We start from the raw sequence: 89709 nt of genomic DNA, 5'->3' as shown, positions 1-89709 counted from the left end.
CGTGCGGCCTCGTTGACGAGTGCCTCACGCAACGCGGCGGGCGAGGACTGGATCACCGTGGGGTCGACTCCGGCGGCCGGGTCGTGCAGGCTCGCGACCCAATCCCCGAGACTCCCGTCGCTGCGTACGCCGCGCCAGATCCGGTGACCGGTGAAGTCCCTCCGCAGGTTTGCGAGTTCCTCGTCGGCCGAATCCGAGTCCGCGTTGGTGGCGGTGTGCGTGGGGGCGGCCGGGTAGGGCCGATCGGTGCGCATGATGGCTCCCTGACGTGCGTGAGGTCGTCCTAGGCGAACGTGGTGTTCGCGGTGTGCCTATGAGCCTCGCGTCCGGTTCGGGACCTCTCTATCGGCATCTAGGGACGTCTTGGGACGTCTTCTGTTAGCGTCGTTGAGTGCGTCGTCCTCGCTTGCGTCCCCGGGAGGTCTGGTGAACGACTTGTTGCGGCGTGCCCTTGCTGACGCTCACCTCGCGGAATCCGACGTTGCGGCACGGGTGGGCGTGGATCCCAAGACCGTTCATCGGTGGCTCGCCGGCCGGGTGCCCTATGCGCGGCACCGTGACCGCATCGCCGCACTGGTCGGACGAGACGAGGCGGACCTATGGCCTCAACTCGCTACCTCCGCCGTCCGCACGATCCACCGGTGATCGAGGTCCTGGCGACGTACCCGCATCGATGGGCGGTCCCTCGTCCGGTGTGGCAACAGCTCTTCCAGAACGCGCGGGACGAAATCGGGATCCTCGCGTATGCGGGGCTCTTCATCGCCGAGGACATGGACATCTTGCGCACGCTCGCGGAGAGGGCGCGAAGCGGCGCCCGCGTGCAGATCTTGCTCGGTGATCCGGACGGGAGATGTGTTGCCGCGCGTGGGAGTGACGAGGGCGTTGGCGAGTCGATGGCTGCGAAGATCCGCAACGCCCTCGTCCACTACCGGGCTCTGCGAGATGCGGACGGCGTTGAGATCCGGCTCCATGACACCGTGCTCTACAACTCGATCTACCGCGCCGATGACGATCTTCTGATCAACCCGCACGCCTACGGCATCGCCGCATCCCACGCTCCCGTTCTGCATGTGCGGAGGGCAGAAGACGGCGACCTAGCGAGTACGTATCTGGAGAGCTTCGAACGGGTCTGGTCTGGAGCCTCTCCAATGAGCTAGAACGTATTTCGTATTCTAGCGCGAGGCGGCCTATACAAGTGTCCGTACATCATTAAGGCGGTTCGAGAATCGGGTGGCACGCGCCGCCGACTCGGCGCCTGACCCTGACGCCTCTGCTTAGGCGCTGGCGACAGCTTCAGGTCGATGCCGGTCGGCAGGAGCGAAGCATCAACACTGGAGGGCCGGTCGAGGCGGGGCAGTCATACGAGAGATTGCACACTCTGGCCGGTACCTGACATTCCGGAACCGTCCAGCTTATAGTTCTACTTTGGATTTCCCCTAACGGTGTCGAGAAGTAATCTCAGGATTTCAACCTGTCCACCACTTGAAGTTTGCTTATTGTTTGACTCTTCGAGTGGGTCGCCTACAGGTGGCACACTTCTATTGTGGAAAGAAGCGGATCCGTAAAAAATGCACTTTCCAAATTCGCCCCTTATCTCATCCCGCAACTCTTTCTCCAAAGAATCAGTGTATGCGAAGATCGTCCTCAATTGTACGGCGATGGCCTCCGCCCAATTTGCCCGATCCCTGTGATCTTTGGACTCTCTAGCAAAATAAGCGGCAAGTGCAACTCCTGGCGCGGCTAGCGCAAGATGGCGCGCCAGCTCCACCCAGGTCAATTTATCGCTCACGGAAGACAGTGACCTAGATGCCAAGACCGTTACTCCGATAGAAAGGAAGGTGACAGTATACCTTAGGAAATTCGCTTGCCTTTGTTCGCGCTTCGCATATTGAGAATAATTATGCGCCAAGCCAAGACTTCCCGTTTCACCTGCCACTTCCTGCACATGTCTCGCACCTTTCTCGGCGGCCTGAACTGCCATTTCCGCACGTTGGAAGACGTTGCGCAACTCAATTCTGTCCGAAATATCCTCCATAACTTTGTAGGCTTCTATGGTGGCGTCGTCATCGTCGCCAAAGGGGACTTCTGGGACATTGTCAATCCCCTGCTTTATTAATGAATAAATTTCATCAATCGACTCTATAACTTGAAGGACACCCTTGTCGAAATCGTCCTCAGATAGCAGATCGAGCATGTTGTGCAAGACTTCCAGCGGAAAAAGGCTGAGCACTCTTACTCCGCCAAGACTCTCCAGCATGGACTTTATCTCGCGCAGGCTGGCAATCTTGGAAGCAAATTCTTCTGCTTGATTGAAGTCATATGCCGACTCTGCGCGCTTCAATGCTCTATTAACAAAGCCGATAAGGCGAATCGTTAAATCATTGGCTTCTGTAATGTGTTTCTCCCAGTCGTATTCTTCTGGACTGGTTGAATTATTGGCCATACTTCCTCCTCGGTTCGCGTTCACATGCTAACCGATTTCTTTCTAGCTGCGGGGTGCCATCGAAGAAGAGTCCGGACTGTGGACCTCGAGATCGGGGACCGTGCGGGGGCAGTACGCGACGCCGCACGGTGAACAAGACTCCTCTTAGTGAAGTTCGAACACATCCTCGAAAGTTGCTTTGAGCTGCAAAGACCTGGCCCCGCCGTCCTGGGGTCAAATGGTGCTGGCGGCACGTAGGAGCCCCGGTCACAGCCCGAGTTGGGGTGCGACCGGGGCTCCTATGGTTCACGCTGAGGCGGGTTGCTCCGCGTTGGTGATGATCTGCTTTACCTTGCGGCGGTCGATGCCGTACTTCTCGGCAAGGTAGCGCTGGGAGACCGGACGGCCAGGGCCCTGCAAGCTCGCCCTGTACTCGTCCAACACCGCCTGTTCCGTCGTCTGCTCCACTTCGGTGCGCGGATGTTCCGGCGCGGTGCGTTCCTCGTCCCGGACGAGGTCACCGCGTGCAGCGCTACGAGTGAGGGTCATCAGGAGTTCGAAGCTCCCCACGAGGGCGAGCGCCGGCCATGCGCTGACTACCGCGCCTATGGCGCCGTGGGACGTGCCGTGCGCCACGTTGGCGCCTACCGTCGCCACAATGCCCACGGCGAGGCTCCACTTCGCCAATGGTGGTGCGGGTTGCCGCCGGCGGCTTGCGTCCAGGATCACCATGGACGCGGCCCAGATGAGGCCATCCACGGTGAAGGGGACGAGGCGGGCCGTGGGACCGGACTCGCCGTGGGAGTGGACGAGTTCGTAAGCGTGCCGGTACGAGATCACGGCTGCCACGGCGGCTACCGCCACCACGGCGAGCGCGGTCGTGATGCGGATGAGGCGGTCAGCCACGGCCAAGCTCCCTCCGCCACTCGATCACGCATGGGTCCTCCTCGCCGTGGGTGATGAGGCGTTCGGCGAGCATCAGGGCCGTGATCGCCGCGTTCCGGTCGAGTGGGCGCGGCCATGTGGTGACGTGCCATCCGCAATCGGTGCGGGTGCCGGTGGCGATCGTCTTGCCGTCCAGGGCGACGGTCATTGTGGCTTCGATGATCTGGAGGGACGCGAGATCGCCTCCTGTCTGCCCGGGGAGCCAGGGGAGCCAGAGCGGGGAGCCAATGTGGCTCGACGTGCTCTGACTCGCCGCGACTCCTCCGGACGTTTCTGCTGGTGAGAGGCTCGTCCGGCGACGTCCCCCGACTTGGTCCGATCCCGTCAGAGCGAGTGCGGCTAATGCACGTTTAACGCGGGGGTGGGTTCGGTGGGGGCGCTGGGCCGTGGGGTTCGGCGGGAAGGGAGACATGGGGAATCGGGTTCGGGCGGTCGTGGTGGCCGGGGTCGTGCTGGCCGGGGCGGCGGCGTGCGGGGGCGGTGACGGCGGGGACGGGGTCGCGAGCGTCGGCGGGACGGCGGCGAAGGCGTCGGCGTCGCCGAGCCGGTCGCTGAGTCCGGAGGACGCGCAGTTGAAGTTCGCGCAGTGCATGCGGCAGAACGGCGTGGACGTTCCGGACCCGGGCAGCGGGCACGCCGAGACGATGCGGATCGGGAAAGGGGTCGGGAAGGAGAAACTGCAGGCCGCGCTGAAGAAATGCCAGTCGTGGCTGCAGGCCGGCGGGAAGCTGCCCGATCTGAAGGACCCGAAGGTGCGGGACCAGTACGTGAAGTTCGCGCAGTGCATGCGGGAGCACGGGATCGACATGAAGGACCCGGACCCCGACGGGACGATCCAGATCCCGGCGGGGAAGACGGATCCGGAGACCGTGAACAAGGCGCGGGAGGCGTGCAAGGCCCTCGCGCCCGGAGCCGGGAAGTGAGGCGCGCCGTGGCGGCGGGCGGAGTCGCCGCCGTGGTGGTGGCGGCGGGTGGGGGAGTGCTCGCCTGGACGTCGGGCGACGGGAAGGGCGCGGAGCCGCCCGCGACGCGGCTCGGCACGGCGACCGTGACCAGGGGCGACCTGGTGGACACCGAGAAGGTGGACGGGAAGCTCACCTACGGCGACGAGCGCGAGGTGTGGGCGGGGGCGTCCGGGGTCGTGACGTGGGCGCCGGCGCAGGGCGCGACGGTCAGGAGGGGCGGGACGCTGCTGAAGATCGCGGGTGATCCGGTCACGCTGATGTACGGGGGCGTGCCGATGTACCGGGTCCTCAAGGACGGCGACTCGGGCAAGGACGTCCGGGAGTTGGAGGAGAACCTGCGGGCCCTCGGCTACGGCGGGATGACCGTGGACGACGCGTTCACCGGCGCGACCGAGGCCGCGGTGGAGGAGTGGCAGGACGACCGCGGACTCGAGCGGACGGGGACGGTCTCGCCGGGGCAGGTGGTGTTCCTGGCGGGCGCGGTGAAGGTGAAGGAGGTGAAGGCGCCGGAGGGGAAGCGGGCCGTGCAGGGGCAGCCGGTGCTGACGGTGGCGGGGACGCGGCGGGTCGTCCACATCGACCTGGACGCCGACAAGCAGGACATGGCACGCGAAGGGGAGAAGGTGCGGGTCGAGCTGCCCGGCGGGACGACCGTGGACGGAACGGTCAGCGAGGTCGGCAGCGTCGCCGAGACGACCGGGGCGGGGCAGGACCAGAAGACCACGGTGGGCGTCGACGTGTCGCTGAGCGGCAAGGGGACGGGCCGGCTGGACGAGGCGCCGGTCAGCGTCGAGCTGGAGAGCGAGCGGCGGAAGGACGTGCTGTCGGTGCCGGTGGAGGCGCTGCTGGCGCTCAAGGAGGGCGGCTTCGGGCTGGAGGTCGTGGACGGGGCGCGGCGGCGGCTCGTCCCGGTGCGGACGGGGTCGTTCGGCGGCGGCCGGGTCGAGGTGGAGGGCGCCGGGATCCGGGAGGGCGTCGCGGTGGGGGTGCCGGCGGAATGAGGCTCGGAGACGGCGCGGCCGGCGACGCCATCGTGGAGCTGGCCGGGGTGACGAAGGAGTACGGGAGCGTCGCGGCGCTGCGCGGCGTGGACCTGGTGATCGGGACGGGGGAGCTGGTGGCGATCGTCGGGCCGTCCGGGTCGGGGAAGTCGACGCTGCTGCACATGGTCGGGACGCTGGACCGGCCGACGGCGGGCCGGGTCCGCGTCGCGGGCCACGACGTGGCGGGGCTGAGCGACCGGGAGCTGTCGGCGCTGCGGGCGCGGCACATCGGTTTCGTCTTCCAGCAGTTCCATCTCGCGCCGGGCGTCAGCGCCCTCGACAACGTGGCCGACGGGCTGCTGTACAGCGGCGCGGGCCTGAAGGAGCGGCGCAAGCGCGCGCGGGAGGCGCTGGACCGGGTGGGGCTCGGCGGCCGGGCCGGGCACCGTCCGCACCAGCTGTCGGGCGGCGAGCAGCAGCGGGTCGCGGTGGCGCGCGCCGTCGCGGGCGATCCGGACCTGCTGCTGGCCGACGAGCCGACCGGCAACCTCGACACGGCGGCCGGGTCCGGGGTGCTGGCGCTGCTGGACGAGCTGAACCGGGCCGGCACCACCGTCGCGATCATCACGCACGACCTGGATGTCGCGGCCCGCGCGCCGCGCCGGGTCCGGGTCCGGGACGGGCTGGTCGTCGCGGACGAGCGGGCGGGGGCGAGGAGCCGGTGAGCGGGCTCGTCCCGGCGCGGCTCGGGCCGCGGGACGTCGTCCGGACCGGGCTCGCGGGGCTGCGGACGCGTCCGGCGCGCGCGGTGCTGTCGGCGCTCGGCATCGCGATCGGGATCGCGACGATGGTCGCGGTCATCGGGATCTCGTCGTCGAGCAAGGAGGACCTGCTGCGGCGGCTGGACCGGCTCGGCACGAACCTGCTGACGGCGAAGCCGGGCAGCACCCTGTTCGGCGACCAGGCGGAGCTGCCGGAGACGGCGCCGGAGATGGTGCGCCGGATCGGCCCGGTGACCGGCGTCGGCGCGACCGGGTCGGTGGACGCGACGGTCCGCCGCACCGACCGGATCCCGGTGGAGGTCACGCAGGGCATCGCGGTGCAGGCGGCCTCGCCGGACCTCCTCGCGACGCTCGGGACCGGCACGGCGAGCGGCCGGTGGCTGAACGCGGCGACCGGACGGTATCCCGGCATGGTGCTCGGGTCGGAGGCGGCGCGGCGGCTCGGCGTGGACCGGGCGGGCGGCCGGGTGTTCGCCGGCGGCCGCTGGTTCACGGTGCTGGGCGTGCTGCGGCCGGCGGAGCTCGCGCCGGAGATCGACCGGTCCGCGCTCGTCGGCTGGGACGCGGCGGAGCGCTACCTCGGCTTCGACGGGCACCCGACGACGATCTACGAGCGGTCGGCGGACGCGGCGGTGAACGACGTCCGGGACGTCCTCGCCCGCACGGTGAACCCCGAGCACCCCGAGGAGGTCGACGTCGCCCGGCCGTCGGACGCGCTGCGGGCGAAGGCGGAGGCGGCGGGCGCGTTCACCGGGCTGCTGCTCGGGCTCGGCGCGGTGGCGCTGCTGGTCGGCGGCGTCGGGGTGGCGAACACGATGGTGGTGTCGGTGCTGGAGCGGCGCCGCGAGATCGGGCTGCGCCGCTCGCTCGGCGCGACCCGCGGCCAGGTGCGGACGCAGTTCCTCGCCGAGTCGCTGCTGCTGTCGGCGTCCGGCGGGGCGGCGGGCGTGCTGCTCGGCGCCGCGGTGACCGCCGGGTTCGCGGCGGCGAGGGGCTGGCCGCCGGTGCTTCCGGCGTGGGCGCCGGCCGGCGCGCTCGGCGCGACGCTGCTGATCGGGACCGTCGCGGGCCTGTACCCGGCGGTCCGGGCGGCGCGGCTGTCGCCGACGGTCGCGCTGGCCGCGGTCTGACGCTCCGCCGCCCTCGCCGCGCGCCGATCCCGCTCCGCCGCCGTCCTTGATCCGGCTCTGGTCTTGGTCCGGCGAACCGGTGCATGATGGGGGCACCGACGACGTCCTCCCCGGGAGGTGCCCGCACAGCCATGCCCGTGCCACGTCCGCTGCGCGAGCGTTGCCGCGAGTTCCTCGGTACCGACGGCGAGATCCGCTACATCTTCCCCGCGACGGCCTACGGCGGCGGGGCGGGCTTCATCTTCGTCGTCACCGACGACCAGGTCGCCGTGATCTCCACCGGCGCGCTCGGCCGCAGCACGCCGAAGAGCATCTGGGGCGCCTACCCGCGCGGGACGAGGATCGGCCCGGTGGAGACCGGCGGCGGCGCGTCGTTCGAGTTCGCCGGCGCCGCGTTCGAGGTGGACGACGAGTACGTCCCGGTCGTCAACGCCGCCGACAGCGAGATCTTCGCCCGCGACAGCCTGCCCCGCGACCCGCTCCCGGACCTGTAGCGGGGACCGGGCCGGGCGTCAGGAGCTCGGCGCGGGCTCGACGGTCTTCTTCGCGGCGGGCGCGGGCCGGGACGGGCCGGTCTTGCGCAGGAACAGCGCCATCACCGGCACCAGGTACACCGCCCACATGATCAGCTGCAGCCAGGTGATCTGCGGGGTGACGTTCAGGACGCCCTGCAGGACGGTCTGCAGCCAGTCGCCGGGGGTGCCGAGCTTGTCGAAGAACAGGTGCGGCTCGATCGCGACCGCGTTCAGGCCGGGCAGCACGTCGGCCTCCTGCAGGTCGTGGAAGCCGTAGCCGAACACGCCCGCCGCGACGACGATCAGCGCGCCGCCCGTCCAGGTGAAGAACCGGCCCAGGTTGATCTTGAGGCCGCCGCGGTAGAGCAGGTAGCCGAGCACGATCGCGACGACCAGGCCGAGGGCCGCGCCGATGATCGGCTGGGTGGAGCCGCCGGACGAGCTCTGGATGTTCGTCCACAGGAACAGCACGGTCTCGATGCCCTCGCGGCCGACCGACAGCAGCGCGACGGCGGCGAGCGCGAGCGGCCCGACGTTCAGCGCGCCCTCGAGCTTGCCCTCCAGCTCCGACTTCATGAACCGGGCGGTCTTGCGCATCCAGAAGACCATCCAGGTGACGAGGCCGACCGCGACGATCGACAGCACGCCGCCGAACAGCTCCTGCGTCTTGAACTGCATCTCCGAGGACGCCGCGGTGAGCGCGATGCCGAACCCGACGGCGAGCGCGACCGCGATCGCGATGCCCGTCCAGACGGGGACGAGGGCCCGGCGGTTGCCGGTCTTCACCAGATAGGCGATGAGGATGCTGACGACCAGGGCGGCCTCCAGCCCCTCACGCATTCCGATGAGGAAGTTGCCCAGGAGCATCGCTGCCCTCCTCGAGACGCACGAATGGTTTAGGCAAAGCTAACCTAAGCCAGTGTGTGCCTCGGCGGCGCCCCCCGCAAGACCCGATCGCCTCACCTCGCCCGACGAGACGCGCCTCACATGCGGCGGCGCACCACGGCGGCGGCGGTCACTGCGGGAAGTCGAGCCGCAGGAACGCGCGCGCGATCGGCTGCGCCGTCAGCTCGACCTGCCAGCGGCGCGCGCCCAGCGCGCGCAGCGCCGCGCCGATCGCCGACGCCGACGGCTCCTCCGGCGGCGTCCACGCGAGCCGCCGGACGAAGTCGGGCTGGATCAGGTTCTCCGACGGCATCGAGTGCTCGTCGGCGAGCGCGGCGACGACGGCGCGGGCGGCGGTCAGCCGCTTGGCGGCCTCGGGGTCGCGGTCGGCCCAGCGGTGCGCGGGCGGCGGCCCGTCGCCGGGCAGGTTCGCCTCGGGCAGCTGCCGGTCGGGCACCGCGCGGGCCCGCGACACCGCGCGCAGCCACGCCGACTGGTGCCGGCGGGCGCCGCGCCCCCGCATGGTCGGCAGCGCCTGCAGCTCGGCGGGGGTCTTCGGCGGGTTCAGCGCCAGCTCGACGATCGCCGCGTCCTGCAGCACCCGGCCGGGGGACAGGTCCCGCTCGCGGGCGATCTTGTCGCGGGCCTCCCACACCTCGCGGACGGTCGCGAGGGCGCGCCGGTTGCGCACCCGGTGGATCCCGGACGTGCGGCGCCACGGGTCGGGGCGCGGCGGCTTCGGCGGCGTCGTCAGGATCGCCTCGAACTCCTCCAGCGCCCACTCCAGCTTCCCGGCCTCGCGCAGCTCGGCCTCCAGCGCGTCGCGCAGCTCCACCAGCAGCTCGACGTCCAGCGCCGCGTAGCGCAGCCAGTCCTCGGGGAGGGGGCGGGTGGACCAGTCGGCGGCGGAGTGGCCCTTCTCCAGCAGGAAGCCCAGCACGTTCTCGACCATGGAGCCGAGGCCGACCCGCGGGTAGCCGAGCAGCCGCCCGGCCAGCTCGGTGTCGAACAGCCGCTTCGGGACGAGCCCGACCTCCGCCAGGCACGGCAGGTCCTGGTTGGCGGCGTGCAGCACCATCTCGGTGCCGGCGAGCGCCGCGTCCAGCGCGGACAGGTCGGGGCAGGCGATCGGGTCGATCAGCGCGGTGCCGGCACCCGCGCGGCGCAGCTGGATCAGGTAGGCGCGCTGCCCGTACCGGTAGCCGGACGCCCGCTCGGCGTCGACGGCGACCGGGCCGGTGCCCGCGGCGAACGCGGCGATGACGCGTTCCAGCTCGGCGGCGTCGACCACGACCGGGGGGACGCCCTCGCGCGGTTCCAGCAGCAGCACGGGCGGGGGCCGCTCGTCGCCGGCCGCCTTCTCGCCGGCGGCCTCGTCTCCGGCGCCGTTACCGCCCGCGGCACCGGCGGCGTTCACGGCACCGGCGGCGTTCACGGCGTTCGCGCCGGGCGCCGTCGTGGCGCCGGACGCGGGGCCCGGCATCACCGCGCCGGCCCTGCCGCCCGCGCCGGACTGCTCCTCGGCCGCACCGGACTCGGCGGGCACCGCCTTGCCCGGCCCGGCCGCCTTCTTCGCGCCCGCCGGCCGTGCGGCGGCCTCCTCGCCACCGGAGTCCCGGTCGGGACCGGTGGCACGCGTTTCGGACACTCCCACTTTTCCCGTGTTCTCCCCCGCCGCCTCGGTTCCGGACGCTGTGCTCACGTCCCCTACCGTACGTCGCTCTCGGTACCTCCCGAGGAGGGACGACCCCCCGCGCCCCCCGCCGGCTCCAACGCGGCCGGAGTCTCCCCTGAAGGGACGCCCTCCGGCCGGCCCCGGGGACTCAGGATCCCGTGCCGCGGGGCCTGTCCGGGAACGCGGCGACGCCCGCCGGGGGCAGGCCCGCGGTGGTGCACATCACCTCGCACCACGCCGCGACGTGCCCGGCCAGATCGTCGCCGGTCGGGGACCAGGAGGCGCGCAGCTCCAGCTCGGTCGTGGACGGCTCGTCCCGCTTGTCGCCGAAGCTCTCCGACACCGCGCGGGTGATCGTCCCGGACACGCCCGCGTAGCCGGCCGGCTCCAGCGCCTCGAGCAGCCAGTCCCAGGCGACGGAGCCGATCAGCTCGTCGGCGGCGATGTCGGGTTCGAGGTCGGCGCGGATGTAGGCGACGACGCGGAACCCGTTCGTCCAGCCCTTGGCGCCGTCCGGGTCGTAGAGCACGATCAGCCGGCCCATCGCGACCTCGGTGTCGTCGTCGCGGTAGACCGACCCGGACAGGGCCGCGGCGTACGGGGCCAGGCTCTGCGGGGCGGGCATGTCCTCCAGGTCGAGCTCGGGCCGGGGGCCCGGGCCGTCCAGGATCTCGCGCAGCGTGTCGAGGGCCCGCTGGAAGGCGGGAGGGTTCATGGGCGGACCGGCCTGGGTGCGGGGGCGGGACTCGTGTCGGTGGTGCCGGGACGGGGTGCCGCCGCGCGCGACGGGAGGGAACGGAGGGGATGCAGGCACAGCACAGTGGGTTTCGTCTCGGGGGCCGCGGCGTTCAGGCCACGGCCCGCGCGGATGCGGCCGGCGAGGAGCCGGCGCGTCTGGGGCCCGTCCCGCCGGGGGACGCCGGAGCCGGGTCCCGCGGGGACGCGGCGGCGGGCCGGCCGGGGGGCGCGCCGTGCGCGGGGCCGGGGGACGTCAGCGGCGGGTCGACCAGGACGGCCGCTCCGCACTCGACGCAGACCCGCTCGGGGCACTCCGCGCCGTGCCCGTCGGAGCACGGCGGCTGCTCGAACACACGTTCATCACCGCAGGTGGAGCAGTGCAAGGGGGAACCTCCCTCGGCTATGACACGCATCACGTTCGCACGCGCCGGTGACAGAATGCGGGACTTCGCTCGGCGTGTCCGGAACTTCGTGGGTCACCGCCGTCACTTCGGTGTCACCCCGGTGCGCCCGGTACGCGTTCTCGTGGGACCATCACAACGTGACCGCTGACGCCGCCCGCCCCAACGACACCGCTGCGAACCCGGCTGACAACTCCGGTCCGCTCGCGGAGAGCCCGTTCCTGCTCGCGTGCCGCCGCCGGCCCGTGCCGCGCACCCCCGTGTGGTTCATGCGCCAGGCGGGCCGCGCGCTGCCAGAGTATCTGCGGCTCCGCGAGGGCGTGCCGATGCTGGAGGCGTGCGCCCGCGCCGACATGATCGTGGAGATCACGATGCAGCCGATGCGCCGGTACGCCGTGGACGCGGCGATCTTCTTCAGCGACATCGTGGTGCCGCTGAAGGCGATCGGGATCGACCTCGACATCAAGCCCGGCGTCGGCCCGGTCATCGCCGACCCGATCCGGGACGCCGCGGGCCTGGAGGCGCTGCGCCCGCTGGAGCCCGGCGACGTGCCCTACGTCACCGAGGCCGTCCAGGGGCTGGTCGGCGAGCTCGGGGCCACGCCGCTGATCGGCTTCGCGGGCGCCCCGTTCACGCTCGCGTCCTACCTCATCGAGGGCGGGCCGTCGAAGAACCAGGAGCGCACCAAGGCCATGATGTACGGCGAGCCCGAGCTGTGGGACCGGCTCATGGGCCGGCTCGCCGACATCACGATCGCGTTCCTGAAGGTGCAGATCGCGGCGGGCGCGAGCGCGATCCAGGTGTTCGACTCCTGGGTCGGCTCGGTCGCGCCGGAGGACTACCGCGCCTCGGTGCTGCCGCACACCCGCCGGATCTTCGCCGAGATCGAGGCGCTCGGCGTCCCGCGCATCCACTTCGGCGTCGGCACCGGCGAGCTGCTCGGGCTGATGGGCGAGGCGGGCGCGGACGTGGTCGGGGTCGACTGGCGCGTCCCGCTGGACGAGGCGGTCCGCCGCGTCGAGCCGGGCAAGGCGCTGCAGGGCAACCTCGACCCGGCGGTGCTGTTCGCGCCGTGGGAGACGGTCGAGCGGCGGGCGCTGGACGTGCTGGCCCGGGGACGGACGGCCGAGGGGCACGTCTTCAACCTCGGCCACGGGGTGCTGCCGTCGACGGACCCGGACGTGCTGGCCCGCCTCGTCGACCTCGTCCACGAGGCGAGCTCCGAGCACTGACGGGCTACTGGGGCGGCGGCGGGTCCTGGCGGACCGGCTCGCCGCCGGGATCGCCCGCGCCCACCGCGACGGGCTGCTCCTCGCCGGTTTCGGTGCCGGGGTCCGGTTCTGCGGTCCCGCGGCCGCGGCGGCGGTTCCGGTAGGCCACGACCGGCGCGACGATGATCGCGGCCGTGACCAGGAACGGCAGCAGCCAGCCGAACACGACGGCGACGCCGCCGAGGAACCCGGTGAAGGCGTGCCAGCCGTCGCCGAGCGCGCCGACGAACCCGCCGCGGTCCTCGTGCCGCCGCGCGGGCTTGGCCGTCGCCTCCAGCGTGACCGTCACGGTCGCGTACTGGGTGCTCTGCGCGAGCGCCTTCTGGCGGGCCTGCAGCGACTCCAGGTCCGCCTCCCGCGAGGAGATCTCCTGCTCGACGTCGATGATCTCGCCGACCGTCGTCGCCTTGTCCAACAGCTTGCGGAACGACGCGAGCGCGGCCTTCGCGGACCGGACCCGGCTGTCGACGTCGGCGACCTCGCCGGTCACGTCGTCGGCCTGCTGGCTCAGCGACAGCTTGGTGCCGAGTTGCCGGGACAACTGGTCCAGCACGCCGGCGTACCGGTCGGACGGGATCTTCAGCGTGATCGTCGAGCCGGGCGGGTCGCTCGACCCGGACTCGTGCTCGACGTACCCGCCCGCCGCGCTCGCCATCTGCTTGGCCCTGGTCGCGGACGCGTCCACGTCCTCGGCGCGGATCCGGAGGTCCGCGGTGTAGACGACGGCCCGGCCGCTCGGCAGCGGCGGCTGCGCCGTCGCGCCCCCGTCCCTTCCGGAGCCGGACCCGCCGGCCGCCTGCTTCCGCTGGGCCTGGTCCCCGCCCGGCGTGGCCGCGGGGGCGGCGGCGCCGCCCGCCGTGCTCCGCTCTCCCGAATCCGAGGATCCTCCGCCGCCGCACGCCGCGAGCGTCGCGCCCAGCACCCCGGCCAGGACAAGGACGATCAGTGCGTACGGGACCTGCCTGACGCTTCTGACGTTCAGCATGACGCTTGGACGGAGTGGTACAGATCACCGTTCCGGCGCGGGCATCGCGATCCGGCCACGGCCCGGGCACACCGGGGTCACGGCCGCCCCCGCGCGGCCGTGCCCGCGCGGCCGTGACCCGGCGCCCGCCGTTGCGGGCGTGTCAGCCGTCGGTGAGGACGACGGGGCCGCCGATGTTGACGGTGCCGAGCGTCCAGAGCGCGCCGGTGCCGGGCACGACCGCCAGCGCCGTCGCGTAGATGTTGGTCCGGTTCGGGACGGCGGTGGTCGGCACCCGCGACCATGTCCCGCCGCTGTAGTGGAGCAGGCCCGGCTTGGCGGGCTCGTCCAGGTTGTGGCCGAGGGCCCACAGGTCCCCGTCGACGCCCTTGATGATCCTGGTCAGCGCGTTGAGCCCGGCGGGGACCGCGGCCTTCGTCCAGGCCGTCCCGTCCCAGTGCATCAGGACGGCCGAGGCCGGTGACGTCCCGTAGTCCGTACCGACGGCCCAGGCGTCCGTGGGGGACAGGGCGACCATGTCGGTGAAGCCGAAGCCGACGCCGAGACCGTCCGCGTGGATGGGGGCGTTCTTCCAGGACTGCCCGTCCCAGTGCTGCGCCACGAACGTCGTGCTCCACTCGGAGGTCGTGCCGAGGCGCCAGATGTCATCGTCGGCCCGGATGTAGCCCGTGTCGAGGCTGATCTCCGGGAAGGCGGTGACGTGCGTCCACTTGTCCGTCCATATGTCGCCGGTCCAGCGGTACACGTCGGTGAGCGTGCTGAGCCAGACGCCGGACGCGTCCGCCTGCAGCGTCGCGGCGGTGATGCCCGGGGGCAGCGCCACCTGGTTGAACGCCGAACCGCTGAAGTGCGCCACGTAGGGCTTCTTCGCGTCGTAGTCGGTGCCGTTGATCCACACGTCCTCGGGGCCGACCGCGTCGACGTCGTTGATCCCGCCGTGGCCCGGCAGGCCCAGGAGGTCGTACTCCACCCAGTCGCCGTTCTGCCAGCGGCGCACGACCGGGTTGCCGGGGATCGAGGTGCCCGTTCCCGGGATCGGTCCGGGGAGGGTGATCTCGCCCTGGGATCCGGTGATCCAGACGCTGTCGGGCGAGGCGGCGTCGACGTCGCGCAGGGAGTTGCTGGGCCAGAAGAACGGCAGGGACACCCGCTTGAAGTCGCCGCGGGTCGCGGCGGAGGCGGGGGCGGGGACGGTCGGGCCGGCGGCCATGACGACCGCCGCGGCGGCGGCGAGCGGAACTCTCCAGAGGTTCATGTTCGCCAGTATTTACTGGCATGGTCTTGGAGATCTTGTCACTCCGGGATAGAAACCGCGCCGCGCCGCGGCCGCCCCGCTGCGGCCGCCCCGGTGCGCGACCTCGCGAAGCGTCTGGAAGGCTGGACGCATGACCCCGTCCCGTCCCGCCTCTCACGCCGTCGTCGTCGGCGGCGGCATCGCGGGCCTCACCGCCGCGCGCGCGCTCGCCCACGCCGGCGTCCGCGTGACCGTGCTGGAGGGCTCTCCGCAGATCGGCGGCAAGCTCCGGGTCAGCGAGATCGCCGGGATCCCGGTCGACGAGGGCGCCGAGTCGATGCTCGCCCGCCGCCCCGAGGGCCTCGCCCTCGTCCGCGACCTCGGCCGCGGCGACGACCTGGTGAACCCGGGCACGACCTCCTCGGCCATCCTCAGCCGCGGCGCGCTCCGCCCCATCCCGTCCGGCCAGGTGATGGGCGTCCCGTCGGACCTGAAGGCGCTCGCCGCCTCGCAGGTGCTGTCCCCGGCCGGGCTGGCCCGCGTCCCCCTCGACCTGGTGATGCCCGAGACGCGGCGCGGCGACGACGTCTCGGTGGCCGACTACATCGGCGCCCGGATGGGCCGCGAGGTCGTCGACCGGCTCGTCGAGCCGCTCCTCGGCGGCGTCTACGCCGGGCGCGCCGAGCGGCTGTCGTTCGACGCCACGCTGCCCGCCGTCGCCGCCGCCGCGCGCGCCCACCGCTCGCTGATCAACGCCGTCCAGGGCATCCGGGACACCGCGCCGAAGAACCCCGGCCCCGTGTTCGCCACCCTGCCCGGCGGGCTCGGCGGGCTGCCGCCGCTGATCGCCGCCGACATCGAGGCGGCCGGCGGGACGGTGCGCGTGAACGCGACCGTCCGCGAGCTGCGGCGCCGCCCGGACGGCTGGCGGCTCACCATCGGGTCCGCCCGCGACCCCGAGCGGCTGGACGCCGACGCCGTCGTGATCGCGGTGCCCGCGGCGCCCGCGTCCCGCCTGCTGAGCTTCGAGGTGCCCGCCGCCGGCCGCGAGCTGGCCGGCATCGAGTACGCCAGCATGGCGATCGTCACCCTCGCCTACCAGGCCTCCGCGTTCCCCAAGACCCCGGACGGCAGCGGATACCTCGTCCCCGGCGTGGAGAGCGACACCGAGACCGGCGGCCGCGGCGTCAAGGCCGTCACCTTCAGCTCGGTAAAATGGCCGCACCTGCGCGACCGCGACCCGGGCGTCATCGCCGTCCGGTGCTCCATCGGGCGGTACGGCGAGGAGCACCTGCTCCAGAGGCCCGACGAGGAGCTGAAGGCCGCCGCGATGGCGGAGCTGGCCGCCACCACCGGCGTCACCGAGCTGCCCGTCGACAGCCGGGTGACCCGCTGGGGCGGCGGCCTGCCGCAGTACAACGTGGGCCACGCCGACCGCGTGGCCGGGGTCCGCGCCGCGGTCGCCCGCGAGCCGGGGCTCGCCGTCGCGGGCGCCGCCTACGACGGCCTGGGGATCCCCGCGTGCATCGCCTCGGCGCACGCGGCGGCCGACCGGGTGCTGGACCATCTGCGCAGTCGAGGAGGAACGAACGATGTCAGGGACGGAGCCGGCGGCAAGGCCGAAGGCGCGCGAACTCAATAACGTCATCCGCTACACCATGTGGTCGGTGTTCCGGGTGCGCGACACCGGCGCGCTCGGCGAGCAGAACGCCGCCGAGGTGCGGGACCTGCTCGACCAGATGGCCGAGAAGGACGTCACCACCCGCGGCTCCTACGACGTGGCGGGCCTGCGCGCGGACGCCGACTACATGTTCTGGTGGCACGCGCCCAGCTCCGACGACCTCCAGGAGGTCTACACGCGGTTCCGCCGCACCGCCGTCGGCCGCGCCAGCGAGCCGGTGTGGTCGCAGATGGCGCTGCACCGCCCCGCGGAGTTCAACAAGAGCCACATCCCGGCGTTCCTGGCCGACGAGGAGCCCCGCGCCTACGTGTGCGTGTACCCGTTCGTCCGGTCGTACGAGTGGTATCTGCTGCCCGACGAGGAGCGCCGCGCCATGCTCGCCGAGCACGGCAAGATGGCGCGCGACTACCCCGACGTCCGCGCGAACACGGTGTCGGCGTTCGCGCTCGGCGACTACGAGTGGATGCTCGCCTTCGAGGCCGACGAACTGCACCGCATCGTCGACCTGATGCGGCACCTGCGCGGCGCGCGCGCCCGGCTGCACACGCGGGAGGAGATCCCGTTCTACACCGGCCGCCGCAAGCCCCTCACCGAGCTCATCGCCAACCTCCCGTAACGGAGGAACGGGGATCTTGCCCGGCGAGAACGTATAGATCCCTAGTATCCGCCCAGAATCCGGACGCAACGGCAGTAAAGTGCCGCCCGTGAACGAGACTCCCGCCGGTGCCTCCCGCGGGCGGCACGCCAAGCCGCCGTCCGAGCTGTCCGCCCGCTGGAACCGGATGCTCGCGGCGGCGTCCGGGCGGCGCCGGCTCGCCGCGGCGGGCGCCGGCACCGCGTCGGCGGCGGTCGTCGCCTCGCTCGCCGTGCTGGCCTTCACCGGCGGCGGCTCCGGGACCGCGCCGAGGGCGGCCGCCGCCGCGCACACCGCCCGGTCCGCGCCGTCCTCCGCGGGGGCGACCCTCGCCGCGGCCGGCGACTCCGACGACCCCGACGAGTTGTCCTCCGAGGCCCTGCCGTACCTGCGGTCCAAGGACCCGGGCGGCGAGATCGTCAAGCACGTCACCGACATCCGGCGCAGCGGGACGTTCGTCCGCGTCTACACCGACCTCGGCGAGGACGACGAGAACTCCAAGCCCGCGATCTCGCTCTGCGAGTGGACGGTCGGCTACCTCCAGGACGGCGGCGAGGACGAGCCGCGCGTCTTCGTCCACGGCAAGAGCAGCGACAACGGCAGCGTCGTCCTCGCCAACAAGCAGAGCGACTCCGACGACTGCAAGGTCCCCGACACGCCCTGAGTGCCGTTCTGTCAGGGGCCGTACTGGGTGTCCGAGAGGTTGCTGGACTCGAGGTTCTGGTGGCCGTGGCGCCGGCCCTGGTCCAGCTTCAGCGGCTTCGGGTCCTTGGTCAGCAGGATCTCGCGGAGTTTCGCGTCCTCAAGGCCGTCCGGGCCCAGGGCGGCGCACCGGCCTGGGCCGTCCGCCGGGACGTCCTCGACGGCGCGGCGCCGTGCGGCCCGTCCGGCGCGGGTCGGACGGAGCGCGCCGCGCAGGCCGGCCCGGACGAGTCCCGCCTCCTTGAGCGCGTCCGCGATCGCGTGCACTTCGTCCGATGCGGCGGTGGCCCGGAGGAGATCCCCGAGCAGGATGCCGGTGTCGGGGACGCGGGCCAGGAGCGCGGCCTGGACCGGGTCGTCCGCGTCCCGGTTCACGGCCTGCACCCGGTGCGTGCCCCGGGACACGCGGACGCCGCCGCCCTCGTGCAGGGCGACCAGGGCGGTCTGGGCGACGCGCACGGCGCCGCCGGTGAGGAATGCGGTCTCGTAGGGGCCGTGCTCGCCCATGATGGCCTCCCGCGGGCGCGTCGTCGTCCATTGGGACGCGCGGCACGTGCCCGCGGTTGCGGTCATTCGGCGGGTTCGAGGGTGAGCGACACCGAGTTGATGCAGTACCGGTCGTCGGTCGGGGTGGCGTAGCCCTCCCCGTGGAACACGTGGCCCAGGTGGGAGTCGCAGACGGCGCAGCGCACCTCCGTCCGGACCATGCCGAGGGAGCGGTCCTCGATCAGGGTGACCGCGTCGGAGTCGGACGGCGCGTAGAACGACGGCCAGCCGCAGTGGCTCTCGAACTTGGTCTCGGACCGGAACAGCTCCGTCCCGCAGGCGCGGCACCGGTACACGCCGACCGTCTTGGTGTCGGTGTACTCGCCGGTGAAGGGCTTCTCGGTGCCCGCCTCGCGGAGCACGCGGAACTCCTCGGGGCTGAGCTGGGCCCGCCACTCTTCCTCGCTCTTGCGGATCTTCTCCATGCTTCGACCGTACCCGGCCGAGGCGCGCCCGGAGACTGTCGTGCCCGTGGGTTAACGTGCCGTTATGGCCTCGCCCTTCATCGAGATCCCGGTAGGGGATCGGCTCGTCAAGGTGACCAATCCCGACAAGGTGTACTTCCCCGAGCACGGCTACACCAAGCGGCAGCTCGTGGAGTACTACATCGCCGTGGGGGAGGGCATCCTGCGGGCCACCCGCGACCGGCCCACCACGCTGGAGCGCTGGCCGGCGGGCGTCTTCGAGGGCGCGAAGATGGCCACCCGGGAGGACTACGCGCGCGGCCAGGCGGGTTTCGGCGCCGGCAAGTCCGACGCGTTCTACCAGAAGCGCATCCCCAAGGGCGCGCCCGACTGGGTGCAGACGTCGCGGATCGCGTTCCCCAGCGGCCGGTTCGCCGACGAGGTGCGGCCCACCGAGGTCGCGGTGATCGCCTGGGCGGCGAACCTCGGCACGCTGACGTTCCACCCGTGGCCCGTCCGCGACGGCGACGTCGACCACCCCGACGAGCTGCGCATCGACCTCGACCCGCAGCCCGGGACCGACTTCTCCGACGCCGTCCGGGTCGCGCTCGGCCCGGCCCGCGACCTGCTGTCCGAGCTCGGCATGACGGGGTTCGTGAAGACCTCCGGCAAGGGCGGCGTGCACATCTACGTGCGGATCGAGCCGCGCTGGACGTTCACCGAGGTCCGCCGGGCCGCGCTGGCGTTCGGCCGCGAGGTGGAGCGCCGCGTCCCCGACGAGGTCACGACGCGGTGGTGGAAGGAGGAGCGGGGCGAGCAGGTCTTCATCGACTTCAACCAGAACGCGCGCGACCGGACGATCGCGTCGGCCTACAGCGTCCGGCCCGCCCCGCACGCGCCCGTCTCGGCGCCGGTGACCTGGGACGAGCTGGCCGACGTCGACCCGCGCGACTTCACGATCGCCACCATGCCGGAGCGGTTCGCCAAGGTCGGCGACCTGCACGCGGCGATCGACGACGCGGCGTTCACCCTGGACGGGCTGCTGGAGCTGGCCGACCGGGACGAGCGCGACCACGGTCTCGGTGACATGCCGTATCCGCCCAACTACCCTAAGATGCCGGGCGAGCCCAAGCGGGTGCAGCCCAGCAAGGACACCGGCAAGCCGTCCTGACCCGGGAATTTCCGGCGCCGCCGGGGACTTGCGTGATCGACACGAGCGCGACGACCGGAAGGCGGCCCCCATGCCCGAGCACTCCCCAGCGGAATCCGCGCTGACCGTCCGCTACCTCGGCGGGCCGACGGCGCTCCTGGAGATCGGGGGCGTGCGGCTGCTGGTCGACCCGACGTTCGACGCGCCCGGCGAGCACCCGGTCGGCGACCGGGCGCTGACCAAGACGATGGACGCGGTCGCCGGCCCGGACGACCTCGGCCCGGTCGACGCGGTGCTGCTCTCGCACGACCAGCATCCCGACAACCTCGACGACGGCGGCCGCGCCTACGTGGAGCGGGCGCCGCTGACCCTGTCCACGGAGGCCGCGGCCGAGCGGCTCGGCGGGACCGTCCGGGCGCTGCCGAACTGGGAGCAGGTCGAGCTGCCCCGTCCCGGCGGCGGCGCGCTGCGGATCACCGGCGTGCCCGCGCAGCACGGCCCGGACGGCACCGAGCACCTGACCGGCCCGGTCACGGGCTTCGTGCTGGCCGGCGACGGGCTGCCCACCACCTACGTGAGCGGCGACAACGCGTCCCTGGACGTGGTGCGGGAGATCGCCGGCCGGTTCGCGCCCGTCGACGTGGCGCTGCTGTTCGCCGGGGCCGCGCGCACCCCGCTGCTGGACGCGGACCTGACGCTCGGCAGCGCCGCGGCGGCCGAGGCGGCGGAGATCCTCGGCGCCCGGCAGGTCGTCCCGCTGCACTTCGAGGGCTGGGCGCACTTCTCGCAGGGCCGCGACACCCTGGCGGAGCCGTTCGCCGGGTTCTCCGGCGGCTTCCATCTCCTCGATCCGGGCCGGCGGATCACCCTGTAGCCGCTTATCTGGACATTGCCCCAGGTGACGGTAGATTTCCGCCATGCAGCGTGTGGCGGCGGTCGTCCCGCGGGTGGCGCAGGCCGTCATCGCGATCGTGACGATCGGGTTCTTCTTCGGCGGGTTCGTCGGGATCATGACGTCGGACCTGCCGCCGTCCCGGCGCGCCGTGCCGCTGCTGCTGCTCGCCGCGCTGCTCGCGCTGCACCTGCGCAACTGCGTGCGGCGGCTGGACGGCGGGCGTCCCGCCGCATGGCCGTGGACGCTGGCCGCGCAGGCCGTCCTGACGTTCGTCCCGATGATCTGGTACTCGTCGACCTGGTACGGCAACGTCGGGTTCCTGTGCGGCGCGGTGCTGCTGCTCGTCCGGCCCGGGTGGCTCGCCTGGACCGGGTTCGGCGCGGTGCTCGCCGCGGACCTGCCGCTGTCGCTGGCCGAACGTCCCACGGTCGCCGAGGCGCTGTACTTCCTCATCGGGCAGGCCGCGTTCGTCGGCGTCGCCGTCTACGGCATGGCGCGGCTGGCGGACCTGGTGGCCGCGCTGGAGGCGACCCTCCAGGCGCTGCCCGCGGCGCGGATCACCCGCGAGCGGCTGGCGTTCACCCGGCGGCTGCAGGAGAACATCGGCGTCGCGCTGGCCGGGACGATCGAGCGCGGCGAGCACGCCCTGACGCTGATCGGGCGGCGCCCGGACGAGGCGCGCGACCTGCTGGACGACGGGGTGCGCGGGGCGCGGGCGGCTCTCGCCACGACCCGCCGCGTCGCCCACGAGTACCTCGCCCGGCTGGACGACCCCGCCGAGCCGGCGCGGGCGCGGACCGTCGCCGGCGACCTCACCACCCGCACGGTCGCGGTGCTCGGAGCCGCGGCGCTCGGGCTGATGATCGTCCCGTATCCGCTGCGGTTCCTCGCGCGCGGAGACCGTGCCGCATGGCCGTCGGCGCTGTTCGTGCTGCTCCTCGCCGCGTACGCCGTGCTGTACGTGTACGGGTGCCTGCGGGCGTACGGGCGTCCGCTGGGCGCGGCGCGGCGGTACGGGGTCCTCGGCGGGCTGGTCGTCCTGACGTTCGCGCCGATGCCGTTCTACGGGCCGACGACCTGGGCGGTCCTGCCGTTCCTGCCGGGTGCGGCGGCGGTGCTGCTGGGGCGGCGGCTGCGGTGGCCGGCGGCCGCCGTGCTGGTCTGCCAGGACATCCCGTTCGGCATCTGGGGCACCGCGCACTGGGGCACCGTCTACTTCGTGGTGTGGACGGCCGAACGCGCGGCCCTGGTCTACGGCATCGCGCGGATGGCCGGGTTCACCGCGGCCTTGCAGGACGCGCGCGAGGAGATGGCCGCCGCGGCGGTCGCGCAGGAGCGGCTGCGGTTCTCCCGGGACCTGCATGACCTGCTCGGTTACAGCCTCTCCACGGTCGTCGTGAAGAACGAGGTGGCCGCTCGGCTCGCGGCCGCCCGGCCGGACGAGGCGCGCCGGCAGCTCGCGGAGGCGCTCGGCATGTCCCGCCAGGCGCTCGCCGACATGACCGGCGTGACCAGCGGCTACCGGGACATGTCGGTCGCGGCGGAGGCCGGGGCGGCGCGCGCGACGCTCGCCGCGGTGGGCATCGAGGTCGCGCACGCGGTGGACGTCCCGGACCTGCCCGCGGACCTGGACACCGTCCTCGCCACCGTGCTGCGCGAGGGCGTCACGAACATCCTGCGGCACAGCCGGGCGACCCGCTGCTCGATCGAGGCGGCCGTCGTCGGCGGCGTCGCCCGGCTGCGGCTCACCAACGACGGGGTGGACGGGCCGCCCGCCGACCCCGCCCTGGAACGGTCGAAACCGGGCGGCATCGGCCTGCCCAGCCTCGCCGACCGGGTCGCGGCCCGGGGCGGCACGCTCACCGCGGAGCGCACGCACGGCGGCTTCGTCCTCAGCGTGGAGGCGCCGGTTCGCCTGGAGCGCCCCGCCGAAGCCGCGACGCGCTGACGCCGTTCCGCGCGGGCGGCGCTGAGGCCGTCGAGCGCGGGCGACGCGGTGAGGCCGCCGTCCCCGGTGGGCGGGGACGGCGGCCTCAGCGGTTCCGGTGCCGGATCAGTACAGCGTGCGCTCCTGCCGCGGCAGGGTCACGTGCGACGGCCCGGTCCAGGCGGCCTTCGGCTCGGGGACGTCCAGCGCGGTCATCCCGTCCTGCCCGGCGACGACCGGGAAGCGGATCGAGCTCGCCGACAGGTCCACCGTGACCGTGGCGCCGGTGGGCGTCTCGGTGTTGTTGTCGGCGTCGGTCCCGGCGAGGACCAGCGCGAGGCGGTGCCCCTTCTTGAGCATGTACTCCTGGCTGAGCGTCTGCCAGCGGACGCTGTAGTACTTCCCGGGCGTGACCGGCTTCGGGTCGCTCAGCGACGCGGCGTTCTGCACGTCCAGCCACCCGCGGCCGACCACGTTCACGTCCGAGGTGATCGTGGAGACCTTCGTCCGCTTGTAGCAGGCGTCGTCGGCCGGGGTGCTCTCGCCGTGGCAGTCCTCGGTGGTCAGCGTCGTGATGCCCGAGCCGTCACCGAGGTAGTCGACGCGGGTGTCGGTGCCGTAGTCGACCAGCAGCGCGGTCACGTTCGAGGTCGGCTTGTCCAGCTTGACCGACAGCCGCACGTCCGGGGTCCCGGACAGCCGCCCCGTCTGCTGCAGCGGGCCCGACGTGAACGCGAGCCGGAACGGCTTCGCGGTGGTCGGGTCCGACACCATGTCGCCCTCGGTGTAGCCGGCGTTCTGCGGGCCCGCCGCGTCGGTGAACGACGCGGTCGCCCCCGCCGGGGCGCGCTGGTCGCCGAGCGAGCCGTCCGCGCGGGGACGCAGGACCGTCGTCCGCGCGCCCTTCGCCGGCCAGTCCGGCTGGGTGATCCACTGGTCCGGGCCGACCTCGATGTCGGCGCGCGGCTGCTTCAGCACGTCGTTCGGGACCTTCATCAGCTCGTGGTCGAACCACTTGTGCAGCGTGTTCACCCAGTCGTCGCGGCGGATGTCGAACGGGTCGACGTGGCCGCGCTGGTGCAGCCACACCTTCCGGGTGATCCCGCGCTGCGCGAGCGCCTGCCACCACTGCGCGAACTGGTTGTCCTTGACGTTCAGGTCGTTGACGCCGTGGATCGCGAAGATGCTCGCGTGCACCGCGCCGACGTGCGTGACCGACCCGCGCAGATAGTTCGTCGTCTTCCAGTACGCGTTGTAGTCACCGGTCGCGTCGTCCTCGCCCTCGTCGAGGCCGGCGTTGACGGCGGCGCACTTCGCGGGCGGGTCGGTGTCGACGACGTCGGCGAGGCCCGGCTGCTCGTCCGTCCAGTACTTCACGCCGTTCATGCGGCTGTAGTCGTACCAGCTGCTGATCGCGGAGATCGGGACGATCGTGTCGAGGCCCTGCACGCCGGTCGCGGCGACGCCGTTGGCGAGCGTCCCGTCGTACGACTTGCCGATCATGCCGGTGTGGCCGGTCGTCCAGGTCGCCTTGACCGGCGTGCCGTCCGCCCTGAACGCCTTGGCGCGGCCGTTCAGCCAGTCGACGACGGCCTTGCCGCCGAGCACGTCGGTCGGGCCGCCGCTGACCGGGCAGCCGTCGGAACGGGTCGTCCCGTCCATGTCCACCGCGAGGAACGCGTAGCCGCGCGGCACGAAGTAGTTGTCGTAGAACAGCGGGAACTTCACCGGGTTCCCGTTGGCGTCGTAGGTCTTCTTCTCGCTCTCGTTGCCGCGCCCGAGGTTGTCGTAGTACGGGCTCTCGTCCATGATGACCGGCACCTTGAGACCCTGCTCGGTCTCCTTGGGCCGAATGATGTCGACATTGATGCGGTCCGGCTTGCCGTCCCGGTCGCTGTCGACGCTGGACTGCACGTACACGTGCTCGCGGATCGCGTCCTTGTAGGAGAAGACCGGCTGCGTGACGCCGTCCTTCACCACGATCTTGGGGACGGTCCGGGCCATGGCCGCCGTGCCGCCGCCCGCGGCGCCGCCGGCGACGGCGACCGCCGCGCCGGTGAGCACGGCGAGCGCCGCCGTCCGCCGGGTCCGTCTCAGGGATCGCCTGGCCAACCCGCACCTCCGGGAGATGAGCAAATGATCTCTACGGGGGCACAGGCTCCTCGCCGAGCGGCGCCGCGTAAACGGCGCCACTCGACGAACTCCGCCCGGATTTGGGCACGAATTGCCCTTGTGCTCCGCGAACGGGCCGACCGGAACGGGAGTCGCGGGATGTCCGGTCGGCGGGCGCGGGTTTCCGCCCCACCGGCCGGGCATCCTGCCGCGCATGGGTTGGAGTTACAGGAAATCGCTGCGAATGGGCCCTTTCCGCCTCAACTTCTCCAAGAAGGGCGTCGGGCACAGCGTCGGTGTCCGCGGCGCCCGCTACAGCAGCTCCGCCGACGGGCGCCGCGAGATGACCTTCCGCATTCCGGGGACGGGCCTGTCCTGGCGGCGCCCGCTCCGGCGCCGCCGCTAGCCGGCCTTCGCGCGGTTCACCGCCGCCAGCACGGCCTGCACGGACGCGGTGAGCACGGACGTGTCGCGCCCCGCGCCCCAGCTCGTCACGCCGTCGACGCGGCACTCGGCATACGCGACGGCGGGGGAGTCATGGCCTGATTCGGTCGAGTGCTCGACGTACTGCAGCACGTCCACCTTCACGCCGGCGGCCGCCAGCGCGTCGGCGAGCGCCGCCAGGGGCCCGTTGCCGGAGCCGGTGTACTCCCGCTCCCGGCCGTCCACGCGCAGCACGCCGGTGAAGTCGTGCCGCCCGGGACCGGTGTGGGACGTCCGCCACCCGGTGAGCGCGACCGGGCCCGCCCGGTCGACGTACTCGGCGCGGAACAGCTCCCACAGCTCGGCGGCGGTGATCTCCTCGCCGCTGCCGTCCGTCGCCTGCTGGACGACCCGCGAGAACTCGATCTGCAGGCGGCGCGGCAGCTCCAGGCCGTACCCGGTGCGCAGCAGGTAGGCGATGCCGCCCTTGCCCGACTGGCTGTTCACGCGGATGACCGCCTCGTAGCCGCGTCCCACGTCGGCCGGGTCGATCGGCAGGTACGGGACCTCCCACGGCGCCTCCTCCGGCGGGGCGCCCAGCTCGGCGGCCCGCGCGGCGTGGTGCGCCATCCCCTTGGAGATCGCGTCCTGGTGGGTGCCGGAGAACGCGGTGTACACCAGGTCGCCGCCGTACGGGTGCCGCTCGTGGACGGGCAGCCGGTTGCAGTGCTCGACCGTGCGGCGGATCTCGTCGATGTCGGCGAAGTCGACGCACGGGTCGACGCCCTGCGCGTGCAGGTTCAGCGCGAGCGTGACCAGGTCGACGTTCCCGGTCCGCTCGCCGTTGCCGAACAGGCAGCCCTCGACCCGCTGCGCGCCGGCGAGCACCGCCAGCTCCGCGCACGCCACGCCCGTGCCGCGGTCGTTGTGCGGATGCACCGACAGGATCACCGCGTCCCGCCGGGCCACGTTGCGGTGCATGAACTCGATCTGGTCGGCGTAGACGTTCGGCGTCGCGATCTCGACCGTCGCCGGCAGGTTCAGGACGACCGGGCGGTCGGCGCAGGCGTCCCACAGCTCGGTGACCGCGTCGCACACGTCCAGCGCGTAGTCCGGCTCGGTGAAGTTGAACGTCTCGGGCGAGAACTCGAACCGCACGCCCGGCCGGTCGCCGGCCAGGCGCGCCACGTCCGCGGCGCCGTCCAGGATGAGGGCGCGGACGCCGTCGCGGTCCTGCCGCAGCACCACGTCCCGCCACGCCGGTCCGGTCGCGGTGTAGAGGTGGACGACCGCGCGCGGCATGCCCTCGATGGACGCGAACGTCCGCTCGATCAGGTCGCGGCGGGCGGGGGTGAACACGACCGGCGTCACGTCGTCCGGGACGGCGCCCGACGTCGCCAGGTGCCGGACGAAGTCGAAGTCGGTCTGGCTCGCCGACGGGTAGCCGACCTCGATCTCCTTGAACCCCATGGTCACGAAGAGGTCGAACATGCGGCGCTTGCGCGCCGGGTCCATCGGCTCGGCCAGCGCCTGGTTGCCGTCGCGCAGGTCGACCGGCACCCACAGCGGCGCCTGCTCGATCCGCCGCGACGGCCAGGTCCGCTCGATCTCGGGCACGGGCGACGGCACCCGGTCGTGCACGGACCGGTAGCGGTGCGACGGCATGGCGCTGCCGCGCTGCGGGTTCCAGAAGGGCGCGCCATCGGCCACGGGGCCGGACGGGGTGCGCAGCGTGGGGAAGGCGGTGGTTTCGATCATGGCAGTGGTCCTCGCTGGTGGCCGGACGACCGGCAGCACCGGACCCCGCGGCGGGGTGCCGGTCGGATCAGGCCCCGCCGCGGCGGCCGAGAAGGAGGGCCTGCCACGCCATGCCGGTCACTCTAACCACACCTCAGCTCCTCAGACAAGCTGAGTTCCTGTGGAGACGCTAGCGTAGGGACCGCCGACCAGAAGGGAAGACCACCGCATGCCGCTCGGCCCGCTCCGCCGCAGCCCGCTCGTCGAGCAGGCCGCCCAGCGGCTCCGCGACCAGATCACCGACGGCTCCTGGCCGGTCGGCACCCGGCTCCCCGGCGAGACCACGCTCGCCAGGGAGCTCGGCGTCGGCCGCTCCACCGTCCGCGAGGCGCTGCGCGCCCTCGCCGGCGCCGGCCTCGTCCAGGCCCGGCAGGGCGCCGGCGTCTTCGTCACCGCCACCGAACCCGACGAGGACTTCACCACCCGGCTGCGCCGCGCCTCCGTCACCGACGTCTACGAGATCCGGATGATGATCGAGGTCCGCGCCACCGAGCTGGCCGCCGAGCGCCGCACCGACGCGGACCTCGCCGCGCTCGACGCCGCCCTCGCCGCCCGCGACGAGGCGTTCGCCGGCCCGTCCCTGGAGGCCTTCCTCGACGCCGACATCGCCCTGCACGCCGCCGTGATCGCCGCCGCGCACAACCCCGTCCTGGTCGACCTGCACGCCGAGTTCGTCCCGGTGCTGCGCGCCGGCCTGCTCGACCTGGTCGCCCTCGTGGACGTCCGCGCGTCCGACGCGTCCCACGGCCGCGCCGCGCACGCCGCCCTCGTCGAGGCGATCCGCGCCCGCGACCCCGCGACCGCCGGCCGCGTCATCACCGCCGAACTGACCCAGACCCTCACCCGCCTGCGAGGCTCCCGCTGAGCAGTGGCGGGAGGTCGTTGTCGTGGACGATCGTCAGGCGGCGGGTCGGGCGGGTGAGGGCCACATACAGGTCCTGGCCGCCCTTCGCGGACTCGGCGAGGATGCCCGCCGGGTCGACGACGATCACCGAGTCGAACTCCAGGCCCTTGGCCTCCTCCGCGGTCAGCACGACCGCGGGGGAGTCGAGGGCCTCGGGCGTGGCGCCGACGGCGGCGTCCGGCAGGACGGCCAGGACGGGCGCGTGCCGGGCCGCCGACGTGATCACCGCGAGGCGGCCCTCGCCGGCGTCGGCGAACTCCGCCAGCTCGGCGGCGACGAGGGCGGGGAGGCCCTCCACGGGCAGCGCGACCGCGCGGGGCGGCGGGCCGTCGTCGCGGACGGGCTCGGGCGGCGTCTGGCCGGGCGCGACGGAGGCGAGGACGCGGGACGCGACCCGCATGATCGCGGCGGGCGTCCGGTAGTTGACCATCAGGCGCTGCTCGCGCCAGCGGCCCGGGACGTACCGGTCGAGCATCTGCCCCCAGGACGCGGCGCCCGCCGCGCTGCCGGTCTGCGCGATGTCGCCGACGACGGTGAGGGACCGGGTCGGGACGCGGCGCATCACCGTCCGCCACGCCATCTCCGACAGCTCCTGCGCCTCGTCCACGATGACGTGGCCGTAGGCCCACTGGCGGTCGGCCATGGCGCGCTGCGCGGTGGTGAGCGGCGGGCCCGCGTCGCCGTGCCGCTCCGCCAGCTCGCTCGCGGAGATCAGGTCTTCGATGGGGATCATGCTGGTGCCGCCCGCCGACGCCATGACCTCGGCGGCGTAGCGCGCCTCCTCGGCGCGGGCCGCGTCGGCCGCGCGCCGGCGGGCCCGCTCGGCGGAGTCGTCCACGCCCAGGAGCTCGGCGGCCTCGTCCAGGAGGGGGACGTCCGCCACCGTCCACGGGGAGCCGGCCGGACGGTGCAGGAGGGCGCAGCCGGGCAGGCCGACCTCGGCGCCGAGGCGGTCGAGGACGTCCGGGGAGGCGAAGAGGTCGGTCAGGAGCCGCTCCGGCGTCAGCTCGGGCCACAGCTCGTCGAGCGCCTTGCGGACGACCGGGTCCTGCCAGAGGGCCTCCTTGGCCAGGCGGAGGTCCGTCTCGTCCAGGAGCGGCCCGTCCTCGGCCTCGTCCATGAGCTCCTGCAGCCAGGCCGGGAATCCGTCAGGACCGGCGAGCTCCTCCAGAGGCTCGTCCATGATGCGCTCGTACTGCTCCGCCCGGTTCACGGCGAGGGCCTCCAGCATGTCGTGGACGAACCGGCGACGCTGGACGTTGTGGGGGAGGTGCAGGGCACGGGCACGGTCGCGGATCCGCTCGCACGCCTCCGCCTCGACGACGAGGGTGAGGCCGTCGGTGTCGACCCGGAGGCCGCCGGAGGGCGCGCGCTGCCGGTCGCGGACCGCCGCCCGCACGAGGTCCGCCATGCGGATGTCGCCCTTGAGGACGGCGACCTCGGGGGCGTCCTTCGCGGCCGCCTTGAGCCCGGGGTGCAGCTCGCCGACCGTGGCGAGGACGACGTCGGTCTCGCCGAGCCCGGGCAGCACCTGCTCGATGTAGCGCAGGAACGTCGCGTTCGGGCCGACGATCAGGACGCCGCGGCGTTCCAGCACGTCGCGGTGGGTGTAGAGGAGGTAGGCGGCGCGGTGCAGCGCGGCGACGGTCTTGCCGGTGCCGGGCCCGCCCTGCACGACGAGCACGCCCTGCAGGCCCGACCGGATGACCTGGTCCTGCTCCTCCTGGATGGTCGCGACGACGTCGCTCATCCGGCCCGTCCGGCCGCGGCGGAGGGTGGCGAGCAGCGCCGCCTCCCCGACGATGCCGCGGCGCTCGGCCTCGTCCAGCCCCTCGAGGTCGAACACCTCGTCGTCCAGCCGGGCGACCTCCCGGTGCCGCAGGTGCAGGTGGCGGCGGCGGGCGAGGGTGCCGGGCGCGCCCGGGGTCGCGGTGTAGAACGGGCGGGCCGCCGCGGCGCGCCAGTCGATCAGCATCGGCTCGTGGTCGGCGTCGCGCAGCCCGATCCGGCCGATGTAGAAGGTGTCGCCGGGGCCGTCGGCGTCGGCGCGGTGGTCGATGCGGCCGAAGCACAGGCCGTGCTCGACGCCGCCGAGCCGGGCCAGCCGGCGCGCGGCCTCCTCGGTCGCGACGGCGCTCTCCACCCTGGCCTGCAGGACGCTGCCGCCGCCCGCGGCCGGGCCCTGCCGCAGCGCCGCCTCGGCCTTGGCCCGCTCCTCGTCGAGCCGCTGGTAGAGGCGGGTGACGTACTCCTGCTCGGTGCGCACGGCGGCCCGGTGGGCGGCCTCCGCGTCGGCGGGCTTGACAGGTACCGCTTGACGATGTCCCATGCTTCGGCTACACTCCTATTCATAGGATGCGGTTTTTTGTGCGCAGTTCGTAAGCCGCCAGCTTAGCATCGCTTCCCCGCGCCCGCGTGCGCGACCGCAAAAGATCATCTTTGTTGCGGCGGACGTCACCCGCGCGGTGCCTCGCGGCCACCGGCCTTGATGAGGCTTTCCGGCGATCACCCCGGAAACCTCCGAAAGGTCACCGCCCCCATGGCCGCACTCGCACGCCCCCTGAGCAGGAGATCCTTCCTCGTCGCCGGCGGCCTGACGGCCGGCGCCCTCGCCGTCCCCGGCATCGCCGAAGCCGCCCCCCGGCTGCGCACCGTCGCGCCCGGCGACCCCTTCACCCTCGGCGTCGCGTCCGGCGACCCCGCCCCCGACGGCTTCGTCCTCTGGACGCGGCTCGCCCTCGACCCGCACGCCGAGGACGGCCTCGGCGGCATGCCGTCCAAGGCCGTCCAGGTGAAATGGGAGGTGGCCACCGACGAGCGGTTCAAGCGGATCGAGCGGCGCGGCACCGCCACCGCCCGCCCCGAGGCCGCCCACTCCGTCCACGTCGAGCTGAAGGGGCTGCGGCATGGACGCGACTACTGGTACCGCTTCCGCACCGGCGACCACATCTCACCCGTCGGCCGCGCGCTCACCGCACCGCGCACCGACTCGTTCGGTCCCGCCCTGACGATGGCCTTCGTCTCGTGCGCCCAGTACGAGCACGGCTACTTCACCTCGTACCGGCGCCTCGCCGAGGACCACCCCGACCTCGTCCTGCACCTCGGCGACTACCAGTACGAGTACAAGAAGGGCGTCTACAACAGCCCCGGCGGCAACATCCGTGACCACGACGGCCCCGAGACCGTCACGCTGGCGAACTACCGGCAGCGGCACGCCCAGTACAAGTCCGACACCGACCTGCAGGCCGCGCACGCCGCCGCGCCCTGGCTCGTCGTCTTCGACGACCACGAGGTCGAGAACAACTGGGCCGGCTACATCCCCGAGGAAGGCTCCGACACCCCGACCTACGAGGCGTTCCGCGCCCGCCGCGCCGCCGCGTTCCAGGCCTACTACGAGAACATGCCGCTGCGCCGCTCCTCGATCCCGCACGGCCCGGACATCCAGATCTACCGGCGCGTCCGGTGGGGGAAGCTGGCCAACTTCCACATGCTCGACACCCGCCAGTTCCGCGACGACCAGGGCTGCGGCGACGGCTACAAGGACTGCCCCGAGGCCACCGACCCCAAGCGCAGCATCACCGGCGACGCGCAGGAGAAGTGGCTGATCGACGGGTTCCGCAAGTCGGACGCCCGCTGGGACGTCATCGGCCAGCAGGTCTTCTTCGCCCAGCGCGACAACACCGCCGGGCCCGTCAAGAAGACCTCGATGGACGCCTGGGACGGCTACGTGGCCTCCCGCGACCGCATCACCAAGGGCTGGGTGGACGCCGGCGTCCGCAACCCCGTCGTGCTCACCGGCGACGTCCACGCGCACTGGGCGAGCGACCTCAAGGCGAACTATGACGACCCGGACTCGAAGACGGTCGGCTCCGAGCTGGTGTGCTCGTCCATCAGCACGACCGGCGACGGCGCCGACTCCGACCCCGCGAGCCAGCCCTTCCTGGCCATCAACCCGCACCTGAAGTTCTACAACAACCAGCGCGGATACGTCCTGACGACGATCGGCAAGGAGGAGATGAAGGCCGACTTCAGGACGGTCGCGTCCGTCCGGACGCCGGGCTCCCCGGTGTCGACGAAGGCGACCTTCGTCATCGAGGACCGCGTCCCCGGCGTAAAGCAGACCTACCTGCGCCCCTACGCCGCCCCGAAGATGTCCGCGAAGTCGGACCAGAACATCATCGACCAGACCATCCGCAACGAGACCCAGCCCTGACCCTGGACCCGCACCGCCCCCGCGTCACCGATCGGCGCGGGGGCTGGTCGCGGGGCCGTTGAAGATGTCGTCCAAGTCGTAAGCCACCGGCACCTCCAGCTGCTCGTAGGTGCAGGAGCGGGGCGTGCGGTCGGGGCGCCAGTTGCGGAACCGGGCGGTGTGCCGGAACCGGTTGCCCTCCATCGCCTCGTACGCCACCTCGACGACCAGCTCCGGGCGCAGCGCCACCCAGCTCAGGTCCTTCTTGCCGGTCCAGCGGGACACGGCGCCGGGCATCCGGTCGGCGGTCGCCTCGGACTGCCGCGCCCACTCCGCCCATGGATGCCCGGACAGGTCCTCCATCCGGTAGGGCTGGAGCTCCTCGACCAGCTCGGCGCGGCGCTTCATGGTGAACGAGGCCGCCACGCCGACGTGCTGCAGGTTGCCCTCGGAGTTGTAGAGGCCGAGCAGCAGCGACCCGACGATCGGCCCGGACTTGTGCCAGCGGAAGCCCGCCACCACGCAGTCGCAGGTGCGTTCGTGCTTGACCTTGAACAGCACCCGCTTGTCGGGCTGGTACTCGGTGTCGCGCGGCTTGGCGACCACCCCGTCCAGCCCGGCGCCCTCGAACTCCTCGAACCAGCGCAGCGCCAGCTCGTAGGAGTCGGACGCGGGCGTCACGTGGATCGGCGCCTTCGCGCCGGCCAGGGTCTCGACCAGCCGCCGGCGCCGCTCGCCGAGCGGCGTCTCCATCAGCGACTCGTCGCCGAGGGCCAGCAGGTCGAACGCGACGAACGAGGCGGGCGTCTCCTCCGACAGCAGCTTGATCCGCGACGCGGCCGGATGGATGCGCTGCTGCAGCGTGTCGAAGTCGAGGCGGGTGCCGCGCGGCAGGACGATCTCGCCGTCCACCACGCACCGCTCGGGCAGCTCCCGCTTCACCGCCTCGACCACCTCGGGGAAGTAGCGGGTGAGCGGCTTCTCGCCGCGGCTGGACAGCTCCACCTCGTCGCCGTCGCGGAACACGATGCAGCGGAAGCCGTCCCATTTCGGCTCGTAGAGCAGGTCGCCCTGGGGCATGGTCTTGACGGCCTTGGCCAGCATCGGCGGCAGCGGCGGGCTGATCGGCAGGTCCATGCCCCCCATCTTGCGCCCCGGCACCGACAAAACGGAGCACCGGGGGCTCGATAACCTGCAGGTCATGCGCCGTCTGTTTCCCGGGCCCACCGTCGAGGACGTCGACCCGTACGAGGCGTACGGCGACGCGCCGGGGCTTCGGCTCGGCATGGTGATGAGCGCCGACGGGTCGGTCACCGACGCCGAGGGCTGGACCGACGGGCTCGGCGGCGCCGCCGACTTCCGGGTGTTCCGGACGCTCCGGGCGCTCGCCGGCGCGATCCTCGTCGGCGCCGCGACGGCCCGCACCGGGCGGCTCGGCCCCGCCCGCCTACGGCCGGACCTGCGCGCGCGCCGGGGCGGCCCGCCCGCGCCCATCGCCATCGTGAGCCGTTCCCTCGACCTCGACTGGACGCTCCCGCTGTTCACCGAAGCGGAGACGCCGACGATCGTGGTGACGACGGAGCGCGCGCGGGACGAGGTCCCGCCGGGGATCCCGGTGGTCGCGGCCGGAGACGACGACGTCGACCTCCCCGAAGCTCTGCGCGTCCTGCGCGAGGACCTCGGCCACGAGCACCTGCTCTGCGAAGGCGGCCCGGCACTGGCCACCGCGCTCATCCGGGCGTCGCTGGTGGACGAGCTGTGCCTCAACATCGCGCCCGCGCTCCTCGGGAGCCCGCGCCACACGCGCCTGCTCGGCGTCCTGGACGCCGAGGTCCCCGTCGAGCCCGCCGCCCTCTACCTGGACGAGGGCGTCCTGTTCGTCCGCTACCGGCTGCGCGCGTAGCGCAGGAACAGGAAGCCGTCCTCCTCCAGCGCGTGCTCCAGGCGGAACTCCGAGGGAACGGGGAGCGGCGGGCCGTTCAGGATCCGCGCCGGGTGCCCGGCGAGCAGCATCGGGCTCAGCGTCAGGCACAGCTCGTCCAGCAGCCCGGCGGCCGTGATCTGCGCCAGCACCCCGGGGCCGCCCTCGCACAGCAGCCGCCGGAACCCGCGCGACGCCAGCTCCCGGACGGCGACCGCGAAGTCGAGCGAGTCCTCGCCCGCGACGATGACGTCCGCGCGCTCCTTCGCCAGGCGCAGCCGCTCCGGGTCGGCGGTCGCGGTGGCCAGCACGATCGTCGGGACGGCCGCCTCGGTGAACAGGGGCGCGTCGAAGTCCAGGTCGAGGGTGCGGGAGACGACCGCGAGCGGCGGCACCGGTGGCCGCCCGTCGCGCACCGCTCCCCAGCTCTCGCGCGGCCTGACCGGCCCGTACCCTTCGGCGCGGACGGTCTGGGCACCGACGATCACCACGTCGGCGAGGCCGCGCAGCAGCAGGAACAGCTCCTGGTCGGCGGCGTTGCCGAGCCCGCCGCTGCGCTCGTCGCGCTGCGCCGCCCCGTCGAGGCTGGCGACCATGTTCGCGCGCAGCCACGTCCCGCCGCCCGCCGGGTAGGCGTAGCGCTCGGCGAGGTCGACCGGCTCGGAGGAGGGCGTGAGGGTGCGCATAGACGTCACAAGTTACTGCACCGGAGGCAAGGGCGACCTGACCGTTCCGCTTACTCAGCGTACGGCAATATGCACGAATCCGTCATGGCGCGGCGATCGGCACGCGACACTTGGTGCGGGGACGGACCGTAGAACTGCACCGAAAGGAGCGGGGGGTGGAGTTCGCCGCACTTGCCGCGTGGGTCCTCGCCGCCACGGCCGGCGGCTACCTGTTGATCAAATGGCTGACGTCCGGGGGACGGGGCACGAAGGTGACCCGGTTCCCGGTCCTGGTGGTGATCGGGCATCCGCTGGCCGCCGTGATCGGCCTCTGCGTCTGGATCGGCTACCTGGCGACCGGGCGCGGCGCGTTCGCGTGGGTCGCGTTCGCCGCGCTGCTGGTCGTGATCCTGCAGGGGTTCATGCTGCTGACGCGCTGGCTCGTCGGGGGCGGCGGCCGGCACGCCCGCGGCCGCGACCAGACGTTCCCGGCCGCCGCCGTCGCCTTCCACGGCGTGATCGCCGTCACGACGTTCGTCCTGGTCTTCCTCACCGCGATGGAGGTGAGCCGCACCTGAGACGGCGGAACCGCACCTGACCTCGGGCTAGCCCCTGCGCAGGACCGTGAGGGAGCGGGCGGGGACGGAGACCTCGTCGCGGGCCTTGACGCGGGGGCGCTCGCCCGCGGCGGCGGGGTCGGCGGTGTCGAGGACGAACTCCCAGCGCTCGCCGTACTCCGCGCCGGGCAGGGTGAACTCGACGGCGTCGGACCCGGCGTTGACCAGCAGCAGGAACGAGTCGTCGCGGACGCGGCGGCCCCGCGGGTCGGGCTCGGTGATGGCGTCGCCGTTGAGGAACACGCCGAGGGACTTGGCGAAGCCGACGTTCCAGTCCTGGTCCGTCATGCTCTCGCCGGCGGGCGTCAGCCACGCGATGTCGGCGGCGGCGCCCGTCCCGGTGCCGGTGAAGAAGCGGCGGCGCCGGAACACCGGGTGGTCGTGCCGCAGCCGCGACAGGATCCGGATGAACTCCATGTCGCCGGGCTCGTCCCAGTGCACCCAGGCCAGCTCGTTGTCCTGGCAGTAGGCGTTGTTGTTGCCGCGCTGGGTGCGGCCCAGCTCGTCGCCGTGCAGCAGCATCGGGACGCCCTGCGACAGGAACAGCGTCGCGAGGAAGTTGCGGCGCTGGCGGGCCCGCAGCTCCAGCACCTCGGGGTCGCGCGACGGGCCCTCCTCGCCGCAGTTCCAGGACCGGTTGTCGTCGGTGCCGTCGCGGTTGGACTCGCCGTTGGCCTCGTTGTGCTTGTGGTCGTAGGAGACGAGGTCGGCCAGCGTGAACCCGTCGTGGCACGTCACGAAGTTGATGGACGCGAACGGCCGCCGCGCGCTGTGCTCGTACAGGTCGGACGAGCCGGTCAGCCGGGACGCGAACTCCGGCATCGTCGCGTACGAGCCGCGCCAGAAGTCGCGGACGGTGTCGCGGTACTTGCCGTTCCACTCCGTCCACAGCGGCGGGAAGTTCCCGACCTGGTAGCCGCCCTCGCCGACGTCCCACGGCTCGGCGATCAGCTTGACCTGCGAGACCACCGGGTCCTGCTGGACGAGGTCGAAGAACGCGGCGAGCCGGTCGACGTCGTGCAGCTCCCGGGCGAGCGCCGAGGCGAGGTCGAACCGGAACCCGTCGACGTGCATCTCCAGGATCCAGTACCGCAGCGAGTCCATGATGAGCTGCAGCGCGTGCGGGTTGCGGACGTTGAGGGAGTTGCCGCAGCCGGTGTAGTCGAGGTGGTAGCGCTTGTCGTCGTCGCGGAGCCGGTAGTAGGACGCGTTGTCGATGCCGCGGAACGACAGCGTCGGCCCGAGGTGGTCGCCTTCGGCGGTGTGGTTGTAGACGACGTCCAGGATGACCTCGATGCCCGCCTCGTGCAGGGCGCGGACCATCGCCTTGAACTCCAGCACCTGCTCGCCGGCCTGCCCGGACGCGCTGTAGGCGTTGTGCGGGGCGAAGAACCCGATCGTGTTGTAGCCCCAGTAGTTGTCCAGGCCGCGCGCCACGAGCGCGTGCTCGGGGATCGACTGGTGCACCGGCATCAGCTCGACGGCCGTCACGCCGAGGTCGGCGAGGTGGTCGACCATCACCGGGTGCCCGAGGCCCGCGTAGGTGCCGCGCTGCTCCTCCGGGATGCCCGGGTGCAGCTTCGTCAGCCCCTTGACGTGCGCCTCGTAGATCACGCTCTCGTGGTACGGGACGCGCGGCGGCCGGTCGTCGCCCCAGTCGAAGAACGGGTTGATCACGACGTTCTTCGGCATGTAGGGGGCGCTGTCGTCCTCGTTCAGGGCGTCGGGGTCGTCGAACCGGTAGGAGAACAGCGACTCGTGCCAGCGGACGCCGCCCTCGACGGCCTTGCCGTACGGGTCGAGCAGCAGCTTCGCGGGGTTGCAGCGGTCCCCGTCGCGGGGGCTGAACGGCCCGTGCACCCGGTAGCCGTAGCGCTGCCCGGGCCCGACGCCGGGCAGGTACCCGTGCCAGACGAACCCGTCCACCTCGGGCAGCTCGCGCCGCGTCTCGGTGCCGTCGGCGTCGAACAGGCACAGCTCGACCCGCCGGGCCACCTCCGAGAACAGCGCGAAGTTCGTGCCGGTGCCGTCCCAGGTGGCGCCCAGCGGGTACGGATCCCCGGGCCAGACCTCAGGCATGTGCTCCCTCTCGTCGACCGACCGATGCCGCCTGCCCCGCAGCGCGTTCCCCGTCGATTCTGGACTACTCCCGGCCTGCCCGCCCGCCACGGCCCGATATCAGAGTGTCACGGGGGAGGCTCCGGGCGGGGCGGCCGCCAGATCGTCTCGCCGTCGGCGGTCTCGGCGGTGGGGCGCAGCCCGAGGCGGGACGCGACGGACGCCGACGCCCGGTTGTCCGGGTGGATCGCGGCGGTGAGCGCGGCGATCCCGTGCCCGGTGAGCCAGCCGGCCAGCGCGCGGGCGGCCTCGGTGGCGAAGCCGAACCCCTGGTAGGGCATGCCGATCACCCAGGCGAGCGCGGCCTGCGGCCCGCCGGGCGCGGGGGTGACGGTCGCCTGGACGTAGCCGACGGCCTGCCCGTCGCGGGCGCGGCGGACGATCCAGTTGAGCCAGTACTCCTGGTGGAAGGGGGCGGGCCCGGCGACGAGGTGCTCGTAGCGGGCGCGGAGCTCGTCGAGGGTGAGGGGCTCGCCGCCGATGTAGGCGTGCAGGCGCGGGTCGTCCAGGACGGGGGCCATCTCGTCGGCGTGGTGGACGGCCAGCGGCTCCAGGACGAGGCGCTGGGTCCGGATGGTCTCGGCGATCGGCCCGTACACCCGCCGATCGTATGCCCTGCCCGGCGCGCCGCGCCCGATCCGCCGTGCGCGATCACCGGCGGCTGATCGACCGCCGCCGGACGGGCGGGGCGGGTCAGCCGTGGCCGGCGGTGTGGCGGCGCGTCCAGGCTCCGGCGGGGTGCTGGGTCGGGGCGAGCCACAGCCAGGGCTGGGAGTGCCGGAACGGCAGGTCGGTGCCGGGCTGCCAGGGGAACAGGCCCTCGCCGTTCGGCCAGACGACCTGCAGGAACGGCAGCGGCGGCCGCCGGTAGAAGGCGACGGCGCCGCGGAACAGGCCCTCGTACCAGCGGGGGTCGACGGCGCGGAACGCGGCGGTCTGGCCGCGGACGGCGCCCTCGCGGCGCTCGCCGTCGGCGGGCGGCCGGCCCTCCGCCGCCTCCCGGCCGAGGGCGTTGAGCACCTCCTCGGTCTCGTACACGTCGCCGCCGAACATCGCCAGCTCGGGCGCGCGGTGGCTGTGCCAGAGGCCGATGGTGTACGCCCAGCCCGGGCCGTCGGCGTCGGGGTGGACGAGGACGACGCTCCAGCCGTACTGGGTGATGTGCACGATGGTGCGGAGCTGGAAGTTGTCCAGCCGGTCGCGGTCGCCGTAGTCGCGGCAGATCACGCAGGTGCATGAGGGGCGACCGTCGGACATGGCGCAAGCTTACGATCATTTCGCCCGCCGGTCCGCCCGTGCGGGGGCGAACCGGCGGCGGTCCCCGCTACGCGCTCACCGCAGGGTCGGCAGGGTGAGCACGCCGGGGTCGGCGGGCCCGGTGCGGACGGTGACCGGCAGGACGCTCCGGTTGCCCAGGTAGGACAGGTCGCTGGAGGCGATCGCGACGCGCAGCCGGTGGCCCTTCGCGAACCGGTGGACGATCGACGGCAGCTGGACCGTCAGCGGCTTGCGGACGTCGTTGACCCGCACCGGGGAGACGAGCCGGTGGACGAGCGAGACGGAGCCGTCCGGCGCGACGTCGTACAGCTTGGCGAACAGGATGAGGCGCCCGTTGACGCCGGACTTCTGCGACTGGACGGCCGCGGGCGAGTCGAGCCGGACCTTGAGGGTGGGGGAGCCGACGACGTCGGTGTCGGCGGCGAGCGGGCCGCCGGTCCAGGCGACGGCGGTGCCGGGGGCGTCGGCGGGCGGGACGTCGTCCAGGCCGAGCGCGCCCTGCACGGCGGAGACCTCGGAGAACGACGTCGGGATCCACGGCAGGTTGCCGTAGCTCGCGGCGCCCGCGGCGACGGCCTTGCGGTCGGCGACGAGCCCGTCCTTGCCGGACAGGTAGAGGGTGCGGGCGCGGGTGGGCGCGGTGCCGTAGGCGGGCGCGGCGTTGCCCTGGTACTGCACCCAGGGGCGGAAGTAGGCGAACGCCGGGCCGGTGCCGGTGGAGCGGCCCATGAGGTAGTGGTCGAACCAGGCGGCGACGCGCTGCCCGACGTAGCTGCCGGACGGGTCGGCGAGGTCGCCGTCGCCGGGGACCTGCCCGCCGCTGTGCCCCGGCGACTGCCAGATCATCTTCACGGGGGTGCGCTGCGCGGCGAGCTGCTTGTAGGTGGCCGTGGCCTCCTGGAGGTCGAAGAGGCTGTCGGTCTCGCCCTGGATGATCAGCGTCGGCGCCTTGATCTTCGGCATGTAGGACGCGACCGACGCGGCCTTCATGTACGCCATGCTCGCCTGCTGCGGCACGCCGAAGACGAGGCTCTCGCCGACGGCCTGGCAGAGGATCGTCGGGAAGTTCGGGCAGCCGAGCAGGCGGCCGGGATCGGCCTGGCTGTTGGTCAGCCCGGCGGACACGCCCTCGCCGAAGAACCCGAGCGCCCAGACCAGCTTGGTGACGCCGGGGTCGGTGCTGAGCCTCCCGTCGACGACCTGGTTGTTCGGGGCGAGCGAGTAGCGCAGGTCCCGCCAGGTGATCATCGGGACGATGGTGTCGATACGGGGATCGACGCCGGCGGCGGCGAACTGGATCTGCCCGCCGTAGGACCCGCCGACCATGCCGACGCGCGGGTCGCCGGCCCGGTCGAGCCTGACGGCGGTGAGCCGCGTCCCGTCCTTGGCCGCCTTCTTTCCGGCCAGGTAGTCGACGAGCTGGCTCGCCGCGGCGCCGTCCCAGTCGGGGTGGTCGAGGGTGATGCGGCATCCGCTGCCGCCGAACCCGAGGCCGGAGTAGGACAGTACGGCGTATCCGCGCTGCGCGTAGGTCTTGCCGAGCCCCGCCTGGTCGTCCTTGGACCCGCCGAAGCCGTTGGTGGTGAGGATGGCGGGCACCCGGTGCGCGGCGGACGCGCCGGACGGCAGGTACAGGTCGCCGACGACGTCGCAGTGCTGGTCGTGCTTCGGACCGACCACGGTGTCGAAATGCAGCGTCCGGACCGTGTAGGCGTCGGCCGCGTGGGCCGGGAGGGCGCTCGCGCCGCCCGCCGCGACGAGCGCGGCGGCGGCGGTGGACAGGACGGCGCGACGGCGCGGCATGGGGCGGCTCCGGGACCGGGGGGAACAGGGGGCTGATCTTTACTACCGTCTGGTAAGGCGACTGTCCAGATGCGAACGTGAACTTTCTTCGGACGCGTCCCGGCGGGTCGCGCCCGGCTGCGCCGCGGCCCTCCGCGGCCCTCCGCGCGGGTCCCGCGGGTCAGGTCCGCTTGGTGTCCCGCTGACCCGCGCGACGGATTCGCCGCCCCGGCCATGCCCGCGCATGACGAAATCCTCACCCGTTGGGGAAATACATTAATCGGGGTTCCGCCAATACCGCGGCCGCCGAGCATCTACTATTCTTCGAACTGACCAATAAACGGAACGGAGACGGCTCATGGCGCAGAAGGTCCAGGTCTCACTGGTGGATGACCTCGATGGCGGAGCGGCGGTGGAAACGGTGTCGTTCGCCCTTGACGGCAGGGCGTACGAGATCGACCTGAACAAGAAGAACGCGGCGAGGTTGCGCAAGGTCATCGCGCCGTTCCGGGACAGTGCCCGCAAGGTCCGCCCGGCCGGCCGCAGGCCCGCGACGCGCACCGCGAGCAACCGCGAGCGCAGCGCGGAGATCCGCGACTGGGCCCGGTCGGCGGGAATCCCGGTCAACGACCGCGGCCGCATCCCGGCGAACGTCGTCCAGCAGTACGAGGCCGCTCACTGAGCACCGTTACCGGCCGCCGCGCACCCGCCCGAAGCCGATGCGCGCGCCTTTCCGGCGACCGCGTCCGGAACGGTTTCCCGCGGCGGGCGCCCGTCTAAGGAACTGCGGCCGGGCACTCCCTCGGCCCGGGAAGTGACGGCCGCCGCATTGCCCGCCGAAGGGCGGCCCCGCGGTGCTCTGGGCAATCAATACGGCGGTGGCGCGCGCGGGTGATCCGCCGCCGCGCGCGGCGCCCGCGCCGCGCGGGCGGGCACGCCCGCGCCCGAGTGCGGTGTCCCGCCATCGGTTGCGCGGTTGCGCGAATGGGTGAGAGTACGCTGGACGCGCACCGGACAAGGGAGGCGCTCATGTTGGGGGAGTTCTCACCCTCGCACTGGCTGATCGTCGGCATCGTGGTGGTGCTGCTCTTCGGCTCCAAGAGGCTTCCGGACGCGGCCAGGGCGCTCGGCCGGTCGATGCGCATCCTCAAGTCCGAGACGCAGGGCCTGCGCGACGACGCCGCTCCCGGCGCGGACGCGGCCCCGGCCCCGGCACCGGACGCGATCCAGCACGCGATCCAGGACGGCGCGTTCGGCACCGCCCAGGACAAGCGCGACCGCGCCGCCCGCCTGCGCGAGGAGGCCGCCCGCATCGAGAGCACCGCCCCGGGCGCCACGAACACCTGACCGCCGCCGGGCTCCGCCGCGGGTGCCCGCCGGCATCTCGGTGGGGCCCTGGCAAGGGCGCCTGAAGGGCGCCCTCCGCTGCGTTCCCGGCGCCCGTCAGGCGGGCGGGAGGATCCGGGTGAGCAGGTCGGCGACCGTGATCGCGCCGATCATCGGGGCGTCGGTCCGGCGCGGGTCGCCGGAGACCGCGACGACCGGGCTGCGCGCGCCCGCCATCACGCTGGCGATCTCCATGACGGTCGCGTCGGCGTCCACCACGGGCGGCGGCGTCCGGTTCGCGGGCAGCAGGTCGGCGACGCGCTTGCCGGCGAGCCGCTCGCACAGCCGGTCGGCGTGCCCCTCGTCGTAGGCGCGGGCGAGCGCCGGGTCGTCGCGCACGTACTGCGGGATGAGCGCGCCGAGGAGCTGGGAGCCGGGCAGCACGGCCTTCGGGCGGTGCCGCTCGTCCACCACGATCAGCCCGAGCAGCCGGTGCTCGGCCAGCAGGCGGGCGGCGTCCAGCGCGCTGGTGTCCGCGGTGACGGTGGGGTGGTCCACGGCGAGTTCTCCGGCGCGCACACCCCGACCGTAGCAGGGGCGCGGCCCGCCGACACCGATGCCGTCACCGCCGGTCGGAGCGGCGGTCACGGCGTTCCTGCGTGGAAAACGCATCGGAATCCCGTTAGGGTCGGTGAACGGTGAGCCGGGAAGTCTGGTCGGCGTCGTACCGCCTACCCCGAAAAGACTTCCAGGAGCCGCCTTGGCCGCCGCAGCCGCAGTCACGATCTTCGTCGTCGCGTACGTGCTAATCGCGTCGGAGCGGATCCCCCGGACGGCGGTGGCGCTCGGCGGCGCGGCGCTGATGATGCTGCTGCACGTCACCGACGACGGCGCGGCGTTCTTCTCCGAGCGCACCGGGATCGACTGGAACGTCATCTTCCTGCTGCTCGGCATGATGGTGATCGTCTCGGTGCTGCGGCAGACCGGGGTGTTCGAGTACGTGGCGATCTGGGCGGCGAAACGGGCGCGCGGGCGGCCGTACCGGCTGATGGTGATGCTGGTACTGATCACCGCGGGCGCGTCGGCGCTGCTGGACAACGTCACCACCGTGCTGCTGGTCGCGCCGGTCACCTTCCTGGTGTGCGAGCGGCTCGGCCTGGACGTCGTCCCGTACCTGATCGCCGAGGTGATGGCGTCCAACATCGGCGGCACCGCGACGCTCGTCGGGGACCCGCCGAACATCATCATCGCCAGCCGCGGCGGCCTGACGTTCAACGAGTTCCTCGTGCACCTCGCGCCGCTGGTGGTCGGGCTCGTCGCGGTGTTCTGCCTGCTGTGCCGGTGGCTGTTCCGGTCGGCCTTCGTCTACGACGCCGGCCGCGCGGCGGAGGTCATGGCGCTGCGGGAGAGGGAGGCCATCACCGACCGGCGGCTGCTGTGGCAGGGGCTGGTGGTGCTCGCCGCGGTGATCGCGGCGTTCGTGCTGCATCCCGTCCTGGACTACCAGCCGTCGGTGGTCGCGCTGCTCGGGGCGGGGCTGCTGGTCGCCGCGACGAAGGTCACCACCGAGCAGGCGCTCGCGGAGGTGGAGTGGCCGACGCTGGTGTTCTTCGCGGGGCTGTTCGTGATGGTCGGCGGGCTGGTGGAGACGGGCGTCATCGCGGACGTGTCGCGGGCCGCGGCCGACGTGACCGGCGGGGACCTCGGCGCCGCGTCGATGCTGCTGCTGTGGGCGTCGGGCGTGCTGTCGGCGATCGTGGACAACATCCCCTACGTCGCGACGATGAGCCCGATCGTCTCCGACCTCGTCCAGGCGCATCCGGGCGCCGAGGGGCACGTGCTGTGGTGGTCGCTCGCGCTCGGGTCCGACCTCGGCGGCAACGCGACCGCGATCGGCGCGAGCGCCAACGTCGTCGTGCTGGGCATCGCCGCCCGCAACGGCACCCCGATCAGCTTCTGGAAGTTCACCCGGTACGGCCTGATCGTCACGGCCGTCACGGTGACCCTGTGCGTCCCCTACCTGTGGCTGCGCTATCTGTGACCGGCGGCGCGGCGGGCGGAGCGGCGGGACGGGCGGCCAGCAGCGGTGCCAGGGGGCCGCGGCGCAGCCGGCCGACGAGCGGCGCCGCGACGCGGCGCAGCGGCAGCGCGACGAGGCAGGCGACCGGCACCGCCAGGACGATCGAGCCGATGACGTCGTGCGGGTAGTGGCCGCCGACGTAGACGCGCGTGAACGCCTCGAAGGCCGCGAAGACGGCGGCGATGACGCCCAGCCGCCGGTCGAGCAGGTACAGGGCGGCGGCGGCCGCGGCGGCGGCCGTGGAGTGCCCGCTGGGGAAGGCGTAGTCGGACGGCGCCGGGCACGCCTCGACGATGAACGCGTGCGGCATCGCCCGGCACGGGCGCGGCTCCTCGACGACCTTCTTGACGACCTCGGCGGCGGCGAACGCGACGGCGACCGCGACGGGGCCGGCCAGCGCGAGGGCCATCGCCGCCGCGTCCCGGTGCCGTGCCCGCCACCAGGCGGCGAGCATCAGCACGGCGAAGACGGCGAGCCCGGCGTTGGTCCACCACTCCAGGGGGCCGTTGAGCCAGCGGGTGTCGCGGGCGAGGTGCGTGACGGCGGTGAAGAGCGGGCCGTCGACGCGGGAGCCGTCGAGGGCCAGGGGTGCCGGGGCGGCGGTCATCCGGGGTCTTCCTGTTCGGTCGCACTTGAACGTCTACAGCACTGTAGACGGTCGGTTGCCTGGAACGCGCCATCGCTCCCGGGGACCCAGGGGTCCGCGGCCGGGCAACAAAGGATGATCAGACCTCGACCCGAGAGGCCCGCCCATGCCCCCGACTAGCCGGTCGTCACCGGTCCGTCCCGCCCCGGCACCGGCCGCGGAGCCCGCCGCGGAGCCCGCCGCGGACGCCGCCGCAGAGCCCGCCGGAGACCCGTCCCGGGAACCGACGGACGCGGCGCTCATCGCCGCGTCCCGCACCGATCCCGAGCGGTTCGCCGCGCTGTTCCGCCGGCACGCCCCGGCGATCATGCGGTACACGGTGCGGCGCCTCGGCCAGGACCCGGCCGACGACATCGTCGCCGAGACCTTCCTGGTCGCCTTCCGCCGCCGCGGCGCCTACGACGCGGCGCGCCCGGACGCGCGCCCGTGGCTCTACGGCATCGCCACCAACCTGATCCGGCGGCACCGCCGCGCCGAGGTGCGGGCGCTGCGCGCGCTCGCCCGCGGCGGCGCCGACCCGGTCACCGAGCCGTTCACCGACGCCGTCGAGGACCGGGTGCACGCGGGCGCCCGCTCCCAGGCCCTCGCCGGCGCGATCGCCGCGCTGCCCGCCGCGCAGCGGGAGGTCCTGCTGCTGGTGACCTGGGCCGAGCTGACCTACGACGAGGTCGCCGAGGCCCTCGGCGTCCCGTCCGGGACCGTCCGGTCCCGGATGAACCGGATCCGCCGCAAGCTCCGCGACGCGCTCGGCGACGCCGCCGACCCCCACCGGGAGGCCCACGATGGATGAACTGACGCTGGTGGAGCGCCTGCGCTCCGAGGTCCCCGGCGACCTGGACGTGGCCGCCGCCGAGCGCCGGTGGCGCGACCGGGCCCTGGCCGCCCCCGCCGCCCCGGCCGCCCGGGCGCGGCGGCGCCGCGCCCGCAGGCCGCTGCTGCTGTCCGGGGTCGCCGCCGCGGCGTGCGCGGGCGTGGCCGCGACCGTGGTGGCGACGTACCGGCCGGCGGATCCGCCCCCGCCGCCCGCCGCGGTGGCCGCCCTGCTCGACCAGGCCGCCGACCGCGCCGGCGCCGACCCGGTCCCGAGGCCGGACCAGTTCGTCTACCAGGACCTGATCGAACTGCGCCGGACGGCGGGCAAGGGGCGCTGGTACCAGGACCGCAACCAGTCCTGGGTCTCGGTCGACGGGTCCAGGACCGGGCTCGTCCGGCTGAAGAACTCGATCGAGGCCGGTCCGGACGAGGGCGTCCCGCCGGACGGCGACAGCGTCCTCAAGCCGTGCGGGCAGGTGCCGCCGATCGAGCGGCCCTATCTCGGCGACGTCCCCGCCGACCCGGACGCCCTGCTCCGCCTGCTGGTGACCGAGGGCGACGGCCCGCGGGCCGCGCGGCAGTGGGAGGCCGCCACCGACCTGATCGACCGGCCCGCGCCGCCCGCCGTGCGCGCGGCGCTGTTCCGCGCCATCGGCCGGATCCCCGGCGTCCGGCTGGCGAGCGACTCCGTGGACGCGGCGGGACGGCACGGCGTCGCGGTCACCCGGACCCGGGACGGGGTGCGGGAGGAGCTGATCTTCGACACCGCGACGCACCGGTTCCTGGGGACCCGGGACATCGTCACCCGCTCCAGCGACCAGCTCGGACGGCGCGGGTCGACCCTGTTCTCCAGCGCCCTGCTGCGGACGGCGATCGTGGACGGGGTGCCGAAGCCCGCTCCGGGCGCGGAGGTCTCCGACTGCTGACCGGATCCGGCCCGTCCCGCCGCCCCGCCCGCTGCGGGCGGCGGGACGGGCCGGTTCGTCCGGAAAGGCGCGGAGAATGCGAGATGGCGGCGCTATCGTGTCGCCTGACCATCGCGCTGACACGCCTCGTACAGGAGCCTCCATGGGCTACCCCCCGCCTCCTTCCCAGCCCGGCCCAGGCGGCCCGTACCGGCCCGGTTACGGGCCGGGAGGCTACGGCGCCCCGGCGCCCGCCGGGCCTCCCGCTCCGCCGTACGCGCCGCAGCAGCCCGCCTACCCGCCGAACGGCTACGCGCCCGCCGGCTACCCGCCCCAGCAGCCCGCGTATCCGGCGCCCCAGCAGGGCGGCTACCCGCCGCAGCAGCAGGGCGGATATCCGCCGCAGCAGGGCGGCTACCCGCAGCAGCCTCCCGCGCAGTACGGCACGGCTCCCGCCGACCTGTACGGCTCGCCCATCCTGGTCTACGACCAGCCGGCGCAGTTCTTCTCGACGGAGGCGAACTACACGATCTGGAGCCCGCAGGGGCAGCCCGCCGCGCACGTCCGGGAGCAGGGCGTCAGCGGGGCGAAGAAGGCCCTGCGCGTGGTGAACCAGGGGAGCCAGACGAAGGCGGAGCGGAAGCTGACGATCTTCCGCCCGGACGGCATGCCGTACTTCCACTTCTACAAGCCCTACGGGTTCATGGGGACGCCCAAGATGCAGGTGCTCACCGCGCAGGGCGGCCTCATCGGGCACCTGCGCAAGCGGGCGATGCGCGGCTGGGAGATCCTCAGCGCGCAGGAGCAGCAGCTCGGCTACTACGAGCTGCTCAGCGGCCGGGTCACCGACTGGCAACAGCAGGAGATCGCCCGCATCCAGCGCGGTTTCGAGGGCATGGGCGAGCTGCTGTCGCAGATGTTCACCGGCGCGGACCGCTACGTCCTGCGGATGCACGCGCCCTTGCAGGAGCCGATGCGGACGCTCGTCCTCGCGTGCCCGCTCGCGTTCGACACCGCCGTCTCGCAGAACCGCAGCATCGGCGGGTGGCTCTAGCCGCACCGCCCCTCGGCGGCGTCCACGGCCGGTTCCGGGACGGTGCCGGCGGTGCCCGCGGTGCCCGCGCGCTGCCGCAGGATCCCGGCCGCCGCAGCGGCGGCGACGCAGCACGCCACCGGCAGGAAGAACGTGACGTTGAGCGGCATGACGCCGGTGAGCGCGCCGATCGCGGCGGGCCCGGCGAGCATGCCGAGGTAGCCGATGCCCGCGACACGGGAGACGTTGACGCCGGCGGCGTCGCGGTCGGCGTGCCCGGCGGCGCTGAAGAGCTGCGGGATGCAGCCGGACAGCCCGGCCCCGAACACCGCCCAGCCGGCCAGCGCCAGCGGGATCCACGGGGACAGGGCGGCGGCGGCCATCCCGAGCGCGGCGGCGGACGCCCCGTAGCGCAGGACGGCGACCGGGCCGAGCCGCGCCGCCACCCGGTCGGCGAGCAGCCGGCCGATCGTCATGGTGGTGGCGAACGCGCCGTAGGCGAGGGCGGCGGTGGCGGCGGGCGCGTCCAGGACGCGGCGCAGGTGCAGCGCGCTCCAGTCGTTCGCGACGCCCTCGCACAGCATGATCATCAGAGCGAGCGCCGCCAGCGCCCAGATCCGCAAGGGCATCCGCCGCCGCGCCCCCGCGGCGCTCGCCTCGCGGGCGCGCTCCGGCCGCAGCAGCGCGGGCGCCGCCGCCGCGGCGACGGCCGCGCCGAGGACCGCCACGGCGGCGAGCGTGATGGCCGGGCGCACGCCCGCGCCGAGCGTGGCGGCGCCCACGAGTGACGCGAGGACGCCGCCGATGGAGTACGTCGCGTGGAACGCCGACATGACGGGCCGCCCGTACCCCCGCTCCACCTGGACGGCGTGGGCGTTCATGCCGACGTTCAGGCCGCCGCCGTTGCAGGCGCCGAGCACCGCCAGCGCGGCCCCGAGCGTCCAGGCGTTCGGGGCCAGGCCGGGCCCGACGACGGCGACGCTGCTCAGCGCCGCGCTGACCGGGACGACCCGGCGGGCGCCGAAGCGGTCGGTGAGCGGCCCGATGACCTGCATGCCCGCGAAGGAGCCCGCGCCGAGCAGCAGCAGGAGCCGGCCCAGCACGGCGTGGTCGATCCCGGTCCGGTGCTCGATGCTGGGGATGTGCACGACCCACATCCCCAGCAGGAATCCGGACAGGCCGAAGTAGGCGAAGGTGGCCATCCGGCCCGCCCGTAGCGTTCGCTCCATAACGCGAACATAACGAACATCTCGCCGCATCGAAACCTTGTATTCCGAACATCGATGGTGTTCGATCGCGGGTATGGCGGACACGGAACGGCTGCGGCGGATCACCGAGGCGGTGCGCGACGCCGGCAGCATCGGCGTCGCGGAACTCGCCGGCCTCACCGGCGCGTCCGAGATGACCATCCGGCGCGACCTCGACCACCTCGCCGCCCAGGGCGTCCTCGAACGCTACCGGGGCGGCGCGCGGACCCTGCTGCTGCGCGGCGAGGAGCCGCCGTTCGCGGTCCGCGTCCACGAGGAGGCCGAGGCCAAGCGCCGCATCGCCGCCGAGACCGCCGCGCTCATCGCCGACGGCGAGTCCGTCGTGCTGGACAGCGGCACCACCTGCCTGGAGGTGGCCCGCGCGCTGGAGCACCGGCGGCTGACCGTCATGCCGCTGTCCCTGCACGCGATCAACGCGCTCGCGGGCGCGCCGCGGCTGACGCTGCTGGTGCCCGGCGGCCGCCCGCGCCCCGGCGAGCTCGCGCTCACCGGCCCGCTCGCCGAGGCGTCGCTGGCCGCGCTGCGCTTCGACACCGCGGTCATCGGCTGCTGCGGGCTGACCGCGGCGGACGGCCTGACCGCCCACGACCTGGAGGACGCCGCCGTCAAGCGCGCCGCGATCGCCTCCGCCCGCCGCGTCATCGCCGTCACCGAGGCCGCCAAGCTGTCGCGCACCGCGCTCGCGTTCGTCGGCCCCGCGTCCGACCTGGACGCCGTCGTCACCGACGGCTCCGCGCCCGGCGACCGGGTCGCGGAGCTGGCCGCCGCGGGCGTGGCCGTCCGCACCGTCTGACCGCCGCGCGCGGCGTCCCCGCCCGGCCGGCCGGGCGGGGACGTGCGGCGGATAGGGGTTGGCGGATAGGGGTTAAGGCGTCACCGCCTTGCCGCCGAAGGTCACGACCAGGCGGCCGTCCGAGGCGAACGACCAGCCGAGCGCCCCGGCGTACGCCGAGCAGCGGGACCCGTTCGTCCCGGACCAGAACTGGTTCGACGCGTCGGCGTCGCCCGCGACCTTGTCGTTCGACCCGTCGACGCCGAACCGGCACGAGGTGTCGTTCCGGAACACCGACGTGCCGGTGTCGAAGGAGAAGTTCCGCTCGGCGTTGTCGATGCTGACGTCGTCCGACACCGTGATCGTGCCGGGATTGCTGTTGTAGGTGAATCCGTGGTGGCCGTTCCCGTACGCGATGCTGCGCCGCACGACGTGGTTCACGGCGATCTTGTCGCCGCCGAGCTTGTAGCCGTTGCGGTCGCCGTTCTCGTTCTGCGTTCCGTCGGTGAGCGTGCCGTTCCCGTAGGAAAGGGAGTCCTCGATGGTGACCGGTCCGATGGCGCCGGTGTCGGTCTTGGTGTACAGATCCCAGCCGTCGTCGATGTTGTTGTGGGAAACGTCGTAGCGGAACACGTTCCCGGTGCCGACGGTGAGCTTTGCGGCGAATCCGTCGGCGTCCTCGCCGTCGGAATCGGAATTGTCGTGGGATTCGGAGCTGACGACGAGGTTCCCGGACGGCCACTGGTCGCGCGGGGTGCTGGAGGCGATCCGGGATATCTGCAGCCCAGTGTCGCGGTTGAAGCGCGTCACCGTCCGCTCGATGACGTTTCCGCTGCCGCCGACGAAGACGCCGTTGTCGCCCGCGTGCTCGACGATGAGGCCGGAGAGGTGCCAGTAGGAGCCGTTCACCTGGAGGCCGCGGTTGACCGGGTCCTCGCTCTGCGCCGAGAAGTCCAGGACGGGGGTCTCGCCGGGGTAGGCCGACAGCACGGTGCGGGCGCTCGACGTCCCGTCATCGCCCTGCGGGATCGTGACCGTCTGCGCGTAGTGGTAGGTGCCGCCGCGCATGTAGATCGTCCCGCCGGGGGAGACGCGGCCGATCGCGGAGGCGAGCGTCGTCGGGTCCGACTGCGTCCCGGACGCGCCGTCGCTGCCCCCCGGCGCGACGTACAAGGCGTCTCCGCTGGTCGGCGGCGGGGTGTCGCCGCCCAGCTCGACGTCGACGCAGTCGATGTTGGCCAGGCCGCCGGCGCCGGTGGGGGTGAGCCGGACGGTGTTGGCGCCCGCGGTGACCGGCACGGTGACCGTCTTCGTGGCCCAGGTGTCCCAGGAGCCGGTGCCCTCGAACGACACCGACGGGCCGGCCGAGCCGTTGACGGTGACGTCCGCGGGGCGCGCGGAGGAGGTGCCGTTGGCGAAGCGGATCCGCAGCGTGGCCGTGCCCGCGGCCGCCGCGTTCACGGTGAACTGCGCGTACGCCCCGGCCTTGTTCTCGCCGTTGCAGAATCCGGTGCCGGAGTAGCCGCCGTGGTCGGAGTCGATGGTCCCGCTGCACACCGCGGGGGAGCTTTCGGCCTCGTAGCGGGTGGTGGCGGCCTGCGCCGGGTTCGCGGACAGTGCGACGAGCGCGCCGGCGAGCAGTCCGCCGCACGCGATGACGGGTCTCAGTTGCATTGTCTGTCTCCAGATCGCCCGGTTCTCTTCTCCGGGCGTGCCCGACCGTTCTCCCGGCGAAAGGGGAACGGTTCTCGGATGTGGGGTGGTCAGGGTTGATCAGACCCTTGAAAGCGCTTTCTCTCAAAGTAGGCGCGCCTCGCGAACCCGTCAATGGCTGCAATTGTTGTATAGGGGTCCGCTATCGGCCGCGCGAAATATCGGCGAGCCATGCGAAAGCCGCTTCCTGCATCGGAATGCCGAAGGCGTGGGGAGCGTCGAAGAAGGCGCCGGTATAGCGGCCGGGCGCCGCCCGGTAGGCATCGGTGATCTCGCGGTGCGCGCGGCGCATCCCCTCGGCGGGGAAGAGCGGGTCGGCGGCGGCGTAGAGGACCATAAGCGGTCGCGGGACCCGGCAGGCGACCACGCCGGGCCAGTCGGCCAGGCGGGTCAGCCCGGGAGGGAACAGCATCCAGGAATGGGCGGCCACGTGCTCGTCGCGGAAGTCCTGGAAGGAGGAGACCGCCGCGACCGCGATCACGGCGTCGACCTCCGCGTCGAGTGCGCCCAGCAGGGCGGCGCGCACCCCGCCGCCCGACAGGCCGATCGCGCTGACGGACGTGATGCCGGGCCGGGAGCGCAGGTACGCCGCCGCCGCGAGGTCCTCGGAGGCGAGCACCCCGGCGAACGACGTGCCGAGGAGCGTGCAGGCCTTCGCCAGCACGTGCTCGTGGTCGCGTGCGGCGCGGTCATAGCGGTCGGGCTCGGTCGCGTCCGGACCTGGAGCGAGGGGGAGCGGGAAGCGCCGGGAACCCCAGGCGAGGACGTCATGGCAGAGCACGGCGAAGCCCCGGCGGGCCAGCTCGTTCGCGTAGGCGCGGCCGCCGTAGATCTCGCGGCGCAGCCGGACGACCTCGGGCGCCGGCGGCCCCGGACCATCGGCGATCTTGTCCTTGCCCGCCCACTTCATGCCCGCGTGGCAGTGCAGCGCGACGACGCCCGGCAGCGGGCCCGCCGCGTCGCGCGGGCGGAGCAGGAAGGCGCGGGTGCGGGGGCCGAAACCGACCGTCCAGGACAGCTCCTCGCCGGCCACGTCCCCGGCGGTCCACCGGCCCTCGACCCGGACGTCCCGGGCGCGCAGCTCCAGGACGCCGAGCGCGTCGCGCAGACGGGCGGGCAGGTCCGGGCCCAGTGCCGGGAACAGCCCGCGGTCCCGCGCGGCGATCCCCGCCAGGCCCGCGAACTCCCCGAGCATCAGCCCGCCCGCCGCGTCCCGCCGGCCGTGAGGGCGACGGGCGCGCCCGTCGCCGCGGACAGCCCGGCCGACACGCCGATCATCACGCTCGCCACGCCCGCCCGGTACCCCGCCTGCCGCGCGAGCGGGTCGTCCGACGGGCCGCGGAACACGTCGTCGAGCAGCAGCGCGTCCCCGCCGCCGTGCGCGCCCGCGCCCTGCTCGATCGCGATCTCCTCGGGCTCGTGCCAGTGCCGGTGCAGGACGAGCCGCTCCGACGCGCCCGCGGCGTGCTCCTTCCCGGACGCGGTCGGGTCGATCGCGGCGTGCGGCGGCGTCCACGCGCGCTCGACCACGTGCAGTTCGAGCCGTCCGGCGGTGCCGTTGAAGACGGCCCGGTACCCCTCCGCCGGGGCGTGGGCGTTGAGGCAGTAGGTGAGCAGCGCGCCCTTCTCGTAGCGGACGAGGACGGCCATGTTGTCGTCGATGGTGATGCCCTCGCCGAACACGTCCTGGTCGCGGAGGTAGCCGTCCTCGTGCTCGGCGTCCAGGTAGAGCGCTTTGAGCCGGGGGTCGGCGGACAGGTCGAGCAGGAACGGGTCCGTGCCGAGCCCCGGCGCGTGCCGTGCCCTGGCGGGACGGTCGGTGAGCCCGCGCGCGCGGGCGTTGTCGGCGCCGTAGAAGCGCAGGGACGTCTGGGCGTAGACGGACGCGGCGGCGTCGTCGAGCCACCAGTTCACCAGGTCGAAATGGTGGGTGGCCTTGTGCACCAGCAGCCCGCCGGAGCTCGCCTTGTCGCGGTGCCAGCGGCGGAAGTAGTCGGCGCCGTGGATGGTGTCCAGCGCCCATTCGAAGTGCACCGACGTGACCTCGCCGATCGCGCCGTCCGCGAGGACCCGCCGGACGGCGCTGTTGCGCGGCGAGTAGCGGTAGTTGAAGGTGACGACGAGCCGGCCGGTGCTGCGCTCGGCGGCGTCCGCGATCGCCGCGCAGTCCTCGGCGGTCGTGCACAGCGGCTTCTCGACGACGACGTCCTTGCCCGCGTCGAGCGCCGCGACGACGTACCGGGCGTGGGCCGCGTCGACCGTGGTGACGACGACGGCGTCCGCGAGCTCGAGCATCTTGCCGAACTCCGCGGGCGCGAAGCACGGCACGTCGCGTCCGATGCGGTCGAGGTAGTAGGCCAGCCGCGTGCGGTTGGGGTCGCAGAGCGCGGCGATCTCGCCGGTGCCGCTCCAGTCGCCGAGCAGTGCGTCGACGTACATCTGAGCCCGGTGGCCGAGCCCGACGAAGGCGTATCGCATGGTGCGGGAACTCCAGGATCAGGGGTGGCGCCGTGCGGCCCGGGGGTGGCCGCGGGCCGCACGGCTCGTCCGTGCGCCTTGCCGCGACGCGGCGCTACCGAGGCGGGGCCTTACTTGGACAGCGCGTTGTTGGCCTCGGACAGGAAGCTCTTGGCCGCGGCGTCCGGCTTCGCCTTGCCGAACAGCACCGAGTCGGTGGCGCGCTTGAGGATGTCCTCCATCTCCGTCGCGCCCTTCGGCGGGATCACGATCGGGCTCAGCTCGCCCTTGATCGAGTCCATGAAGGCCGCCACCTTCTGGTCGGCGGGGGAGAGCCTGCCCTTGATCGCGGCGAGGACCTTGGCGTTGGTGGGCAGGCCGCGGTCGCTGAGCACGATCGCGCCGGCCTCGGGGTCGTTGACCATGAAGTCGATGAACTTCGCGGCGGCGGCGGAGTGCTTGGTCCGGGACGAGATCGTGTAGTACATCGCCGGCTGCAGGAACATCCCGGACGCGCTCGCGCCCGGCGCCTTCGGCATCCGCAGCAGCTCCAGGTCCTGGCCGGAGCCCTTGGACAGCGCGTCGAGCTGGTTGCTCCACCAGCTGCCGTACACGCTCTTGTTGGTGGCGAGCAGCGCCTGGTCGGGCTTGGTGCCGGTCTCCAGCATCTTCGCGGCGCCGGGCCCGGCCTTCGTGGCGATGATCTTCTGCAGCAGTGCCCACCAGTCCTGGACGGTCTGCGCGGACAGCCCGATCTTGCCGTCGTTGTAGAACGGCTCACCGCGCTGGCCGGCGAAGACCTGCAGGAACGCGGGGTTCTCGTTGTACTCGGTGCCCCAGACCTGCCCGCCGCTCTGCTGCGTCATCTTCTGGGACGCCGCGATGTAGTCGTCCCAGGTCCACGTCTTGTCGTCGGGCATCTTCTGGCCCTCCTTGCCCAGGAGGTCCTTGTTGACGATCATCGGCCACGTGTTGACGCCGGTCGGGATCGCGTACTGCTTGCCGTCCAGTTGCCCCGCCTTGAGCACGCTCTGGTCGAGGTCGGCGGTGTTGACCTTGCCCTTGGTGTCGGCGAGGGCGCCGCGTCCCGCGTACTCGGCCAGCCCGCGGATCTCGATCGACATCACGTCCGGGGCGTCCCCGGCCGCGGTCTTGGTGGCGAGCTTCTCGTAGTAGCTGTCGAAGTCGGAGAAGTCGCCCTCGACGTCGATCGTCGGGTTCTTCTTCTCGAAGGCGGCGATCGCCGTCTCGGTCAGCTTCTGCCGGGAGTCGCTGCCCCAGTAGGAGAAGACGAGCTTGGTCTTGCCGCCGGATCCGCCGTCGTCGCCGCCTCCGCAGGCGGTGGCCGAGACCGCCACCACGGCGAGGGCGGTGGCCGCCAGGATGCGTTTCATTGTTCGTACCTCCGGACAGGGGGGTGGGGAGGAAGCGGGGGGCTATTTGAAACCGGTGGTCGCCATTCCGCGGACGAGGTATTTCTGGCCGGCCAGGAAGAAGCCGAAGATCGGGCCGAGAGAGATGATCGACATCGCGAACATCGGCCCCCACGACGAATCGCTGCTGGCGTCCAGGAACTGGCGCAGCGCGACGGGCGCGGTGAGGTTGTCGGAACTGGTGAGGTAGAGGTTCTGGGTGAAGAAGTCGTTCCACGTCCAGATGAACGTGAAGATCGCGGTGGTGGCCAGCGCGGGCACGCACAGCGGCAGGATGACCTGCACGAACGTCCGCCAGTGGCCGGCGCCGTCGATCGCGGCGGCCTCGTCCAGCTCCCGGGGCAGGGTGCGGATGAACTGCACCATCAGGAAGATGAAGAACGCGTCGGTGGCGAGGAACTTCGGCACCACGATCGGCCAGATCGTGTTGATCCAGCCGAGCTTGCTGAACATGATGTACTGCGGCACGACGGTGACGTGGTGCGGCAGCATGATCGACAGCAGCATGACGGTGAACCACAGCTTCTTCAGCGGGAACTCCAGCCGCGCGAACGCGTAGGCGGCCAGGGAGCAGGCCACCAGGTTGCCGACGACCGCGAGCACGGTGATGACCGCCGAGTTCCACAGGTAGTAGCCGAAGGAGTGCTTGAGCGCGTGCCAGCCGCCGGAGTAGTTCGCGCCGGTGACGTCGTGCGGCACCAGGCCCGGCTCCCGGAAGATCAGGCTCTCCGGCTTGATCGAGCTGGAGATCATCCAGAGCAGCGGGTAGAGCATGAACAGCCCGAACACGATGAGCAGCACGTGCTTGGTCAGCCGCGACGCGGGCCGGAACAGCACCGGCACGCGGTTACTTCTCGTCGCCATAGAAGACCCAGAATCGAGACATGAGGAAGTTGACGGCGGTCAGGGCCCCGATGATGAGCAGCAGCACCCAGGCCATGGCGGCCGCGTAGCCCATCTCGTAGTTCTTGAAGCCCTTGATGTAGAGGTAGAGCGTGTAGAAGAGGGTCGAGTCGACCGGTCCGCCGTTGCCGCCGCTGACGACGAACGCCTGCGTGAAGGACTGGAACGACTTGATCAGCTCCAGCACGGCGTTGAAGAAGATGATCGGGGTGAGCAGCGGCAGCGTGATGGAGCGGAACTGGCGCCACCGGCCGGCGCCGTCCACCCGGGCCGCCTCGTACAGCTCCCGCGGGATCTGCCGGAGCCCGGCCAGGAAGATGACCATCGGGGCGCCGAACGTCCACACGTGCAGGATGATCAGCGTCCACAGCGCGGTGTCGGGGCTGGTGACCCAGCCCTCGCCGTGGTAGCCGAACCAGCCGAGGAACGTGTTGACGATCCCGTCGGTCCCGAAGATCTTCCGCCACAGGATCGAGATCGCGACGCTGCCGCCGAGCAGTGAGGGCAGGTAGAAGACCGACCGGTAGATCGGCAGCCCGCGCAGCCCCTTGTCCAGCGCCATCGCCAGCCCGAGCGCGAACGCGAGCTGGAGGGGCACGGAGACGGCGACGTAGACGGTCGTGACCCGGAGCGAGTGGATGAACCGGTCGTCGGCCGTGAACATCTTGTGGTAGTTGTCCAGGCCGATCCAGTGCGGCGGCGTCAGCATGCTGTAGTCGTTGAACGACAGGTACAGCGTGGCGATCATCGGGCCGAGCGTGATGGCGAACAGCCCGATGAACCAGGGGGCCAGGAACAGGTAGCCGGCCCATGCCTGTGAGCGTGCGCGGGAGCTCTTGCGGCGGCGGGGGCGGCGCGCTCGCCGCCGCGCGGGGGGCGCGGCCGGGGGTTCGGCCGTCCCCGCCGCCGGGCCGGCCTCGGCGGGCCTCAGCGTCATCACTGGCCCTTCGGTTGAGCGGGTGGATGAGATAGCGCTTTCTTATAGCCATCTCGCAGATGACGTCAACCCTTTGCAGTGAGATTCCTCACGACCGACGTCGAACCGCAATCGAATAAGCCGAGGTCAGCGGCCTTTTGGGCACAAAGCGTCGGCACCATAACGTTCGGGCCTGCCTGCTTGTTACTACAAACGGTTGCAGTCGCGGGCATGGCTGAAGCGGTACGTGGTGACCGAGCGGTGCTCCTGTCCGGGCCGCAGCACCGCGGACGGGAACGCCGGCCGGTTCGGCGCGTCGGGGAACCGCTGGGTCTCCAGGCACAGGCCCGCGAACGGCCCGAACGGGGTGGCGACGCCGTCCAGCATGTGCCCGGTGTAGAACTGCACGCCCGGCTCGGTCGTGGTGACCTCCATCGACCGGCCGCTCGCCGGATCGGTCACCGTCGCCCGCCCCCGGAGCACGAAGCAGTGGTCGTAGCGGCCGTCGCGGCGCGCGTCCACCCGGGTGGGGGCGGTGAAGTCGAACGGCGTCCCGGCGACCGGCGCCAGCTCGCCCGTGGGGATCTTCCCCTCGTCGACCGGCAGGTAGCGGTCCGCCTCCAGCATCACCACGTGGCGGCGCACGTCGCCGGAGCCCGCCAGGTTGAAGTAGGAGTGGTTGGTCAGGTTGACCACCGTCGGGGCGTCGGTCGTGGCGCGGTACTCCAGCCGCAGCGCGTCGCCGTCCAGGACGTACCGGACGCTCGCCCGCAGCTCGCCCGGATAGCCCTCCTCACCGTCCGGGCTCACCAGGCTCAGCTCCACCTCCTCGGGGCCGGCCGACTCGGCCCGCCACACCCGCTTGTCGAACCCGCGGACGCCGCCGTGCAGGGCGTGCTCGCCGTCGTTGGCCGCGAGCCGGTACTCCGTGCCGTCGAGCGTGAACCTGCCGCGGGCGATGCGGTTGCCGTACCGGCCGACGACCGCGCCGAAGTACCGGCTGCGGCGCAGGTAGTCCTGGAGCGTGCCGAGACCGAGCATGACGTCGGTGCCGTCGGCGACCTGGAGCCGCTGGAGCGTCGCGCCGTAGGTCAGGACGGCGGCCCGCAACCGCCCGTTGTCCAGCACGTGCCGGTGGACCTTCTCGCCCTCGGGGGTGACGCCGAAGGCCGTGTCGGGAAGCGTCATGGCAATCCTTTCGGGGGTGCGGTGGACTCGCGGACCACCAGGTGGGTCTCCAGGACGGTGGCGGCGCTCATCGACTTGACGAGCAGGTCGACGGCCATGCGCCCGGCGTCGGCCGTGGGCATGGCGACCGTGGTGAGCTTGGGCCGGTGCAGCCGCCCGGTGATGCTGTCGTCGACGCCGATCACGCTGACGTCGGCCGGCACCCGGACGCCGCGCTCCTCCAGGCCCTCGATCAGCCCGATCGCGACGAGGTCGTTGTAGGCCAGCACGCCGGTCACGCCCGCCGCGGCCACCTGCTCGGCGACCGCGACGCCGCCCTGCTCGGTGGGCGCGTTCGGGCCGAACACGACCGTGTCGACGCCGGGCATGCCGGTGACGGCCCGGCGCATCTCGCCGCTCGTCCAGGAGCCGGCCGGGCCCGACACGAGGGCGACGCGCCGGTGGCCGAGCCCGGTCAGGTGCTCCATCGCGGTGCGGGCGCCGTGCGCGACGTCCATGACGACCGTCGGCACGCCGCGCATCCGCCGGTTGACCAGGACGAACGGGATCGTCTCGGCGAGCCTGCCGAGCGCCTTGTTCGACAGCCGGGGGCTGCACAGCACGACGCCGTCGACCTGCTTGGAGAACGCCAGCACGAGGTCCTGCTCCTCGACCGGGTCCTCGTCGGTGTCGGCGACGAACAGGTGGTAGTCCTGGGCGCGGGCGGCGGCCTGCGCCGCCTTGATCAGCGGGGGGAAGAACGGGTTCGCCAGGTCGGCGACGATCAGCCCGAGGTTGCCGGTCCGGCCGGTGGTGAGCGAGCGGGCCGCCCGGTTCGGCCGGTAGCCGAGCTCCTCGGCCGCCGCGAGCACCCGGTTCCGGGTCTCGGCGTTCACCATGTGCGGCGCGGAGAACGTCCGCGACACCGTCGACACGTGCACGCCGCAGGCATGGGCGACGTCCCGGATAGTCACAGCCATGCCGCCCAGCTTAACGCAACCGTTTGCACAATGGAGGTGATCACTCAAGCCGTTTTCCCTGGTGGAACGCCGCTCTCTTGACGGGCGCCCGGAACTGGCGGGATTGTTACTGCAACTGTTTGCAGCACCCCTCAGGAGGTTCACGCGGTGAGCAGAGTGCTCGTCACCGGAAGCGCGGGCCGGCTCGGCCGCAGCGTCGTCGGCGCGCTGGCGGCCGCCGGACACGAGGTGATCGGCGTCGACACCGCCCCGGGCACGCCCCGGGACGCCGCCGAAACCCTACCGGCCGACCTCACCGATCTGGGCGAGGCCCACTCGGCCCTCGCCCGGTTCCGGCCGGAGGCGGTCGTGCACCTCGCCGCCATCGCCGTCCCGTTCGGCCGGACGGACGCCACGATCTTCCGGGTCAACACCCAGCTCGCCTTCAACGTCTGCGCCGCGTCGGTGGCGCTCGGGGTGGAGCGGCTCGTCGTCGCGAGCAGCCCGACGGTGATGGGCTACGGCGCGCCCGGCGGCTGGGTCCCCGACCGCCTGCCGCTGGACGAGGAGCACCCGCCGCGGCCCTGGAACGTCTACAGCCTGTCGAAACTGGTCGCCGAGCAGACCATGCAGGCGTTCGCGCGGGCCGGGTCCGGCACCCGGATGGCCGCGGTCCGGCCCTGCTTCGTCGTCGCGCCCGAGGAGTGGGACGGCGCGCCGACCCAGTCGGGCCACACCCTGCGGGAACGGCTGGACCGGCCCGAGATCGGCAGCGTCTCGCTGTTCAACTACCTCGACGCCCGCGACGCCGGCGAGTTCGTCGACGCGCTCCTCGCCCGGCTGCCGGATCTGGAGCGCAACGGTGAGGTGTTCTTCGCCGGTGCGGGCGACGCGCTGGCCCGCGAACCGCTCGCCGAGCTGCTGCCCCGGTTCTTCCCGGAGACGAAGGAGGCCGCCGCCGCGCTGACCGGCACGGCCCCGGCGTTCTCCTCCGCCAAGGCCGAGCGGCTGCTCGGCTGGTCCGCCAAGCGCAGCTGGCGCACCGAGCTCGCCTGAGGGGGACGGCATGATCAAGGACCTGTCCGTCGCCGCCCGGTCGGTGCCGCTGGCCCGGCCGTGGGGCGCCGACGTGCCCGCCAACCACGTCCTGCTCGTCACCCTCACGCTGGACGACGGGCGGACGGGCACCGGGATCTCCTGGACCCCGCAGATCGGGGCCGCCGCGATCCGGGCGCTGCTGGAGCACGACGTCCGCGACGCGGTGATCGGGCTCACCGCGCATCCCGGCGTGGTGTGGGACCGGCTGTCGGCCCGCCTCGGCGAGGCCGGGCGGTCCGGGATCGTCCCGATCGCGATGGCCGGCGTCGACCTCGCGCTGTGGGACCTGGAGTGCGGCGGGCGCTCGCTGGCCGACGTCCTCGGCGCGCGGCGCGACTCCGTTCCCGTCTACGGCAGCGGCGTCAACCTGCACTACTCGCTGGACGAGCTGACCGCGCAGGCCGCGCGGTGGGCCGCCGCCGGGCATCCCGCCGTCAAGATCAAGGTGGGCCGGCCGTCGCTCGCCGAGGACGTCGCGCGGGTCGCCGCCGTCCGCGAGGTCGTCGGCCCGGACACCGCCCTGATGATCGACGCGAACCAGCGGTGGGACCTGCACCGGGCGCGGACGGCGCTGCGCGCGCTGGAGCGGTTCGACCCGTTCTGGATCGAGGAGCCGCTGCCCGCCGACGACGTCGCCGCCCACGCGGAGCTGCGCCGGAGCATCGGCACGCCGATCGCGGTCGGGGAGAACGTCGCGACCGCGCACGGCTTCCGCGACCTGCTGACCGCCGGGGCCTGCGACGTCGTCCAGCCGAACGTCGTGCGGGTCGGCGGCATCACCCCGTTCCTGCGCATCGCCGACCTCGCCCGGGTCTTCGACGTGCCGGTCTACCCGCACCTGCTCACCGAGCTGTCGGGTCAGCTCGCGTTGGCCCTGCACCATCCCGCGATGGTGGAGCTGGTGGAGGACGCGTCGCTCGCCGACCTCGGGCTGCTGGCCGATCCGTCCCCGGTGGAGATCATCGGCGCGGAGCTGCGGGCGACGGGCGCGCCGACCCGGTGGACGGCGCAGCGGACGGCGGGGTGGTCGGCGTGAGGCATGTGCGGGTCGTCGTCGCGGGCGTCAACGGCTACGGGCGCCACCATCTGCAGAACGTCGGGCGCCTGGCCGCGCTGGGCCGGGCGGAGCTGGCGGGGGTCTGCGACGTCCGGCCGCCGTCCGGGCTCGGCGTGCCGGTCTCGGCCGACCTCCCGGCGCTGATCCGGGAGACCGGCGCGGAGGTCGCGGTGATCGCCACCCCGATCCACACGCATGCGCCGCTCGCGGTCGCCGCGCTCCGGGCCGGCGCGCACGTGCTGCTGGAGAAGCCGCCCGCGCCGTCGCTGGAGGAGTTCGCCGCCGTCTCCGCCGCGGTGGACGAGACGGGCCTGGCCTGCCAGGTCGGCTTCCAGTCGCTCGGGTCGGCGGCGATCCCGGCGGCCCGTGACCTGCTCGGCGAGCCGGTCCGCGGCATCGGGGTCGCCGGAGCGTGGACCCGCCCGTTCGACTACTACACGCGCTCGGCGTGGGCCGGGCACCGCCGGCTGGACGGCGTCGACGTCATGGACGGCGCCCTCACCAACCCCTTCGCCCACGCGGTCGCGTCCGCCCTCGCCGTCGCCGGGGCGGACACCGCCGACTCGATCGCGGGCATCGACCTGGAGCTGTACCGCGCCAACGGCATCGAGTCCGACGACACCTCCAGCGCGCGGCTCCGGCTGGCCGACGGCACCGTCATCGCGATCACGGTGTCGCTGTGCTCGGACCGCCGCCGCACCGAGCCCTACCTGCACCTGCACGGCACGACCCGGTCTGCGCGGCTCTTCTACACCCTCGACGAGATCGAGGCCGGCGGGGTCAGGACCGGCTACGACCGGACCGACCTGCTCGGCAACCTCATCGCCCACGTCCGGGACGGGGCGGACCTGCTGGTGCCGCTCGCCCGCACCGGCGGCTTCACCAGGCTGCTCGACGCGATCCGGCGCGCCCCCGAACCGCGGCCGGTCGAGGGACGGTTCGTCCGCGCCGAACCGTCCCGCCTGGTGCTGCCGGGGATCGAGGACCTGGCCGTGCGGGCCGCGGCCGAGCTCAAGACGCTCTCCGAACTGGGCTTCCCCGAGAGCCTCGGGTCGGTCCGGGCGCCATGGCCGGAGACGGTGCTGCGGGCGGACGGGCGGGACGTCGCCGCCTACACCGAGCGCGGGGACCTGCAGCCGTCCGACGCCCCGCGGCCCCACCTGCACCCCGTCCGGACGCTCGGCGGGACGGTCGTCACCGAGGTCCAGCCGGACGACCACGTCCACCATTTCGGGGCGAGCGTCGCGATATCCGACGTCGACGGCGCCAACTTCTGGGGCGGCTCCACCTACGTCCGGGACGAAGGGCCGAAGATGCTGGCCGACCACGGACGGCAGCGGCGGCGCACGCTCCGGCCCATCGACGGCGGCTACGCGGAGAGCCTCGACTGGGTCGGCCCGGACGGCACCGTCGTCGCCGCCGAGGAACGCACCCTGACCGCGCGAGCCGTGCCGGACGCCTGGGCGCTGGACTTCGCGTTCACCCTCACCGGACGGACGAGGCGCCCGCTCGTCCTGCAGAGTTCGGCCTGCAAGGGGCGGGTCGGCGCGGGCTACGGCGGGTTCTTCTGGCGCGCGCCCAAGGACTCCTCCGGCCTGCACGTCTTCACCGGCGAGGCGTCGGGGGAGGAGGCCGTGCATGGCAGCGTCACCCCGTGGCTGGCCCTGGCCTCGGACGCGTGGACGCTGGTGTTCGTCCAGACCGCCGGGCTCGACCCGTGGTTCGTCCGCGTCGCCGAGTACCCGGGCGTCGGGCCGGCGCTGGCCTGGGACGAGCCGCTGACCGTCCCCGAGAGCCTGCACCGGGCGGTCACCGTCGTGGTCGCCGACGGGCGGCTCACTCACGACCGGGCCAGCGACCTCGCCGAAGGGACCGCCGGATGAGGATCTTCATCGCGGGCGACTCGACCGCCGCGGACTACCCGTCGGGCCAGGCGCCCCAGGCCGGGTGGGGGCAGGCGCTCGCCCGGTTCCTGGACGTTCCGGTCGTCAACGCGGCCTACCCCGGCGCGAGCGCGCGCAGCTCGATCGAGCGGCTCGGCATGCACGACCGGATCATGTCCGAGATCGGCGCGGGCGATGTCCTGCTCATCTGCTTCGGCCACAACGACCCCAGGCACGACCAGCAGAGGTTCGGTGCCCCCTACGGCGCCTACACCTCCTGCCTGCGCCGCTACTTGGACGGCGCCCGGTCGCGTGATGCCCGTCCGGTGCTGGTGACGCCGGTCGAGCGCCGCACACCGGACGGGTCGTCCACGCACGGCGAGTACCCGGCGGCGATGAGGGCGCTCGCCGAGGCCGAACGGGTCCCGCTCGTCGATCTGCAGGGCGCGAGCGCGCGCCGCTGGCGCGAACTCGGCCCGGACGCCACCAAGGAGCTGTTCCTGTGGCTCGGCCCGCACCCCAACTACCCGCGCGGCAGCGCCGACGACACCCACTTCACCGCGGCGGGCGCGATCGAGGTCGCCCGGCTGCTGCTGGCGGAGGCGGGGCCGCTGCTGCCGCCCGCCGCTCGCATCCCCGACGACCTGACCTGGAGGACGCCCGTGCCCGTCCCGAGCATCGACGCCCGCACCGGCGACCGCCGCGCCGAGTACGCCACCGCAACCCCGCAAGAGGTCGGCGCGGTCTGCCGCCGCGCCGCCGACCTGCTGCCCGTCCTCGACGAGGCGGGACCGCGGGGCCGCGCCGCGCTCCTCGACGCGATGGCCGCCGCCCTCGACGACCGCACGGACGAGCTGGTCGCGGCGGCCGACGCCGAGACGGCCCTCGGCGAGGCGCGGCTCACCGGCGAGGCCGCCCGCACCAGCGGGCAGCTCCGGCTGTTCGCCGAGGTGCTGCGCGAGGGGGCGTTCCTGGACGTCCGCATCGACTCCGCCGATCCGGCGGCCGTCCCGCCCAAGCCGGACCTGCGCCGGATGAACGTGCCGCTCGGCGTCGTCGGCGTGTTCTCCGCGTCGAACTTCCCGTTCGCGTTCAGCGTCGCCGGCGGTGACACCGCGAGCGCGCTCGCCGCGGGCTGCGCGGTCGTCGTCAAGGCCCACGAGCTGCACCCGGAGGCCTCGGTCCGGACGCTCGGCGCGCTTCGCGCGGGCGCCGCCGCGGCCGGCTTCCCCGAGGACGTGGTGCAGCTCGTCCACGGACGCGACGCGGGCACCGCGCTCGTCCAGGACGGGCGGGTGAAGGCGATCGGCTTCACCGGCTCGGTGCGGGGCGGCCGGTACCTGCACGACCTGGCGATGGCGCGTCCCGAGCCGATCCCGTTCTACGGCGAGCTGGGCAGCCTGAACCCGCTCGTCGTGACGCCGGGCGCGGCGAAGGCCCGGCTCGCGGAGATCGCCGAGGGCCTCGCGGCGTCGGTCGCGCTCGGAGCGGGCCAGTTCTGCGTCAAGCCCGGGCTCGTCCTGGCCCCCGCCGGGTCCGGCCTCGCCGACGCGATGGCCGCGCACTTCACCGGGCTAGCCCCGCAGACGCTCCTCGGTGATTCCATCCGGTCCGCGTTCACGGAAGGCGCCGCCGAACGCGCGTCCATCCCGGGCCTGCGCACCGTCGCGACCGGACGAACGGGCGACGGCCGCCAGGTCGCCGCCCGCCTCATGGCGGGCCCCGTCTCCCTCCTCGGCTCCTCCGAGCTGCTGCTGGAGGAGTGCTTCGGCCCGATGACCGTCGTCCTGGAGTACACCGGCGAGGCGGACCTGGCCGAGGCCCTCGCCGCCGCCCCGGGCAGCCTCACGGTCACCCTGCACAGCGAGCCCCACGAGACCGGCCTCGCCGCGCGGCTGGCCGCGATCGCCCGCGACCGCGCGGGGCGTCTCGTCTTCGACGGTTACCCGACGGGCGTTGCCGTCGGCTGGGCACAGCAGCACGGCGGCCCCTATCCCGCCACCACCGCGCCCACCACGACGTCGGCCGGGACGGCTGCCATCGCCCGGTTCCTCCGGCCGGTCGCCTACCAGAACTGCCCGCCGCCGCTCCTCCCGCCCGCCCTCCGCGACGACGACCCGTGGCGCGTGCCCCGGCGCCTCGACGGCACCCTGGTCCTTCCCGAAGCCCCGCCCGGCCGCGCCGCCCGCTGAACGGGGCCATCAGTCGGCCATCCGGGCTCATTCCCGGCTTCCGGCGAGCGACTTCGCCCGCAGGACCATCTCCATCCCGAACTTCCAGTCCGCGTCGTCCAGGTCGTCGCCGAACAGCTCGTGGAGGCGCCGCAGCCGGTACCGCACGGTCTGCACGTGGACGTGCAGCAACTCGGCGATCCTGGGGACCCGCCCGCCGGTGACGATCCACGCCTGCAGCGTCTCGGTCAGGCGGGCGCGCTGCGGCGGCTTCAGCGCGGCGAGCCGTTCGTCGAGCCGCTCGGCCATGAGGGCGATCACGTCCTCGTCGCGGAAGAGGACGAGGGTCGGGAGCTCGTCGGAGCACAGGACGTACCGGTCGAAGGCGATGATGCCCCTGCGCATCAGCGACAGCGTCTGGACCGCCAGGCGATGGGACGCCGCGGCGCGCGCGAGCGGCACGCTCGGGCCGACGGCGAAGGGGGAGTCCCGCAGAGCGCGCGCGAGCATCTCGTGCCGGCCCGGTGCGTCCGGGTCCGGCACGACGAGGCAGGCGTCCTGGCGGCCGAGGTCGGCCAGGACGTCCTCGGCGACCGCCGGCGGCAGGTGCGGCTCGGCCCGCTCGGCGGGGGCGACCGCGACGCAGGCGACGGTGGCGGGGATCCGCCACCGCGCCTCGCGGGCCAGGACGGCGAGCGTGTCCGCCTGCTCCGCGTTGGGCCCGGCGAGCACGAGCTCCAGGAGCTTGGCGCGGAGCGCCGTCAGCCGGTCTGCGGTGTTCCCGCCGGCCTGGGCATGGCCTTGCACCGAGTGCTCGGCGAGTTCCTCGACGTAGGCGAAGACCGCTTCGGCGAGGCCGGACATCGTCTCCGCGGACCAGCCCGCGCGGCGCCCGGCGTCCGCGATGCGCTGCCACGCGACCCGGGCGCCGACGCGGTAGGCGGACTGGAGCGCGTCCAGGCCCGTTCCGGTCTCATAGGCCTCCCGCCCGATCCGCCGGTACACGCTGATGCAGTGGTCGTTCGGGCCCGCGGGGTTCGCGAGCTGGTCGATGAACTGGTGAAGCGTGCGCTCCACGGTCGCGACGACGCGGCTGCGCGGCGCCCGTTCGGGCAGGTCGCCGAAGTCGTCGACGGACTCGCGGATCTCCCTGACGATCTCGATCGCCAGCGACGGCACTTCCGGGCCGAGCGCCGACACCAGGTCGGGAGGCGGGTCGCCGGCGTCGCGGAGCGCCGTCCGGAACGTGGAGACGGTGACTGTGCTGGCTGAGGCCATGTAACGGACTCCCTCGCAAAGCGCGGAGGCCGGGAGCGGACCTCCGGCGGGTGATCCGGTCATGTGAAGGGACGTGGGCGGCCCCAGCGGCGATGGTGGGGGCTGCGTTGCGGGGGCCGGGGTGGGGCCCTCGACCCGCGGACCGGCCCGAGCGGGGGTGGGGCAGTCCGCGGGGCGACGCCGACGACTCCGAGAAGCCGCCTCAATCATACGAGAATAAGCTTCTCGTATGAGAAGCATATCATTTGCACATCAAGATCATTCGCGGTACCGGGCGTTCCCCGTCAGAGGGCGCCGAGCCGGTGCGCGCCGATGACGGAGAGCAGCCGCAGCTTCTCGTGGCTTTCGCTGCCCGGGGTCGCGGTGTAGACGAGCAGGTGGTGCGACTGGAGCGGATCCAGGAGCGTCTGGCAGGCCAGTTCCAGAGCGCCGACCTCCGGGTGGACGAAGCGCTTGACCTCCTGGGGGCGGATGCCGACCTCATGCTCGTTCCAGACGTCGCGGAACTCCTCGCTCTGCGCAAGGAGAAGGTCCGCGTAGTGCGCCGCGCGAGAGTCCGGGCCGCGCAGCGTCGCGATCTCGCGCAGGCCGGACACGAACATCCGGGAGAGGAAGCGGTGGTCCTCGGGCGCGTACAGCCGCCGGCTGCCGGGGTCGGTGAACCAGCGGTAGCCGATGCTGCGCGCGGGACCGGTGTACCGCGTCGTGTCGCCCGTCAGCGCGACGCCGAGCTCGGTCTGCCGCAGGGTCTCGCCGAGCTCGGTGACGATCTCGGCGGGGGTGTCGTGCAGCCGGTCGAAGATCCGCAGCAGGCCGGGGCCGATGTGCTCGCCGCCGGCGCCGCGGGCGGGCGGGTTGTGGCCGGCGAGACGGAACAGGTGGTCGCGCTCGTCGAGGGAGAGGTGCAGGCCCTGCGCGATCGAGGCGATCATCTGCTCGGACGGCTGGGGACCGCGCTCCCGCTCCAGCCGCGCGTAGTAGTCGGCCGACATGTGGCAGAGGGACGCCACCTCCTCGCGCCGCAGGCCGCTGGTCCTGCGGCGCGGCCCGCGCGGGAGGCCGACGTCCTCGGGCTGCAGCGACTCGCGGCGGCGCCGCAGGAACTCCGCCAGGCCCGGCCGGTCGATCACCATGCTCGTCCTCCCGTGGTGCTGCTTCCTTTCTAGCGGCCGGCTGTCACGCCAACCACGGATCGTCAGGTCCTGGATGGCGGCGGCCGCCTCGGTGACCGTGGGGAGTGCGACGAGACCTTGGGAGCCAACCGTGCCACGAAAGCGAATCGACATCACCGTCCCCGACCTGTCCGGTGAACGCGCCGTCGTCACCGGAGCGAGCGACGGCATCGGGCTGGGCATCGCCGCCCGGCTCGCCGCCGCCGGGGCCGAGGTCGTCATGCCCGTCCGCAGCCCGGGGAAGGGCGAGGCCGCGATCACCGCGATCCGTCGGCAGGTCCCGGGTGCGGACGTGTCGCTCCGCGACCTCGACCTCTCCTCGCTCGACTCCGTCGCCGCGCTGGGCAAGACCCTGCTGGACGAGGATCGCCCCATCGGCATCCTCATCAACAACGCCGGTGTCATGACCCCGCCCGCCCGGCGGACGACCGCCGACGGCTTCGAGCTGCAGTTCGGCACCAACCACCTGGGGCACTTCGCCCTCGCCGGGCATCTGCTGCCGCTGCTGCGCGCCGGCCGCGCGCGGGTGACCTCGCAGGTCAGCGTGGCGGCGAGCCGGGGCGCCGTCAACTGGGACGACCTGGACGGGGAACGCTCCTACGACGGCATGCGCGCCTACCGGCAGTCCAAGATCGCGCTCGGCCTCTTCGGCCTCGAACTCGACCGGCGCAGCCGCGCGGCCGGCTGGGGCATCACGAGCAACCTCTCCCATCCGGGCGTCGCCCCGACCAACCTGCTCGCCGCGCGTCCCGAGCTCGGCCGCGACGAGGAGACCTCGGCCCGCCGGCTCATCCGCGCCCTGTCCGAACGGGGCATTCTCCTCGGAACCGTCGAGACCGCGAAACTCCCGGCCCTCTACGCGGCCACCTCGCCCGACGCCGAAGGCGGCGCGCTCTACGGCCCGCGCGGACTCGGACACCTGGGCGGCCCTCCCGCAGAGCAGAAGCTCTACGGCCCCCTGCGCAGCGCCGACGAAGCCCAGCGCATATGGCGGGTCTCCGAGGAACTGACGCGAGTGCCCATACGGTGACCGCACCGCCGGAATGCGCGTGCGAGGCGGCCGCGCGGGCCGCCCGGCGGTCAGGGCGTGGCCTTGCGGGTGACGACCACGACGTAACGGCACTCGCGAGCGGTGTCGTTGATGAACTCGCGGGCTTGGGGCTCGCCGAGCTCATACGTGTCTCCGCTGGTGAGACGGTGTGCGGCCGGCCCCTCGGCCAGGGTGAGCTCGCCGTCCAGGACCCAGATGAGCTGGGCGATGAACGCGTACGTCCCGGCCGGCATCGCCACCCGGGCGCCGGCGGGCAGCACGATCTCGGTGACGTCGGCGGGGAAGCCCGGCGTCGATATCTGGCGCCGGAGGTACCCGGTGCCGGGGTCCGTCCAGTGGGGCGTGTCGGCGGCGCGCCGCACCCGGTCGGGGGCCCCGTCCGCCGGTGACAGCAGTGCGGTCATGGTCAGTTCCAACGCGGCGGAGAGCTTGCCGACGACGACGGCGGTCGGGTTGCTCTCGCCCCGTTCGATCTTGCTGATCATCGCCCGGGACACCCCGGAGGCGTCCGCGAGCCGGGCCAGCGACCAGCCGCGCCGGATCCGTTCCGCCTTGATCCGCCGTCCGAGGCCGTCCGGCCCTTCCAGCACAGTGGTCACGGCTTCCCCGTGGGAACGGCGCCGCCGTCCAGGCACAGCTTCATGAAGACGCTGTTGGGGTCCTGGACGTAGTCGGCGAACGGCTCGCAGGGGGCGAACCCGTGCCGCGCGTAGAGCCGCCGGGCCGGGGCGAAGAAGTCCTGGCTCCCCGTCTCCAGCAGCACCCGCCGGTAGCCGCGTTCGGCGGCGACCGTCAGCAGGTGCCTGAGCATGACCGTTCCGACACCCCGTCCCCGCGCGGACCGTGCCGTCCGCATGGACTTCAGTTCGGCGTCGCCGCCGCCGAGATCCTTGAGCGCGCCGCAGCCGCGCAGCTCCGGCCCCTCCCAGGCCGTCCAGAACTCGACCCCCGCGGCGCGCAGCTCCCGCAGCCCCAGCGCATGGACCGACTCCGCGGGCGAGGTGGCGTGCATGTCGGCCAGATGCTCTTCCAGGAGCCCATGGATCTCGGACCGGGTCAGGTCATCGAGCTCGAAACGCAGCGTCATCAGGACTCCTGTCTCACCCGCTCGAAATACGGTGCGGTCAACGACGGACGATTTCTATGATAGTGGATATGTCTCCACTATATGAACGCCTCGCGGCCGGGCCCGGGCAGGCCGAGGAGACCGGCCCATGACGACGGCGCTCGCCACCGGAGCCGTCGCGGGCCTCGGGATCGCCATGCAGGTCGGGGCCGTCGCCGTCTACCTGCTCATGCTGAGTTCGATGGCGCCTATGCGGGTCGGCGCGGCCGCCGCCCTCGGCGTCGCGACGGTGGACGGTTTCTACAGCGCCCTCGCGGTCGCGGTGGGAGGGATGGCGAGCCGCGTGGTCGAGCCGGTCGTCGGCCCCCTCCGTTGGGCCGCCGCCGCGGTGCTGTTGTGGATCGCCGTGCGGGTCGTGATCGACGCGGTCCGCGAGGACGGCGACCCGGCCGACTCGCTCGGCGACACCTCAGGGGCTCCCTCACCTGGACGGGCCTACCTGCGGCTCATCGGAATCACGGTGATGAACCCGGGCACGGTCCTGTACTTCACCGCCATCGTCATCGGCGGTCACGTCGAGGCCTTCGGCGCCGTCGACCGGTCCGCCTTCGCCGTCGCCGCGTTCACGGCGTCCGCCATCTGGCAGATGGCACTGGTCCTCGCCGGGGCGGCATTAGGCCGCCTGCTCACCGGGGACCGGGGACGGCTGGTGACGGGACTGGCCGCCGGGACGCTCATCGCCGCGCTGGCCGTGCGGACGTTCGTCCAGTAGCTCATCCGGCTCCTCGCGTGCCTTGATGGCCGCATGCGAGATCCAGGACGGCGGCGACGCGGTCCAGCGTGCTGATCGGCGGGGTGTAGGGCAGGCGGAGGTGGTGGGCGTGGGTCGCGTCGGCGGCGAACGACGGCCCTGGAGAGAGTTCGAGCCCGTGGGCGCGGGCGCGCGTCGTGACGAGATCGGCCCGCTCGGTGGTCAGGCGCAACCAGAGCGCGAGGCCCCCGGGCGGAACCGTGAACCGCCAGCGGTCATCTCCGGCCAGCAGCCCGCTCAGGTGGTCGCGCTGCCGGCGCAGGGCGATCCGCCGGTCACGCAGCAGCGGTTCCAGGTCGCGTAGGAGTTCGGCGGCGACCAGTTGCTGAGTCGGCGCCGCCGACAGGGGTTCGCACAGGGGATGGTGGGCCAGCTCGCCGATGAGCGCGGCCGGCCCGCGGATCCAGCCGACCCGCAGTCCGGCCCAGATCGTCTTGGCCGCCGACCCGATGAGGAGGGAGCCGGGTATCCGCTGGACCGGTGCGGGGGTGTCGCGCAGGTCGAGATCGCGCATGGTCTCGTCGGCCACCACGGTCACCCGGTACCTGTCGGCCAGCCGGGCCACGGTCCGCCGGGCGGCTCTCGGCATGAGCGCACCGGTCGGATTCTGGAAATCGGGGACGAGGTAGGCCATCCCGCCCGCCGCGGTGCGGAACGCGCCGTCGAGCTGGTCCAGGTCCCAGCCGTCCGCGGTCACCCGGCAGCCGACCAGGCGCGTGCCGGACGCCCGGAACCCGGCCAGCGGATCGGCATAGGTGGGGATCTCCACGGCCACGACGCGGGGACGCAGGTGCGCCGACAGCAGCGCCAGGGCCGAGCGCGCTCCCGAGGTGATCAGGATCTGTTCGGGCCGGGTGGCGAGCCCCTCCGCCGTGTAGCGGTCCGCGAGCAGTGATCGCAGCTCGGGCAGCCCCGGGCCGGCCTCCCCGCTCTCGGCCAGGACCGGGCCGGAACGCTCGACCGCCCTCAGCACGGCCCGCTGATAAGGCGCGTGGGGTGCCGCCGGAACCGCCCTGCGCAGGTCGATCGCGCCGTGCTCGCCGATGGCCGACGACGGCGCGATGCGCGTCGTGGCCGCCGGCGGCAGCCGCAACGTGCTCGCGCTGCCGCGACGGGTGTCGACCCATCCCTCGTCACGCAGGATGCCCAGCGCCGCGATCACCGTGCCGCGGCTGACGCCGAGCGCCGCGGCGGCCCGGCGTTCGGCGGGGAGCCGTGAGCCGACCCGCAACCGTCCGTCCAGGGTCGCGTCGCCGATCGCGTCGGCCAGTGCTCGTGCCAGGCCGGCGTCTGGTCTGCGCCATGCGCCCAGCGCGGCGGCCAGCTGGTTGTCCGTGATGTGCACTGGTCCAGTTTGCTGCTATTGGACCAGTGTTTGCCGCCCCGCTCTGGATACCGTCCACCTGGACACCACGGAAATCGGAGCCTCCCATGCATCCACGCCTCGCCGCCGACCTCGCAGAACTGCCGGCTCTGCTGGAGGCGACCCGCGTCCGGGCGACCGGGATACTCGGTCACCTGGACGAGCAGCCGGTCGTCCCGCCGCTTCGCCTGCCCGCCCCGGAACCGCTCCCCGAGGAGGGAGCCGGGCTGACCGGGGCGCTCGAGGAGTTCGCCCGCGCCTGGGCCCCGCTGTTCTCGGCGAGCGCGGGCCCCCGCTACCTGGGCTTCGTCACCGGTGGCGTCACGCCGGCCGCGCTGGCGGGCGACTGGCTGACCGCGGCCGCCGACCAGAACCCCACCTCGGCGCTCGACGGCGCGGCACCCGAACTCGAACGCCGCACGATCGGCTGGCTGCGCGACCTGTTCGGCCTCGACGCCGCGCATCAGGGCACGTTCGTCAGCGGCGCGACCATGTCCAACACGGTGGGCCTGGCCATCGCCCGCGAATGGCTCGGCGACCGCGCGGGCGTCAGCGTCGCGGAAGAGGGCGCGGCGGCACTGGGACGGGTCACCGTCCTGTCCGGCAGCCCGCATTCGAGCATCGCCAAGGGCCTGTCCATGCTCGGGCTGGGCCGCACCGCGCTGGTCCCCGTGCCGACCGTCCAGGACCGGGAGGCGGTCGACCTCGCAGCCCTGGAGCAGGCATTGGCGCGGGTGGACGGCCCCTGCGTCGTCGTCGCCAACGCCGGCACGGTCAACACCGTCGACTTCGACGATCTCCGTGCCATCGCCGCGCTGCGGGAACGCCACGGCTTCTGGCTGCACGTCGACGCCGCCTTCGGAGGCTTCGCGACGCTGTCGCCGGCCCACGCGGACCTGGTCGCCGGGCTCGATGCCGCCGACTCCATCTGCATCGACCTCCACAAATGGCTGAACGTCCCCTACGACAGCGCCGTGCAGTTCACCCGCCACCCGGCTCTCCAGGTGCGGGTGTTCCAGAACGCCGCCGCCTATCTCGGCCCGCTCGGTGAGACCCCTGACCACGTCCACCTCACGCCGGAGAACTCCCGGCGCCTGCGCGCCCTCGCCGCCTGGTTCACGCTGCGGGCCTACGGACGGGCCGGGCACCGTGAGATCGTCCAGCGGAACATCGCCTGCGCACGCGCTCTCGGCGAGGCGATCAAGACGATCCCCGGGCTGCGCCTGCTGGCACCGGTTCGCCTGAACGTCGTCTGCTTCACCCTGGCCGAGGAACCCACCGCCGAGCGGCTCGCCGACCTTGCCGCTGAAATGGCGGAGGAGGCGTTCCTGACCCCGACCACCTATGCCGGGGTCCCCGCGCTTCGAGCCGCCTTCAGCAATTGGCGCACCAGCGGAACCGACATCGACCGCATCACCGGGGCTCTGAAAAACTGCCTCGACAGTTCCTCATAGGAGCTGCGGACGGCAGGCCGAGCCGCCGCCCCGGTCACGACGTGGGCTGCGGGCCGCCATGGAGGGTCAGGGTGCCCTGGCTGGTGGTGACGGCATGGCCGCCGACGTGGACGCGCCCGCCTCCGACCCGGAGTGAAAGCCGCCCTCCCCGTGCCGACGCCTGTACGGCCTCCAGCCGGTCGCGGCCGAGCCGGGCCGCCCACAGCGGACCGAGAACGGCATGGGCCGAGCCGGTCACATGGTCCTCGTCCAATCCGACGGCGGGCACGAAGACGCGCGAGGTGAAGTCGGCGTCCGCGCCGCCGGGGGCGGTGACGATGACGCGCCTGGCGGGCAGGCGGAGGATCCGCGGGATGTCCGGCCGGAGCGCCTCCACCTGCGCGGCGGTGTCGAGCACGATGACGTGGTCGTCGTCGTTCGTGGCGAATCCGGCGACGGAGGTGAGTCCGATCGCGTCGAGCACCTCCGCCGGGGCCTGGCGCGAAGCCACGGGCACCGCCGGAAAGTCCAGCCAGATGCGTCCGTCGCCGCGGGACGCGGTCAGGGTTCTGGAGCCGTGGCGAAAGACGATCTCGTCCTGGCCCAGCACATGCGCGGCGGCCAGGGTGGCGTGGCCGCACAGCGGCAGCTCGCGGACCGGCGTGAACCAGCGGATGCCCCAGGCGTCCCCCTCGCGCCAGACGAACGCGGTGGTGGGCTGGTGCAGCTCGGCGGCGGTCGCCCGCATCCAGGCCTGGTCCGGGGGAGCCTCGAGCAAGACGACGGCGGCGGGATTGCCGGTGAAGTGCCGCTCGGTGAACGCGTCGACGAGGAACCAGGCGGTCACATCACAGCCCTTTCACGATGAGGCGCTCCACCGCGAACTCTAAGAGACCGCAAGTCTCCTAGCAAGGGACTAATAGTCCCTTAGAAGGACGAGAACGTGCGACTTGCGCGAACGAGAAGGTACTGCCCGGTTCCCCACGCGGTTCGCGTTCGGGGTCAGGGAGTTCGCAGGGCGTCGAGCGCTTCGGACAGGGACGCGGCGAAGGACGTCCCGGGCGGGAGCCGTTCCGGATCCCAGCCGGGGCCGCCGACCACCACCCGCAGCGGAGGGCGCGGGGCGGGCAGGCCGGCGAGCCAGGACGCGTCCCCGGTCTCGGCGGTCTGCGACCAGATGAACACCGTGTGCGCTCCGGCCCGGCGGATCGCCGAGGCCAGCGCCGGCACCAGCACACGCGCCCCCAGCATGAGCCTCGGGGCGCCGGCCTCCGCCAGCGCGGCGGCCAGCGCGAGGATCGGCAGGCTGTGCTGCTCGTCCGGGGCGCACGCCAGCAGCCCGGGGCCGCGGCCCTGCCGGCCCGCGCCCATGGCCTCGGGCGGCGACACCGTGACCAGGCAGCGCGACACCACCGCCGACAGCAGGTGCTCCACCTCCACATAGCCGCCGGTGGCGGCGTGCTTGCGGCCGATCCCGATCAGCACCGGCACCAGGACCTGGTCCCATGCCGCCGCGACACCGTCCTGCCGCAGGGCGGAGCGCACCGCGTCGGTCATCGCGAGCTCGTCCATCGCCAACGCCGCCCGCGCCAGCCCGTCGACCTGCGCGGCCCGTGCGGCGTCGCGCTCGGCGGCCGGAGCGTCCACGGGGATGTCGTCGGCACCGGCCTCGTGGCCGCGCGGTGCCGAGGGCTCGCCGGACGGTGCGTCCGCCCCGAGCCCGGCCTCTTCGTCCGCCGCGTCCCCCATGCTCACCCAATACCCTGGTCCGGCCGGTCCATTAACGGCTTCACCAGGGCTTTCATCCAACGAGGCGGGTGGCGCAGAAGGCGTCGGCGACGGCCGGGTGCCCGTGCCTGACCAGCAGCGAGCCCTGCAGGACGAGCGCCATGCGGGGGCCGCACATGCCCCGGCGCGGCAGGGGAGATCAGGTCTTCAGACGGTCAGATCCAGGTGCAGGAGTTGCGGGGCGTGGTCAGCCGGTCGTTCGGAAGGCTTGCGTGGCCGCTTCGTTGGAGTCGTAGAGCGGGATGTCGTCCAGGCCGTAGTGGGTGAGCAGGCTGGTGATGGTGGCGGTGGTGCGGCTGATCGCGAAGGTGATTTCGCGGTCGGTGAGAGTGCTTGCGACTTCGTGGAGGGTCTGGGCGGCGGTGGTGTCGATGTCGGTGACGGCTTCGGCGTCCAGGACGATCCAGCGGACGCCGTCGGTGGTGAGGTCGAGGACCTGGTCCTTGAAGGTGGTGGCGTTGGCGAAGAACAGCTGGCTTTCGAAGCGGTAGATGACCAGGCCGGGGACGGCCTGTGCGGGGGTGCCGGGCTCGGGGTCGGGTGACATGCGCAGGTAGCGTCCGTTCGGGCCGGCCTGGAGGGTGGCGGTGGCGGGTCGTGCGGCGCGGCGGACGACCTCGACCGCCGACAGCAGGAACGCGATGATGACCGCGGTGAGGGAGCCGAGGACGGGGACGCCGAGCGCGCAGGCGGCGGCGATCCAGAACTCCGAGCGGCGCAGCCGCCAGAGCCGGGCGAACGCGGGCACGTCGATGAGCTTGACGACGGCGACGGCGACGATGCCGGCGAGCGCCGCGCTCGGCAGGTAGGCCAGGACCCGGCTGAAGAACGTGAGCAGGACGGCGACGAGGACGGCGCAGGTCAGGCTGGGGATCTGGGAACGGGACGCGGCGGCGTCCATCGCGGCGGTGCGGGACGCGCTGGAGCCGACCGTCATGGACTGGGTGAGTCCGGCGGCGATGTTGGCGAGGCCGAAAGCGCGCAATTCCTGGTCGGCGTCGATGGGGTAGCCGCGCTGCTCGGCGTAGCGGCGGGCGGTGAGCAGGCCGTCGGCGAGGGTGACGGCGCAGATGGCGATGGCGCCGGGGACGAGCGCGGCCCAGTGGGCGAGCGAGACGTGCGGCCAGTGCGGGGTCGGCAGGCCGGACGGCACCGTGCCGAGGATGGTGACGCCGTGCTCGTCCAGGCCGGTGGCGGCGACGACGGCGGTGGCGATGACCAGCGCGATGAGCGGGCCGGGCCAGGCGGGGACGAGGCGCCGCAGCACGACGATCATCGCCATGGTCCCGGCGCCGACGGCGACGCTCCAGCCGCGGGCGTCCGGGAGCTTGGTGATGATCTGCCAGAGTTCCGGGAAGTAGTGGTCGGCGGTGGTCTTGACGGCCAGGATCTTCTCGGTCTGGCTGGTGAGGATCTCGATGGCCAGCCCGGCGATGAACCCGACGAGGACCGGCTCGGACAGGAAGTCGGCGAGGAACCCGAGCCGGAACACCGCGAACAGCAGGAAGACGACGGCGCAGAGCAGTGCCTGGGCGTAGGCGAGTTCGACGTACTGCCGGCTGCCGGGTGCCGCGACGATCGCCGTCAGCAGTGAGGCGATCAGTGCAGCGATGGGCGCGTCGGGGCTGGCGACGAGCTGGCGGGACGAGGAGAGCAGCGCGAACACCAGGAGGGGGACGATCGCGGCGTAGAGTCCGACGACCGGCGGCAGTCCGGCGATCTGCGCGTAGCCGATGTTCAGCGGGATCGCCAGAGCGGCGAGGGTGACCCCGGCGAGGATCTCCTTGGACAGATCCGCGCGGCGGACGCCCACGATGCCGGCAGCGAGCCAGGCGGGCCGGTCAGTCAATGAGGCCGCCGATGCCCTTGCCGATCAGGACGACGCCGATGACGAGCAGCAGCACGAACATGACCGTGGTGTTGTTGCGTTCGAGCCAGGTCTTCAGGGCGTCCAGCGGCCGGCGCATGCGTGCGGTGTCGGCGACGTAGACGATGACGGGAAGCGCCACGCTGGACACAGCGATCACGGTGAAGACGGCGACGGCGACGATCTGGCCGCCGGTGCTCAACCGCCCCTGGCTGATGGCGATTCCGGCCGCGGCGCACATCATCAGGTTCTTCGGATTCACCGCCGACAGCAGCAGCTTGATCCAGGAGACGCCGGTCTTGGGCTGCCCCGACGCGGCGGTCATCCCCAGCCCGTTGGCGATCAGCAGCAGCACCACGAGAATGACCGCGATGATGGGAATGGGACTGATCGCCACTCCGGCGCCAGCGGCAGCAGTGTCCTGACCTCTCCCACGTCGCCCCCGAACTCGGCCGCCGCAAGCGGCCGTCGGTTGGCGGGATACCCGTTGTGATCAGCCCTGTAGATACCGCCCATCAGGCTTTGCTGACTTATCGCCAGACGCGGCCGGAGCTTGGAACGCCTGGAAGTAGGTAACCAGGATCTGCAAATTCCGCGCGCGGCAACCGGGCGGCGGTCCACCAAGGGGGATCATGAGCGACTGATCGCCGTCGCCTACGACGATCTTGCCACCGCCGAACAGGCGCGTGACGAACTCGTCCAGCACGGCCGTGGAGCCTCGCCTGGTGATCATCGACCGGACGGTGAGCACCAGGCGAGGCCCGCATACCCGGCCGGGATCCTCGCGGCCCCGGCCGGGCGGCGCTCAGGGCGTCACGATGGCGAAGTTCGGCTCGGGCGCGTCGATGGCGCCGAGGAGCCGCCGTAGCGCCGCGCCGTCGCCGGTGGCGGTGATGCCTGCGGCGTCCTGGCCGCTGACCAGGGCGAGCAGCATGGGCTTGGTCAGCGACAGTGTCAGGTCGGCGCCCTGCGGGCCTTCGGAGATCCTGCGGTGCATGAGCGCCCCGTTGGACAGCGACATGCGGTACCGGTCACCTGAATCGGTGAACTCCCAATCGATGGTCAGATGCTCGTTCCACGTTTTGGGCCCGTTGACGCGTATGGCCAGGGAATCGAAGACCTGCTCGACGCTCAGGCCGGCAGCCATTCCGCCGGAGATGCTGGTCGGAACGGGCTGGATGCCCTCCCGCAGTTCCTTCGCGCCGGTGAGGTAGAAGTTGCGCCATGTTCCGTTCTCCGCGCCCTGCCCGAGCCGCTGGTATACGTCGGCGAGCGCGGATTTGGCGTCGGCGTTGTCGGCGTCGGCGAACACCACGTGGTTCAGCAGCGTCGCGGCGAAACGCAGATCCCCGTGGGCCGCGTAGTCGCGCGCCATCGCCATCACCTTGGAGGCGCCGCCCATGCATTCGACGTACCGCTTGGCGTTCTCGACTGGCGGATGCTCCCACAAGTGCGCTGGATTGCCGTCGAACCAGCCCATGTAACGCTGGTAGATCGCCTTGACGTTATGGCTCATCGAGCCGTAGTAGCCGCGCGCGTGCCAGGCGTTGGCCAGTGCGGGCGGCACCTCCGTCATCTCGGCGATCTCGGTGCCGGTGAAGCCCTGGTTGAGCAGCCGCAGCGTCTGATCGTGCAGGTAGGCGTACATGTCCCGCTGCTGGGACAGGAACGCCACGATGTCCTCGCGGCCCCACGTCGGCCAATGGTGCGAGGCGAAGGCGACGTCGGCCCTGTCGGCGAACAGGCCGATCGCCTCGTCGAGGTACCTGGCCCATACGCGCGCATCGCGGACGAGGGCGCCGCGCAGCGTCAGGATGTTGTGCTGGTTGTGGGTGGCGTTCTCGGCCAGGCACAGTGCCCGCCGGTCGGGGAACAGGAAGTTCATCTCCGCCGGGGCCTCCGTCCCGGGCGTCATCTGGAAGACGATCCGTACTCCGTCGATGACCTCTTCCTGGCCTGTGCGGGTGATGTCCGTGGTGGGCGGGACCAGCGAGATCCTGCCGGACGAGGCGGTCTGCCCGAGGCCGGTCCCGATCATGCCTTCCGGGCTCTTCTCCAGCATGACGCCGGTGTGGTAAACGCCCCGACGACCCATTGCGATGCCCGCGTAGACGTTCTCCGAGACCGCATGTTCCAGGAACCCTGCCGGAGCCAGGATCGGGATCCCATCCGGATTGCCGGGTTCGATGACGCCCTCGGCGCCACCGAAATGGTCGACGTGGGAATGGGTGTAGACGAGTCCGGTGACGGGACGCTCTCCGCGATGCTGCCGGTAGAGCGCCAGCGCGGCCGCGGCCGTCTCGACCGACACCAGCGGGTCGATCACGATCACCCCCCGGTCGCCCTCGACCAGCGTCATGTTCGACAGATCCAGGCCCCGGATCTGGTAGATCCCGTCCGCGACCTCGAACAACCCCTGCTTGGCGCACAGTTGCGACTGCCGCCACAGCGACGGGTTCGCCGTCTCCGGGCACGGGCCGTCCAGGAACGCGAACGCGTCGTTGTCCCAGACGACCTTTCCGTGTGCGTCCTTGACCACCGCGGGCGACAGCGAGGCGACCAGCCCCCGATCGGCGTTGTCGAAGTCGGTGCGGTCCCCAAAGGCGAGCTTCTCCATAAGGGGTGCCTGTCCAACCGAAAACCGCCGTAAAGCCCCCACCCGGCAAAGACCTCTGCCGTCCCGCCGGAACCCTGACGGCCGCCATGGCCTCCGAAGGTGCACCTCGGCCAGCTCTCCCGGCATGGCGAAGTCGATGGCGTTGAGCCGCTCCGGCCGGTTCAGCGTCAGGTAGGCCCTGCGATCCCTGCTCTCGTACAAGACCGTCGACATGCAGACTCCCGTCCATCAGTGCGGGAACCCGCCGGCGCCGTGCAGGGGAGGCCGCGATGAGACGCCGCCCTGGGGTGCGTTACGGAAATTCTCCATGCGATTGAGGAATGCAACACTCGACGAGCCGGCCGGTATCAGATGAGCGGATCTCGAAGGCGTCGCCGATGTCCCGGACACCGGGACGCCGGACCGCGGGTCCTCGCTCCATGTGAGGCTGCTGGATCGGCCGTCGAGGTCGGCCGGCGAGAGGGAAGTTCATGGCCCGGGCAGCAGCGATAGCGTTCCGGAGAAGACCGTCGTCGAGGACTTCCTCCTTTCCGACGAATACCCGGCCGCGTCCCAGTGAGCCTCCGCCGAGCCGTGCCCCAAGGACACCGGCAATCGAGAATCATCGTGCCCATGCCAGGCAACTGTGCCGACCGCTGCCACAGTACCCACGGCTGGGCCCGCCGCGTGCGAGAGCATCGATGTCATGACGCGCATCGCTCGACGTCAGGCGTCCACCGGCATCGCTGGTCAAGTATTCGCCGCTCCAGGCGGCCGCAGGTTGGCGGCACTCTCGGTAGGTCTGATTGGAAGGAGCACTCCTCGTGGATGAGGAGAAGGAACGCGGGGACGCGGCGGCCGAGCCGGTTCCCCTGCGGGGACCGAAGGGCCGCTGGACGGGGCGGGCGATGAGTGTGCTCGGCTGCGCCTTGGCGGTGGTGGTCCTGGTGGGCGCGGGCGTGTGGTGGTTCAGTCCCTGGGAGCACATGATGGGTCTGCACGGCGCGCCGCCGAAGGCGGCGGGCGGAGTCCCTTTCGAGGGGGAGCGGTTCTTCCGGGACGTCGTGGACCCGGTTCTGGCCGGGGGCGCGCTGGTGGAGAGGCACGGCCGGGGAGTGCGGGCCGTCGACCTGGGCAGCGGCCGGACCTGGTGGAACTTGACCAGGCCAGGGCGGGCGACCGTCGCCTCGGTGTGGAAGGTGGACGACCGGCGCGTCGCCGTCGCCTGGACCGACCGCCGCCTCACGGTCGTCGACGTGCCGTCCGGCCACCGTATGCATGTCGAACTGCCGGACCGGTCCGCCGCCGGGGGCGTCATGGGGACCGAGAAGATCCGCGTCGGGGCCGGCGGGCTCAGCGGTCCGGGCGGACGCCTGCTCGTCGCCGCCGTACAGGACCGCGAAGTCGACGCCTACGACGCCTCGTCGGGCCGGCGGGCGTGGAGGAGGCCGGCGCCTCGGGGCTGCTTTTACCATGACGCACTGCAGGACGGCATTCAAAGCCAGACGCGGCTGCTGTCATTGGACGTCGACTGCTTGGAATACGGCGGCCAAGCGGCGGACTACGCTTACAGCACTCTGCTCGATTCATCCGGTGAGCCGCTCCCGGGCTTCGCGCATTTCCCGGGCGGTTCGCTGCTACCGGCGGGTGACCACGAACTCCTGCAGGACAAGAACGACGACGTGAAGAGCAATGGCTACCGGCTGATCGATTCACGCACGGGCCGGACCTTGTGGCGTGTCGACCAGTGGTCGTCCTCTCCCGCGGGCGGCAGGGACGAGGTGACCGCGGCCGCCGGCCAGGTCGTGGTCACCGATCAGGAAGGCGCGCAGGTCGCGCTCTACCGCGCCGCCGACGGGAGACTGCTGTGGCGGCGGAATCTGGGCGACTCGGCTCTCCTGCGCGCCGGCATGGTCATCGCGGGACAGGTGCGCGTCATCGAAGAGGAGCCGCCTCCGATCAAGGTGGTCACCTTTACCTCGACGGGCGGGATCGAAGGGGAGCAGGACCTTCCGATGTTCGAGGGCGCTGGACTCCCGGCCCTGGCCGGAGGCGCTTATGGAGCCCTCGTGGTCGCCGACACCGAACCCGAGCCGAACGGCACCCACCGCCCCTCCGTACTTCTCACCGCCCGACGCTAGACCGGGGCATTCAAGGATGAGAAGCGCTCACTGAGACCCCAGACAAGATCTTGCCTGCATTCGGTCATGTGCTGGCATGTTCCCCGGGAAACGCCGAAATCGGCTGGTAACTGTACGTGTATGGACTATGGCAAGACGCTACCGTTCACCGGGCTGGGAATCCCGGTCTTCGGTGTTGTGCTGGGAGAGACGTGGCTGGCCGCCATCGCGGTGGGGCTGGTGCTCATCGGGGCCATCGCGGTGCGGCTGACGTGGCGGCGGGACAAGGACGTCTCGTCCAGGTGACCCGCTATGCGGGGTGTCAGGCTCGCGGCCGGGTGGTCCTGGCGGCGTCCTGCATCGTGGCGGCACTGACGGTCTGGGTGGTGCTCCACCTGATCACGCCGTACTCCCCAGGGCTGGCCGCGTTGTGGACGGTGTCGGTGGTGGCGCTGGTGTGGGGGCTCGGGCTCGCGCTGTTCGAGCGTCCGGGCACCGGGGACCCGGGGGACCTCGTGGTGGCGGTGGCGGTGCCGGTCTTCAACGAGGATCCCGCTTTGCTCACGGCGTGCCTTGACTCGCTGCTCGACCAGACGCGGCTGCCCAACGTCGTTCACGTGGTGGACGACGGTTCGACGACCGGGACCTACGATGAGGTGCGCGCGGGGTTCCTGCGCGCCGCCGGAGCACACGGAGTCCGCGCCCGTTGGACACGCACGGCCAACAGCGGAAAACGGCATGCCCAGGCTGTCGCGTTCCGGGCGGCGCCGGAGGCCGATGTTTATGTGACGGTGGATTCCGACTCGGTCCTGGACTCGCGCGCGTTGGCGGAAGGGTTGGCGCCGTTCGCCTCTGAACGGGTGATGTCGGTGGCCGGGGTCTGCCTGATCGCCAACAACCGCCGGCGCCTCGCCTCACGCATCTACGATCTGTGGTACATGTCCTTCCAGACGGTGGACCGGTCAGGGCAGTCGGCGATGGGCTCGGTCCTGGTGAACTCCGGTGTGCTGGCGCTCTACCGCGCCGCCGTCGTCCGTGACAACCTTGACGGCTACCTCAACGAGACGTTCTTCGGCCGCCCCGTCACCTTCTCCGATGATTCGATGCTCACGCTGTACGCGCTGCTGCGCGGCCGCACGGTGCAGCAGCCGACGTGCGTGGCCTTCACTCTCGCACCGGACGGCCTGTCGCACTGGCTGCGGCAGTACCTGCGATGGGCCCGAGGCTCCACCATCCGCACCTGGTGGCGGCTCCGCTACCTGCCGCTCGACTCCTACGCCTACTGGGCCCACCTGTTCCGCACGGCCTACTTCCCGCTGGCGACGGTCATGGCCTTCTTGCTGCTGCTCCTCCACCCGATGCTGAACCGCGGCCTGGTCGTGGACGCCATGGTGATCACCGTGCTGCTGTCCTACCTGCAGAACCTGCGCTACCTCACCTACCGGCGCACAGATCAGCGGCTCGCCTCCCAACTGCTGACCTACGCTCTCAGCCCTCTCACCTCACTCTGGATCGCGTTCTTCCTCCGGCCGGTCCGCTGGTACGCCGCCGCCACCTGCCTGCGCACCGGTTGGGGAACCCGAGCCGCCGGCGTCGAGGTCACCCTCACCTGACACGGGAAGAGACGGCCGTCGCCTCCGAGCTCACCGGCTGGACGCCGGTCAGGCCGCGGGCGACGAGCCCGCGCGGGAGGGGGAGCCGGGCGGCGCCCTCCCCGGCCGAGGTGACCTCATTGCCGAGAATCTGGCGGGACTTTTCGGTGTTCACACCAGTGGCCAACCACCAGCACGTGCGCGTTCATGATCCGGCCAGCCTCGCGGACCTTCCGGGTCATGGCCGTCCGCTCACACGGGACCGCTTGTCCACCCGCCGGGTGCCGATGCCGAGCAGGTGGGAGGTGGCGACCGCGCTGACCAGGGCCTGCTCGGCGCGGCGGCGCTCCAGCAGCCAGATCTACGCGGTGGCCGTCTCGCCTCACGATGCCGCGCACCTTGATCAACGCCCCCCCCGGTGGACGCAACCTGATCTCGGGCCTGCACTGAAGTGATCAGAGTGCCGGTACAAAGCACGGCTTCTGTCCGGTGACGCCGGGTCATGACTGCTGAACCTGAGGTGTCCGTCGTCTGCTGGCCAGGCCAGACCCGTTCCGACCAGGACGTTCGCCAACATCGACGAGCTCCCGGAACGCGACCGGGCGGAAATCTGGACGGACCCCGCGTTCCACGGCCAAGGCATCGCGTCCGGCCTGCTCAGCGCCGCGCTTGAACATGCGGCGAAGAGCAGTGGGGGCCCCGTACGCCTGTCGGTATGGAAGTGGCGGACCGGAGCCATCGCCCTCTACGAACGTTCTGTCGTAGGAGTGACCACAGCCACTCAGTGACCGCCCCGACGGTGGCAGTCGTCGCGATTCTGCTGGTCGGCGGGGACGAACACCCAGCCATGGTAAAGGGTTGGCAAGGCGTTACCGCCTTCCCTGGTGGATGCAGGCGGCCCGTAGACGGTTCCGCGGACTGTAGGCCGAACTGGGGTCACCAGGCGAGCGGTCGAACTGGTGCGTCGGGTGGTGCCCCAAATGGCGGTTCGGAAGCCATCGCCGTGATGGCCACCGAGGGTCTGCCTTTCCAGGCCATGTTCCGGGTGCTGGAGGTGTCGGAGTCGGGTTACTGCGCCCGCCGGGACCGGACGCCCTCACCGTGCTCCCTGCGGCACGCGTGGCCGACCGAGCGGATCAAGCGGGTCCTCTCGCGGCACCTACGGCGCCCGCCGCGTCCACGCCGAACTCGCTCTGTTCCCGCAACTCCAGCGGATACTTCCTCGGGCCAGCCATGGTGACAGGTCCTCTCATGAGACCCATCTGACCTGCTGTCAGTTTCCTCCGCATCTTGGGGGAACCCCAGGGCCACAGCCTGTGCTACGACCGGGACCACCACGCCCGCACCCGGGCGGAAGCCCGCCGCACCGACTTCGACGCCTCTGGCCAGTTGGCCTTCGAGGTGTAGCGGCTACTTTGCGCCATGGGTCAGAGATAGGACACTGAGGCCTAGTCTGCAGGTTCAAAGGTCTATGGCACGCCTGCCAAGCGGGTATCTGTTTTGATGCGGGAGCCCGCAACGTCATCGACCGGTGCTGGCATACGGCCGAGTGGCTGCCTCGGCGCTTGGGCGCCGCGACGATGATCCGTTGCTTCGCCATTCGCCGGAATCCGTCATGTAGGGAGGAACTGGGCCAGGGCCGTTCTGATGTCGGGCTGGTGGCCGCCTTGGTTGAGTTCGAGGATGGCGGCCTCCACGACGGCGCTGTTCCACATGGCCGCGCTCGGCTCGGGGTGGGCCCGGCCCATGGCGGCGAAGTCGGGGCTGGTCAGCTGGACGACCGTTCTGTTCCGGGATGCGATCGCCTCGATGATCGCGGGGTCGACGCGGGCCTCCAGCAGCAGTGCGCGGACACCGCGATGGCGCAGGCATTCGTCCAGGTAGGCGTTCGCGGCGGCGAGCAGCCGGCCTCGGCCCGGTGCCATTCCCGCGATCGTCTTGTTGATCTCTGCGAATGCGCGGTCGTGGAATTCGGTGTGCAGCGCCAGCAGGAATTGCGACCGGTCGCGGAAGTGGTGGAAGAAGGTGCCCTTGGCCACGCCCGCCTCAGCGACGATGAGGTTGACGCTCATGCCTGCCAGGCCCGTCCGCTCCGCCAGGGACAGGCCCGCGGTGATGAGTTGCCGGCGGGTGGCCTCCGCGCGCTGCTGCCGGACGCCGGTGCTCACTGCGCGCTCCCGGCGGTCCGCACCGATTCCAGGAAGGGCAGTACCAGGCCCAGAAAGCCGTCCGGATCGGAGGCGAAGGCCACGTGCCCGGTCTCCAGCGTCCGCAGGTCCGCGTCGGGTATCGCCGTCTGCGTCTGGCGTGCGGCCGACATGGGGAGGATGATGTCGCGGGACCCCCAGGCCAGCAGCACGGGTACATCGAGCCGGGGTCCGTCGGCTCGCAGGTCGTAGGCCGGATCGGCGATGCTGCGCCACAGCGCGGCGGACAGCGCGGCGCCCGTCCTGCTGCGCGCGGTGTCCTGGACCCGGCGGGTGATGGCGCGGAGCCGGTCGCTGTCCGGCTTCATGTACCGGGGAACGAGCCGGGGGAACACCGCCCGGTTGACGACCGGGACACCCAAGGCCCGGGCCGCGAGGCGCGGGACCTTGACGAACCCGCCGGCATTGACCAGGACCAGCCCGGCGACCCGGTCCGGGTGGTCCAGCGCGAGCCTGGCTGCGGCGTACCCGCCGACCGAGTTGCCGACGAACACGGCCCGCTTCAGGTCCAGTTCGGCGACGAGATCGGCGAGGACACCGGCGAGCAGCGGCGCGGTCACCGACCGCGGCCCTCCGGTCGGTAGCTCGGAACGACCGTGCCCCGGCCAGTCCACGGCCAGCACGCGATGGCCGGCGGCCGCCAGAGGCTCGGCCACCGCGTCGAAGTCGGTGTGGTCGTGCAGCGCGGCGTGCAGCAACACGACCGGCCGCCCACGGCCCTGCTCGGCATAGAACACCTGCCCCGCTCTGCTTCGGACGAAAGGCATCGCACATCCTCGATTCATTGACCGACCGGTCGGTCATTTGGGCCAGGCTACTCCCTGTCCGAGAGAAGGCAAACTCTGCGTCGTGTGTCCTGGATCACGGGCTGAAGTGGCCACACAGGGCCGATCCGGTCCGTCAACCCAAGGGGAACGGCCTCCCCGGGAGTGGGTGGGTGCGGCCTGGCCCGAAGACGCCGGACGAGCCGGAGGCGCATCAGTAGGAGGCGGACAGGTGAGGCTTTGAAGGGCGGAGAAGACCACACCGTCTACATCAACTACTTGTCCCGGCCATAGGCGGTGCAGTAGTGGGTCTGCGCGCTCCGGCGTGGCGCCTTCTTGCCGGGCATGGTCGCCTTCCTGGCATCATCTATGGCTGGAGCTGCAACCGTTAGTTGCTTTCCGGATACATGCAACACAAGGTTGCCGAATGGTGAGTCGGGGAGTCACGGTCGGCGGTTGAGTGCTTTTCGGCGTGCGCTGGAGGCCGAGGTGGCGGCGGGCGCATCGCGGGGGTCGAACTGGTGCATGTGGCGGTGGGCGAGGCGTTCGGCCGTGGCCGGGACGATCTGGTGCAGATGATCGTGACCGCGCAGGCCGATCCGGACTGGGTGCCGGGCCGGCGTGCCGGCCATCTCGGCCACGCCGGTTACCTGATGCTGGATGAGATCGTGGCGCGCGCCGGCGGGATGACGTTCGCCGAGTTCCAGCAGAGGCAGGTCATCGAGCCTCTCGGACTGGCGTCGCGGTCGGGCGGGACCGGACTGGACGTCATCGACGTGCCCTGGTTCGGGTCGGCGGAGCTGGCCGACCGCGTGGGCCGGTTCGATGTCGCGAAGGGCTATCCCAGCGCGTGCGTCGCGGGCCCGTTCGGTCAGGCCGCGACCGTCTGCGAGCTTCTCCGCCAAGGCGGGCGGTGGGCCGGCCGTCGGCTGCTCGCGCCGGAGACCTGCCGGGTGCTGCTGGCCGATCATCGCCCTGCCGAGATGGTCGACCAGTCGGCCGGGCGGCCGCGCCGGTGGGGGCTGGGGGTGGCGTTGGCCGCGGAGAACTTCAGGCCGGCGTCCGGCGATGCGTTCGGCGCACTGGGCGGGATGGCCTGCATGGTGTTCAGCGGCCCCCGGCGGCAGCTCACCGCCGCAGTGCACTTCAACGGCAACATAGGTGCCCTCGAGCGCCTGGACCGCGACCGGCGGGTCACCGAGGCGCTCTACACCGACCTGGACGCATTCGCCACGGAGAGTGTCTCGCGAGCCGCGACGAACTGACGCTGGAGGCGCTGATCGAGCAGGTACGGTCGCCGGGCGACGCGTCTGCACTTGACCGGCTGACTCGCGCGCTCGACCTTTCCGAGCACCTCGACCGCTTGGCGGAGATCGTCGGCTTCTTCGTCGATGAGGCCCGCAGTGAGGGACTGACCTGGACCGACATCGGGACCCGGCTCGGGGTCAGCCGCCAGGCCGTGCAGAAGCGGTTCATCCCGACCGAGACCACGCGTGGGGAGTTCTGGGGCCGGGCCACTCCGGCCCTGCGCGAGACCGCCGAGCGCGCGCACCTGGCGGCCCAGGCCCGCCGCAAGACCTACCTCGGCACTGGGCATCTTCTCCTTGGTCTGGTCGGTAGTCCGGAGGACAAGGCCTGCCTGGCTCTGGCCCGGTGCGGGGCTGCTCCGGACACCGTTCGCGCCGCGATCGACGGTCAGATCGGCGTCCCCCGCGGCGAGCCGCTGCCCGACGAGACCCCGATGACCGCGTTGGCGCTGCGCTGCCTGCAGCATGCTCTGCGCGAGTCACTGCGCACGAACTCACCGGCGATCAACAACACGCACCTCGCGCTCGCGGTGCTCACCGTCTCCGAGGGCATCGCCCACCACACTCTCACCAACCTCGGTGTCAACTACGAAGCCCTCCGAGCCGCGATCACTCCAACTCAATGAAAGTCCGCCCTTTCGCCGTGCGATCCCAACTCCGCAGGCTCGGTCACGCGGTGGCGGCTGATGTACTCGGCGACCGGCAACGGCGACCGGCGCTCTCCCTGGCCTCTGACTGTTTGGCTACGCAGCTGTTCGTTACCCCTGGTTAGAACGTCAAAATGAGTCGTCCTCGGACACCGCCTGCTTCGAGGAGGCGGTGCGCTTCGGCGGCCTGTTCGGCTGGCAGGATCCGCGCCACTCGTAGCGTCACCTGACCGTCCTCTACCTGCCGGCGGAGGTGGTCGAGTTTCGTCTGCTGGCGCGCGTACTCGGCTATCCAGACGGGCTGGAAGGCGACGCCGCGTTCCCCCATTCCCTCGGAGCCGCGGAGGGTGGTGATCCGGCCGCCGTCCCGTACGGCGCGGGCCGTGGGCTGGTCGAGGAGGGCGCCGTCGACCAGCCCGTCGACGCCGGCGGGCACGGCTGCACGTGCCTTCTCCGGAAATTCGGGCCCGCGGGCCACCAGGCGTGTCGTCATAGGTCTCAAATCGTGTTCCTAGGTGCTGCGGTCGCGGCCGCCAGCCGCGCCGCCAGGGGGGTTCAGCCGGATCTCGATGTTGTCGGACATCGCCTCCGGCGCCGGCTCGGCGGTAACGCGGGCCCGTACCGGACGGCCGGTTCCGGCCTCGACGAACGACAGGGGCGGACGGTCTTCCTGCAGGTACTTGTCGCCCCATTGCATCAGCGACAGGAACACCGGCAGCAGGTCCTCTCCGGCCCGGGTCAGCCGGTACTCGTCGCGGGCGCGGCTCCCCGGCTCCCGATAGAGAACGGGCTCGACGACACCCGCGACCTTCAGCTGTTTGAGCGCCCGCGACACCGCGGGTGCCGAGGCCCCGATCCGTGCCACGAAGTCGTCGAACCTGGTCGTGCCATAGAAGCATTCGCGAACCACTAGGAACACCGTCTTGGTGCTGAGCAGGTCCAGCACCCGCCCCGCCGAGCATCGGTCGCCGATCGTCCACGCATCCCGGTCGCTCAGCCGTTCCTCGAAGTTCATCGCCACCCCGCCAGTGTAACTAACGCTTGCGTTATTCAGCAGGGTGTGATTCGATCTCGCTAACGAGATCGTTAGTCAGGTGGAGGTGCCGTGGTTGCCGTAGCGGGCAAAGTGGTCGTGGTGACCGGAGGCCGACGTGGACTCGGCGCGGCGCTGGTCGACGAGGTGCTGGCGCGCGGGGCCCGAAAGGTGTATTCGACCGCGCGCTCGGCGTACATCGACGACCGTCCAGAGGTGGTCACCGCCGAGCTGGAGGTCGGGCCTTCCCCCTGAATCGTGGTCACCCTGAGTCCTGGATCATGGTGTCCGGGCTGGAGGGTCTGGATGGCGAAGGAGAACTACTCGGAGGAGTT

Annotated in this window: 84 protein-coding genes and 2 pseudogenes; 39 read left to right on the top strand and 47 right to left on the bottom strand. The window is 72.3% G+C overall.

The genetic code is table 11. The features are described from left to right. Positions 1–254, bottom strand: a pseudogene (locus AB0C78_RS28555) (hypothetical protein); the annotation flags it as partial. Positions 255–641: 387 nt separating this feature from the next. Here AB0C78_RS28555 and AB0C78_RS28550 point away from each other — a divergent pair. Then, the gene (locus AB0C78_RS28550) at positions 642–1157 is read left to right on the top strand and encodes a DUF5919 domain-containing protein (RefSeq protein WP_360753574.1); all 516 of its coding nucleotides are present in this window, start codon (positions 642–644) and stop codon (positions 1155–1157) included. A 263-nt stretch (positions 1158–1420) separates the two neighbouring features. Here the strand turns inward: AB0C78_RS28550 and AB0C78_RS28545 are convergent, their stop codons facing one another. The 3 genes from AB0C78_RS28545 to AB0C78_RS28535 all read right to left on the bottom strand — a co-directional run bounded on the left by AB0C78_RS28545 (position 1421) and on the right by AB0C78_RS28535 (position 3515). Beyond that, positions 1421–2443 carry a hypothetical protein gene (locus AB0C78_RS28545; protein WP_360753571.1) on the bottom strand — a complete coding sequence of 341 codons (1023 nt, stop codon included), beginning with the start codon at positions 2441–2443 and terminating at the stop codon, positions 1421–1423. 285 nt (positions 2444–2728) lie between these two features. Then, positions 2729–3328: a DUF2637 domain-containing protein gene (locus AB0C78_RS28540; RefSeq protein ID WP_360753569.1), complete on the bottom strand. Its 600-nt coding sequence runs from the start codon at positions 3326–3328 to the stop codon at positions 2729–2731. Then, positions 3321–3515, bottom strand: coding sequence for a hypothetical protein (locus tag AB0C78_RS28535; RefSeq protein WP_360753566.1), 195 nt, complete (start codon positions 3513–3515; stop codon positions 3321–3323). Before AB0C78_RS28535 ends, AB0C78_RS28540 begins: the two co-directional genes overlap by 8 nt. A gap of 262 nt (positions 3516–3777) precedes the next feature. Between AB0C78_RS28535 and AB0C78_RS28530 the strand changes: the two genes are divergently transcribed. The 5 genes from AB0C78_RS28530 to AB0C78_RS28510 all read left to right on the top strand — a co-directional run bounded on the left by AB0C78_RS28530 (position 3778) and on the right by AB0C78_RS28510 (position 7721). After that, positions 3778–4290 carry a hypothetical protein gene (locus AB0C78_RS28530; RefSeq protein ID WP_360753563.1) on the top strand — a complete coding sequence of 171 codons (513 nt, stop codon included), beginning with the start codon at positions 3778–3780 and terminating at the stop codon, positions 4288–4290. A gap of 8 nt (positions 4291–4298) precedes the next feature. After that, on the top strand, positions 4299–5333 hold the full coding sequence (locus AB0C78_RS28525; RefSeq protein ID WP_360753562.1) for a peptidoglycan-binding protein: 1035 nt from the start codon (positions 4299–4301) through the stop codon (positions 5331–5333). After that, positions 5330–6040, top strand: coding sequence for an ABC transporter ATP-binding protein (locus AB0C78_RS28520; RefSeq protein ID WP_360753560.1), 711 nt, complete (start codon positions 5330–5332; stop codon positions 6038–6040). Before AB0C78_RS28525 ends, AB0C78_RS28520 begins: the two co-directional genes overlap by 4 nt. Then, on the top strand, positions 6037–7227 hold the full coding sequence (locus tag AB0C78_RS28515; protein WP_360753558.1) for an ABC transporter permease: 1191 nt from the start codon (positions 6037–6039) through the stop codon (positions 7225–7227). Before AB0C78_RS28520 ends, AB0C78_RS28515 begins: the two co-directional genes overlap by 4 nt. 131 nt (positions 7228–7358) lie before the next feature. Beyond that, on the top strand, positions 7359–7721 hold the full coding sequence (locus AB0C78_RS28510; RefSeq protein WP_360753555.1) for a hypothetical protein: 363 nt from the start codon (positions 7359–7361) through the stop codon (positions 7719–7721). Between the two features lie 18 nt (positions 7722–7739). On the opposite strand, the gene efeU is transcribed toward AB0C78_RS28510, so the two are convergent. From efeU to AB0C78_RS28490, 4 genes are all read right to left on the bottom strand, one after another. Continuing rightward, positions 7740–8609 carry an iron uptake transporter permease EfeU gene (gene efeU, locus AB0C78_RS28505; protein ID WP_360753552.1) on the bottom strand — a complete coding sequence of 290 codons (870 nt, stop codon included), beginning with the start codon at positions 8607–8609 and terminating at the stop codon, positions 7740–7742. 148 nt (positions 8610–8757) lie between these two features. Continuing rightward, positions 8758–10329, bottom strand: a complete 1572-nt coding sequence (locus AB0C78_RS28500; protein ID WP_360753549.1) for an HRDC domain-containing protein — start codon at positions 10327–10329, stop codon at positions 8758–8760. 121 nt (positions 10330–10450) lie between these two features. Beyond that, on the bottom strand, positions 10451–11017 hold the full coding sequence (locus AB0C78_RS28495) for a DUF3000 domain-containing protein (RefSeq protein ID WP_151546495.1): 567 nt from the start codon (positions 11015–11017) through the stop codon (positions 10451–10453). 133 nt (positions 11018–11150) lie between these two features. After that, on the bottom strand, positions 11151–11393 hold the full coding sequence (locus tag AB0C78_RS28490; protein ID WP_360753546.1) for a hypothetical protein: 243 nt from the start codon (positions 11391–11393) through the stop codon (positions 11151–11153). Positions 11394–11662: 269 nt separating this feature from the next. Here AB0C78_RS28490 and hemE point away from each other — a divergent pair, with 269 nt between their 5' ends. Further along, positions 11663–12673: a uroporphyrinogen decarboxylase gene (hemE, locus tag AB0C78_RS28485; RefSeq protein WP_360753589.1), complete on the top strand. Its 1011-nt coding sequence runs from the start codon at positions 11663–11665 to the stop codon at positions 12671–12673. Positions 12674–12677: 4 nt separating this feature from the next. Here hemE and AB0C78_RS28480 read toward each other — a convergent pair whose 3' ends face one another. Both AB0C78_RS28480 and AB0C78_RS28475 read right to left on the bottom strand, forming a co-directional pair. Beyond that, positions 12678–13697, bottom strand: a complete 1020-nt coding sequence (locus AB0C78_RS28480; RefSeq protein ID WP_360753544.1) for a DUF4349 domain-containing protein — start codon at positions 13695–13697, stop codon at positions 12678–12680. 142 nt (positions 13698–13839) lie between these two features. Further along, positions 13840–14952, bottom strand: a complete 1113-nt coding sequence (locus AB0C78_RS28475; RefSeq protein WP_360753542.1) for a hypothetical protein — start codon at positions 14950–14952, stop codon at positions 13840–13842. Between the two features lie 130 nt (positions 14953–15082). On the opposite strand from AB0C78_RS28475, the gene hemG reads away from it, so the two are divergent. From hemG to AB0C78_RS28460, 3 genes are all read left to right on the top strand, one after another. Further along, positions 15083–16573, top strand: a complete 1491-nt coding sequence (gene hemG, locus AB0C78_RS28470) for a protoporphyrinogen oxidase (RefSeq protein WP_360753539.1) — start codon at positions 15083–15085, stop codon at positions 16571–16573. Next, the gene (gene hemQ / locus AB0C78_RS28465) at positions 16524–17228 is read left to right on the top strand and encodes a hydrogen peroxide-dependent heme synthase (protein WP_360753536.1); all 705 of its coding nucleotides are present in this window, start codon (positions 16524–16526) and stop codon (positions 17226–17228) included. The genes hemG and hemQ overlap by 50 nt, the downstream gene beginning before the upstream one ends. An 88-nt stretch (positions 17229–17316) precedes the next feature. Next, complete coding sequence (locus AB0C78_RS28460; RefSeq protein WP_360753533.1) at positions 17317–17910, top strand: hypothetical protein; 594 nt, start codon at positions 17317–17319, stop codon at positions 17908–17910. 11 nt (positions 17911–17921) lie between these two features. Here the strand turns inward: AB0C78_RS28460 and AB0C78_RS28455 are convergent, their stop codons facing one another. Together AB0C78_RS28455 and msrB are read right to left on the bottom strand one after the other, a co-directional pair. Beyond that, positions 17922–18521: a TIGR04222 domain-containing membrane protein gene (locus AB0C78_RS28455; protein WP_360753531.1), complete on the bottom strand. Its 600-nt coding sequence runs from the start codon at positions 18519–18521 to the stop codon at positions 17922–17924. Continuing rightward, entirely contained in the window at positions 18518–18919 is a 402-nt protein-coding gene (gene msrB / locus AB0C78_RS28450; RefSeq protein WP_151595920.1) for a peptide-methionine (R)-S-oxide reductase MsrB, read from the bottom strand. The genes AB0C78_RS28455 and msrB overlap by 4 nt, the downstream gene beginning before the upstream one ends. Before the next feature lie 64 nt (positions 18920–18983). Between msrB and AB0C78_RS28445 the strand changes: the two genes are divergently transcribed. From AB0C78_RS28445 to AB0C78_RS28435, 3 genes are all read left to right on the top strand, one after another. Continuing rightward, positions 18984–20069 (top strand): DNA polymerase domain-containing protein, encoded by a 1086-nt coding sequence (locus AB0C78_RS28445; RefSeq protein WP_360753527.1) that lies wholly within the window; start codon positions 18984–18986, stop codon positions 20067–20069. Between the two features lie 70 nt (positions 20070–20139). Next, on the top strand, positions 20140–20922 hold the full coding sequence (locus tag AB0C78_RS28440; RefSeq protein ID WP_360753524.1) for an MBL fold metallo-hydrolase: 783 nt from the start codon (positions 20140–20142) through the stop codon (positions 20920–20922). Between the two features lie 43 nt (positions 20923–20965). Then, positions 20966–22891, top strand: coding sequence for a histidine kinase (locus AB0C78_RS28435; RefSeq protein ID WP_360753522.1), 1926 nt, complete (start codon positions 20966–20968; stop codon positions 22889–22891). 105 nt (positions 22892–22996) lie between these two features. Here the strand turns inward: AB0C78_RS28435 and AB0C78_RS28430 are convergent, their stop codons facing one another. Beyond that, a complete protein-coding gene (locus AB0C78_RS28430) occupies positions 22997–24982 on the bottom strand; it encodes a Xaa-Pro dipeptidyl-peptidase (RefSeq protein ID WP_360753520.1) in 1986 nt (661 codons plus the stop codon). A gap of 214 nt (positions 24983–25196) precedes the next feature. On the opposite strand from AB0C78_RS28430, the gene AB0C78_RS28425 reads away from it, so the two are divergent. Next, positions 25197–25388: a DUF4236 domain-containing protein gene (locus tag AB0C78_RS28425; protein WP_151543641.1), complete on the top strand. Its 192-nt coding sequence runs from the start codon at positions 25197–25199 to the stop codon at positions 25386–25388. Here AB0C78_RS28425 and leuA read toward each other — a convergent pair. Next, entirely contained in the window at positions 25385–27070 is a 1686-nt protein-coding gene (gene leuA / locus AB0C78_RS28420) for a 2-isopropylmalate synthase (protein WP_360753587.1), read from the bottom strand. The genes AB0C78_RS28425 and leuA overlap by 4 nt on opposite strands. Positions 27071–27371: 301 nt before the next feature. Between leuA and AB0C78_RS28415 the strand changes: the two genes are divergently transcribed. Continuing rightward, positions 27372–28067, top strand: a complete 696-nt coding sequence (locus AB0C78_RS28415; protein ID WP_360753517.1) for an FCD domain-containing protein — start codon at positions 27372–27374, stop codon at positions 28065–28067. Here AB0C78_RS28415 and AB0C78_RS28410 read toward each other — a convergent pair. Next, the gene (locus AB0C78_RS28410) at positions 28042–30435 is read right to left on the bottom strand and encodes a helicase (protein WP_360753514.1); all 2394 of its coding nucleotides are present in this window, start codon (positions 30433–30435) and stop codon (positions 28042–28044) included. The genes AB0C78_RS28415 and AB0C78_RS28410 overlap by 26 nt on opposite strands. A gap of 210 nt (positions 30436–30645) precedes the next feature. On the opposite strand from AB0C78_RS28410, the gene AB0C78_RS28405 reads away from it, so the two are divergent. Further along, on the top strand, positions 30646–32319 hold the full coding sequence (locus AB0C78_RS28405) for an alkaline phosphatase D family protein (protein ID WP_360753511.1): 1674 nt from the start codon (positions 30646–30648) through the stop codon (positions 32317–32319). A gap of 24 nt (positions 32320–32343) precedes the next feature. Here the strand turns inward: AB0C78_RS28405 and AB0C78_RS28400 are convergent, their stop codons facing one another. Then, the gene (locus AB0C78_RS28400; protein WP_360753509.1) at positions 32344–33435 is read right to left on the bottom strand and encodes an ATP-dependent DNA ligase; all 1092 of its coding nucleotides are present in this window, start codon (positions 33433–33435) and stop codon (positions 32344–32346) included. 64 nt (positions 33436–33499) lie between these two features. Between AB0C78_RS28400 and AB0C78_RS28395 the strand changes: the two genes are divergently transcribed. Beyond that, complete coding sequence (locus AB0C78_RS28395) at positions 33500–34201, top strand: dihydrofolate reductase family protein (protein ID WP_360753506.1); 702 nt, start codon at positions 33500–33502, stop codon at positions 34199–34201. Here AB0C78_RS28395 and AB0C78_RS28390 read toward each other — a convergent pair. After that, on the bottom strand, positions 34183–34905 hold the full coding sequence (locus tag AB0C78_RS28390; RefSeq protein ID WP_360753503.1) for a pyrimidine reductase family protein: 723 nt from the start codon (positions 34903–34905) through the stop codon (positions 34183–34185). The two genes, AB0C78_RS28395 and AB0C78_RS28390, sit on opposite strands and share 19 nt — an antisense overlap. A 155-nt stretch (positions 34906–35060) precedes the next feature. Between AB0C78_RS28390 and AB0C78_RS28385 the strand changes: the two genes are divergently transcribed. Then, the gene (locus AB0C78_RS28385; RefSeq protein WP_151543634.1) at positions 35061–35462 is read left to right on the top strand and encodes a hypothetical protein; all 402 of its coding nucleotides are present in this window, start codon (positions 35061–35063) and stop codon (positions 35460–35462) included. A 27-nt stretch (positions 35463–35489) separates the two neighbouring features. On the opposite strand, the gene glgX is transcribed toward AB0C78_RS28385, so the two are convergent. The 4 genes from glgX to AB0C78_RS28365 form a co-directional block, all read right to left on the bottom strand. Then, the gene (gene glgX / locus AB0C78_RS28380) at positions 35490–37580 is read right to left on the bottom strand and encodes a glycogen debranching protein GlgX (RefSeq protein WP_360753499.1); all 2091 of its coding nucleotides are present in this window, start codon (positions 37578–37580) and stop codon (positions 35490–35492) included. Between the two features lie 107 nt (positions 37581–37687). Then, positions 37688–38218, bottom strand: a complete 531-nt coding sequence (locus tag AB0C78_RS28375; RefSeq protein WP_360753497.1) for a GNAT family N-acetyltransferase — start codon at positions 38216–38218, stop codon at positions 37688–37690. A gap of 94 nt (positions 38219–38312) precedes the next feature. Continuing rightward, the gene (locus AB0C78_RS28370; protein WP_360753494.1) at positions 38313–38876 is read right to left on the bottom strand and encodes a DUF4262 domain-containing protein; all 564 of its coding nucleotides are present in this window, start codon (positions 38874–38876) and stop codon (positions 38313–38315) included. Between the two features lie 75 nt (positions 38877–38951). Further along, positions 38952–40700, bottom strand: coding sequence for an alpha/beta fold hydrolase (locus AB0C78_RS28365; RefSeq protein WP_360753492.1), 1749 nt, complete (start codon positions 40698–40700; stop codon positions 38952–38954). Positions 40701–41037: 337 nt separating this feature from the next. On the opposite strand from AB0C78_RS28365, the gene AB0C78_RS28360 reads away from it, so the two are divergent. Then, on the top strand, positions 41038–41361 hold the full coding sequence (locus AB0C78_RS28360; protein WP_360753490.1) for an Lsr2 family protein: 324 nt from the start codon (positions 41038–41040) through the stop codon (positions 41359–41361). 347 nt (positions 41362–41708) lie between these two features. Continuing rightward, positions 41709–42026 (top strand): Sec-independent protein translocase subunit TatA, encoded by a 318-nt coding sequence (gene tatA / locus AB0C78_RS28355; protein ID WP_360753487.1) that lies wholly within the window; start codon positions 41709–41711, stop codon positions 42024–42026. 96 nt (positions 42027–42122) lie between these two features. Here the strand turns inward: tatA and AB0C78_RS28350 are convergent, their stop codons facing one another. Then, complete coding sequence (locus tag AB0C78_RS28350; protein ID WP_151543627.1) at positions 42123–42584, bottom strand: CBS domain-containing protein; 462 nt, start codon at positions 42582–42584, stop codon at positions 42123–42125. A gap of 181 nt (positions 42585–42765) precedes the next feature. Between AB0C78_RS28350 and AB0C78_RS28345 the strand changes: the two genes are divergently transcribed. Then, complete coding sequence (locus AB0C78_RS28345; RefSeq protein ID WP_360753485.1) at positions 42766–44046, top strand: ArsB/NhaD family transporter; 1281 nt, start codon at positions 42766–42768, stop codon at positions 44044–44046. Here the strand turns inward: AB0C78_RS28345 and AB0C78_RS28340 are convergent. Further along, the gene (locus tag AB0C78_RS28340) at positions 44000–44692 is read right to left on the bottom strand and encodes a phosphatase PAP2 family protein (RefSeq protein ID WP_360753484.1); all 693 of its coding nucleotides are present in this window, start codon (positions 44690–44692) and stop codon (positions 44000–44002) included. The genes AB0C78_RS28345 and AB0C78_RS28340 overlap by 47 nt on opposite strands. 145 nt (positions 44693–44837) lie before the next feature. On the opposite strand from AB0C78_RS28340, the gene AB0C78_RS28335 reads away from it, so the two are divergent. The 3 genes from AB0C78_RS28335 (at position 44838) to AB0C78_RS28325 (ending at position 47503) form a co-directional block, all read left to right on the top strand. Beyond that, positions 44838–45521: an RNA polymerase sigma factor gene (locus AB0C78_RS28335; RefSeq protein ID WP_360753482.1), complete on the top strand. Its 684-nt coding sequence runs from the start codon at positions 44838–44840 to the stop codon at positions 45519–45521. Further along, positions 45514–46470, top strand: a complete 957-nt coding sequence (locus AB0C78_RS28330; RefSeq protein ID WP_360753479.1) for a CU044_5270 family protein — start codon at positions 45514–45516, stop codon at positions 46468–46470. Before AB0C78_RS28335 ends, AB0C78_RS28330 begins: the two co-directional genes overlap by 8 nt. Before the next feature lie 142 nt (positions 46471–46612). Next, positions 46613–47503: a hypothetical protein gene (locus AB0C78_RS28325; RefSeq protein ID WP_360753477.1), complete on the top strand. Its 891-nt coding sequence runs from the start codon at positions 46613–46615 to the stop codon at positions 47501–47503. Here the strand turns inward: AB0C78_RS28325 and AB0C78_RS28320 are convergent. After that, positions 47500–48711, bottom strand: a complete 1212-nt coding sequence (locus AB0C78_RS28320) for an MFS transporter (protein ID WP_360753474.1) — start codon at positions 48709–48711, stop codon at positions 47500–47502. The two genes, AB0C78_RS28325 and AB0C78_RS28320, sit on opposite strands and share 4 nt — an antisense overlap. A 73-nt stretch (positions 48712–48784) precedes the next feature. Between AB0C78_RS28320 and AB0C78_RS28315 the strand changes: the two genes are divergently transcribed. Next, the gene (locus tag AB0C78_RS28315) at positions 48785–49543 is read left to right on the top strand and encodes a DeoR/GlpR family DNA-binding transcription regulator (protein WP_151547343.1); all 759 of its coding nucleotides are present in this window, start codon (positions 48785–48787) and stop codon (positions 49541–49543) included. A gap of 75 nt (positions 49544–49618) precedes the next feature. On the opposite strand, the pseudogene AB0C78_RS28310 reads toward AB0C78_RS28315, so the two are convergent. From AB0C78_RS28310 to AB0C78_RS28275, 8 genes and pseudogenes are all read right to left on the bottom strand, one after another. Then, a pseudogene (locus AB0C78_RS28310) lies at positions 49619–51196 on the bottom strand (carbohydrate-binding protein); the annotation flags it as partial. Between the two features lie 181 nt (positions 51197–51377). After that, positions 51378–52430, bottom strand: coding sequence for a hypothetical protein (locus AB0C78_RS28305; RefSeq protein ID WP_360753470.1), 1053 nt, complete (start codon positions 52428–52430; stop codon positions 51378–51380). Then, complete coding sequence (locus AB0C78_RS28300) at positions 52430–53713, bottom strand: Gfo/Idh/MocA family oxidoreductase (protein ID WP_360753468.1); 1284 nt, start codon at positions 53711–53713, stop codon at positions 52430–52432. Before AB0C78_RS28300 ends, AB0C78_RS28305 begins: the two co-directional genes overlap by 1 nt. 110 nt (positions 53714–53823) lie before the next feature. Next, entirely contained in the window at positions 53824–55086 is a 1263-nt protein-coding gene (locus AB0C78_RS28295; RefSeq protein ID WP_360753465.1) for an extracellular solute-binding protein, read from the bottom strand. Positions 55087–55128: 42 nt separating this feature from the next. Further along, positions 55129–55989, bottom strand: coding sequence for a carbohydrate ABC transporter permease (locus AB0C78_RS28290; RefSeq protein ID WP_360753463.1), 861 nt, complete (start codon positions 55987–55989; stop codon positions 55129–55131). Continuing rightward, complete coding sequence (locus AB0C78_RS28285; RefSeq protein WP_360753460.1) at positions 55973–56965, bottom strand: sugar ABC transporter permease; 993 nt, start codon at positions 56963–56965, stop codon at positions 55973–55975. The genes AB0C78_RS28290 and AB0C78_RS28285 overlap by 17 nt, the downstream gene beginning before the upstream one ends. Before the next feature lie 186 nt (positions 56966–57151). Next, on the bottom strand, positions 57152–58132 hold the full coding sequence (locus AB0C78_RS28280; RefSeq protein WP_360753457.1) for an aldose epimerase family protein: 981 nt from the start codon (positions 58130–58132) through the stop codon (positions 57152–57154). Continuing rightward, on the bottom strand, positions 58129–59091 hold the full coding sequence (locus AB0C78_RS28275; RefSeq protein WP_151538233.1) for a LacI family DNA-binding transcriptional regulator: 963 nt from the start codon (positions 59089–59091) through the stop codon (positions 58129–58131). Before AB0C78_RS28275 ends, AB0C78_RS28280 begins: the two co-directional genes overlap by 4 nt. Before the next feature lie 147 nt (positions 59092–59238). On the opposite strand from AB0C78_RS28275, the gene AB0C78_RS28270 reads away from it, so the two are divergent. From AB0C78_RS28270 to AB0C78_RS28255, 4 genes are read left to right on the top strand one after another with little or no spacing between them, the layout of a single operon-like run. Continuing rightward, complete coding sequence (locus AB0C78_RS28270; protein ID WP_360753454.1) at positions 59239–60126, top strand: NAD(P)-dependent oxidoreductase; 888 nt, start codon at positions 59239–59241, stop codon at positions 60124–60126. A gap of 10 nt (positions 60127–60136) precedes the next feature. Beyond that, a complete protein-coding gene (locus AB0C78_RS28265; RefSeq protein ID WP_360753451.1) occupies positions 60137–61204 on the top strand; it encodes a mandelate racemase/muconate lactonizing enzyme family protein in 1068 nt (355 codons plus the stop codon). Next, positions 61201–63108: a DUF6807 family protein gene (locus tag AB0C78_RS28260; protein ID WP_360753449.1), complete on the top strand. Its 1908-nt coding sequence runs from the start codon at positions 61201–61203 to the stop codon at positions 63106–63108. The genes AB0C78_RS28265 and AB0C78_RS28260 overlap by 4 nt, the downstream gene beginning before the upstream one ends. Beyond that, positions 63105–65300: an aldehyde dehydrogenase family protein gene (locus AB0C78_RS28255; RefSeq protein ID WP_360753446.1), complete on the top strand. Its 2196-nt coding sequence runs from the start codon at positions 63105–63107 to the stop codon at positions 65298–65300. The genes AB0C78_RS28260 and AB0C78_RS28255 overlap by 4 nt, the downstream gene beginning before the upstream one ends. A 27-nt stretch (positions 65301–65327) precedes the next feature. Here AB0C78_RS28255 and AB0C78_RS28250 read toward each other — a convergent pair whose 3' ends face one another. Together AB0C78_RS28250 and AB0C78_RS28245 are read right to left on the bottom strand one after the other, a co-directional pair. Further along, entirely contained in the window at positions 65328–66557 is a 1230-nt protein-coding gene (locus tag AB0C78_RS28250) for a helix-turn-helix domain-containing protein (protein WP_360753443.1), read from the bottom strand. Between the two features lie 284 nt (positions 66558–66841). Then, positions 66842–67687 (bottom strand): helix-turn-helix transcriptional regulator, encoded by an 846-nt coding sequence (locus AB0C78_RS28245; RefSeq protein WP_360753584.1) that lies wholly within the window; start codon positions 67685–67687, stop codon positions 66842–66844. A 133-nt stretch (positions 67688–67820) separates the two neighbouring features. On the opposite strand from AB0C78_RS28245, the gene AB0C78_RS28240 reads away from it, so the two are divergent. Beyond that, entirely contained in the window at positions 67821–68759 is a 939-nt protein-coding gene (locus tag AB0C78_RS28240; protein WP_360753441.1) for an SDR family oxidoreductase, read from the top strand. A gap of 50 nt (positions 68760–68809) precedes the next feature. Here AB0C78_RS28240 and AB0C78_RS28235 read toward each other — a convergent pair whose 3' ends face one another. Both AB0C78_RS28235 and AB0C78_RS28230 read right to left on the bottom strand, forming a co-directional pair. Then, positions 68810–69379 (bottom strand): helix-turn-helix domain-containing protein, encoded by a 570-nt coding sequence (locus AB0C78_RS28235; protein WP_360753438.1) that lies wholly within the window; start codon positions 69377–69379, stop codon positions 68810–68812. Further along, positions 69376–69867, bottom strand: coding sequence for a GNAT family N-acetyltransferase (locus tag AB0C78_RS28230; protein WP_360753436.1), 492 nt, complete (start codon positions 69865–69867; stop codon positions 69376–69378). Before AB0C78_RS28230 ends, AB0C78_RS28235 begins: the two co-directional genes overlap by 4 nt. Positions 69868–69994: 127 nt before the next feature. Here AB0C78_RS28230 and AB0C78_RS28225 point away from each other — a divergent pair, with 127 nt between their 5' ends. Further along, positions 69995–70618: a LysE family transporter gene (locus AB0C78_RS28225; RefSeq protein ID WP_360753433.1), complete on the top strand. Its 624-nt coding sequence runs from the start codon at positions 69995–69997 to the stop codon at positions 70616–70618. Position 70619: 1 nt separating this feature from the next. On the opposite strand, the gene AB0C78_RS28220 is transcribed toward AB0C78_RS28225, so the two are convergent. After that, a complete protein-coding gene (locus AB0C78_RS28220) occupies positions 70620–72002 on the bottom strand; it encodes a PLP-dependent aminotransferase family protein (protein ID WP_360753430.1) in 1383 nt (460 codons plus the stop codon). A gap of 86 nt (positions 72003–72088) precedes the next feature. On the opposite strand from AB0C78_RS28220, the gene AB0C78_RS28215 reads away from it, so the two are divergent. Then, the gene (locus AB0C78_RS28215) at positions 72089–73474 is read left to right on the top strand and encodes a pyridoxal-dependent decarboxylase (protein WP_360753427.1); all 1386 of its coding nucleotides are present in this window, start codon (positions 72089–72091) and stop codon (positions 73472–73474) included. Between the two features lie 34 nt (positions 73475–73508). Here the strand turns inward: AB0C78_RS28215 and AB0C78_RS28210 are convergent, their stop codons facing one another. The 6 genes from AB0C78_RS28210 to AB0C78_RS28185 form a co-directional block, all read right to left on the bottom strand. Continuing rightward, positions 73509–74300, bottom strand: coding sequence for a PhzF family phenazine biosynthesis protein (locus AB0C78_RS28210; protein WP_360753424.1), 792 nt, complete (start codon positions 74298–74300; stop codon positions 73509–73511). 155 nt (positions 74301–74455) lie between these two features. Beyond that, entirely contained in the window at positions 74456–75202 is a 747-nt protein-coding gene (locus tag AB0C78_RS28205) for a B12-binding domain-containing protein (RefSeq protein WP_360753422.1), read from the bottom strand. Positions 75203–75428: 226 nt separating this feature from the next. Beyond that, positions 75429–77090 carry a SulP family inorganic anion transporter gene (locus AB0C78_RS28200; RefSeq protein WP_360753419.1) on the bottom strand — a complete coding sequence of 554 codons (1662 nt, stop codon included), beginning with the start codon at positions 77088–77090 and terminating at the stop codon, positions 75429–75431. After that, positions 77083–77505, bottom strand: a complete 423-nt coding sequence (locus AB0C78_RS28195) for a GAP family protein (protein ID WP_360753417.1) — start codon at positions 77503–77505, stop codon at positions 77083–77085. The genes AB0C78_RS28200 and AB0C78_RS28195 overlap by 8 nt, the downstream gene beginning before the upstream one ends. Before the next feature lie 96 nt (positions 77506–77601). Next, positions 77602–77841, bottom strand: a complete 240-nt coding sequence (locus AB0C78_RS28190; RefSeq protein ID WP_360753414.1) for a hypothetical protein — start codon at positions 77839–77841, stop codon at positions 77602–77604. Between the two features lie 72 nt (positions 77842–77913). Continuing rightward, complete coding sequence (locus tag AB0C78_RS28185) at positions 77914–79725, bottom strand: alkyl sulfatase dimerization domain-containing protein (RefSeq protein WP_360753581.1); 1812 nt, start codon at positions 79723–79725, stop codon at positions 77914–77916. Positions 79726–80528: 803 nt separating this feature from the next. Here AB0C78_RS28185 and AB0C78_RS28180 point away from each other — a divergent pair. The 4 genes from AB0C78_RS28180 to AB0C78_RS28165 all read left to right on the top strand — a co-directional run bounded on the left by AB0C78_RS28180 (position 80529) and on the right by AB0C78_RS28165 (position 84204). After that, on the top strand, positions 80529–81845 hold the full coding sequence (locus tag AB0C78_RS28180) for a PQQ-binding-like beta-propeller repeat protein (protein WP_360753411.1): 1317 nt from the start codon (positions 80529–80531) through the stop codon (positions 81843–81845). A 120-nt stretch (positions 81846–81965) separates the two neighbouring features. After that, on the top strand, positions 81966–82130 hold the full coding sequence (locus AB0C78_RS28175) for a hypothetical protein (protein WP_360753409.1): 165 nt from the start codon (positions 81966–81968) through the stop codon (positions 82128–82130). Next, positions 82127–83437, top strand: coding sequence for a glycosyltransferase (locus AB0C78_RS28170; protein ID WP_360753406.1), 1311 nt, complete (start codon positions 82127–82129; stop codon positions 83435–83437). Before AB0C78_RS28175 ends, AB0C78_RS28170 begins: the two co-directional genes overlap by 4 nt. Positions 83438–83922: 485 nt before the next feature. Next, on the top strand, positions 83923–84204 hold the full coding sequence (locus tag AB0C78_RS28165; RefSeq protein WP_360753578.1) for a GNAT family N-acetyltransferase: 282 nt from the start codon (positions 83923–83925) through the stop codon (positions 84202–84204). Positions 84205–85029: 825 nt separating this feature from the next. Here the strand turns inward: AB0C78_RS28165 and AB0C78_RS28160 are convergent. Together AB0C78_RS28160 and AB0C78_RS28155 are read right to left on the bottom strand one after the other, a co-directional pair. After that, positions 85030–85584, bottom strand: coding sequence for a TetR/AcrR family transcriptional regulator (locus AB0C78_RS28160; RefSeq protein WP_360753403.1), 555 nt, complete (start codon positions 85582–85584; stop codon positions 85030–85032). Continuing rightward, complete coding sequence (locus AB0C78_RS28155; RefSeq protein ID WP_360753400.1) at positions 85581–86390, bottom strand: alpha/beta hydrolase; 810 nt, start codon at positions 86388–86390, stop codon at positions 85581–85583. The genes AB0C78_RS28160 and AB0C78_RS28155 overlap by 4 nt, the downstream gene beginning before the upstream one ends. 530 nt (positions 86391–86920) lie before the next feature. Here AB0C78_RS28155 and AB0C78_RS28150 point away from each other — a divergent pair. Together AB0C78_RS28150 and AB0C78_RS28145 are read left to right on the top strand one after the other, a co-directional pair. Then, a complete protein-coding gene (locus tag AB0C78_RS28150; RefSeq protein WP_360753397.1) occupies positions 86921–87652 on the top strand; it encodes a serine hydrolase domain-containing protein in 732 nt (243 codons plus the stop codon). A gap of 98 nt (positions 87653–87750) precedes the next feature. Then, positions 87751–88320 (top strand): Clp protease N-terminal domain-containing protein, encoded by a 570-nt coding sequence (locus AB0C78_RS28145; RefSeq protein ID WP_360753395.1) that lies wholly within the window; start codon positions 87751–87753, stop codon positions 88318–88320. A 142-nt stretch (positions 88321–88462) separates the two neighbouring features. Here the strand turns inward: AB0C78_RS28145 and AB0C78_RS28140 are convergent, their stop codons facing one another. Together AB0C78_RS28140 and AB0C78_RS28135 are read right to left on the bottom strand one after the other, a co-directional pair. Further along, complete coding sequence (locus AB0C78_RS28140; protein WP_360753392.1) at positions 88463–88834, bottom strand: zinc-binding dehydrogenase; 372 nt, start codon at positions 88832–88834, stop codon at positions 88463–88465. 18 nt (positions 88835–88852) lie between these two features. Further along, positions 88853–89356, bottom strand: coding sequence for a helix-turn-helix domain-containing protein (locus tag AB0C78_RS28135; protein ID WP_360753576.1), 504 nt, complete (start codon positions 89354–89356; stop codon positions 88853–88855). Positions 89357–89476: 120 nt separating this feature from the next. On the opposite strand from AB0C78_RS28135, the gene AB0C78_RS28130 reads away from it, so the two are divergent. After that, complete coding sequence (locus AB0C78_RS28130) at positions 89477–89629, top strand: hypothetical protein (RefSeq protein WP_360753389.1); 153 nt, start codon at positions 89477–89479, stop codon at positions 89627–89629. Positions 89630–89709: the final 80 nt, after the last annotated feature.

The sequence above is a fragment of the Actinomadura sp. NPDC048394 genome (genome assembly GCF_040651755.1).
GTDB classification, from domain to species: domain Bacteria; phylum Actinomycetota; class Actinomycetes; order Streptosporangiales; family Streptosporangiaceae; genus Spirillospora; species Spirillospora montaniterrae.
The sequence above is the reverse complement of the archived record's forward strand: the minus strand, read 5'-3'. Positions and strand labels throughout refer to the sequence as shown.

Coding starts and splice junctions, on each gene's coding strand:
- AB0C78_RS28330 (WP_360753479.1), top strand. CDS start 45,514: ATGGATGAACTGACGCTGGTGGAGCGCCTGCGCTCCGAGGTCCCCGGC.
- AB0C78_RS28520 (WP_360753560.1), top strand. CDS start 5,330: ATGAGGCTCGGAGACGGCGCGGCCGGCGACGCCATCGTGGAGCTGGCC.
- AB0C78_RS28275 (WP_151538233.1), bottom strand. CDS start 59,091: ATGGCTGTGACTATCCGGGACGTCGCCCATGCCTGCGGCGTGCACGTG.
- AB0C78_RS28135 (WP_360753576.1), bottom strand. CDS start 89,356: ATGAACTTCGAGGAACGGCTGAGCGACCGGGATGCGTGGACGATCGGC.
- AB0C78_RS28535 (WP_360753566.1), bottom strand. CDS start 3,515: ATGACCGTCGCCCTGGACGGCAAGACGATCGCCACCGGCACCCGCACC.
- AB0C78_RS28230 (WP_360753436.1), bottom strand. CDS start 69,867: ATGACGCTGCGTTTCGAGCTCGATGACCTGACCCGGTCCGAGATCCAT.
- AB0C78_RS28215 (WP_360753427.1), top strand. CDS start 72,089: ATGCATCCACGCCTCGCCGCCGACCTCGCAGAACTGCCGGCTCTGCTG.
- AB0C78_RS28475 (WP_360753542.1), bottom strand. CDS start 14,952: ATGAACCTCTGGAGAGTTCCGCTCGCCGCCGCCGCGGCGGTCGTCATG.
- AB0C78_RS28225 (WP_360753433.1), top strand. CDS start 69,995: ATGACGACGGCGCTCGCCACCGGAGCCGTCGCGGGCCTCGGGATCGCC.
- AB0C78_RS28415 (WP_360753517.1), top strand. CDS start 27,372: ATGCCGCTCGGCCCGCTCCGCCGCAGCCCGCTCGTCGAGCAGGCCGCC.
- AB0C78_RS28305 (WP_360753470.1), bottom strand. CDS start 52,430: ATGCTCGGGGAGTTCGCGGGCCTGGCGGGGATCGCCGCGCGGGACCGC.
- AB0C78_RS28370 (WP_360753494.1), bottom strand. CDS start 38,876: ATGTCCGACGGTCGCCCCTCATGCACCTGCGTGATCTGCCGCGACTAC.
- msrB (WP_151595920.1), bottom strand. CDS start 18,919: ATGGAGAAGATCCGCAAGAGCGAGGAAGAGTGGCGGGCCCAGCTCAGC.
- AB0C78_RS28400 (WP_360753509.1), bottom strand. CDS start 33,435: ATGGACCTGCCGATCAGCCCGCCGCTGCCGCCGATGCTGGCCAAGGCC.
- AB0C78_RS28545 (WP_360753571.1), bottom strand. CDS start 2,443: ATGGCCAATAATTCAACCAGTCCAGAAGAATACGACTGGGAGAAACAC.
- hemG (WP_360753539.1), top strand. CDS start 15,083: ATGACCCCGTCCCGTCCCGCCTCTCACGCCGTCGTCGTCGGCGGCGGC.
- AB0C78_RS28530 (WP_360753563.1), top strand. CDS start 3,778: ATGGGGAATCGGGTTCGGGCGGTCGTGGTGGCCGGGGTCGTGCTGGCC.
- AB0C78_RS28390 (WP_360753503.1), bottom strand. CDS start 34,905: ATGCGCACCCTCACGCCCTCCTCCGAGCCGGTCGACCTCGCCGAGCGC.
- AB0C78_RS28190 (WP_360753414.1), bottom strand. CDS start 77,841: ATGATCACCAGGCGAGGCTCCACGGCCGTGCTGGACGAGTTCGTCACG.
- AB0C78_RS28480 (WP_360753544.1), bottom strand. CDS start 13,697: ATGCTGAACGTCAGAAGCGTCAGGCAGGTCCCGTACGCACTGATCGTC.
- AB0C78_RS28290 (WP_360753463.1), bottom strand. CDS start 55,989: ATGGCGACGAGAAGTAACCGCGTGCCGGTGCTGTTCCGGCCCGCGTCG.
- AB0C78_RS28405 (WP_360753511.1), top strand. CDS start 30,646: ATGGCCGCACTCGCACGCCCCCTGAGCAGGAGATCCTTCCTCGTCGCC.
- AB0C78_RS28435 (WP_360753522.1), top strand. CDS start 20,966: ATGCAGCGTGTGGCGGCGGTCGTCCCGCGGGTGGCGCAGGCCGTCATC.
- AB0C78_RS28340 (WP_360753484.1), bottom strand. CDS start 44,692: ATGACCGCCGCCCCGGCACCCCTGGCCCTCGACGGCTCCCGCGTCGAC.
- AB0C78_RS28335 (WP_360753482.1), top strand. CDS start 44,838: ATGCCCCCGACTAGCCGGTCGTCACCGGTCCGTCCCGCCCCGGCACCG.
- AB0C78_RS28395 (WP_360753506.1), top strand. CDS start 33,500: ATGCGCCGTCTGTTTCCCGGGCCCACCGTCGAGGACGTCGACCCGTAC.
- hemQ (WP_360753536.1), top strand. CDS start 16,524: ATGTCAGGGACGGAGCCGGCGGCAAGGCCGAAGGCGCGCGAACTCAAT.
- efeU (WP_360753552.1), bottom strand. CDS start 8,609: ATGCTCCTGGGCAACTTCCTCATCGGAATGCGTGAGGGGCTGGAGGCC.
- AB0C78_RS28265 (WP_360753451.1), top strand. CDS start 60,137: ATGATCAAGGACCTGTCCGTCGCCGCCCGGTCGGTGCCGCTGGCCCGG.
- AB0C78_RS28495 (WP_151546495.1), bottom strand. CDS start 11,017: ATGAACCCTCCCGCCTTCCAGCGGGCCCTCGACACGCTGCGCGAGATC.
- AB0C78_RS28360 (WP_360753490.1), top strand. CDS start 41,038: ATGGCGCAGAAGGTCCAGGTCTCACTGGTGGATGACCTCGATGGCGGA.
- AB0C78_RS28455 (WP_360753531.1), bottom strand. CDS start 18,521: ATGACCGCAACCGCGGGCACGTGCCGCGCGTCCCAATGGACGACGACG.
- AB0C78_RS28140 (WP_360753392.1), bottom strand. CDS start 88,834: ATGACGACACGCCTGGTGGCCCGCGGGCCCGAATTTCCGGAGAAGGCA.
- AB0C78_RS28280 (WP_360753457.1), bottom strand. CDS start 58,132: ATGACGCTTCCCGACACGGCCTTCGGCGTCACCCCCGAGGGCGAGAAG.
- AB0C78_RS28325 (WP_360753477.1), top strand. CDS start 46,613: ATGGGCTACCCCCCGCCTCCTTCCCAGCCCGGCCCAGGCGGCCCGTAC.
- tatA (WP_360753487.1), top strand. CDS start 41,709: ATGTTGGGGGAGTTCTCACCCTCGCACTGGCTGATCGTCGGCATCGTG.
- glgX (WP_360753499.1), bottom strand. CDS start 37,580: ATGCCTGAGGTCTGGCCCGGGGATCCGTACCCGCTGGGCGCCACCTGG.
- AB0C78_RS28295 (WP_360753465.1), bottom strand. CDS start 55,086: ATGAAACGCATCCTGGCGGCCACCGCCCTCGCCGTGGTGGCGGTCTCG.
- AB0C78_RS28285 (WP_360753460.1), bottom strand. CDS start 56,965: ATGACGCTGAGGCCCGCCGAGGCCGGCCCGGCGGCGGGGACGGCCGAA.
- AB0C78_RS28365 (WP_360753492.1), bottom strand. CDS start 40,700: ATGCCGCGCCGTCGCGCCGTCCTGTCCACCGCCGCCGCCGCGCTCGTC.
- AB0C78_RS28410 (WP_360753514.1), bottom strand. CDS start 30,435: ATGGGACATCGTCAAGCGGTACCTGTCAAGCCCGCCGACGCGGAGGCC.
- AB0C78_RS28510 (WP_360753555.1), top strand. CDS start 7,359: ATGCCCGTGCCACGTCCGCTGCGCGAGCGTTGCCGCGAGTTCCTCGGT.
- AB0C78_RS28255 (WP_360753446.1), top strand. CDS start 63,105: ATGAGGATCTTCATCGCGGGCGACTCGACCGCCGCGGACTACCCGTCG.
- AB0C78_RS28185 (WP_360753581.1), bottom strand. CDS start 79,725: ATGGAGAAGCTCGCCTTTGGGGACCGCACCGACTTCGACAACGCCGAT.
- leuA (WP_360753587.1), bottom strand. CDS start 27,070: ATGCCGTCGCACCGCTACCGGTCCGTGCACGACCGGGTGCCGTCGCCC.
- AB0C78_RS28425 (WP_151543641.1), top strand. CDS start 25,197: ATGGGTTGGAGTTACAGGAAATCGCTGCGAATGGGCCCTTTCCGCCTC.
- AB0C78_RS28250 (WP_360753443.1), bottom strand. CDS start 66,557: ATGGCCTCAGCCAGCACAGTCACCGTCTCCACGTTCCGGACGGCGCTC.
- AB0C78_RS28205 (WP_360753422.1), bottom strand. CDS start 75,202: ATGGGGGACGCGGCGGACGAAGAGGCCGGGCTCGGGGCGGACGCACCG.
- AB0C78_RS28155 (WP_360753400.1), bottom strand. CDS start 86,390: ATGCCTTTCGTCCGAAGCAGAGCGGGGCAGGTGTTCTATGCCGAGCAG.
- AB0C78_RS28440 (WP_360753524.1), top strand. CDS start 20,140: ATGCCCGAGCACTCCCCAGCGGAATCCGCGCTGACCGTCCGCTACCTC.
- AB0C78_RS28300 (WP_360753468.1), bottom strand. CDS start 53,713: ATGCGATACGCCTTCGTCGGGCTCGGCCACCGGGCTCAGATGTACGTC.
- AB0C78_RS28315 (WP_151547343.1), top strand. CDS start 48,785: ATGGCGGACACGGAACGGCTGCGGCGGATCACCGAGGCGGTGCGCGAC.
- AB0C78_RS28320 (WP_360753474.1), bottom strand. CDS start 48,711: ATGGAGCGAACGCTACGGGCGGGCCGGATGGCCACCTTCGCCTACTTC.
- AB0C78_RS28445 (WP_360753527.1), top strand. CDS start 18,984: ATGGCCTCGCCCTTCATCGAGATCCCGGTAGGGGATCGGCTCGTCAAG.
- AB0C78_RS28175 (WP_360753409.1), top strand. CDS start 81,966: ATGGACTATGGCAAGACGCTACCGTTCACCGGGCTGGGAATCCCGGTC.